Origin of the sequence: Bacteroides pyogenes, from assembly GCF_014196225.1 — a bacterium.
Lineage (GTDB): Bacteria > Bacteroidota > Bacteroidia > Bacteroidales > Bacteroidaceae > Bacteroides > Bacteroides pyogenes_A.
The window spans coordinates 77,512-192,854 of sequence record NZ_JACIDI010000006.1; the positions used below are offsets into that span (position 1 = coordinate 77,512).

92 protein-coding genes, 4 pseudogenes and 1 riboswitch (1 of these 97 running past the window's edge) are annotated in these 115,343 nt (G+C 48.4%); of the genes and pseudogenes, 24 read left to right on the forward strand and 72 right to left on the reverse strand.

The annotated features are described in order from the left end of the window. On the forward strand, positions 1–713 hold the 3' portion of the coding sequence (locus tag GGR07_RS05660; protein ID WP_034542905.1) for a pyridoxal phosphate-dependent aminotransferase. 481 nt of this gene lie to the left of the window's left edge; only the last 713 of its 1,194 coding nucleotides appear in the window; its start codon lies beyond the left edge, outside the window; the stop codon is at positions 711–713. Positions 714–1,155: 442 nt separating this feature from the next. On the opposite strand, the gene GGR07_RS05665 is transcribed toward GGR07_RS05660, so the two are convergent. Continuing rightward, the gene (locus tag GGR07_RS05665; protein ID WP_002559159.1) at positions 1,156–1,326 is read right to left on the reverse strand and encodes a DUF362 domain-containing protein; all 171 of its coding nucleotides are present in this window, start codon (positions 1,324–1,326) and stop codon (positions 1,156–1,158) included. Positions 1,327–1,507: 181 nt separating this feature from the next. On the opposite strand from GGR07_RS05665, the gene metA reads away from it, so the two are divergent. The 4 genes and pseudogenes from metA to GGR07_RS13880 form a co-directional block, all read left to right on the forward strand. Beyond that, a complete protein-coding gene (metA, locus tag GGR07_RS05670) occupies positions 1,508–2,425 on the forward strand; it encodes a homoserine O-acetyltransferase MetA (protein ID WP_021644146.1) in 918 nt (305 codons plus the stop codon). Beyond that, positions 2,412–4,250 carry a peptidase U32 family protein gene (locus tag GGR07_RS05675; RefSeq protein WP_021644147.1) on the forward strand — a complete coding sequence of 613 codons (1,839 nt, stop codon included), beginning with the start codon at positions 2,412–2,414 and terminating at the stop codon, positions 4,248–4,250. Before metA ends, GGR07_RS05675 begins: the two co-directional genes overlap by 14 nt. Positions 4,251–4,534: 284 nt before the next feature. Further along, positions 4,535–5,533 (forward strand): zinc ribbon domain-containing protein, encoded by a 999-nt coding sequence (locus tag GGR07_RS05680; protein ID WP_034542909.1) that lies wholly within the window; start codon positions 4,535–4,537, stop codon positions 5,531–5,533. A gap of 23 nt (positions 5,534–5,556) precedes the next feature. Then, positions 5,557–5,852, forward strand: a pseudogene (locus GGR07_RS13880) (GNAT family N-acetyltransferase); the annotation flags it as partial. Between the two features lie 35 nt (positions 5,853–5,887). Here GGR07_RS13880 and GGR07_RS14060 read toward each other — a convergent pair. Beyond that, positions 5,888–6,016 (reverse strand): annotated as a pseudogene (locus tag GGR07_RS14060) (IS256 family transposase); the annotation flags it as partial. 256 nt (positions 6,017–6,272) lie between these two features. Between GGR07_RS14060 and GGR07_RS05695 the strand changes: the two are divergent. After that, the gene (locus tag GGR07_RS05695; RefSeq protein ID WP_034542911.1) at positions 6,273–6,875 is read left to right on the forward strand and encodes an HU family DNA-binding protein; all 603 of its coding nucleotides are present in this window, start codon (positions 6,273–6,275) and stop codon (positions 6,873–6,875) included. Positions 6,876–7,190: 315 nt separating this feature from the next. After that, a complete protein-coding gene (locus GGR07_RS05700) occupies positions 7,191–8,477 on the forward strand; it encodes a Fic family protein (protein ID WP_034542914.1) in 1,287 nt (428 codons plus the stop codon). A 168-nt stretch (positions 8,478–8,645) separates the two neighbouring features. On the opposite strand, the pseudogene GGR07_RS05705 reads toward GGR07_RS05700, so the two are convergent. From GGR07_RS05705 to GGR07_RS05725, 5 genes and pseudogenes are all read right to left on the reverse strand, one after another. After that, positions 8,646–8,825, reverse strand: a pseudogene (locus GGR07_RS05705) (ATP-binding protein); the annotation flags it as partial. Positions 8,826–8,854: 29 nt separating this feature from the next. Next, positions 8,855–9,218: pseudogene (locus tag GGR07_RS13885) on the reverse strand (IS21 family transposase); the annotation flags it as partial. 459 nt (positions 9,219–9,677) lie between these two features. Next, on the reverse strand, positions 9,678–10,457 hold the full coding sequence (locus GGR07_RS05715) for a class I SAM-dependent methyltransferase (RefSeq protein WP_034542917.1): 780 nt from the start codon (positions 10,455–10,457) through the stop codon (positions 9,678–9,680). A 124-nt stretch (positions 10,458–10,581) separates the two neighbouring features. Continuing rightward, the gene (locus tag GGR07_RS05720) at positions 10,582–13,581 is read right to left on the reverse strand and encodes a TonB-dependent receptor (protein ID WP_122056498.1); all 3,000 of its coding nucleotides are present in this window, start codon (positions 13,579–13,581) and stop codon (positions 10,582–10,584) included. Next, the gene (locus tag GGR07_RS05725; RefSeq protein ID WP_034542922.1) at positions 13,581–14,546 is read right to left on the reverse strand and encodes a FecR family protein; all 966 of its coding nucleotides are present in this window, start codon (positions 14,544–14,546) and stop codon (positions 13,581–13,583) included. The genes GGR07_RS05720 and GGR07_RS05725 overlap by 1 nt, the downstream gene beginning before the upstream one ends. An 80-nt stretch (positions 14,547–14,626) precedes the next feature. On the opposite strand from GGR07_RS05725, the gene GGR07_RS05730 reads away from it, so the two are divergent. Continuing rightward, on the forward strand, positions 14,627–15,217 hold the full coding sequence (locus tag GGR07_RS05730; RefSeq protein WP_122056499.1) for an RNA polymerase sigma factor: 591 nt from the start codon (positions 14,627–14,629) through the stop codon (positions 15,215–15,217). Here the strand turns inward: GGR07_RS05730 and GGR07_RS05735 are convergent. The 13 genes from GGR07_RS05735 to GGR07_RS05800 all read right to left on the reverse strand — a co-directional run bounded on the left by GGR07_RS05735 (position 15,202) and on the right by GGR07_RS05800 (position 31,433). Continuing rightward, on the reverse strand, positions 15,202–15,720 hold the full coding sequence (locus GGR07_RS05735; protein WP_034542927.1) for a hypothetical protein: 519 nt from the start codon (positions 15,718–15,720) through the stop codon (positions 15,202–15,204). The two genes, GGR07_RS05730 and GGR07_RS05735, sit on opposite strands and share 16 nt — an antisense overlap. A 254-nt stretch (positions 15,721–15,974) precedes the next feature. Further along, complete coding sequence (locus GGR07_RS05740; RefSeq protein WP_034542928.1) at positions 15,975–16,844, reverse strand: IS982 family transposase; 870 nt, start codon at positions 16,842–16,844, stop codon at positions 15,975–15,977. A gap of 222 nt (positions 16,845–17,066) precedes the next feature. Further along, positions 17,067–18,191 (reverse strand): hypothetical protein, encoded by a 1,125-nt coding sequence (locus GGR07_RS05745; RefSeq protein ID WP_034542962.1) that lies wholly within the window; start codon positions 18,189–18,191, stop codon positions 17,067–17,069. 70 nt (positions 18,192–18,261) lie between these two features. After that, positions 18,262–19,674 (reverse strand): leucine-rich repeat domain-containing protein, encoded by a 1,413-nt coding sequence (locus GGR07_RS05750; protein ID WP_051990590.1) that lies wholly within the window; start codon positions 19,672–19,674, stop codon positions 18,262–18,264. Positions 19,675–19,751: 77 nt separating this feature from the next. Beyond that, positions 19,752–21,056, reverse strand: a complete 1,305-nt coding sequence (gene mobV, locus GGR07_RS05755; protein ID WP_034542930.1) for a MobV family relaxase — start codon at positions 21,054–21,056, stop codon at positions 19,752–19,754. 210 nt (positions 21,057–21,266) lie between these two features. Further along, positions 21,267–22,232, reverse strand: a complete 966-nt coding sequence (locus tag GGR07_RS05760; protein ID WP_034542932.1) for a toprim domain-containing protein — start codon at positions 22,230–22,232, stop codon at positions 21,267–21,269. A 269-nt stretch (positions 22,233–22,501) separates the two neighbouring features. After that, positions 22,502–23,743 carry a primase-helicase family protein gene (locus GGR07_RS05765; protein WP_034542935.1) on the reverse strand — a complete coding sequence of 414 codons (1,242 nt, stop codon included), beginning with the start codon at positions 23,741–23,743 and terminating at the stop codon, positions 22,502–22,504. Between the two features lie 274 nt (positions 23,744–24,017). Continuing rightward, the gene (locus GGR07_RS05770) at positions 24,018–24,401 is read right to left on the reverse strand and encodes a hypothetical protein (protein ID WP_034542937.1); all 384 of its coding nucleotides are present in this window, start codon (positions 24,399–24,401) and stop codon (positions 24,018–24,020) included. Between the two features lie 4 nt (positions 24,402–24,405). Beyond that, positions 24,406–25,629 (reverse strand): site-specific integrase, encoded by a 1,224-nt coding sequence (locus GGR07_RS05775; protein ID WP_034542939.1) that lies wholly within the window; start codon positions 25,627–25,629, stop codon positions 24,406–24,408. Between the two features lie 676 nt (positions 25,630–26,305). Next, positions 26,306–26,905: a response regulator transcription factor gene (locus tag GGR07_RS05785; protein WP_021646416.1), complete on the reverse strand. Its 600-nt coding sequence runs from the start codon at positions 26,903–26,905 to the stop codon at positions 26,306–26,308. Positions 26,906–27,007: 102 nt separating this feature from the next. Beyond that, a complete protein-coding gene (locus GGR07_RS05790; RefSeq protein WP_034542941.1) occupies positions 27,008–28,675 on the reverse strand; it encodes an NAD(P)/FAD-dependent oxidoreductase in 1,668 nt (555 codons plus the stop codon). A gap of 32 nt (positions 28,676–28,707) precedes the next feature. Beyond that, the gene (gene radA, locus GGR07_RS05795) at positions 28,708–30,075 is read right to left on the reverse strand and encodes a DNA repair protein RadA (protein ID WP_034542942.1); all 1,368 of its coding nucleotides are present in this window, start codon (positions 30,073–30,075) and stop codon (positions 28,708–28,710) included. Positions 30,076–30,383: 308 nt separating this feature from the next. Beyond that, positions 30,384–31,433: an asparaginase gene (locus GGR07_RS05800; protein ID WP_034542964.1), complete on the reverse strand. Its 1,050-nt coding sequence runs from the start codon at positions 31,431–31,433 to the stop codon at positions 30,384–30,386. Positions 31,434–31,861: 428 nt separating this feature from the next. On the opposite strand from GGR07_RS05800, the gene thrA reads away from it, so the two are divergent. The 3 genes from thrA (at position 31,862) to thrC (ending at position 37,056) form a co-directional block, all read left to right on the forward strand. Next, on the forward strand, positions 31,862–34,297 hold the full coding sequence (gene thrA / locus GGR07_RS05805; RefSeq protein WP_122056500.1) for a bifunctional aspartate kinase/homoserine dehydrogenase I: 2,436 nt from the start codon (positions 31,862–31,864) through the stop codon (positions 34,295–34,297). 2 nt (positions 34,298–34,299) lie between these two features. Beyond that, positions 34,300–35,535, forward strand: coding sequence for a cofactor-independent phosphoglycerate mutase (locus GGR07_RS05810; protein ID WP_034542943.1), 1,236 nt, complete (start codon positions 34,300–34,302; stop codon positions 35,533–35,535). 219 nt (positions 35,536–35,754) lie between these two features. Continuing rightward, on the forward strand, positions 35,755–37,056 hold the full coding sequence (gene thrC / locus GGR07_RS05815) for a threonine synthase (protein ID WP_021646408.1): 1,302 nt from the start codon (positions 35,755–35,757) through the stop codon (positions 37,054–37,056). Positions 37,057–37,658: 602 nt separating this feature from the next. On the opposite strand, the gene GGR07_RS05820 is transcribed toward thrC, so the two are convergent. From GGR07_RS05820 to GGR07_RS05835, 4 genes are read right to left on the reverse strand one after another with little or no spacing between them, the layout of a single operon-like run. Further along, a complete protein-coding gene (locus tag GGR07_RS05820; RefSeq protein ID WP_021646405.1) occupies positions 37,659–38,318 on the reverse strand; it encodes a flavodoxin in 660 nt (219 codons plus the stop codon). Next, complete coding sequence (locus GGR07_RS05825) at positions 38,315–39,010, reverse strand: thiamine diphosphokinase (protein ID WP_081724018.1); 696 nt, start codon at positions 39,008–39,010, stop codon at positions 38,315–38,317. The genes GGR07_RS05820 and GGR07_RS05825 overlap by 4 nt, the downstream gene beginning before the upstream one ends. Before the next feature lie 49 nt (positions 39,011–39,059). Further along, entirely contained in the window at positions 39,060–39,689 is a 630-nt protein-coding gene (gene pnuC / locus GGR07_RS05830) for a nicotinamide riboside transporter PnuC (protein ID WP_034542944.1), read from the reverse strand. A 13-nt stretch (positions 39,690–39,702) separates the two neighbouring features. After that, positions 39,703–41,991 carry a TonB-dependent receptor gene (locus tag GGR07_RS05835; RefSeq protein ID WP_172545200.1) on the reverse strand — a complete coding sequence of 763 codons (2,289 nt, stop codon included), beginning with the start codon at positions 41,989–41,991 and terminating at the stop codon, positions 39,703–39,705. A gap of 1 nt (position 41,992) precedes the next feature. After that, a riboswitch (TPP riboswitch) is annotated at positions 41,993–42,089 on the reverse strand. A 143-nt stretch (positions 42,090–42,232) separates the two neighbouring features. Here GGR07_RS05835 and GGR07_RS05840 point away from each other — a divergent pair. From GGR07_RS05840 to GGR07_RS05850, 3 genes are all read left to right on the forward strand, one after another. Then, entirely contained in the window at positions 42,233–43,144 is a 912-nt protein-coding gene (locus GGR07_RS05840; protein WP_021646401.1) for a mechanosensitive ion channel family protein, read from the forward strand. 196 nt (positions 43,145–43,340) lie between these two features. Next, positions 43,341–45,842 (forward strand): AsmA-like C-terminal region-containing protein, encoded by a 2,502-nt coding sequence (locus tag GGR07_RS05845; protein ID WP_034542967.1) that lies wholly within the window; start codon positions 43,341–43,343, stop codon positions 45,840–45,842. Between the two features lie 16 nt (positions 45,843–45,858). Continuing rightward, on the forward strand, positions 45,859–46,470 hold the full coding sequence (locus tag GGR07_RS05850) for an L-threonylcarbamoyladenylate synthase (RefSeq protein WP_034542945.1): 612 nt from the start codon (positions 45,859–45,861) through the stop codon (positions 46,468–46,470). A 207-nt stretch (positions 46,471–46,677) separates the two neighbouring features. Here the strand turns inward: GGR07_RS05850 and GGR07_RS05855 are convergent, their stop codons facing one another. The 15 genes from GGR07_RS05855 to GGR07_RS05925 form a co-directional block, all read right to left on the reverse strand. Beyond that, the gene (locus tag GGR07_RS05855) at positions 46,678–47,133 is read right to left on the reverse strand and encodes a hypothetical protein (RefSeq protein ID WP_034542946.1); all 456 of its coding nucleotides are present in this window, start codon (positions 47,131–47,133) and stop codon (positions 46,678–46,680) included. 94 nt (positions 47,134–47,227) lie between these two features. Continuing rightward, positions 47,228–48,040: a glucosamine-6-phosphate deaminase gene (gene nagB / locus GGR07_RS05860; protein ID WP_021646395.1), complete on the reverse strand. Its 813-nt coding sequence runs from the start codon at positions 48,038–48,040 to the stop codon at positions 47,228–47,230. Between the two features lie 44 nt (positions 48,041–48,084). Then, positions 48,085–49,281: an FprA family A-type flavoprotein gene (locus GGR07_RS05865; protein ID WP_021646394.1), complete on the reverse strand. Its 1,197-nt coding sequence runs from the start codon at positions 49,279–49,281 to the stop codon at positions 48,085–48,087. A 48-nt stretch (positions 49,282–49,329) separates the two neighbouring features. Beyond that, complete coding sequence (locus GGR07_RS05870; RefSeq protein WP_034542947.1) at positions 49,330–50,298, reverse strand: TIGR01212 family radical SAM protein; 969 nt, start codon at positions 50,296–50,298, stop codon at positions 49,330–49,332. A gap of 593 nt (positions 50,299–50,891) precedes the next feature. Continuing rightward, positions 50,892–52,331 carry an NADH-quinone oxidoreductase subunit N gene (locus GGR07_RS05875; protein WP_122056502.1) on the reverse strand — a complete coding sequence of 480 codons (1,440 nt, stop codon included), beginning with the start codon at positions 52,329–52,331 and terminating at the stop codon, positions 50,892–50,894. 239 nt (positions 52,332–52,570) lie between these two features. Then, positions 52,571–54,055, reverse strand: coding sequence for a complex I subunit 4 family protein (locus GGR07_RS05880; protein ID WP_122056503.1), 1,485 nt, complete (start codon positions 54,053–54,055; stop codon positions 52,571–52,573). Positions 54,056–54,087: 32 nt separating this feature from the next. Further along, positions 54,088–55,992 carry an NADH-quinone oxidoreductase subunit L gene (gene nuoL / locus GGR07_RS05885; RefSeq protein ID WP_122056504.1) on the reverse strand — a complete coding sequence of 635 codons (1,905 nt, stop codon included), beginning with the start codon at positions 55,990–55,992 and terminating at the stop codon, positions 54,088–54,090. Positions 55,993–56,015: 23 nt separating this feature from the next. Continuing rightward, positions 56,016–56,324 carry an NADH-quinone oxidoreductase subunit NuoK gene (gene nuoK, locus GGR07_RS05890; RefSeq protein WP_021645924.1) on the reverse strand — a complete coding sequence of 103 codons (309 nt, stop codon included), beginning with the start codon at positions 56,322–56,324 and terminating at the stop codon, positions 56,016–56,018. A 44-nt stretch (positions 56,325–56,368) separates the two neighbouring features. Next, on the reverse strand, positions 56,369–56,881 hold the full coding sequence (locus GGR07_RS05895) for an NADH-quinone oxidoreductase subunit J family protein (RefSeq protein WP_021645925.1): 513 nt from the start codon (positions 56,879–56,881) through the stop codon (positions 56,369–56,371). Between the two features lie 92 nt (positions 56,882–56,973). Further along, positions 56,974–57,450, reverse strand: coding sequence for a 4Fe-4S binding protein (locus GGR07_RS05900; protein ID WP_034542949.1), 477 nt, complete (start codon positions 57,448–57,450; stop codon positions 56,974–56,976). Positions 57,451–57,475: 25 nt separating this feature from the next. Next, positions 57,476–58,552 carry an NADH-quinone oxidoreductase subunit NuoH gene (gene nuoH, locus GGR07_RS05905; protein ID WP_122056505.1) on the reverse strand — a complete coding sequence of 359 codons (1,077 nt, stop codon included), beginning with the start codon at positions 58,550–58,552 and terminating at the stop codon, positions 57,476–57,478. Positions 58,553–58,588: 36 nt separating this feature from the next. Beyond that, positions 58,589–60,181: an NADH-quinone oxidoreductase subunit D gene (locus tag GGR07_RS05910; RefSeq protein ID WP_034542951.1), complete on the reverse strand. Its 1,593-nt coding sequence runs from the start codon at positions 60,179–60,181 to the stop codon at positions 58,589–58,591. Between the two features lie 17 nt (positions 60,182–60,198). Further along, complete coding sequence (locus tag GGR07_RS05915) at positions 60,199–60,786, reverse strand: NADH-quinone oxidoreductase subunit B (RefSeq protein WP_034542952.1); 588 nt, start codon at positions 60,784–60,786, stop codon at positions 60,199–60,201. After that, complete coding sequence (locus GGR07_RS05920; protein ID WP_034542953.1) at positions 60,777–61,127, reverse strand: NADH-quinone oxidoreductase subunit A; 351 nt, start codon at positions 61,125–61,127, stop codon at positions 60,777–60,779. The genes GGR07_RS05915 and GGR07_RS05920 overlap by 10 nt, the downstream gene beginning before the upstream one ends. A gap of 119 nt (positions 61,128–61,246) precedes the next feature. Further along, the gene (locus GGR07_RS05925; protein ID WP_034542954.1) at positions 61,247–61,624 is read right to left on the reverse strand and encodes a hypothetical protein; all 378 of its coding nucleotides are present in this window, start codon (positions 61,622–61,624) and stop codon (positions 61,247–61,249) included. A 617-nt stretch (positions 61,625–62,241) separates the two neighbouring features. Between GGR07_RS05925 and GGR07_RS13890 the strand changes: the two genes are divergently transcribed. Together GGR07_RS13890 and GGR07_RS05940 are read left to right on the forward strand one after the other, a co-directional pair. Further along, positions 62,242–64,593, forward strand: coding sequence for a hypothetical protein (locus GGR07_RS13890; RefSeq protein WP_256680568.1), 2,352 nt, complete (start codon positions 62,242–62,244; stop codon positions 64,591–64,593). A 351-nt stretch (positions 64,594–64,944) separates the two neighbouring features. Beyond that, entirely contained in the window at positions 64,945–65,772 is an 828-nt protein-coding gene (locus GGR07_RS05940) for a DNA-binding domain-containing protein (RefSeq protein WP_021647027.1), read from the forward strand. Between the two features lie 849 nt (positions 65,773–66,621). Here the strand turns inward: GGR07_RS05940 and GGR07_RS05945 are convergent. The 21 genes from GGR07_RS05945 to GGR07_RS06045 form a co-directional block, all read right to left on the reverse strand. After that, positions 66,622–68,073, reverse strand: coding sequence for a TrkH family potassium uptake protein (locus GGR07_RS05945; protein ID WP_122056507.1), 1,452 nt, complete (start codon positions 68,071–68,073; stop codon positions 66,622–66,624). 15 nt (positions 68,074–68,088) lie between these two features. Beyond that, on the reverse strand, positions 68,089–69,429 hold the full coding sequence (gene trkA / locus GGR07_RS05950; RefSeq protein WP_034543248.1) for a Trk system potassium transporter TrkA: 1,341 nt from the start codon (positions 69,427–69,429) through the stop codon (positions 68,089–68,091). A 123-nt stretch (positions 69,430–69,552) separates the two neighbouring features. Further along, positions 69,553–71,478 (reverse strand): 1-deoxy-D-xylulose-5-phosphate synthase, encoded by a 1,926-nt coding sequence (dxs, locus tag GGR07_RS05955; RefSeq protein WP_122056508.1) that lies wholly within the window; start codon positions 71,476–71,478, stop codon positions 69,553–69,555. Positions 71,479–71,813: 335 nt separating this feature from the next. Then, positions 71,814–72,527 carry a LytR/AlgR family response regulator transcription factor gene (locus GGR07_RS05960; protein WP_034543249.1) on the reverse strand — a complete coding sequence of 238 codons (714 nt, stop codon included), beginning with the start codon at positions 72,525–72,527 and terminating at the stop codon, positions 71,814–71,816. Next, positions 72,524–73,585 (reverse strand): sensor histidine kinase, encoded by a 1,062-nt coding sequence (locus GGR07_RS05965; protein ID WP_034543251.1) that lies wholly within the window; start codon positions 73,583–73,585, stop codon positions 72,524–72,526. The genes GGR07_RS05960 and GGR07_RS05965 overlap by 4 nt, the downstream gene beginning before the upstream one ends. Continuing rightward, positions 73,582–74,610, reverse strand: coding sequence for a histidine kinase (locus GGR07_RS05970; RefSeq protein ID WP_172545178.1), 1,029 nt, complete (start codon positions 74,608–74,610; stop codon positions 73,582–73,584). Before GGR07_RS05970 ends, GGR07_RS05965 begins: the two co-directional genes overlap by 4 nt. A gap of 35 nt (positions 74,611–74,645) precedes the next feature. Continuing rightward, complete coding sequence (locus GGR07_RS05975) at positions 74,646–76,946, reverse strand: TonB-dependent receptor (protein ID WP_256680611.1); 2,301 nt, start codon at positions 76,944–76,946, stop codon at positions 74,646–74,648. A gap of 81 nt (positions 76,947–77,027) precedes the next feature. Then, the gene (locus tag GGR07_RS05980) at positions 77,028–77,402 is read right to left on the reverse strand and encodes a hypothetical protein (RefSeq protein WP_147298134.1); all 375 of its coding nucleotides are present in this window, start codon (positions 77,400–77,402) and stop codon (positions 77,028–77,030) included. 271 nt (positions 77,403–77,673) lie between these two features. Beyond that, complete coding sequence (locus GGR07_RS05985; RefSeq protein WP_021647036.1) at positions 77,674–78,009, reverse strand: hypothetical protein; 336 nt, start codon at positions 78,007–78,009, stop codon at positions 77,674–77,676. A 352-nt stretch (positions 78,010–78,361) separates the two neighbouring features. After that, positions 78,362–78,559: a DUF2007-related protein gene (locus tag GGR07_RS05990; RefSeq protein WP_021647037.1), complete on the reverse strand. Its 198-nt coding sequence runs from the start codon at positions 78,557–78,559 to the stop codon at positions 78,362–78,364. Between the two features lie 601 nt (positions 78,560–79,160). Further along, a complete protein-coding gene (locus GGR07_RS05995; RefSeq protein ID WP_021647039.1) occupies positions 79,161–80,816 on the reverse strand; it encodes an AMP-binding protein in 1,656 nt (551 codons plus the stop codon). 7 nt (positions 80,817–80,823) lie between these two features. Further along, on the reverse strand, positions 80,824–81,378 hold the full coding sequence (locus tag GGR07_RS06000; RefSeq protein WP_021647040.1) for a helix-turn-helix domain-containing protein: 555 nt from the start codon (positions 81,376–81,378) through the stop codon (positions 80,824–80,826). Between the two features lie 155 nt (positions 81,379–81,533). After that, the gene (gene proC / locus GGR07_RS06005; protein WP_034543257.1) at positions 81,534–82,310 is read right to left on the reverse strand and encodes a pyrroline-5-carboxylate reductase; all 777 of its coding nucleotides are present in this window, start codon (positions 82,308–82,310) and stop codon (positions 81,534–81,536) included. Between the two features lie 487 nt (positions 82,311–82,797). Continuing rightward, positions 82,798–83,139 (reverse strand): DUF4377 domain-containing protein, encoded by a 342-nt coding sequence (locus GGR07_RS06010; RefSeq protein ID WP_021647043.1) that lies wholly within the window; start codon positions 83,137–83,139, stop codon positions 82,798–82,800. Between the two features lie 203 nt (positions 83,140–83,342). Then, on the reverse strand, positions 83,343–84,464 hold the full coding sequence (locus tag GGR07_RS06015) for an aspartate aminotransferase family protein (RefSeq protein WP_021647044.1): 1,122 nt from the start codon (positions 84,462–84,464) through the stop codon (positions 83,343–83,345). 259 nt (positions 84,465–84,723) lie between these two features. Continuing rightward, a complete protein-coding gene (argC, locus tag GGR07_RS06020; protein WP_021647046.1) occupies positions 84,724–85,692 on the reverse strand; it encodes an N-acetyl-gamma-glutamyl-phosphate reductase in 969 nt (322 codons plus the stop codon). A gap of 26 nt (positions 85,693–85,718) precedes the next feature. Continuing rightward, positions 85,719–86,930 (reverse strand): argininosuccinate synthase, encoded by a 1,212-nt coding sequence (locus tag GGR07_RS06025; RefSeq protein ID WP_021647047.1) that lies wholly within the window; start codon positions 86,928–86,930, stop codon positions 85,719–85,721. Between the two features lie 19 nt (positions 86,931–86,949). Next, a complete protein-coding gene (locus GGR07_RS06030) occupies positions 86,950–87,528 on the reverse strand; it encodes a GNAT family N-acetyltransferase (protein WP_021647048.1) in 579 nt (192 codons plus the stop codon). A 27-nt stretch (positions 87,529–87,555) separates the two neighbouring features. Then, positions 87,556–88,029, reverse strand: coding sequence for an arginine repressor (locus tag GGR07_RS06035; RefSeq protein WP_034543291.1), 474 nt, complete (start codon positions 88,027–88,029; stop codon positions 87,556–87,558). Positions 88,030–88,570: 541 nt separating this feature from the next. Beyond that, positions 88,571–89,281: a UMP kinase gene (gene pyrH, locus GGR07_RS06040; RefSeq protein WP_021647051.1), complete on the reverse strand. Its 711-nt coding sequence runs from the start codon at positions 89,279–89,281 to the stop codon at positions 88,571–88,573. Between the two features lie 111 nt (positions 89,282–89,392). Further along, positions 89,393–90,715 carry an MATE family efflux transporter gene (locus GGR07_RS06045; RefSeq protein WP_021647052.1) on the reverse strand — a complete coding sequence of 441 codons (1,323 nt, stop codon included), beginning with the start codon at positions 90,713–90,715 and terminating at the stop codon, positions 89,393–89,395. A gap of 119 nt (positions 90,716–90,834) precedes the next feature. On the opposite strand from GGR07_RS06045, the gene GGR07_RS06050 reads away from it, so the two are divergent. The 3 genes from GGR07_RS06050 (at position 90,835) to GGR07_RS06060 (ending at position 92,926) form a co-directional block, all read left to right on the forward strand. Beyond that, the gene (locus tag GGR07_RS06050) at positions 90,835–91,500 is read left to right on the forward strand and encodes a DUF6261 family protein (RefSeq protein ID WP_034543263.1); all 666 of its coding nucleotides are present in this window, start codon (positions 90,835–90,837) and stop codon (positions 91,498–91,500) included. A gap of 92 nt (positions 91,501–91,592) precedes the next feature. After that, a complete protein-coding gene (locus GGR07_RS06055; protein ID WP_021647054.1) occupies positions 91,593–92,045 on the forward strand; it encodes a hypothetical protein in 453 nt (150 codons plus the stop codon). Positions 92,046–92,242: 197 nt separating this feature from the next. After that, positions 92,243–92,926: a tetratricopeptide repeat protein gene (locus tag GGR07_RS06060; protein WP_021647055.1), complete on the forward strand. Its 684-nt coding sequence runs from the start codon at positions 92,243–92,245 to the stop codon at positions 92,924–92,926. Positions 92,927–92,955: 29 nt separating this feature from the next. Here GGR07_RS06060 and GGR07_RS06065 read toward each other — a convergent pair whose 3' ends face one another. The 4 genes from GGR07_RS06065 to GGR07_RS06080 form a co-directional block, all read right to left on the reverse strand. Continuing rightward, a complete protein-coding gene (locus GGR07_RS06065) occupies positions 92,956–94,689 on the reverse strand; it encodes a S41 family peptidase (RefSeq protein WP_034543265.1) in 1,734 nt (577 codons plus the stop codon). A 71-nt stretch (positions 94,690–94,760) separates the two neighbouring features. Then, entirely contained in the window at positions 94,761–95,519 is a 759-nt protein-coding gene (locus tag GGR07_RS06070) for a biotin--[acetyl-CoA-carboxylase] ligase (protein WP_034543267.1), read from the reverse strand. After that, positions 95,503–95,859 carry an MmcQ/YjbR family DNA-binding protein gene (locus tag GGR07_RS06075; protein WP_034543270.1) on the reverse strand — a complete coding sequence of 119 codons (357 nt, stop codon included), beginning with the start codon at positions 95,857–95,859 and terminating at the stop codon, positions 95,503–95,505. The genes GGR07_RS06070 and GGR07_RS06075 overlap by 17 nt, the downstream gene beginning before the upstream one ends. A gap of 17 nt (positions 95,860–95,876) precedes the next feature. Continuing rightward, on the reverse strand, positions 95,877–96,242 hold the full coding sequence (locus tag GGR07_RS06080) for a YraN family protein (protein WP_021647059.1): 366 nt from the start codon (positions 96,240–96,242) through the stop codon (positions 95,877–95,879). 122 nt (positions 96,243–96,364) lie between these two features. On the opposite strand from GGR07_RS06080, the gene GGR07_RS06085 reads away from it, so the two are divergent. Then, on the forward strand, positions 96,365–96,598 hold the full coding sequence (locus GGR07_RS06085) for a hypothetical protein (protein WP_034543272.1): 234 nt from the start codon (positions 96,365–96,367) through the stop codon (positions 96,596–96,598). A gap of 4 nt (positions 96,599–96,602) precedes the next feature. Beyond that, complete coding sequence (locus GGR07_RS06090; RefSeq protein ID WP_034543294.1) at positions 96,603–97,043, forward strand: nucleoside deaminase; 441 nt, start codon at positions 96,603–96,605, stop codon at positions 97,041–97,043. A gap of 9 nt (positions 97,044–97,052) precedes the next feature. Here GGR07_RS06090 and GGR07_RS06095 read toward each other — a convergent pair whose 3' ends face one another. The 3 genes from GGR07_RS06095 to GGR07_RS06105 all read right to left on the reverse strand — a co-directional run bounded on the left by GGR07_RS06095 (position 97,053) and on the right by GGR07_RS06105 (position 98,837). Further along, on the reverse strand, positions 97,053–97,364 hold the full coding sequence (locus GGR07_RS06095; protein WP_021647062.1) for a DUF4834 family protein: 312 nt from the start codon (positions 97,362–97,364) through the stop codon (positions 97,053–97,055). A 66-nt stretch (positions 97,365–97,430) separates the two neighbouring features. Then, positions 97,431–98,138 carry a CDP-diacylglycerol--serine O-phosphatidyltransferase gene (gene pssA, locus GGR07_RS06100; protein ID WP_034543274.1) on the reverse strand — a complete coding sequence of 236 codons (708 nt, stop codon included), beginning with the start codon at positions 98,136–98,138 and terminating at the stop codon, positions 97,431–97,433. Between the two features lie 12 nt (positions 98,139–98,150). After that, positions 98,151–98,837 (reverse strand): phosphatidylserine decarboxylase family protein, encoded by a 687-nt coding sequence (locus GGR07_RS06105; protein ID WP_021647064.1) that lies wholly within the window; start codon positions 98,835–98,837, stop codon positions 98,151–98,153. Between the two features lie 167 nt (positions 98,838–99,004). Here GGR07_RS06105 and dnaE point away from each other — a divergent pair, with 167 nt between their 5' ends. The 3 genes from dnaE (at position 99,005) to GGR07_RS06120 (ending at position 103,583) form a co-directional block, all read left to right on the forward strand. Next, positions 99,005–102,814 (forward strand): DNA polymerase III subunit alpha, encoded by a 3,810-nt coding sequence (dnaE, locus tag GGR07_RS06110; RefSeq protein ID WP_034543297.1) that lies wholly within the window; start codon positions 99,005–99,007, stop codon positions 102,812–102,814. 66 nt (positions 102,815–102,880) lie between these two features. Then, a complete protein-coding gene (gene trxA, locus GGR07_RS06115; protein WP_021647066.1) occupies positions 102,881–103,195 on the forward strand; it encodes a thioredoxin in 315 nt (104 codons plus the stop codon). Positions 103,196–103,244: 49 nt separating this feature from the next. Further along, complete coding sequence (locus GGR07_RS06120) at positions 103,245–103,583, forward strand: hypothetical protein (protein WP_034543299.1); 339 nt, start codon at positions 103,245–103,247, stop codon at positions 103,581–103,583. 161 nt (positions 103,584–103,744) lie between these two features. On the opposite strand, the gene GGR07_RS06125 is transcribed toward GGR07_RS06120, so the two are convergent. The 5 genes from GGR07_RS06125 to alaS form a co-directional block, all read right to left on the reverse strand. Beyond that, positions 103,745–106,042: a GH92 family glycosyl hydrolase gene (locus tag GGR07_RS06125; protein WP_256680612.1), complete on the reverse strand. Its 2,298-nt coding sequence runs from the start codon at positions 106,040–106,042 to the stop codon at positions 103,745–103,747. 275 nt (positions 106,043–106,317) lie between these two features. Next, entirely contained in the window at positions 106,318–108,594 is a 2,277-nt protein-coding gene (locus GGR07_RS06130) for a GH92 family glycosyl hydrolase (RefSeq protein ID WP_034543275.1), read from the reverse strand. A 431-nt stretch (positions 108,595–109,025) separates the two neighbouring features. After that, positions 109,026–111,236, reverse strand: coding sequence for a GH92 family glycosyl hydrolase (locus GGR07_RS06135; protein WP_034543276.1), 2,211 nt, complete (start codon positions 111,234–111,236; stop codon positions 109,026–109,028). A gap of 408 nt (positions 111,237–111,644) precedes the next feature. Then, positions 111,645–112,241 (reverse strand): type 1 glutamine amidotransferase family protein, encoded by a 597-nt coding sequence (locus tag GGR07_RS06140; protein ID WP_034543278.1) that lies wholly within the window; start codon positions 112,239–112,241, stop codon positions 111,645–111,647. A 409-nt stretch (positions 112,242–112,650) separates the two neighbouring features. Then, positions 112,651–115,269 carry an alanine--tRNA ligase gene (gene alaS, locus GGR07_RS06145; protein WP_122056511.1) on the reverse strand — a complete coding sequence of 873 codons (2,619 nt, stop codon included), beginning with the start codon at positions 115,267–115,269 and terminating at the stop codon, positions 112,651–112,653. Positions 115,270–115,343 lie beyond the last annotated feature (74 nt).

Genomic DNA, 115,343 nt, shown 5'->3' on the forward strand with positions numbered 1-115,343 from the left:
TCACTCCCAAGACCAAAGCCTTGATTCTTTGCTCTCCCTCGAACCCTACGGGGTCTGTGTACAGCAAAGAAGAGCTGGAGGGACTGGCTGCCGTGCTGGCGAAACATCCGCAGGTGATCGTGATTGCCGACGAGATATACGAGCATATCAACTATGTGGGCGCTCACCGGAGTATCGCCCAGCTTCCCGGAATGAAAGAGCGTACGGTTATCGTGAACGGCGTTTCGAAGGCGTACGCCATGACCGGATGGAGAATCGGATTCATTGCCGCTCCCGAATGGATCGTGAAGGCGTGCAACAAATTGCAGGGGCAGTACACCTCGGGGCCTTGTTCGGTTTCCCAGAAAGCAGCGGAGGCCGCTTACACCGGAACTCAGGAGCCGGTGAGAGAGATGCAGAAAGCTTTCGAACGCCGTCGCGACCTGATTGTCGGGCTGGCGAAAGAAGTTCCGGGTTTCGAAGTCAATGTGCCGCAGGGAGCGTTCTACCTCTTCCCGAAATGCGACAGTTTCTTTGGCAAAAGTGCGGGCGACCGTGTCATCAAGGATTCGGACGACTTGGCTCTGTATCTGCTCGAAACCGCTCACGTGGCTTGCGTAGGCGGTGCTTCTTTCGGCGCTCCCGACTGCATCCGCATGAGTTATGCCACGAGCGACGAGAATGTTGTCGAAGCCATCCGGCGTATCAAAGTAGCGTTGGCTAAACTGAAGTAAGATATTACAGAAAAAAAACGTGCGGCAGCGTCTTTCCTTTATCCGGAAAGCCCGTCTGCCGCTTTTTTTTATAACTGCCGGACTTGTTCTGCTGACTTAGAACGCATCCCTCTGAATGTGGAAATCTTTTCCGGTCGGACATGCGATTCATTCCGTTGGGTTGTGAGACTTGCTTCGGTTGTTTGTGAGAGTCTTTCCGGTCGGACATGCGATTCATTCCGTTGGGCTGTGAGACTTGCTTCGGTTGTTTGTGGGAATCTTTTCAGTCGAAAAGTTTTTTGCGTGCATGAGACTTGAGCTGCTTCTCTTCTTTATTCTGCGTTTATGCGTATGCCTTCCGGAATGCTCCTCGCATGGCGAGGACTTTACCGGACGTCCCCCCCCCAAAAAAAAAGCCGCTTTCCGTGGAAAGCAGCCTTTCATTTTTTCTTTTCAGATTGTATTATTCAGCCGGGTGAATAGCTTCAGACGGACAAACATCTGCACAAGTACCGCAGTCTGTGCATACATCAGGATTGATAGAGTAGATATCACCTTCAGAGATAGCTTCTACCGGACACTCGTCGATGCAAGTTCCGCAAGCAATACAATCGTCACTAATTACGTAAGCCATGTTGTCAAAAATTTAAATTATTAGTACTAATTTATGCGGCAAAATTAAGTGTTTTATTCGTTCGTTGTTTTTTTTCTTGCTTAAAATGATTTAATTTGTATAAATTCTAAATAATCTTCTTCTCTTTATTCTCTCTTATTTTTCGTATTTTTGCAGGCAGATAACCAAATGCAAAGCAACTATGCCCCTTAATTTGCCCGACAGGCTTCCTGCGATAGAGCTGCTGAAGGAAGAAAATATATTTGTCATCGATACTTCACGTGCCACGCAACAAGACATTCGTCCGCTGCGGATCGCGATTCTGAACCTGATGCCGTTGAAGATAACGACAGAAACCGATCTGATCCGTCTGCTTTCGAACACTCCGCTCCAAGTGGAAATTTCTTTTATGAAGATTAAGAGCCATACGCCTAAGAATACGCCGATAGAGCATATGAAGGCTTTTTATACCGATTTCGAGCAGATGCGCGCCCAGAAGTACGACGGGATGATTGTCACCGGCGCGCCTGTGGAGCATTTGCCCTTTGAAGAAGTGACTTATTGGAATGAAATTACGGAGATATTCGAATGGGCGCGCACGCATGTCACCTCCACTCTGTATATATGCTGGGCGGCTCAGGCGGGGCTTTACCATCATTACGGCATTCCTAAGTATCCGTTGGAGAAGAAAATGTTCGGCATTTTCGAACACCGGGTGCTCAATCCGCTCCATCCCATTTTCCGGGGGTTCGACAGTTGTTTTTTTGTTCCGCACAGCCGCCATACGGAAGTGCGCCGGGAGGATATCCTGAAGAATCCCGCACTGACATTGCTTTCCGACTCGCCGGAAGCAGGTGTATACATGGTGATGGCGCGCGGCGGGCGCGAGTTTTTCGTTACCGGGCATTCGGAATATTCACCGTCGACGCTCGACACGGAGTATCGCCGCGACTTGGACAAGCGGCTGCCGATAGAGAAGCCTCGCAATTATTATCTGAACGACGACCCCGCTCAGGGACCGCTGGTGCGGTGGAGGGCACATGCCAACCTGTTCTTCTCCAACTGGCTGAACTACTTTGTATATCAGGAAACACCGTACAATATCAATGAAATCGGGTAAGCGTAAAATAGAGCTTCTGGCTCCGGCGAAGAATCTGGAGTGCGGCATCGAGGCCATCAACCACGGGGCGGACGCGGTGTATATCGGTGCGCCCAAATTCGGCGCCCGTTCGGCGGCGGTGAATTCGCTGGAAGACATCGAGGCGCTGGTGAGGTACGCCCATCTGTACAACGTCCGCATCTATGTGACGCTGAACACCATTCTCAAGGAAGAGGAGATGCCGGAAACGGAAAAGATGATTCGCGCGCTGTACCGCATCGGGGTGGACGCGCTCATCATTCAGGACATGGGAATTACGAAGCTGAAACTTCCTCCTGTGCCGCTTCATGCCAGCACACAGATGGACAACCGCACGCCGGAGAAGGTAAAGTTCCTTTCCGATGCGGGGTTCCGGCAGGTGGTGCTGGCGCGCGAACTCTCGTTGAGGGAGATAAGGCGGATACATGAATATTGCCCGGAAACGGCGTTGGAAGTATTCGTGCACGGTGCGCTGTGCGTGAGCTACAGCGGACAATGCTATGTCAGCCAGGCTTGTTTCGGCCGGAGCGCCAACCGGGGCGAATGCGCCCAGTTCTGCCGCCTGCCTTTCACGCTGGTGGATGCCGACGGAAAAGTGATGGTGAAAGACAAGCACCTGCTTTCCCTGAAAGACCTCAATCGGATAGATCATCTGGAGGAGCTTCTCGATGCGGGAGTCTCATCGCTGAAGATAGAAGGACGGCTGAAGGACGTGTCGTACGTGAAGAATGTGACGGCTGCCTATCGCCGGAAGCTGGATGAGATTCTTGCCCGTCGTCCGGAATATGTGAGAGCCTCTTCGGGAAGCTGCCGGCCGGAGTTCCGCCCGCAACTCGAGAAGAGTTTCAGCCGCGGTTTCACCGATTATTTCCTGCACGGAAGGGAGGGCGATGTGTGTTCTTTCGATACTCCGAAGTCGCTCGGCGAAGAGATGGGCACGATGAAGGAGGTGCGCGGCAACTTTCTGGTTGTGGCGGGGGTGAAGCCCTTCAACAACGGAGACGGGGTTTGCTATATCGACGAGCAGGGGCGGATGCAGGGGTTCCGCGTGAACCGGGTGGACGGGAATAAGATTTATCCGCAGGAGATGCCGCGCATCAAACCCCGGACAAAGCTGTACAGGAACTGCGACCGGGAGTTCGAACGGATGCTGTCGCGCAAGACGGCGGAGCGTAAAATCGCCGTGAACATCTGGCTTGCCGATCACGGCACGGGCTTTTCGCTGACGTTGGCGGACGAAGACAACATCCGCGTCACTTTGTCGCTCACGCGTGAAAAAGAGCTTGCGCGCACTCCTCAACGCGATAACCTGAAAGCGCAACTTGCGAAGTTGGGAAACACGCCTTTCGAAGCGGCGGAAATAGAAGTCTCGTTCTCGGACAACTGGTTCTTGCCTGCTTCGGTGCTGGCGGAATTCCGGCGTCAGGCTGTCGAGAGACTGGTTGCAGCCCGCCGCATCAATTACCGCAGGGAAGTGGCTGTGTGGAAACAGACCGCCCACGCCTTTCCGCAGACAGCGCTCACGTATCTGGGAAATGTGATGAACCCGCTTGCCGCTTCGTTCTATAAAGAGCACGGAGTGCAGAGCGTAGGGGCGGCCTACGAGAAAGAAGCGGTGAAAGATGCCGTGCTTATGTTCTGCAAGCATTGCCTGCGTTACAGCATGGGCTGGTGTCCCGTTCATCAGCGGCAACGTTCGCCCTATAAGGAACCTTACTCGCTGGTGTCGAACGACGGACGGCGTTTCCGTCTGGAGTTCGATTGCAAGAACTGCCAGATGAAGGTGAAGGAGCAGAATGCGCACTAATGAATGAGTATGAGGCAAAAGAAAAAATCGCCCGATAAATCGTGCTTGGCGGGCAAGAGTAAAGAAAGAATAACCGGATATCCGAATGGAATCGACGAATGAAGATAAGAAAGTTTTTACATATCGGAACAGGGGCGGGAGCGTATCGGCATAGCCTCTTTGCATCGGGCGCCGCAGTCCGTCAAACTTCCCGAACTCGGTTTTTACGGTGTCGGGATAACCTTTTTGCATCGGAAACAGGGAGCTTTCGCCCTGCTTTTTCTTGCGCCGTGTCTCTGAGGCCTATGAAAGCAGATGCCATGGGTGGTCGCTTTCGCACTACCCTTTGTTGCGCTGTGGCGGGCCTGCTGTGCTGCCTGTTCTTTTTGTCGGGCTGCCGGTATCGGGTTCCCGATTTGGATTCGGGCGAACTTACGGAAAAAACGAGAGATTCGCTGCGGTATCTGTACGAACGGCATTACACCTGGAACACCAATCTGGAGGTGATCGGCGATTCCGTCGACTTGGAATGCCTACCCATCAAGAACACATTCGTCCGCCTGTACAAAGGAGACCGCGTGGTGGTGGCGGAGTTTGCCGTCCATCCCGCCGACAGCGTGGACAGTATATGGGTGAAGCTGGCGCATACGCAGGAGGCGCAAGGGTGGATACGCGAGAAAGAACTCATCGGCTCGTTCGTTCCTACCGACAGCATTTCGCAGGCCATCTACCTGTTCAGCGATACGCACGCCTCTTATTTCATCGTTATTTTCGCCTTGTTTGTCGGTGTCTACCTGCTTCGCGCCTTCCGCAAAAAGCAGTTGCGCATGGTCTATTTCAACGATATCGACAGCGTATATCCGCTCTTCCTCTGTCTGCTGCTGGCATTCAGCGCCACGGTGTACGAAACAATGCAGGTGTTTGTGCCCGACACTTGGGAACATTTTTATTTCAACCCCACCCTGTCGCCTTTCAAAGTGCCTTTCATCCTTTCGCTGTTCCTGCTCAGCATCTGGCTGTTCCTCATTGTCGCTCTGGCGGTACTCGAAGCCTTGTTCCGCCAGCTCACCCCTGCGGCTGCCATTTTCTACATGCTGGGACTGATGTCTTGCTGCATCTTCTGCTACTTTTTCTTTATCCTGACGACGCACATCTATATCGGCTACCTCTTCCTGCTGCTTTTCATCTGGATTTTTGCGAAGAAAGTGAAGCAGAACATCAGTTACCGTTACTGTTGCGGCCATTGCGGCGCAAAACTGAAAGAGAAAGGCGTATGCCCCCATTGCGGCGCCATGAACGAATGATGAGAGCTTTGGAGAAAACGGATATGATACGCGTACGACCGACGGAATGGAAAGATCTGCCCGCTGTGATGGAGGCTTACGAGGCCGCCTGTCACTTTATGTGCGCCAACGGGAATCATGCGCAATGGGTGAACGGATACCTTTCGGAGGAAAACTGATACGCCGGGAGATTGCCGACGGGCACAGCTTCGTGTGCATCGGCGAAGAGGGCGATGTCGTGGGCACTTTTTGTTTCATTCCGGACGAAGACCCTGCGTATCGCGTGATTTACGAAGGGGCGTGGCTGAACGATGAGCCTTACGCCCTTATTCATCGCATGGTTATTGGGTGCATTATAGATATTCTTCATATCCGCAGTAAACTCTCCAGTACTTGGGCATGCAATTGCTTCAAGAACTTGCTCACATCCGATTCTGTCTTGAACTGGCTAAGGAACTCCTTGCTTAATACCTCATCAGGCAATACTTGATTCTTTTCTTTCATAATCTTCTTCATTCTTTTATTTCCCTGCATCGCAACAACTTGCTCGTTTTGTAGTAAAAGTAATTCGTCTGCCGGCCGTGTCCCATTCGTCTTTCGCTTGAGACTCATTCGTCTGCCGTTCGGCAGACGAATAAAACGCGGATGGGTGATTAATAATTTGTTAAGACTAACGGCTTGATTTTCGCTATCGGGGAAAATAAACTTCTTATTTTTGCAGCAAACAAACTTTTTGATAACAATCTAAATCCATAAAAACATGAGTGCCATATACGATTTGTTCGCAACCCCGAAACGCAGTAAAAGAGAGTCCACGCGCCTGCATGCCCGCATCGTGTCGAAAGGCACGGTGAGGCGGGAGGAGTTTCTCGACCGTGTTCACCGGTTTACCGGAATCAGCCGCAGCCTGCTGGCAGGCGCACTGGAAGCCTTTTGCAGCGAAGCGCGCGATCTGCTCGCCGAAGGGTGGACGGTGGAGGTGGGTAGCTTGGGTTACTTCTCCGCTTCGCTGAGCTGTCCTGCCGTGAGCGATAAAAGCGAGATCCGTGCCGCCTCTGTCGAGCCGAAAGGTGTCAATTATCGGGCGAGCAGTCAGATTAAGCGGGAGATAAAGGAAAAGATGAGGCTGCAACGCAGAGAGGCTCCCCGTGCGCCGGAAGCTCCCCCTTTGCCCGAGAAAGAATGCAAAGCCCTTCTCGAAAACTATTTGCTGAAACACGCCTTCATCACCCGCCCGCAATATGCCGGACTGACAGGACGGAAGCGCCTCCTGGCATTGGAAGAACTGAACGCTTGGGTAGAGCGCGGAGTGTTGAAACGGGAGGGGGCCGGACGGCTTACGGTGTATGTGAGGGGAGGATAAAAAGTCGATATTATTTACTGAGTCGGAAAACTGTATTTGGTTATATATTTTATGTTTGTAAGGGCGTAAACGATTCTCTTTTGTTTTTTATTGTAAAATTATTTTCGCAAAAAAGACATTGCAGATGCGCAATCCCTAATTTGATTCGAAAATACAGATGCAAGTCAAGCTAATCAGACGTTTTGTACCATAAATCATCGCATTTTTTGCAACATTATAGGATTCTACTTGATAATACGACAATAATCGGTTATTTTTGTCGCAAACATTGCGACGTTATTCATTGTTTAATGACGCATCAAACATGTTCTAAGTATGTATATACACGAAAGAGACAATTGGACTGCATTCCGTTGGAATGCGACTGAACTGACAGCGCTTCTTGAAGAAGTGAACCGCAAACAGGGTTTGTTATATGGCAGGCTTGCCTCGCTTGGCTTTGATAGCAAATTAAAAGCGATGGCGGAGAATCTGACGTATGATATCGTTTATTCGTCAGAAATAGAAGGAATACGATTGAATGTAGATGAAGTACGTTCATCCATTGCTCGAAAATTGGGTATAGAAACTATCAGACAGACAGCGCCATCGCACTACATAGATTCTGTTGTGGCAGTCATGCTTGATGCAGTAAATCATTACGACCAGTTATTGACGAAAGAGAAAATTTGTGCATGGCAAGCAGCATTCTTCCCGACAGGTTTCAGCGAGGGTTCGCAGATTGAAGTTGGACAGTATCGTACAAGCGAGGAACATATTGTTTCCGGGATGTTCGGTCGCGAGAAAATCCATTATATTGCTCCCTCACCGGAACGCGTGGACGAAGAAATGGCACATTTTCTTGATTGGTTTAACAGTCAGGAAAATATAAATTCGGTCATACGGTCAGCCATTGCACATTTCTGGTTTGTCAGCATTCATCCATTTGAAGATGGCAACGGACGCTTGGCACGCATACTTTCTGATATGCTGTTGGCTCGTGCTGATAAGAGTGAGTTCAGATTTTATAATATTTCCTCTCAAATAAATAAGGATAAAAACCACTATTACGATATTTTGGAAAAGGCTCAACACGGCGATGGTGACATCACCGAATGGATATGCTGGTACGCCCATACGTTGTCTGTAGCACTTGACGAAGCGGAAAATATCGTCAGTACCGTCTTGAACAAGAATTTCTTTTGGCAAAAGGCTTCTTCTGTGCCACTTAGCCGAAGGCAGACCGATATGCTGAACCTGTTTCTTGATGGCTATGAAGCAAAGATAACTTCCAAAACTTGGGCATCATTGGCTAAATGTTCCAAAGACACAGCTATACGAGATATTCAAGACCTTGTAGAAAAAGACATCCTTCGAGAAGACATTCCCGGTGCCAAACGACCGAGCTATTCCATTATATACGACCCGGAAGACATCACAGCCTTTTTTTCTGAAATCAGCATCGAGCAGCAAAACGGGAATCAATACATCAAAGCTCTCTACAAGGGTAAGTTACAAGTGTGCGAAAGAATTTTGCCTCTTGATGCAGAGCGGTTTGAAAAAGGCGACCTTCCATTAGAAAACCTGCTTGCCAAGTATTGTTCCTATATAAGGATGAACTGAAAGGTTAGGCACATTCATAATCCTTAATTTAAGGGTTAAATGATACTCTTTTAGAGAATCCTCTGTGGCAAAAGACTTATCTGCGCTCATTTATGCAATTCTACTCGACTAATTCACTTGTCAGCCGTAGAATTTATTAGGACACACAAAGGAAGCGTAATATGTGGCTTACATACTATTTATGGAAGAGATATAAAGTGCAAAACCTATAATACGATCCATTATGGCATCTGCTACGGTAGAATCCCCGATTGCGTCATACCAATTATCCGTCGGCAGTTGCGAGGTAATGATGATAGACTTGTGTCCATGCCGGCCCTCTATTATATCAAGCAGGATGGGACGTTCCTAATTTTGCCACTTTAAGCGTACCCATAAGGTACTATCGCCATCGGAACCCCACCGTAAAAATGAAGAGCGTTCTCACACGCCCTGATCGGGTCCTGCCTTGACTGGGACCAGACCGCCTCGCAGTAGGTATAGTGGCTACATGGAAGTATGACCACGAACACTTCAACGCTGCGGCATTCGCCGTTTTCACTGTCAACTACCTCAAGTTTATCGCCGGCAAAGTCGATGTACATCCGGTCTTCGGCATAATGCTCGACATGGCCTACAACATGGGTTAGGATGTGTTTCGCGGTACTCTTCGTACAGGGTTTTCACTGTTACGCCCCGTCGGCTAAGTCGGGCGGCATACTCAGGAAGAAGTGCCTCAAGCTCAAGTTGGCGTTGTGACGGAACCACTGGAGAATGTTTGCTATCTTTGTTGTCATAGTAGAAATGATTTTATCCCACCGGTCAAGACGGGTATCAAATCTACGGAAAAATCCCCTGCCGGACATTGTCTGACAAGGGCATTTTATATTGGAATCAATGGGCAGGATTATTTGGGAACAAGGGGATAGAATCGATTGGTTTTAGGGGCATCTTACACTGGATTTTCCACTTCTACTGTTTGCGAATAAAACTCATAAGGCTGTGTATTTCCAATTGTCAATTTCCCATTAGAGTTATATCGTATCTGCGAATACGATTTTGAGAATAGAAAAGCAGAGAGAACCAGAAGCACAATGCTTAAGCCGATTTTATTGAATAGATTTGTTTTCGTAACGTAAAATTTTAATTTGTAAATAATTGGCTAACTTTTGTTTAAGAGTAAGGTAATTATCTAAAATCCATCTATGCTATTTAAAAAGTTTACTGTTTATTCCTCAAAACCGCAAAATATGATGTAGTACAAAAATTCCTTAAAATTGGAATGGCCGAAAAAAGCGGAATTGTTTTGCGGGGTTTCAATCCGAACTTGCTCTCATAGTGCGGATTAATGAAATAATACTCCTCGTCTATTTGTACCAAATCAGTTTCCTTTACCAATTTTTTGAATTGCTCAATGGTTGTTTTGCACTCTTTTATCTCTATCAGTTCGTTGATTGCCCGTTCTTTTACTCCCGTTTGTTTCAAAAAAACTCTATAAATTTTTTTTGGCAACAGATGAATAAATGGCAACAAGGACACAACTCGGTTGTTGCAAATTTGCTGATGCCCGCCAAACGGCATTTGCCACGGCGGAAAACCTACATAAATTAAACCGTTGTGATTCAGTAGTTTTTGGGCTATTGTTAGCAGTTTCCTTTTTTGCGTCACGTGCTCAATCACGTCGTGAATAATGATAATGTCAAATTTGCCGTCAATTTCTGCCGAAAAAATATCTTGGCACGAAAAACGACCTGCCAACCCTTCTTCCTGAAAAAACTGTTTTGCTTCGGCAATCCTCACGGCAGAAATATCAATGCCCGTTACCTCGCATCCACGCTTTGAAAATGGCGACAAATTGCCGCCTTCGCCGCATCCGATTTCTAAAATACGGTGCTCGGGCGTAATTTTCAGATGATTTTCGACGAATGGCAGGAAATATTTTTCGCACGTCTGTGCAAGTTCCCTAAAATATTGTTTTCTGTTCGTATGTCGTTGTTGCATATATCCGTTTTCAGTTGGGAGGATTTATGTAGAGAATACATAAATCCGTAAGTTATTTTTAGTATTACGTGAAAACGGCGGAAAACCTAACCGTGATTTTAGTTAAAAAAGGAAGAGAAAAGTGTTAAAACGTGCCGCTTGCTGAAAAAGTAATCGTGCGTTCACCGCGAGTTTTGTGAACAATAGGGTCGCGCCCTTTGTCGTAGTTCTCGGTTTTGCGGGGCAAAAGGTTGTCGGTGGGGAAATTATATTCATCGTGAACATAATCGACGGGCGTGTTGGTATAGAAAATTTCGTGGGCCTTGAGCAGATTTGAGCCGCTCAATTTCAACAAGATACCACTTTTGGGAAAACGATAACCGATGCTTGCTTCGAGCGAGTTAAACGACGCGCGGTACTCGTGAGCATGGGCGTTTTCGCCCAACAAAAAAAGTTGTCGCCCGCTTCGGTTAAACAGCACATTTACAAATAGTTTATTGTCGGCATAACGGATGCCCGCATTAAATTGATACGGCATTTGCCCCGAAAGCGGACGCGTTTGCGTGGTTGGAATTTCCTTAAATTTGGTGTCTCCGTTCTCGTGCGTTATCAACCGCATCCGTTTTCCGTGTACTGATGAACGCGTAAAAACATATCCTACCGTGAGTTGCGTTTTCCGCAGCCAATCGTTTCCATTAAAAAAATCGAGATGTTTTCGCACGTGTATCTCAAAACCGTAATGGCGTGCGCGGTCTGAATTTTGCAGAATATACATCCGTTCATCGTGCCGATATTCAAACGTGGTGCGCTCAATCGGGTTTCGTATATCTCTGTAAAACAAACCGAAAGAAAACAAATCGAGTGTACTTGCGTATTTCTCAACCCGAAAATCGAGCGATTGCACAAAAGACGGCTCAACGGGGCGATTGACCGATGTACCTAACAAATGCGTGTCGTAAACAGGAAAAGGCACGTAATCAACTAATTGCGGGCGGATAAAGGTGTATTGGTAACTCGCTCTCACGTTTACATTGGAAACAGGAGCAAAGGAAACGTTTGCCGATGGCGCATACCACTTTCGGGCGCTATTTTCGTAATTTCCCTGCACGCCCCACACAAGCCGCAATGCCTTGCCCCAACGGTGTTCCAGCATTACGAACGGCAAGTGGCGAATGGCTGTTTTTCGGTATTCGTCTTGAATAATCTCCTGATAAATACGCGCTTCGGGATTGTCTATATCCGATTTGTTGTTGTAGCGATGAAGTCTTTCGCGATATGCGTAGCGAATATTTCCGAAACTTCCGTTGTAACCAATTGTGACATTGCTTTTTATGCTTTTCCATTGAAACGGAAAAGTGGTCGAAACGCCCACCCAAAAATCACGCTCAGTATTGTGGTACCATCCGCTCGAAGCGGGATAAAGCGTTTTTAGCGCGGGATTGTGGTGCAAAAAATAAACCAGCGAATCATCGCGCATCGGTTTGTACACCTCCGAAAAAGCGGCATCCTTACGTTCACGCCGCACAAACGTGTGCGAAACATTCCACCGCAGTAACGTGTTTTTCGCACCGTGTTGTCCCTCCAATTTATTCTGTATCAGGCTCGAAAACGTGGGGTAATTGAAAAACTGATGACTGATATTCTGCTCGTTATAATCAATATCTTCCAAATGTTGCGCGATTTCGGTAAGATTGTTTTCAAAATTTCGCGAAAAAACATTCCGAAAACTCACGCGGTTTTTTCCCCGCTGCCAGCCCGCATTCAGCATTCCGCCCATGGTGGTTTGATAGCCGTAAATGTGCCCCGAATTTCGGGTTTGCCCGTAGCTTCCCGTGTACGTGTCCATATTTTTCCACCGTCCGCGCACGGTGTGGTGCACCGCCGTTTGTCGCTGTGTGTTGCCGTAGGATACCGAAAAAATCAGTCCGAAGCGGTTTTTCTGATTATCAGCGGTGTAGGCTCTTCCGATGGTGGCGACGTAGCATTGAGAGGGCGGCGTTTTTTGGTCGCGAATGCCGAAATGTTCTGGCGGAAACGCGGTTGCCGTTTCCCGACTGCCGTCGTCGAAACCGATAAAATCGAGCCGTCCGCGCCGTCGTGTACGTTGGTCGTGAAACGTGCTTTGCGCGTGAATGGAGGCTTCGGCCGTGAGTTGCACGAAATTTTGTTCGGGAATGTCTTTTGTGATGATTTCGGTTGCCGCGTTGCCGAACGTCGCGGGAATGTCGGGCGTTGCCGATTGCAGCAGCCGAATGTTGTCCACGGCGGCAAGCGGCAGCAAATCAAACGAAAAAAGTTTATACGAAGGGTCGTAATTGGGCAGTGGCGTTCCATCGAGCAAAACCGCGTTCCACCGTCCGCCCGCGCCGCGCACGATGAGGCCGTCGTTTTCCGTTACCTCCATTCCCGAAACGAGTTTCAGCGCGTCACGCACGCTGTTTGCCGCCGAGCGGTTTATTTCCTGATTGCTCAATACCGTGCTGATATACGGTGTGTTACGCTGCGCCCGCAACGCGCCTGCAATGACGTTTTCGGGCAGTTTTCGGCCGATTTCAATTTCGTGCAGGGCAATTTTTGTTTCTTGTAATGCTGCGTCCAAACGGGTGGTTTGTCCGTTTCCGATTTCAATTTGCTCCACGCGCATCGGCTCAAAACCCAAAAAACGGATTTCGGCGGCATATATTCCCGCCGCCAACTTCAGGGCATAATCGCCGTTCATTCCCGTTGCCGTGCCTTTTCCAATCGCTGATAACCATACGGTTGCGCCCGCGAGCGGCGTGCCGAACGCATCAGTAATTTTTCCCGCCAATGTTCCCGATGCCGCAAGCGTATCAATTGAGCGAAACACCACAAAGCGCGAACGGTTTATCTTCCTGTAAGCAAGGGGAGTATCCTCAACCGACATCCGCAGCCAATCTTCCACATCGACAGACGCGCTTGTGAACGCCCGCGCCGTTACACCTTCCAAAAAACGCGTTTCATACGTAATGGATTGTGCGTTTTTTTGCGCCCATTCGGCAATTTTTTGGATGCGCGAAAGCATCGGTTCTTGCGGAAACGAAACAAACTGCGCCGTTGTTTCTTGTGCGAAAAACAGCAGCAGAAAGGTGGTAATGAGAATTATTTTCGGGCAGTTTGGCGACATTATTTTTGAGGTTGGAAAACGATTTTGTCGGGCGTAATGCGATACGACAGACCGTAAAGGGCGGCGATTTCGTCGGCAATTTCGAGGGGTTGCGCAGTTCTGTGAAGCGTGATGTGGATGGAAATATTTTGGGAAACATCCTCAAAAACAATATTTTTGCCATACAGTTGGCGCATGCGCAACCGAAGTTCTGCAAACGATGCGTTTACCAAAACAACCGTTCCTGTACGCCACGCCGCTTTTTGCGCGGCGTTGGTTGTTTGTCGCGAAAGTTTGGTGGCGCGGTAGGTGGCTTTTTGGTCGGAAACCAATTCCACGGTTTCGTTATCGGGCGCGGAAACCGTTACTTTTCCGCTCAACACGTCAATTTGCTGAAATGGCAACTCAGCGTAGCTCTGCACCGTGAAACTCGTGCCGAGCACGCGTACCGACAATCCATTGCGAAGATGCACAGTGAATGGGTTTTCGATATCGGGCGTTACATCGAAAAACGCCTCGCCCTCGTCTAACCACACTTCGCGCGCGGCGTTGTAGCGTATGCTCGTGCCCACATTGAGCGTTATTTCCGACCCGTCGGGAAGCGCGATGCGCTCGATGGCGGTTTCGGTAACAACTTTTTCGATTTGATTATCTGCAGGTTTATTGAACAGCAGCATCCCGATAATCAGCAGCGCGACACTTGCCGCCGCACCGACCAAAACGGGCGAAAGTCGGCGTTTTTTCGTTTTTTCGATGCCTATCGTTTTGTAAACAAAATCGTTGGTTTCGGCGTTCAATTCGGCAATGAGTTCATCGGTAACGGCAAACTCTTTTTCGGGAATAAACGCCGTTTCGAGCGACTCTACCATTTCGTTTTCTTCGGGCGAGGTTTCGCCGCGGCGGTATCGCTCAAACAAATTGCGGGTAATCGCCGCCTTTTCCTGTGCCGACAACGTTTCGTGTGAAATGTTTCGTTTTTCTTTCATTTTGTTCCAAAGCTATTTGAGCGGATAAAAGTACTTTTTTTTTTGCAGATTTCGCAGATTTTGCGTACTTTTGTTTCACCTTGCACACAACGGACGAAATATTGTTGCGCGCCATCGCCCAAAAAGACAAGCGGGCGTTTTTGCGGTTTTATGAGCGGTACAGTCGTGTCGCTCTCTGTTTTGTGTTGTCGAAGGTGCACCATGCGGATGTGGCGAAAGAGATTGTGCAAAATTTTTGGCTGGCTCTTTGGGAAAATCCGCGTATGTTGCGCCCCGATAAAGACGGATGCGCAAAGGTTTTTCTGATGCAATACCTGCGTTTCCGCATCTACGACATCTATCGAATTGCCGTTCCCGAAACCGTTCCGATAGATGAAACCGATATTGTTTCGCCGCTTTTGGCAGGTGCGGACATGGAGAAAGAGGAATTGTTGCATATTGTGTGCGATGCACTGAAAAACAGTACGTTGCTCACAAAAAAAACTTTTTGGATGCGGGTGGATAACATTTCCGCCAAAGAGGTTGCCAACGAATTGAATACCACACCGCAAACGGTTCATAACACGTTTTCGAGGGCGTTGCACACCGTTCGCGAGTACATTCGGAAACGTTATCCCGAAATTGCCGATAGCGCAGTAAGGTTGTTTGTCGCGATTTATTTTTTCAGGTAAATAAGCCAATACCAATCTTTTGGGTCGCCCGCACCCACGCTCGGCGTGTAAAGAAACAATTTGGCTTTTTGAGTGGGATTGGCAGTGAGAAATTCGCGCGTTTTTGCCAAACCTTGAACGGAAATCCACGGTTTATCATAATCTAATTCCCTATTGTCGGGGTTAAATACATTTTCAAAACCGATGGGATAACGGAGGTCGTAGGTTGATATGTGTTTAAAAGCAGAAGCGGGTTGGAGTTTTTTGGGGAACGTCATTTTACCCCGCCCCATCCAATGAATGGTTCCCTCAAAAAGTGGTTGCCAGAGTTCCTTGTAAATCAACTTCACGCTGCCGAAATCGCTTGGCACAACGTACTCGTTTTCAATAGTAAAGTCTTCGGTTTTCTTGTCGAAACCCAATATCGTTCCACCTTCAAACGTGTTGGTAGTGTAGTCCACTCTCAGCAGCAGCACCTGATTGGGGGCGTTACTTTCTAAACCGGTTTCAAAATTTGAGTTCATATCCGCTGAATTACAGGCGAATAGTATGCTCAATAAGGAGACAAATAAAATTTTTGCTTTCATGTTTCGGGTGTTTTACTATTAAACGGTGGCGTATTTGTTTTTGTTTAAATGTTACCTTATTTATGGAAAATCCAGTGTAAGATGTCCGTTAAAACCAAAATGATTCTACCCCCTGAAAATATTCAATAATGCCCCCTCAAAACGTCTTGACCGATGGGGTTATTATTTATTTTAACGTGAGTTCGACGAATTTAGAATAGTGCAAGTTGTGTATCCAGTGTCCTCTGTACATTGATGCACGGCTTCTTTGGGAACAAGCAATATGCAGCAATAGCACCGAGCAGATTGACGATGAAATTATCAAAGCATCTGTGTCTGGAATGCTCTATCTGTGCAATATTCTTCAGCTCATCATTCACGGTTTCTATAATAGCCCTCTTTCTGAGCAAGAGCTTATCGGAGATGCTCATCAAAGCCCCTTTCATATTGCTCTTCAACTTAGTAATAAGCTGTATTCCATCAACGAATAATCTTTGAAACAGATTCTTGCTGATATACCCCTTATCTCCTACCAGCTTACCATATATAAACTCTATGAATTCCCTGTATTCCAAAGGCTTGCGGTCATCAATATCGCCAGGTGTTATCATAAAGTTGAGCAGTTCCCCTTTCTCGTTGCAGATTAGGTGCAGCTTAAACCCGAAGAACCATCCCATGGAGCATTTTCCTTTTTGCGCAATCCCCTTGAATACCTTGTGAATGTGTATCCTCTGGTTACGGCAGACACGAAGTGGCGTGCTGTCCACAAAACTGATTCCCGTACATTTTCCCAAAAGCACCTTCTTGATAAACAAAGCCAGGGGGATGGCAACCTCCCTTTGGAGTTCTACGAAGCGATTGTAAGAAACCACTTCCGGAAATAGATTGCGGAGATGGATACATACCTTCTCAAGATAAAAGTTTTTCAGGCAGCGATAACCGGAGTCGTGAAAGAGAATCATTATCAGCATAACTTCTGCTTTGGACATAGTGGAGGAACGATGATACTTTCTCTTGTGAACCAGCCTTATAGTATATTTTGCCATCATGGCATCAAAAAACTTGCAGAAATCGTCTGCCATACAAAATATTCCAGTAACTTTGGAATACCTTTGTTAGTTCCTTATACAAAGGACTTTGGGAGAATTACCCAATTTTAAGGTAATGACTTGGCAACCGTGCCATTTGCTGCGTTCTACCTCGTTTTGCGTTTCAAGTAACCCTTTCAGGCGCAAATGTAGCTAAATTTTTGAACAAGAAAATAGGTCTCGCTAATTTTAACCAATGCTTGTTCTCTGTATCAGCTAAAATCCAAACTTTGATAGCAATTTCCTATTCATCTTACTTGAGTCAAATTGCTTTGATATAACATCGTCAAAGTATAGAGCAGGTATTTTTTGTCCAGAAAATTGTGGTAAAAGCTGTTCTATAAAACTCAGACCAACACCTGTAAGTGTCTGCACTGCACCTGATGATATAAATAATGGCGAGCCACAAACAATAGCCCATCTTAGCCATTTTTCAACCATACTATTTTTGGAACGACCATTTAGCAGAGCCAATTCCAATTCACTGACACTATAATTGTGGCTTTTAAGCCAAGACGTAAATTTCCCAAAAGCAACCTTATCTCTGACTCTGATAATATCTTTCATTGAAATTACACCATTATAGTATAAAATTGACAAATTGGGTATGCCTTTTGCATATAGAATCTTTTTAAAGTATTGAATAATGCTGTCTGCTTGAATGTCACTTTTGTATAATAAGTATCTTTTGGCTTCATCTTCAAGCAAAATTTCATCTGTTTGAAGCTGTTTAGACCATTCTATACTTCGTTCAAACAAGCAAAGTCTTACAGCCGACCAAGTATCATCCTCATTTGAAATGGACATGATACTTTCAGATTTAATATTCAAAAGAGCTCGAATTCTATCATTGTAAGAAAAATCTTCATACATGTTTTCTTGTGAAGTGTTGTCCCAAAAGTCATATGTATCGGATTCAGATGTATTACACACCTTTTTTAAAATTGAATTCATGAAACGTGACGCTTCTAATCCTTTGCGTTCTAATAGGCGAGAGCATATTTTATCTTGATATTGCGTTTCATGCATATTCATATATAATACGGAATTTCCGTTACACATAAAAGCAGGAACCCACCAATTATCTAAAATTACTATTTCGCCTCCATTATAAAGCATTCTGAAAGCATCAAATCCAAGACACTCAATTATTTCTTCTATTGAGTCTGTTCTGATGAAAAGTTTATCGTGCGTCAAAAGTGCCGAAATAATTCGATTCAAAAAGTAAAGTTTTTCGGGCATTGATATTTCAGGGAACATATGCCCATGCCAGCGATCATAATAAATGCCCTCGGATGTTTTGTTCATCCTATAGCTAAATTGGTCAAACAATACTGCCATAACTTGCTTTTTAATGATCACATAATAGCGCGAGGACTTATCCCGAACTCGCGTAAACAGCTATTTCGCACTACTCGAAATTGTCATAGGTACATTTGTTATCGTATCTAAAAGCAACCTGAACTCCGTTGTAAAACATGGGTTCTTGGTTTCGTAGGTTTTCTTTTTCCTTAAAAATATGAAAATCGATAAATCGTGTTTTGTGCTCTTGTAAGTCTGATGATATAGCCATATCTTCTGTTACATCATATTCTAAAATTTTACCTTTTAAGTGTTCATTCAATTGTTCCAATTTTTCTTTTTTCCCTTTAGGAACTTCAATGCACAAATTTTCATAACTGTATTCATTACATTGATCAAAAGCGTCTGGCGCAATATAAGATACACTAGGTGGAATAATAATATGTAAGTGTCCGCATCCGTAGAATGCGTGTGACATTATACAAGTAATTGTATTGGGCAATTCCACTTTTTTTAAATCATATGCGTCATAAAACATATATTCAGAAATGCCAAAAAGAGTCTCTGGAATATTGATGCTTTTCAAGCCACATCCTCGAAATGCAGAAAAACCAATATTTGAAATGGATGGGGGAATACATAATTCTGTTAGCGATTGACAATTACAAAACGCATCATCACCAATATATTTGATATTAGGTGGTAATGTTACATTGTCAAGAGAAATACAACCATCGAATGCAGAATCGGGAATAGATAAAAGCGATTGAGGTAATAAAACTGATTTCAGTGACATGCAGTTCTGAAATATACCTATGCCAAGTTTGGTTATACCCTCTTCAATAATAACATCCGTTAAACTATCACATCCATCGAAAGCGAATTCACCGAAATCACTAATAGAATTGGGAATAACCAATTTTTCTACGCTGCAACCCGAAAAAGCTAAATCCTCTATTTTTTTTACAGACTTGGGAATGACAATGCTTTTTATTTTTCTCATCATAAAAGCTTCAAACTTGATAACTTCAACTCCATCTGGAATTATGATAGAATCTGTATCTTTCGCCTTTATAAAAGTCTTTCTATCAGCAGAAATGGTGTAAAATTCCGTTTCAATTGGTGTTGATTGAATGGTAGGTTCATCACTTACAGATTTTGTTGCTGATGGTTCTTTATTTGTTATACGAGCAGAAGGTATATCGGGGATAATGAGGTTGTCATCATCTTCGTAAAAGTCTATGTCATCGTCATGTTGCTCTCTATATTTTTGAAGTTGCTCTTCAAGTTGTTGTTCCTCTTCATATTTTTGCTCCTTGATGCGTCTTTCTTGTTCTTCATCATCTTTACGTTGTAAATGCTTATAGACAAAAAAGCCGATAATTAACAAAACGCCAACAAGCCATGTTGGAATACTTTCCGAAGAGTCATGTTCCTCTGCGATTTCATCCAATACCCATTGCTGAGCAGAAACGGGTATTGTGGTAATAAGAAAAAGAATGATAAGTGATAAAGGTCTCATGTAGTTACATTTATTTGAATACAAAAGTACAAAAAATCCGTGATACGTCATTCAACTATCACGGACTTTATGATGATTTACAAGTTAATACCACGATTTTGTATTCTCGCTTGTGGTCTCAGCTTCTCCATAAACTCTTCTTTCTTGCGTCTGAACCAATTGACATGGGAAACACCGTCTATCTTGAAGTCAAAGTTTCCATCCTTGTCCTCTCTTAGTGAACATACCGTTTTTTCAGCCCTGAAATGTTGGTTAAACTCACAAGAATATAGTTCGCCTGTGATGGAAACATCCTTGAACGTGCACAATTTTCGAATGAGGGCATCACCAAAATTCAGCGTATCACGTAGAAATTTGATAGTTGGCATCAGCTTCTCCAGATACGGGAAATAGTGCTTGACATAATCCACGAACTCGGACAGTTTGCGGTGTCGTTGTTCGTAAGCATCCGTTATCTCCTGTATGTGCTTCGCCTGTTGCTGTTCCCTTTGTCGAGCTTCTTCTTCAAGTTCAAGAATACGGTCTTGCAAGTCCTCGTTCCTGCGTTCCAATGTTCTGACCTTGTTACTTCCGAAAAGAGAACCGACACTCTCTGCTATGTTAGTGACTGCGGTGGTGGCTGCGCCTTTCAGTTTCTCGGTCTGCACCTCTTTCTTGGCTCGTCTGAGTTCCTGCTCCGCTTCGGTTTTCTGTTCCTGCAAATCCACCACTTCCGATTTCAAGCTGTCGGCAAGTTTCTGTATGTCCCGATAATACTGTTGCGTGGACTTGTGGCGAGTCTGTGAGCCGTCTATGCCACGTTGCAGACCGAATTTTGCCATCTCTACGGCATAACTGTTTTGGTAGGATTTCAACTTCGAGCGTGTCATGATGTCATCGGCACACAAACGGACGGCATGGGCTGGTTTCTTTCGATACCGCTTCTTTACCTGTTCCTCACGTTTCTTGCGCTTGCGCTCTCCCTTGACAATCGGAACAAGAGTAATGTGTATATGTGGAGTTTCCTCGTCCCTGTGCAGGTGTGCTGCCACGATATTCTCCCTGCCGAACAGGTCGGCAAAGTATTTCATATTGTCGGCACACCATTCGTCAAGTCTGCCCTCCTTTTCGATACGCTTCATATCCTCGTGCGTTCCTGACACGTTGATACGGATAGCCCGAACTTGGTTGTTCCCGATTTTACGTGTTAATCCTGCTTCTTCCAATCTTTTCTGAATGGCTGCCGTGCGGTCTTTTATCCCATCGGGGTATGTGATGAGTTTTCGGTTAAGGTGTGTGCGTGTGGGGTCTGCGTTCTTCGGTATGATGAAACGCTCGATGTGGGCAGTCGTTCCACTGTCGGAACCGTGCGCCTTTTCCATGTGTAATACTACGAATCCCATATATAAATCCTTTATTCTTTTACTTGTGAAACATCGTTTGATTATTGCTTATGTACGGCTGTTGCCGTTGGTCTTGGAGAGTCCAGAGAGGTGCAACCTCTTTGGCTTATTGGGGAATTTTCAGCTTTGCTTGCAATGCGGCTCGGAAAATTCCCTAATAAGCTACGGTATTTTCCATCGGTAAATAACCGTGCCGCTGCAAGCATCACTTTACATCTTCAGCCCTTTCTTTTTCGGTGGCTGTATCATCCGCCTTGCGGATTGGACTTGCTTCTTCTCTTTTATCGGCTCCGCCGATTTGGACATGGGCTTGCCACATAGGTAGTCGTTCAGGTCTTTGTGTCCGTTGTAGTTGTCGGAGAAGTCCCGGATACGTCCGCTGAACTCACTCGCCAAGTCCAGGTACGCATTTCTTCCTGCCTCGTCATTGTCAAGCAGGCAGTGGATACGCTCGTACCCGTGCAGTACGTCTATGGCTTTGGAAACATTGGCAACCGAATTGAGGATGATGTAATCCTGCCCGTCAAGGTTGGGCTGGGTCGGGCGGTTCTTCATGCGTAACGTGAGGAATGACAGGTAGTCCATCATGCCCTCGAATACAAGACATTTCTCTCTTGGTTCTCCCTGCTGACGGATATGGCTGATGTCCTTCGGTGCAATGCAGCCCTTGAAGAAACGGTTGCGCACTTCATACCCTCCTGCCACATTCGGGAAACCGATGGCAAAATAGGGTTTGCCGTTATAAATGAAGTGCAGCTCCTTACATTCCAATCTTGCCAAGTCGGTGTTTATGCCCCTTTCCTGCAAGTAACGAAACAATGCAGGATGGGTAAGTTCTCCCACCTCCAACCGTTGGAAACTCGGTTCGGATGCTTGCTGGCGAAAAGAGAAAGATACGGGACGGATGTGCGGTACTCGCTCCGCTATCTTGTTGAGCAAGTAAAGCACATAGTCGGTTGCGTATAGTTCCTCTGCCAAAGCGATGATGTTGCCGCCCTTGCCAAGTCCGAAATCGTACCACTTATTAAGCTCGGCGTTTACCTTGAAAGAAGCGTCCTTTTCTTCCCTCAGCGGTGATTTGTACCAAAGGCTGTTGCCTTGTTGTTTGACGGGCGTGTAGCCCAAGCTTTGCAGATAGTCTGCAATGCGTATGTTCTTTACTTCCTGTATGTTCATAAATTTCCTATGGTTTGATGGTGATTGTAAAACCGATGAATTGATGAATGTGTATGCCAAACTATTGGATAGCAGTATTATACACCCTCATCATAGTTTCATCAAAGCACTTACAAAAAGAGAAAATCATCAGTTGTCTTATTGGGCATGGTCTGTCTGATCTGTTTTCTCTTTTCATCAGTAAGTTGTTTTTGATGAGTGTTTGATGAAAGTGCAAACCTTTATCTGTCAGTGTAGTTATATACTTATTCATCATTTCATCAAAATAATCAGAGTGCTGTCAATTGTTCTCTTGTTACGATATAGAACCGTCCTATCCTCCGTATGGGAGAGTAGCGGCATTCTCGGGTATAGTCCATCTGATAGGTGGTATAAGTAAGCGTATTGGGTGCAGGAGTTAGTTTCCAGCACTCCTGCAATACCTTACGGACTTGATGCTTCTCAACCTTTACCTGCGAGTGTACCAACAAAAGAAGAAGGTCGTTGTAACAAAACGAGAATGTGTCCGTGCCGATACTGTCCATGATGTCAAAGATAAGTTCCTGCATTTCTATCTCCAATCGGTTGCGGTTGCTGCGGATTATCTTCTGCAAGGCTTCGGTATGTAGCAAAGACGGAGCAAACCACATACGGCTTTCCTTTTCGGTGGATAGCTGTCTGTGTTGCAGGAAGTGGAGAAAGGCAGGTATCTCCGCTTTCAGCTTTTGCAGGAAGTCGGTATCATCGGACTGCAAGCGATCTATCTTGCGCACCCAATAACGTGTTTCTCCTGCATCTATGATTACGGGCAGATACTCGTTGTTGGAGCATAGCACGAACTTGGCAAAGAACGCTATCTCGTCACGGTCTTTACCTTTGGCTTCCACCTTGTAGGATAGAGTTGTACTGAGGTTCTTCAACCTCTCGCTGTCCTCCCTGCGGTTGAGCAGCACCTCATCCACCACGATAAGGAGCTTTCCTGCCCAATCGGAATTGAACTGGCTGCGAAAATCCTCGTTGGTGTTGAACGTGACATTGTTCTGAAAGAGGGCTTTCAGAAAGTTCAAGAATGTGCTTTTGCCCGTGTTGCGTTCTTCCGATACCAATAGCAAGATGGGCAATTTCTGTACAGGTTGCAGGTAGAGCAGTTGCAGATAGTCCATGCCTAACTCGTATTGCTCTCCAAAGATGTGCCGTACTAATGATTGGATGTGAGAGAAATCACCCTCCTTTGGTTGGTGGTCTATCGGCTCATAGAGGTTAAGGAACTTGCCGACCACGGGGCGGTAGCCGATGTGTTCGGGTACGGTGCAGAAACCGTCATACTTGGGAACGCTGCCGATGTAGTCCTTGCCGTAGTCTTGGCGCAGGGTCTCGTTGTTCCACGCGATACGTTTCTTTACATACCCTCCGTTCAGTCTTGGCTGCTCTACAATCTTGTAAAGTGTTGTTCCCACTCGGATGAACTCTTCTTTTGCCACGCTGCCATCTGATGGCGGTTTGTGGCTGTCTTGTTGTTTGTTAGCTGACATAATCAAATGGTTTTAAGTTTGAAAAATACCAGTTACAAAAGTATAAGCATTTAATGGATAAGTTGTTACGCAAAATATAGCAGAATGTAGAAAAAAGCCCCTCGGAACAAAAACTTTCAATGGTTTGTCAATGGAGTCGGATTGAAAAGACGAAAAACTCCCGAAAAGCGAAATGCAATCATTCGCTTTTCGGGAGAAAAATCAGAGTATCTGTCGTGTTGTTGTACTGACTTGCAGATTTACCGACAGCATTACGTCAGTCCCTCATCCAAATCTACGAGAGGTATTTGGGATTGGCGATATCGGCATTGTTCAGCGAAAATAAGATGGCTTGTTTCTCTTTTCGCAAGTACAGCCTTTTCAGAATGGCGTTGCGCACCTGCTTCGCTCCGAATGTGCCGAAGTGGAAAGCGAGGGCGATTATCGTTTCAAGGTTGTAAAACTCCATACTGCACTTGTCGGATAGGCGTATGGTACGCTTTATCTCGTACTCCCTCAATGCGCCACTCTTGCAAAGAACCTTTATCCCAGCCCGAATGGTCGGGGCGGTTACACCGAACAAATCCAACAACTCGGCTTCGTTCATCCATACATCAGTGAGGCTGTTCGGTAAAGTCACATTGCCGAACTCGTCTATTCTAATGATGTTTCTTTCCATAGTCCTATGCCATTGTTGTGTTTCCAAAAGACTGGTTCAGCTTGTCACCGAACATCGTAAGGTCGTGGTCTATCTTCTGCGTTGTTATCTTCGCATAGAGTTGGGTCGTAACGATATTCGTATGTCCCAACACACGGCTGACGCTTTCAATCGGCATACCCTTACTCAGCGCAAGGGTGGCGAACCCATGCCTCGCACAATGGAATGAGATGTCCTTTGTGATTCCGCACTCTTTTATCATCTTTTTCAATGGCTTGCATATAGACCAATAGTTCAGATTCGGGAAAATGGACTTGTCCGTTTGGAACTCCTCGTAACGCTTGATAATCTGCAAGGGGATGTCAAGCAGTTTCACTTGGAACGGGACTTTGGTCTTGTGCCGTTTGGATAATATCCACTTCTCACCGTTCACTTCCACTATATCATCAGTGGTAAGTTCCTTGACATCCACGAATGACAGTGCGGTAAAGCTGGCGAAAACAAAGATGTCACGGATGTAGGAAAGTTTGGCATCCGCAAATTCGTGTGTCATCAATGTTTTCAGTTCTTCTTCCGTCAGATACTCACGTTCCTTTATGTTGGGGCTTATGTGGAATTGGGCAAACGGATTTCTCGGTATCAGTCCGTTGAAATGTGCACGCATGACCACACCTTTCAGCCACATACAGTTAGTCCAGATGCTGCCATTCTGCAATCCTCTGTCCGTGGAAAGGAATACGGCAAACTCCTTGATGAAGTCGGGAGTAAGTTCAAGCATTGACAGGTCGCTTCGCTTGTAGTTCGCCTTGATGAATGCTGCCACATGGTTTCTTGCACGAACCTTTGCCATGTAAGTGGCTTTTACACGGTCAGTCCCCACACGTTTTTGAAACGTGGCGTTGTCCTTGTCAAACGCTCCGAGCAGCGTTTCATACTCGCTGCCGATTCCTTGATAGGCATTGCGTACCATTTCTGCCGTTACGTATGCTTCACGGTCTGAAATGCGCTGGTAGTGCTTGATGATTTGCGCCTTGATGTTGTCTAAAGCGTGGTTGATGTCCCTCGCTTCAATACTCTTGCCTTTGGCTCGGTTGCCTTTCGCATCCCAAAGCGTTTTCGGGATGGTCTGTTTGCAACTGAACTGCGCCACAGAACCGTTGATTGTCACTCGTCCCATGATGGGGACAATACCGTTTTTCTCCTTGCTGCCGTTCACGTAGAACAGCACTTTGAATGTACTTCTTGCCATACTCGTTTTTTGTTTGCAAAGTTAAATATCAACGAGTTAAACCTTGATACGCAAAACGGTGACAAACGGTGCAATAGTGTCCTACATGTGTTAAATCTTACATCTTCTCAGGTAATGATTTGCAAACCGTTCTCCTGCTATATTCTGCTTTTCCTTGCATTTTCCGCTTTTTCGGTTTGTCTTCATCTGATACCGTAACGATATTGGTACAAAGTCATTTAGCGTCATTTCTCCCATTTCTCTCGGTTATTCCAGCATTTTTCAATAACTTTGTCTTCGGTGATCATAGCGATTTTTGTTTGTAATCCTTTGTTTTTTAGTACTATAAAGTTACAACAAATTTCGCTAATCACCAAATTTATAAGCACTTACAATTCGTCGAACTCACGTTATTTTAGTTTATTTGGCAGTTGCGAGATAATGATGATAGACTTGCGTCCATGCCGGTCCTCTATTATATCAAGCAGGATGGGACGTTCCTAATTTTCCCACTTTAAGCGTACCTATAAGGTACTATCGCCATCTTTCCAATCCAAATCGGTAAAACTCTACTCCTCAATAAGATAGCTTCAAACCGAAAAATCGGCGGGCATGAAGCGCAACTTCTGTTCCCCGCTATCTTTCTGACGCAACAAACTCTCTGTTTGCATGAAGCAATCCTATCGGGAAAATCCGCTCAAATGCGGTCGGCCTCCACATATCCGTTCATCACGGCATAGATGGTCAGTCCCGACACCGACTTGATACCCAGTTTTTCCGTGATGTTTTTTCTGTGCGTGATGACGGTAGTCTGGCTGATGTTCAGCTTGTCCGCAATCTCTTTGTTGATCAAGCCTTTGGTGATGAGCACCAACACTTCGATTTCCCGTGCAGACAGTATATCCTGCTGGGGAACCATTGCCGGAATGGGAGGCATTCCCTTTACGGGATAGCCGTGCTGATGGGCGTGCTGATGCAGCTTGAGCAGGTTTCTCACCAGCACCTCTTCCGTTTCGTATACATTGAGCACGACAATGCCGGAGAGCTGGAACTGCGGACTGTCGCTTGCCAGTACGATCGTTTTCCGTTTGCGGGGCAGGAAGAAGGCATTGTGCTCCATGTAAATCTGTGCGGAAACGAAGTAATGGGCATACATGTCCGGCGTGTCGTCCGCCAGTTCGCCGAAGCTCCGGAACGTGCGGATGACGGCTATCGGAATCATTCTTTCCAACAGGTTCTTCAATCCTAAGCAAGTCAGGGTATTGGGATCTATAATGGCTATTTCGGGTTTATTCATCTTCGTTTGTTTTTGTCGCTTGTTCCTTCTCTGTTTATTTCATATAATTTTTTCATTCCGGGCAGATGTTGCGGGTTTTTCCGGTCGATTCTCATGCTTCCGTTATCCTTGTCCGCCTCTTTGCACCATATAGCCGGCTACCGCTTCGGCGCAGCGTTCTCCGTCTATCCCGGCGGAGACGATGCCGCCTGCATACCCCGCCCCTTCGCCGCAAGGGAAGAGTCCGCGCACGGTGACGTGTTGCAGGCTCTCTTTGTCGCGCACGATGCGAACAGGCGACGAGGTGCGTGTTTCGACTCCTATCATCACCGCTTCGTTCGTCAGGAAACCGTGACTGCTGCGTCCGAACTGTCGGAAACCCATTGACAGGCGTTGGGTGATGAACTCCGGCATCCAGAAATGGAGAGGGGAGGAGACGATGCCCGGATTATACGATGTTTCCGGCAAGTCGTAACTGAGCTTCCTGAGGGTGAAGTCGAGCATGCGCTGTGCGGGAGCCGTCTGCCGTCTTCCTCCTTGTTGCCAGCACTGTCGTTCGAGTTCTTCTTGGAAATAAAGTAGCGGGAGAATCCGGGTATGAAGCGCCGAAAGTTCTCCGTTTGTCAGCAACGGGTTGATGGCGAGAAGCTGTTCGTCGCGTTGTTCGCTCCGTTCTTCGCTTCCGGTTTTCAGCTTGCCGCTTGCGAGATCTTCGGGCTGTATCTCCACCACCATGCCCGAGTTGCTCCAGCGCGAGCCGCGGTTGGAAGGAGACATGCCGTTCACCACCACCTGTTCCGCTCCGCTGGCTGCCGGAACGACGAATCCTCCGGGGCACATGCAGAAACTGTACACTCCCCGCCCTTCGGCTTGAGTGACAAAACTGTATTCGGCTGCGGGGAGGTATTTCCCCCTTCCGTTCCGGTTGTGATATTGTATTTGGTCGATCAACGCCGCCGGATGTTCCAGACGAACGCCTACGGCAATCCCTTTCGGCTCGATGGCGATGCGCTGCGCTGCCAGCCACCGGTAAACATCGCGCGCGGAGTGCCCCGTTGCCAGAATGACAGGACCCGAGAACGTCTGTCCCGCGTTCGTCTCGACGCCTTTCACCTCTCCGTCTTCAATAATCAAAGCATCCATCCGGGTTTGGAAATGCACTTCGCCCCCGCATGAGAGAATCGTTCGGCGCATATTCTCAATCACGCGAGGCAGCTTGTCCGTACCGATGTGCGGGTGAGCGTCCGCCAGTATCGCTGCGGATGCCCCATGCTGGCAGAACACGTTCAGGATTTTGTCCGTGTTTCCTCTTTTTTTGCTGCGGGTATAGAGCTTCCCGTCGGAGTAGGCACCCGCCCCTCCCTCTCCGAAACTGTAATTCGATTCGGGGTTTACGATATGTTCACGGTTGATTTGCGCAAGGTCTTTCTTCCGCTCGCGTACATCCTTCCCACGTTCTACGATAACGGGGCGCAAGCCGAGTTCGATAAGGCGCAGGGCTGCGAACAACCCGCCCGGGCCGGCACCCACTACGATAACCTGTGGCTTTCCTTCTACGTTGGGGTAGTGCGTATGCGCGTATTCATCGTCCTGAGGAACTTCGCGAATGTACGCCCGTACCTTCAGGTTGACGAACACGGTGCGCTGCCGCGCGTCGATGCTCCGCTTCAATATCCGGACGGCAGTCATCTCGTGCAGTCCGATTCCTTTCTCTTTCGACAAATATTCTTTCAATCGCTGCTCGTTGGCGGCCGTTTCGGGGAGAACGCGCAGTTGGTATTCTTGTATCATAAGATTCGTTTATCTGCCGGTTTCGTGCGGGTTTATCCGAATAGCGCCCTGAACGCCTCTTCCACCTTCCTCACCGGAACCAGTTCAATTTTCAGTTTTTGGGTATTTATCCCTTGCAGGTTGTATTTGGGCAGCAGAAACTGTTTGAAGCCCAGCTTTTCCGCTTCACCGATGCGTTGCTCGATGCGGTTCACCGGGCGTATCTCTCCCGAAAGTCCGATTTCTCCCGCCATGCAGATTTCCCGTTCGACGGGAGCGTCCATGTTCGACGACAAGATAGCGCTGATGACTGCCAAGTCGATGGCGGGGTCGTTCACTTTCAGTCCGCCGGCAATGTTGAGGAACACGTCTTTCTGCGCAAGTTTGAAGCCGACGCGCTTTTCGAGCACCGCCAGCAACATGTTCATCCTCCGTATGTCGAATCCCGTAGCCGAGCGTTGGGGCGTTCCATAAGCCGCCGTGCTTACCAGAGCCTGCGTCTCTATCAGAAACGGGCGCACGCCTTCGATGGCGGAGGCCACCGCCACTCCGCTCATCCCTTCATGGTCTTGGCTCAGCAACAGTTCCGACGGGTTGCTCACTTGCCGCAGTCCGTCCTGCCGCATCTCGTAAATGCCCAGCTCCGCCGTGCTGCCGAAACGGTTTTTGATGCTTCGCAGGATGCGGTACATATAGTGTTGGTCGCCTTCGAACTGAAGAACGGTGTCGACGATGTGCTCCAGCACTTTCGGCCCTGCGATGCTTCCTTCCTTATTGATATGCCCGATCAGCAACACCGGCGTATGGGTTTCTTTGGCAAACCGCAGGATGGAGGCCGAACATTCCCGTACCTGGGCGACGCTTCCGGGCGAAGATTCGATAGTCTCGGTGGAGATGGTCTGGATGGAGTCGATGATGACTAAATCGGGGTTGGTATTCTTGATGTGCACGTATATTTGCTCCAGCGAAGTCTCGCATACGATGAGGCAATCGCTCGACACACGGGAAAGGCGGTCGGCACGAAGTTTCAACTGCCGTGCGCTCTCTTCGCCGGAGACGTAGAGGATTTTCCGTTCCGGCATACGAAGCACGGTTTGCATCACCAGCGTCGACTTCCCGATGCCCGGCTCACCGCCTATCAGCACGAGCGAACCCGGTACGAGTCCGCCTCCCAACACCCGGTTCAGCTCTTCGTCGTGCATGTCGATGCGCGGTTCGTCGTCCGCTTCTATCTCGCTCAGCGCAAGCGGTTTCGCCTTCGGGGTCTCGATACCCGACACGGGACGCCGGCTTGCCGGTTCTTTCCGCACAATCTCTTCCACATACGTGTTCCATTCTCCGCACGACGGACATTTGCCGACCCATTTCGGCGAATCCTGTCCGCAGTTGCTGCATACATACACTGTTTTCTCTTTAGCCATCGGCGCTTCTCCTTCTTTTTACGGTTTGCAAAACAAGGGGCGGTTTGCTTTCAACTTTCTCTCTTCCTGTCCATACGGCAGCATTCGAGAGGTCCGTACCGCAAGTTCTATCCGGACGGTTTGTTCTGAACTCCCTCTGATCCTGTAGGTACGACCGATGTTGCATGTTCGCCAACGGAAATCGTTTGTTCGAAAAACCTTGAACGGCATAGCCTCACCCTCTTTTGCAGCCTACAAAAATAGCGATAATTTATCGGAAAGAGGCGAATATCGCCTCAGTATCTTTGTCGGAGCGGGCAAAAATACGTCTATTCTTCTGTTTGAATGGTAATCTCTCCCGCTATCGAGCGGTTCATCCGGAGGCGGACTTCTTCGGGGCTGTATCCGTGTCCCAACAGGAACATCAGTTTGGCGATGGCGGACTCCGTAGTGCTGTCGTACCCGCTTACCACGCCTGCTTGCAGAAGCTGGTAACCGGTTTCGTATCGTTCCATCTCTACGGTTCCGGCATTGCATTGAGTCACATTCACTATCACCACGCCTCGTTTGCTGGCTTCGCATAGCCGGCGGATAAACCAGTCCTTTCGCGGAGCGTTGCCCGACCCGTAGGTTTCGAGCACCAGCGCTTTAAGTCCTTTGATTTCCAGAATGGTGGCGACAACATCTTCCTGAATGCCGGGAAAAAGTTTCAGTACCGCCACGTTGGTGTCGAGCAGATAATGGGGAATCAGCTTGCGCCGTTCGCCGTTGACGTGAATCTGTACATTGTTGTATTTAATATGGATGCCTGCTTCCGCCAGTACCGGGTAGTTGAACGATCCGAATGCGTTGAAATTCTCCGCGCTCAGTTTGGTGGTGCGGTTTCCCCGCATCAAATGGTTCTCGAAGAAGATGCAGACTTCCGGCACGAGTGACTTCCCCTCTCCGTTGCAAGCGGCGGCTATTTCGATACTGGTCATCAGGTTTTCTTTCCCATCCGTGCGAAGCACTCCGATAGGCAATTGCGAACCTGTCAGAATCACCGGCTTATCCAGATTCTCGAGCATGAAGCTCAGTGCCGAAGCGGTATAAGCCATCGTGTCCGTTCCGTGTAGGATGACAAATCCCCGGTATCGGTCGTAATTCTCGTAAATGATGCGCACCAGTTTCCGCCACATGTCCGGTTCCATATCTGAAGAGTCCATCGGAGGATCGAACTGGTAGGTATCGATAGGGAATTTGAATTTCAGCAATTCGGGGACATGCTTTTGCAGATGTTCGAAATCAAAATTCTCGAATGCGCCTGTCTCCGGATTCTCGATCATTCCAATCGTTCCTCCGGTGTATATTAGCAATACGGAAGTGTTTGGTGCCGTCATAAGCGGATATGATGCTTTTATTTTTTGCAAATGTAGCAAAATTATGGATATAAAATAGCAAAATGACATAAAAGTGCATTTGTTGTTTCGGATGCTCCGGAAAGGGGAAATGCTTTTTATTAGAAAAATATCGAAAAATGTGATAGATTGAATATTATTATTCTTATTTTTGCGACACTTATCAATGATAAAGGTAGAAACAGAGACTATGATGAATTACTATCCACATACAGTCATGTTCATGTGCACCATGACCCTTAGGGGTTAAGGGATAGTATTTGTGTATCTACGCGATTCACGCCTATGTAAGTAGGCAAAATTCAAAATTTTAGTTTTAGTTGGCAAGGAGATTAAATGAGCCGGTTATATTCTGCCGCTCCATGTCTCGCTTCTGTAGATTGCCGGCTTGTATCTGTAAAACAACAATCATGAAAGTAATGAAATTCGGCGGAACGTCTGTGGGTTCCGCAAAAAGCATATTAAACGTAAAGAGAATCGTTGAGGCTGCCGGCGATCCGGTAATCGTAGTCGTTTCCGCATTGGGAGGAATTACCGACAAACTGATACATACGTCGAAGATGGCGGCGGCCGGGGATTCGGGGTATGAGGAAGCCTTCGGCGAGATTGTCCGCCGCCATGAAGAGATGGTGGAGGATATTATTCCGGCGGGTGAAAGGAAACATGCGTTGAAACAGCGGATCGGGGAATTGCTGAATGAGTTGAGAGACATCTTTCAGGGAATTTTCCTCATCAAAGATCTCTCGCCGAAAACATCCGATACGATAGTAAGCTACGGCGAGCGGCTTTCTTCCATCATTGTCGCCGAACTGATTGAAGGAGCCGAACGGTTCGATTCCCGCGCATTCGTCAAGACGGAGAAGAAGCACAGTAAGCACACATTGGACAAAGATCTGACGAACCGGCTGGTGAGGGAAACGTTTCGTTCCATTCCCAAGGTGGCGGTAGTGCCCGGCTTTATCTCTTCGGACAAAACAACGGGAGAGGTGACAAATCTCGGACGCGGCGGTTCGGACTATACGGCAGCGGTGATTGCCGCCGCGCTCGATGCCGACAGTCTGGAAATATGGACGGATGTAGATGGCTTCATGACTGCCGATCCGCGTGTAATCCCGAATGCTTACACCATCACCGAGCTGAGTTATGTGGAGGCCACCGAGCTTTGTAACTTCGGAGCTAAAGTCGTTTATCCGCCCACCATCTATCCGGTGTGCCATAAAAACATACCTATTCTGATAAAGAACACGTTCAATCCCGATGGAGCGGGTACGGTTATCAAGCAAGAGGTATCCAGCTCGCAAAGCAAGGCCATCAAAGGAATCTCCTCGATCAACGATACCAGCCTCATTACGGTGCAGGGCTTGGGAATGGTCGGCGTCATCGGTGTGAACTACCGCATTTTCAAGGTGTTGGCCAAGAACGGTATCAGTGTGTTTCTCGTTTCGCAGGCTTCTTCGGAGAACAGCACGTCCATCGGAGTGCGCACTGCCGATGCCGATCTGGCTTGCGAAGTGTTGAACGAAGAGTTTGCCAAAGAGATAGAAATGGGAGAAATCTCGCCGATGCAGGCCGAGAAAGATTTGGCAACGGTGGCCATTGTGGGCGAGAATATGAAACATACGCCGGGTATTGCCGGCAAGCTTTTCGGTACGTTGGGGCGAAACGGCATCAATGTAATCGCTTGTGCGCAGGGAGCTTCGGAGACCAACATCTCCTTTGTCATCGATTCCCGCTCGCTTCGCAAAGCGTTGAATGTGATTCACGACTCGTTTTTCCTTTCCGAGTATCAGGTACTCAACCTCTTTATATGCGGCATCGGTACGGTAGGCGGCAGTCTGATAGAACAAATCCGCAGCCAGCGGGAAAGGCTGATGGCGAAAAACGGATTGAAGTTGCACGTGGTAGGCATCATCGACGGAAGTAGAGCAATGTTCGGGCGCAATGGTTTCGACCTTGCCAATTTCCGTGAAGAACTTAAAGCCCACGGGATGCCCAGCAGCCGCGAGACCATCCGCGACGAGGTGATAGGGATGAATATATTCAACTCCGTATTTGTGGATTGTACGGCGAGTCCCGATATAGCGTCGCTCTACAAAGACTTCCTGCAGCACAATATCTCTGTGGTGGCAGCCAATAAGATTGCCGCTTCTTCGGAGTATGAGAACTACCGCGAGCTGAAGACCATCGCGCGCCGGCGTGGCGTTAAGTTTCTTTTCGAGACCAACGTGGGTGCGGGACTGCCCATCATCAATACGATCAATGATTTGATTCACAGCGGCGACAAGATATTGAAGATCGAGGCGGTGCTTTCGGGCACGCTGAACTACATTTTCAATAAGATCAGTGCCGACCTTCCTTTCAGCCGTACCATCAGGATGGCGCAGGAGGAGCGATACTCCGAACCCGATCCGCGCATCGACCTGAGCGGAAAGGACGTGATTCGCAAGCTGGTGATTCTGGCGCGCGAGGCGGGTTACCGCATCGATCAGGAGGATGTGGAGAAGAATCTTTTTGTGCCGAACGACTTTTTCGAAGGTTCTCTGGACGACTTCTGGAAGAAAGTGCCGAGCCTCGATGCCGCTTTCGAAGAGCGTCGCCGGATTCTGGAGAAAGAACACAAGCATTGGCGCTTTGTGGCCAAGCTGGAAGAGGGGAAAGCTTCCGTCGGCCTGCAGGAGGTTGCCGCAAACCATCCGTTTTACGGACTGGAAGGCAGCAACAACATCATTCTGCTCACGACGGAACGTTATAAAGAGTATCCGATGATGATTCAGGGATACGGTGCCGGCGCCGGAGTGACCGCAGCCGGAGTATTTGCCGATATCATGAGTATAGCAAACGTATAAAGATGAAGCATATTATCATACTGGGAGACGGCATGGCCGATTGGCCGGTGCAGTCGTTAGGCGGCAAGACTTTGTTGCAATATGCCGATACGCCGTATATGGACAAGCTCGCCCGCATGGGACGAAACGGACGTTTGGTTACCGTGCCCGAAGGTTTTCATCCCGGCAGCGAAGTCGCCAACATGTCTGTGTTGGGGTATGACCTGCCGAAAGTGTACGAAGGGCGCGGCGTGCTCGAAGCCGCCAGCATCGGTGTCGACCTGCAACCGCGCGAGATGGCGATGCGCTGTAATCTGGTGTGCGTGGAAGGGGAAATACTGAAGAATCATTCTTCGGGACACATCTCCACCGAAGAGGCCGATGTGTTGATTCGTTTCCTGCAAGAGGAACTGGGGAACGAACGCGTACGCTTCCATACAGGCGTACAGTATCGTCATTTATTAGTCGTCGAAGGAGGAAACAAACAATTGGACTGTACCCCTCCGCACGATGTGCCTTTGCAGCCGTTCCGCCCGTTGCTGGTGAAACCCTTGGCTCCCGAAGCGGAAGAGACGGCGGCTCTGATCAACAATCTTATACTGAAATCGCAGGAACTGCTGATGAATCATCCGTTGAACCTGCGGCGAATGGCCGAGGGAAAAGATCCTGCCAACAGCATCTGGCCATGGAGTCCGGGCTATCGTCCGCAGATGCCTGCGCTTTCCGCCATCTTTCCGCAGATAAGAAAAGGCTCTGTGATTTCGGCGGTAGACCTCATCAACGGCATCGGGGCGTATGCCGGACTGCGTCGTATTGCGGTGGATGGAGCGACGGGGCTGTACGATACGAACTACGAGAACAAGGTTGCCGCAGCTCTCGAGGCTTTGCGGACGGATGATTTTGTCTATTTGCACATCGAAGCCAGCGATGAGGCGGGGCATGAAGGGGATGTCCCCTTGAAACTCCGGACGATTGAGAACCTCGACCGGCGCGTTGTCGGCCCGATTTATGAGGCTGTGAAAGATTGGAGCGAGCCGGTTGCGATGGCCGTGCTGCCCGATCATCCCACACCCTGCGAACTTCGTACGCATACCGCAGAGCCGGTTCCTTTTCTTATTTGGCACCCGGACATCGAGCCCGACGGGGTGCAGACGTATGACGAGGCGGCCGCTTGCGAGGGCGTTTACGGATTGCTGAAAGAAGATGAATTTATGAAGAAGTTCATGGGAGAAGGTTCTCCGGAGAGTGCACGGGGATAACTTTTGCTTTGCAACGTACCGTCGTCATTGGCACAAGACGTGGGCAGACTGAAAAAAGGAATAACCTTTTCTTTGCGCTGTACCGTCGGTGGATTCTGATGCACTGCTGTTGGGATAATAAGGAAGACGAATGGTTGTGAAAGTGTTGCGTTTTCTTTCCGGCGCATTGTCTGGGCAAGCTTTTGCAGAACTTTTTTTGTCATAAAATAAAAAAGAACTATGAACTATTACAGTACCAATAAAAAAACGTCGGCGGTTTCGCTGCAAGAAGCTGTGGTGAAAGGGCTTGCCGCAGACAAAGGGTTGTTTATGCCCGCAACCGTCGAAACTCTTCCGCAAGAGTTTTACGATTCGATCGATACGCTTTCTTTTCAGGAAACAGCGTTTCGTGTGGCGGAAGCCTTCTTCGGTGAAGATGTTCCTGCGGATGTTTTGCGCCAAATCGTATGCGATACACTGAATTTCGACGTCCCGTTGGTAAGGGTGACGGAGGATGTTTATTCGCTGGAACTCTTTCACGGACCGACGCTCGCCTTCAAAGATGTAGGCGCAAGGTTCATGGCGCGCTTGCTGGGTTATTTCATCCGGAAGGAGAGGCATGGGCAGGTCGATGTGCTGGTGGCTACCTCCGGCGATACGGGAAGTGCCGTAGCCAACGGCTTCCTCGGCGTGGAAGGGATTCGCGTGCACGTGCTTTATCCTCAAGGGAAAGTAAGTGAAATACAGGAAAAACAGTTTACCACGTTGGGACGGAACATCACGGCGATTGAAGTGGACGGGACATTCGACGACTGTCAGGCATTGGTGAAAGCCGCTTTCATGGATGAAGAGCTTAACCGACACCTTTCCCTCACCTCCGCCAACTCCATCAATGTGGCCCGCTTTCTTCCCCAAGCCTTCTATTACTTCTATGCGTACGCGCAGTTGAAACGTATCGGAAAAGCGCAGAATGTGGTTGTTTGCGTGCCGAGCGGCAATTTCGGCAATATTACCGCCGGACTGTTTGCCAAGAAGATGGGGCTTCCCGTGAAGCGTTTCATCGCCGCCAACAACCGCAACGATATTTTTTACCGGTATCTGCAAACCGGCACATACACTCCCCGTCCTTCCATCGCCACCATCGCCAATGCCATGGACGTGGGCGATCCGAGCAATTTCGCCCGTATCATCGACCTCTACGGAAATTCCCATGCCGCCATTACCGCCGATATTTCCGGCGCTACCTATACGGACGAACAGATTCGCGAGACGGTTGCGCAGACGTGGAGAACGTCCGGTTATCTTCTCGACCCGCATGGGGCGTGCGGCTACCGTGCTCTTTCGGAAAGCTTGCAACCCGGTGAAACGGGCATATTCCTCGAGACGGCGCACCCCGCCAAATTCTTGGAGACGGTGGAAGGCATTGTAGGAGAAAGGGTGGAAGTTCCTGCCAAGTTACAGGCGTTTATGAAAGGAGAGAAGCGGAGCCTGCCGATGCACAAAGATTTCGCCTCCTTCAAGCGGTACTTGCTCTCGCTGTGACCCTGCCTCTGAAGGGCGGCTCGCTTCTGCTCGAGGCCTTCAAGCGGTACTTGCTCTCGCTGTGACGAGGAAGCGAGCTTTTCCCTCCTTGTGCGTGACAGCCGTTTCCGCTACCGACATTCCTTATCAAAGGCGTATGCCTCATTCAAGAGTATGCCGTTCTTCCGTTTAAAACTCTTGGAAGTCTTTCGGGAAACGGGATACCCGTACATTTAAGGGCGACCGTTTCCGGTTTTCGTTTGAAGTGAGGGCGGGGCGGTCGCGGGAAAGAATCGGTTGTCCCTTTATTGAGTTTTCGCTTCGGCGTAAAGCGGGGTTTGCTTTTTCGGTATGTTGAAGGCCTTTTCCCGGAACACGGAGAAAATTCTTTCAGAATGTCGTAAAGCTTTTTCGATGGATTGGGAATTTGCTTTCAGTGTCGAAACGGAAGCTTTGCTGGTGTGAAACGAATTTCAATAATTGCTTTGTAGGACTTCGCCCGGAATTGAAACGGAAGCTTTGTTTGTATGAAACAGAGCTTCTGTTTCACACCAACAAAGCTTCTGCTGATGTAAAATAGAAGCTCCGTTTGAATGAATTGCAATCGCAAGGCGAATGATTGTTTAGTGCCCAACCTTCAGGCAGGAGTCTTGCCGGATATCCGCCGGAGCGGTACTTCTCTCCCATGCAATGCCCGCTTTGTGCCGGCATAAATCCTTCACCCATCCCGCTACAACCTCTTCCACCTTCTCCATCTCTTCTCGCTTGATGGAGAACAGCCCCGATACAATGCAGGAAGGGCAAAGGCGTTTCAGGTCGGGCAGTGTCTTGCTTGCCGGACTCTTTCCGCTGCTGCATACCGGTATCACAGTCTTTCCTTTCAGCATTTCCCGGTGATTGTGCAGGAAAGTCTGCATCGGCATGGCGACTTTTCCCAGCCACAGGGGATAACAGATGAAAACCGTATCGTACGCTTCCATATCGTCCAACCGGGTGCGGATGGCGGGATACTCGTTTCTCTCGTAGATGGCGTTCTTTTCTGCGCGTGCCCGCAGCACCGTTTCCATATAGTTTTCAGGATAGGGCGTTTGCGGCTCTATCCTCACCGGCTTTCCGCCTACGGCTTTCTGTAGTGCAGCGGCAACCTTTTCTGTGTTTCCGCTCCAAGAGAAGTAAACAATAAGTTGCTTTGTCGGTTTCTCCTGCGTTTGTGCCGGGAGAGGTTGCAAGCGCAGAACGCAAAGAAGCGTGGCGATGATGAGGGGGAAAACAGGCATCTTCATTGCGGATGCGAATCTTTTTCCCGGCAGAAAGCAAGAAATACGAGGTAATCTCCTTGGCAACGGATAGTGAATTCGGCAGATTTCGCTTGATTCAGCGTACCTTGCCACCAATTGTTGAAGTCGCTCAACGGATAGGCCAAACCCTCCGCCTGCAACTCCGAAGCGCCGAAAGAGAAGATGGAGATTTGCTGACCGGGTTGTGCGGCAAAGCGGCGGGTGCCTCTTGCCGGAACGAAGATACCGTAATCGGTTACCATACGTACGTCCATTCCGCTTCTCATGTATTCGATGAGCAGGCTGATATTGCCCAGCGTATGATCTTCACGTTTTCCCGTGGCGCCGACAATTGTGATTCGCCGGAACCCCCGTTGCCGAAGATAGCGGACGGCTTTCGTCTGGTCGTTCGTCTCCTGATCGGAAACATAATGAATGATGGAAGCGAACCGCTCTCTGTTTTCGGCTGAAAGAGAGTCTCCGTCTCCGATGATGATGTCGGGAGTTTTGCCTTGTGCAATGTATTCATCGGCTGCCCCGTCGCAGCAGACCGTGAATTTGGCTTCCGCCAATATGCGCAAAGGCAGCGGGTGTACAGGATATTCGCCGTTGGCGAGTATCACGGCTTCGGGTTTAAGGCCGACGGACTCGCTGCCGGTAACGCTGCAAGAGGCGGGATGTTCGGTTGTTTCTTCCATTTTCTGTATCGTTTATTCTTAGTCTGCGGATGTTCGGGCGACGGCTTTGCTACGCTTTGTTTAAAGAACACTGTCCGTTTGCCATCAACTCTTTCCATTTCATGTAGCCAAAGATAGCTACAATGGCATAAATTCCGTATAAAGCGGAGGTGAAATATATCTCTTTGTAGATATAAAGTCCGCAACTCACGATGTCGACCAATATCCATGCCAGCCATTGCTCGATGTGTTTACGGGCGAGCATCCACATGCCGACGATGCTGAGTGCGGTGGTGAAGCTGTCCCACCAGGGCACGTCGCTGTCGGTATATTCGATCAGGATTTTGCCGATTCCCACGAAGGCGAGCAGGAAGACCGCCAATAAAGGCAGGTAATACTTTCGGGGAGTATGTATGATGGGAAGGGAGTTTGTGGCATCGGAGGTTTCGGCTGTTTCCATCGGCTCTCCTTTTCTTTTCCGTTGTCCCCACATCCAGAAGCACCATCCGTACACGGCAGCTGCCAGATAGTAGATGTTGATGCCGAAATCCGCGTAAAGCCCGGCGTTATAATACACGAAGATGTAGATAGCCGGCATGATGATGCCCGCTATCCACAGATAGATGCTTGCCCGGTACTCCAGCCAAAGGTATAGGATGCCGACTGCCGTACCTGTGATTTCAAGAATGCTTGTTTCCAAAGTCGTAAACGGTTTAGAAGCGTATGGTGACATGTCCCAGCACATTGGTGCCCGCCATCGGGTAGAAACGCGGGTCTTTGCTCCATGTGTAAGGCTTTTGCTTGTCTTTGTCGGGATACAAGGCCGCATTCTGCGCATATCCGTTCGTTTCGTATTGGGTATCGAACAGGTTATACACGGTCAGCCCTACCGTGACGCCTTTCGTATATCGCGCCTTAAAGCGGTAGGCAATGCTGAGGTGGTGAACGAAATACGGGTCGAGCGAGTTCTCCTTTACTCCGAAGTTGTCCAGATATTGGCGGCTCACATATTGCGACTGCAAAGAAGCCTCCATTCCTTTGTAGCTGAATGACAGCAGACTGTTGGCCATGAACGAAGGAGAGAAAGCGATCGGTGTGGTTCCTGCTTCGAAAGCAGTCACTGTCCACATATCGTCCCGGATCTCTCCGCCTGTAATGCTCATGTCGTACAAATAGCCTACATAGTTCTTGATGCGGTTTTTGCTCCATGTGCCGTTGATGTCCCAACGAAGCCGGTCAGTCAATTGCGCGCCTGCCGTAATCTCCATACCCATGCGGTAACTGTCTTTCACATTTTCCGCCAGCGGTTCGCCAATTTCGTTTACGTTGCCGTTCAGTATCAACTGATCGGTGTAGTCCATATAATAAAGGTTGACTCCCGCCGTAAACCAACGGTTGCGGTATGTATAACCCAATTCGTAGTCGAACAGTTTTTCCGCTTTCGGATGTTCGTTGAACCTGCCGTCGGTATAGTTGTTGCGCGTCGGCTCTTTCTGCGCCACGGAGAATGAAGCGTACGCACTGTGGTTCGGATCGATTTGCCAGAATACTCCAGTCTTCGGATTGAAGAAGTCGAAGTTCTCTTTGATATTCAGCAATTGCAGGCGTTCGGGCTTGGCATTGAAATCCCATTTATCGTGATCGCCTTCGATGGTGTAGTGAATGTGGCGGTATTGCAGGTCGGCGTATGCGCTCAATGCTTTGGTGAGCTGATAATTGGCGCGCAGGTATACGTTTCCGTCCGTCTTCGCGCCGTTGTTGCGGTAGTATTCATGCTCCGGGTCGAGCTGCCCGATGTAATTCTTCACCCATATCACTTTGCCGTAGTGGTCGTTGCTGTAACGGTTGAGCCCTCCGCCGAGCGAAGCGTCCAGCCTTTCGTTGCGGTAATTGAGCGAGAACACTCCGCCGCCGAAATCATTGTCCAATAGCTTTTGGCGGACAAGGTTCGCCTTTTTCGCCTTACTTCCGTCGGGCAGCTCGAAAGGCGTCAAGCCATATTCTTTCAGCTTGCGACCGTTCTTATACTCCTGATAATACCCGAATCCGCGCGTGTAATGGAAAGCCACGTTCAGGTTCCACTCCGGCGAGAAGATGTGATTGCCTATCAGCTGGTAGTGCGTTTGGCGGTAATGGTCGATCTGGTCGTTGTAGAAACCGATGGTTTTGGCTTCCGGGGCGTTATCGTTCCCCTCCTTGATCGCTCCGTTCGGGTTGTATCTCCGGTTGGTTTTCAGCTTCTCGCGGCTGATTCCGTCCCACGCATGATACGTTTCTTCCCTTCCTCCGAAGGTAATGAACTTGACGGTTGTATGTTCTCCGAAGTAGCCTCCCTGCAAGAAATACGACTTCAAGTCGGAAGAAGCGCGGTCGCGGTAGCCGTCGCTCTTGATGTTCGATACCCTCGCATCGAATGCCCATACCTTATTAATAAGGCCCGATCCCACCTTCACCGTTTCCTTGTGCGTGTTGAACGAGCCGTAAGAGCCCGAAAGTTCGGCATACGGAGTAGAAGAGATGCTTTGCGTGCGCATGTTGATGCTGGCTCCGAACGCTCCGGAGCCGTTGGTCGATGTTCCTGCTCCCCGCTGTATCTGCATGTCTTCCAGCGAAGACGCGAAGTCGGGCGTATTTACCCAGAAGATAGCGTGGCTTTCGGCATCGTTCATCGGAATGCCGTTGGAGGTTATATTAATCCGCGTGGCGTCCGTACCGCGTACACGAATGGCCGTATAGCCGATTCCCGCCCCCGCGTCGGAGGTCGTCAGTACGGAAGGCGTGGTGGACAGCAGAAAAGGAATATCCTGTCCGATATTCTGTTTCGCGATTTGCTCTTTCTTCACATTGGTGAATGCCACGGGAGTTTTGGCTGTGGCACGTGTGGATACTACTTGCACCTCTTGCAGATGCACGACTTTCAGGCTGTCGGCCGCGCTCTTTTGTGCGCTGACAGCGATGCCTGCCCCTAACATAGCGGCGGCCATCCAAATTCTTTTTTTCATCATTGGTAATTTATTGGTTCTCTACGCCGGCATTATCCGGTTCAGATTCTATGGGTATGTTCTCAGCCCGTCCTGTTAAGGCACCCCTATCGAATGAATCGGCACAAAATTACTGCTTTCCTCTGAAGAAAACAAAAAAAGTTTTTCTAATTGCTTGAAAGGTTGTATTTTTGTTCGTTCGCTCCCGCACGGATGGGGCGCTTTGTATGTATCATTCTTTATAAATACTGCTATTTTGTATATGTTATTTCTATTGCAACTTACACAAGTCGCCGATTCCATTGCGCGGCATACCAAACAAGAGGCCGGTGAGCTGTTGAAGCAGGCAGCAAGCGGCGAGGGCATCGATAAAGTATCTCAGTTGACGCAACAATTCATAGAGTGGGGGATTTCTGCCGGAGGGCGTATTCTCGCCGCTTTGATTGTTTTCATTGTCGGACGGTTCATCGTTTCGGTGCTGAATAAACTGGTTGCCAGATTGCTCGACAGAAGAAAGGTGGATGTCAGCATCAAGACGTTTATCCGCAGTCTGGTGAATATTTTGCTGATGATTCTGCTTGTGGTGGCTGTTGTCAGCAAGCTGGGTGTCGAAACAACCTCATTTGCCGCTTTGCTGGCTTCCGCCGGTGTGGCTATCGGTATGGCGCTCTCGGGCAATCTGCAGAACTTTGCGGGCGGACTGATTATTCTGCTGTTCAAACCTTATAAAGTGGGCGATTGGATTGAAGCGCAGAATGTATCCGGAACAGTCAGGGAGATCCAGATATTTCATACCATTCTTACTACTGCCGATAATAAGGTAATCTTTATCCCGAACGGAGCGTTGAGCAGCGGTGTGGTTATTAATTACAGTAATCAGGTGACGCGCAGAGTGGAATGGGTTGTCGGTATAGAGTATGGTGAAGACTTCGGAAAGGTGGAAGCCATTGTACGTGAAATACTTGCGGCGGATAAACGCATACTTAATGAACCGGAGCAGTTTGTTGCCTTACATGCGCTGGCCGCAAGCAGCGTGAATGTGATAGCCCGTGTTTGGGTGAAAACGGAAGACTATTGGGATGTGTATTTCACAATCAATAAAAAGATATACCAGACCTTTAATGAAAGAGGAATCGATTTCCCGTTCCCCCAGCTTACAGTACATCAGGGCTGATTTTCATGTTCTTTTCTTTCGCTTTTCTGCGCAAGAGAGAGTTATCCGCGAGAGATTTCCTTATATTTCTTGCGCATTGAAAAGGAAAAACGGATATTGCAGATATTTTCCGGATATTGGTATGGAGGCGGTGAAGAAAAGGACTATTATCGGCTTAGCCACATTATTATATTAAAACGTTTAAAAATAAATGCAAATGAAAAAAGGATTAAAAATCGGAGGCGTCATTGTCGGTGTGATTATCATTCTGATGCTCCTCCTTCCTTTCGCCTTTCAGGGAAAGATAGCAGGAATCGTGAAGACCGAAGGAAATAAGATGCTGAATGCTCAGTTCGATTTCAGGAAGTTGAGCATCAGCCTGTTTCGTAACTTCCCGCAGGCATCTCTCACGCTCGAGGATTTCTGGCTGAAAGGCACGGGAGATTTCGAGGGCGATACGCTGGTGCAGGCGGGAGAGGTGACTGCCTCAGTCAACTTGTTCTCGCTTTTCGGCGACAAAGGATACGATGTTTCCAAAGTTTCATTGAAAGACACCCGTCTGCATGTCATTGTGCTGCCCGACGGACGCGTGAACTGGGATATCGTGAAGCCCGATACTGTGCAGAAGGAGGAAGAGATTGCCGAAGAGGCTTCCGCTTTCAAGATAAAACTGAAACAGTTCGTTGCCGACAATGTGGATTTGGTTTACGACGACCGGCAGGGAAACAGGTATGTCGAGGTTCTTGCTCTGGACGCGCTTTGTTCCGGCGACTTGAGCAGCGACCGGACTACTCTGAAGCTGAAGGCGGAAACCGGATCGCTCACTTATAAAATGAACGGCATCCCGTTCTTGTCGAAAGTGAACCTTGTAGCGAAGATGGACATCGATGCCGATCTGGCCAACCATAAGTACACGCTGAAAGACAACTCTTTCCGTCTGAATGCCATCGAGGCGGATCTCGACGGATGGATGGCTTTGAAAGACCCCGCCATCGATATGGATTTGAAGATGAACACCAACGATGTGGGCTTCAAAGAGATTCTTTCTTTGATTCCTGCCATTTACGCCACCGAGTTTTCGAGCCTGAAGACAGACGGAACCGCTACGCTCACGGCTTCGGTGAAGGGAATATGGCAAGGGGATACGGTGCCGGCCTTCGATGTCGACATGCAGGTGAAAGATGCCATGTTCCGCTATCCGTCGTTGCCTGCGGGAGTGGACCGGATCAATGTGAACGCGCGTATACAGAATCCGGGAGGAAGCGCCGACCTGACAACGATTCGCCTCAATCCTTTCAGTTTCCGAATGGCGGGAAATCCGTTCACTGTGATAGCGGACATCAAAACACCCGTGAGCGACCCCGACTTCAGAGCCGAAGCTAAGGGAATCCTTAATCTGGGAATGGTGAAACAGGTGTATCCGTTGCAGGATATGGAACTGAACGGAACGGTCAACGCCGATATGCAAATGGCGGGACGGATGTCGTATATCGAGAAGGAACAGTACGACTGGGTGCAGGCTTCCGGAACGGTAGGCCTCTCCGGCATGAAGCTGAAGATGAAAGACATGCCCGATGTGGATATCCGTAAGTCTTTGCTGACGTTTACTCCGAAATATCTTCAGTTGAGCGAGACCACTGTCAATATAGGCAAGAATGATTTGACAGCGGACAGCCGTCTGGAGAACTACATGGGCTATGCGTTGAAGGGTACTACGCTGAAAGGTTATCTGAATGTCCGTTCCAATCATTTGAGCCTGAATGACTTCATGAAGGCGGACAGCGTTGCGGCGGCTTCGGCCGACTCGACAGCGGCTACCGGCATTGTGGAAATTCCGCGCAATGTCGATCTTCAGATAGACGCCAACCTGAAACAGGTGCTGTTCAATAAAATGTCGTTCAACGATATGAGCGGAAAGATGGTGGTGAAAGACGGGAAAGTGGATATGAAGAGTCTCTCCATGAACACCATGGGCGGAAATGTGGTGATGAACGGATACTACTCTACCTCCGACGTGAAGAGGCCGCAACTGAATGCCGCATTTAAAATGAATAATATCGTGTTTGCGCAAGCCTACAAAGATCTGGACATGGTGCGGCAACTGGCTCCGGTTTTTGAACATTTGAAAGGGCATTTTAACGGCAACCTGAATGTGGCGACCGACTTAGATGAGACAATGGGCCCGGTGATGAACACGATGCAGGGCAACGGTCATCTGTCTACCCGCGACATCAACCTGAGCGGAATCAAAGCCATCGACCTGATAGCCGAAGCCATCAAGCAGCCGAACCTGAAGGATATGAAGGCGAAGGACATGGATATAGACTTTACCATCAAAGACGGGCGGGTATCGACGAAGCCTTTCGATATCAAGCTGGGCGAGTATGTGCTGAACCTTTCGGGCAGTACGGGTATCGACCAAACGATCGACTATACCGGTAAGGTGAAACTTCCGGCATCGCTGGCAGGCGATTATGCCAAGCTGACGACGCTCGATCTGAAGATAGGCGGTTCGTTCGATTCGCCGAAGGTGAGCGTAGACACCAAGAGCATGGCCAATCAGGCGGTTCAAACGGTTGCCGATGAAGCCATCGGGCGGATAGGGAAGAAGCTGGGACTGGACTCTGCCGCTACCGCCAACAAAGATTCGCTGAAGCAGAAGGTGACCGAAAAAGCAACGGAGAAGGTATTCGACTTCTTGAAGAAGAAGCTGAAATAAACAAAGCTCTTTTACGATGATTCTGAAACTGTACGACAAAAACAACAACCCGCAGGATTTGCAGCGAGTGATCGACATCCTGAACGACGGCGGAATAATCATTTATCCCACCGACACCATGTATGCTATGGGCTGTCATGTGCTAAAGGAGCGCGCCATCGAGCGTATCTGCCGGATGAAAGGCATCGATCCGCGAAAGAATAACCTCTCTATCATCGGCTACGATTTGAGCAGTATCAGCGAATACGCCAAAATATCGAACGATGTGTTTAAACTGATGAGGCGCAATCTGCCCGGTCCGTTTACCTTTATCCTGAACGGTACGAACCGGTTGCCGAAGATTTTCCGCAACCGCAGGGAAGTCGGTATCCGCATGCCCGATAATCCCGTGATTCGTGAGATTGCCCGCTTGCTCGAAGCCCCCATCATGACCGCCACGTTGCCGCACGATGAGAACGAAGAGCAGGAATACGTGACCGATCCCGAACTGATCGACGAGAAATTCGGTGAGACGGTCGATCTGGTAATCGACGGCGGCATCGGAGGAGTAGAACCTTCCACCGTTGTGCTGTGCACCGGCGATGAGCCGGAAATTCTCCGGCAGGGGAAAGGTGATTTGATAGGCTGACTTCGCTCGCGGCAATCTTTCTCATCCGGCAGGTATATGGATAGTTCGTTTTGTTTCCCGCTTGGGGAACAAAAGTTTCCATACGGGGAAAATAAAGTTTCCCACTGGGGAAACTTTTGTTTCAATAGTGGGAAACTTTTTGAAACTACTATTTTAAAACAAGACACTACCTTTGCCTGTGATATTCCGGTGCATTTGCTTCTCGATTCATGATAGGGGAGCTGAGGATAGGCAGCCGTTCTCCGTCTCGACGGTGCTCCCGTGCCGTTGCGACAAACCACCGTCGGTTTTCTCGTTCGCTTTATGGCTTAAAAAGAAGGTCTCAATGCCCGGAAACAGACATTGAGACCTTCTTTGGATTTTACCGCCAGTTCCTGTCGAGACTCCTGTGGGAGTACGGGTTATCGTATGCTGCAACGTTTGAAGTTTGCCGGCAATTCCTGTCGAAACTCCTGTGGCAGTATAGGCCATCGTATGCTGCAACGTTTGAAGTTTGCCGGCAGTTCCTGTCGAAACTCCTGTGGCAGTATGGGCCATCGTATGCTGCGGCGTTTGGATTTTACCGCCAGTTCCTGTCGAAACTCCTGTGGCAGTATGGGCCATCGTATGCTGCGGCGTTTGAGTTTGCCAGAGCTTCGGTTGAAGCCCGTGCGGGCTGCTCAAACAATGCCTCGTCGATTTACGGAATGCTTCCGAATCCGCTATCCCGGACATATCGCACCGATGCCGGGACTTTTAAGGGAATCTTTCCGTCGCCTTATTTAAGCAACGATTCCGGGTCGAGATGGGCGGCTTCGATGTCCTTGAAGTAGCGGTAAGTGCCTACCTTCAACTCGTCGGTAGCGGCGTCGTCGCATACGATGATGCCTTTCTCGTGCATTTGCAGGGCGCTGATGGTCCACATCTGCGTGATGGAACCTTCCACGGCGTGGTACAATGCACGCGCCTTGTTGTGTCCGTTGACAATAATCATCACTTCTTTGGCCGAGAGCACAGTGCCTACGCCTACTGTCAGCGCAGTCTTCGGAACCTTGTTGATGTCGTTCTCGAAGAAGCGTGAATTGGCTATGATGGTGTCTGTGGTCAATGTTTTGCGGCGGGTGCGCGATGAGAGCGAAGAGCCCGGCTCGTTGAAAGCAATGTGCCCGTCGGGTCCGATTCCTCCCATGAAAAGGTCGATACCGCCGTATGATTTGATTTTTTCTTCGTATCGGGCGCATTCGGCATCCGGATCGGCAGCGTTTCCGTCCAGCAGATTGGTGTTTTCCGGCCGGATGTCGATATGGCTGAAGAAGTTGTTCCACATGAATGAATAGTAGCTTTCGGGATGTTCTTTCGGCAGGCCGACATACTCGTCCATGTTGAAAGTCACTACATTGCGGAAAGAAACGATGCCTTTCTTATTCAGGTCGATCAGCGCTTTGTACATGCCCAACGGAGAAGAGCCGGTGGGGCAGCCCAATACGAACGGTTTCTCGGGCGTCGGGTTGGCAGCTTTGATTTTTGCGGCCACATAGTGCGCAGCCCACAGAGATACGGACTGATAGTCCGGCTGAATAATAAGTCTCATAAATAGCTTGTTTTATAGATTAGTCAATAAGTCGTCGTATGTGTTCAGCGGTCTTTCTTCAGGCGGTCGGCCATTGCTTTCGCCAGATTTTCACACTGCGTATAGGTGATGTCTTTCATCGCTTGTTTCATTTCTACGGGGTCGCCTACCAGTTCGTATTTGCTTTTTTCCGCAAAGTCCGCCATGCGTCTCACCGCAGCTCCCGCCCATGTAAACGAGCCGAAGTATGCGAGGTAGCGGCCTTTGAGTTCGCGTACCAGAAGTTTGGATAGAAGCGATTCTATTTCCGGATAGATCTGGTTGCTGTAAGTGGGCGAACCGATGATCAGCCCTTTGTAGCGGAACACATCGGCGATGATGTACGAAGGGTCGCTCTTGCTCACGTTGTGCATCACGATGTTCCTGATTCCCTGCGCCGATAGTTCTGAGGCAATGGCTTCCGCCATCTGCTCGGTGTTGCCGTACATGCTTCCGTAAGCAATGACTACTCCCTCTTCGGCTTCGTAACGGCTTAGGCGGTCGTACACGCCGACTACTTTGGCGATGTTCTCCGTCCAGACGGGACCGTGTGTGGAACAGATGGTGCTGATGGGCAGGTCTTTCAGTTTAGCCAGCGCTTTCTGCACGGGGCAGCCGTATTTGCCCACGATGTTGGAGTAGTAGCGTTCCATCTCGCGCCAGTATTTGTCTATGTTCATCCGCGTGTCCAGAAAGCCTCCGTCTATTGTGCCGAAGCAGCCGAACGCGTCGCCCGAGAAGAGGATGTGCTCCGTCTCGTCGAATGTCATCATGGTTTCGGGCCAGTGAACCATCGGCGTCATGTAGAAACGGAGTTTGTGCTTTCCTAAGTCGAGGGAATCTCCGTCTCCCACCAGATGTTGTTCGCCGGTCACTCCGTAGAAGCCTTCGACCATGCCGAACGTCTGTTTGTTGCCTACGATAACGATATCCGGATAGTGTTGCTTGATCAGGCGGATAGATCCCGAATGATCCGGCTCCATGTGGTTTATAATTAAATAATCGATGGGACGTTCTCCGATGACTTGCTTGATCTTGCGCAGGTAGACTTCGAAGTAGCAGATGTCTACCGTATCTATCAGTGCGATCTTTTCATCGTCAATCAGATAAGAATTATACGAAACGCCATAAGGCAATGGCCACATCCCCTCAAACAGGTGTTTGGTCCGGTCATTTACTCCCACGTAATGTACGTTTCCTTTAATTGTTGATTTTTGTACCATTATTTAGTTTATTAATAATTATAATCACGGAGTTATAAATTACTTTCTTCATTTATTTTCTGCAAAAATAACTCTTTTTTCCGAATCCCTATACTTCTTTCCCTGATATGCGCCTCTTTCTTTCATTCTTTTTTGCAAACGCGCTGTGAATTCATAATTTTTCAGCCCCCAGTCCGGAGCGATGAGTAGTTCTTGGGGCGATTGCGATACAAATCTTTCGAGTACCAGATCGGGGCGGAGGTGTTCCACGTAGTCGATGACGAGGTCGATATACTCGTCTGCGTCTGTAAACAAATGGAAACGTTGGGGCGAGGTCTCGTATTCGTGCGCCATGCGCGTGCCGCGTATCAGTTGGAGCTGGTGTATCTTGAGCGTGGCGAGCGGCAGTTGCGAGAGTGTCGTCGCCTGAGCGAGGAGGTCGTCGCGGCTTTCTCCGGGCAGTCCGAGAATGACGTGCCCGCCCGTGAGAATGCCGCAGGCGGCGGTTCGCCGTACGGCATCGACGGTATCGGCATAGGTATGTCCGCGATTGATCCGTTTCAGCGTTTCGTCGCAGGCGCTCTCTATGCCGTACTCCACCATCAGGAAGGTGTGGCGGTTGAGCTCTTCCAGATACCGGAGCAAATCTTGCGGCATGCAGTCGGGACGCGTGCCGATGACGAGCCCGACCACGCCGTCTACCGCCAAGGCTTCTTCGTATTTGCGTTTCAGCCCTTCCAGTTCGTCGTACGTGTTGGTGTATGCCTGAAAGTAAGCAAGGTACTTCATCTCGGGATACTTGTGGGCGAAGAAAAGTTTCCCCTCTTCCAGCTGTGTGGCGATGCTCTTCTCCGTCCGGCAATAGGCGGGGTTGAACGTCTGGTTGTTGCAGTACGTGCATCCTCCTTTCCCTTTCGTTCCGTCGCGGTTGGGGCAGGTGAACCCTGCGTTGAGGGAGATCTTCTGTACCTTATGCGTAAAGAATCTTCGGAGGAACGTAGGGAAATCGTTGTATAATAAAGGGGTTTTGTCTGCCATGCCTGTTTCATCTGATTGGAGGGGCAAACTTAAGAAAAAAAGATTGAAGTAAGGGGATTTCCCCAACCGTTTTTTGCTTTTGCGTGAACAAAGGCTCTGTTTTTCGTTCGCCTCTTCGTTCGGTTTTCTGTGCTTTGCCTTGCTTTTTCAGGGGCGAAGGCTTTGTTTCTCGTTCGCCTCTTCGTTCCGGTTTCTGTGCTTTGCCTTGCTTTTTCAGGGGCGAAGGCTCTGTTTCTCGTTCGCGTCTTCTTCTGCATTCAGTGTTTTGCCCTGCCTCTTCTGTGGCGAAGGCTCTGTTTCATACCCACAGAGGTTCTGTTTGGTCGAATCGTAGGCTTCGTTTGCAACAGGCGGAGCCTCTGTCCGGATTCGGTGGCGCCGCTTTCCGAAACCGGCTTACGCCCGGCACATTCGGAGCGGAGACGCAAACATCCGTGCCCTGCATGGAGAAAAGAAGTGTTCCCTTTGTCAAGTTTGCCTGAAAAGGATTTCGCATTGGCCTGAAAAGGAATTGCCGTTTGCCTGAAAAGGAATTGGCATTCAAGCGAACGCAAATTCCTTTTCAGGCAGGGCGTTTTGCCGGCACGGGGCTTTTATATGCCGAAAGCAAACTTGTCGATGGTCTGATAGACAATGCTTGCAATGCCCAGCCCTACGATGCCGATGACGCAAAGCGCCAATGCCCACCGGGTGAAAGCGTCGCTGCGGAACGTCGGGACGGGATTGTCCGATGGAGTGATATACATTGCCTTCACGATGAGCAGATAATAATAAAGCGAAACCACCGTGTTGACGAGTGCAATGAACACCGGCAGATGGAATCTGGCATTGAATGCGGACATGAAGATAAAGAACTTCGAGAAGAAACCTGCAAAAGGTGGGATGCCTGCCAGCGAGAAGAGACACAGCGTCATCAGCAGGGCGATTTTCGGATTGGTGCGATAGAGCCCCGCATATTCCTCTAACGTGAACTTATGGCTGCGTAGGGCAATGATGGTGATTACCGCAAATACACCGAGATTGGCTGAGGCATATACCAACACGTAGTACACCAATGCCGTCATTCCCTGAGCGGTTCCGCCGATAACTCCCAGCATGATATAACCCGCTTGCGAGATGCTGGAGAATGCCATCAGGCGTTTCAGGTTCTGCTGGCGGATGGCAAAGAGGTTGGCAATGGTGATGGTGACAATCGTTACCCAGTAAAGCACCGTTTGCCAGTCGTCTGTCATCGGAGCGAAGACTTTGATGAGCATCGTCATCAGCACGAAGGCGGCAGACCCTTTCGAGACGACGCTCAGATAGGCGGTCACCGCACTCGGAGCGCCTTCGTACACGTCCGCCGTCCACAAATGGAACGGAACAAGCGAGAGTTTGAACGCCATGCCTGTGAAGAAGAACACGAATGCCATAATCTGCAAAGGGTTTCCGTCGATACGTCCGGGAAGGTCGTCGAAGTAAAGCGTTCCCGCCGAACCGTATATCATCGACAGACCGAAAAGCAGCAGCGCGCTGGAGAACAGGGCGGTCAGGATGTACTTTGCACCGGCTTCGGCCGAGTGGTGGCGGTATTTGTCGAAAGCGATCAGCGCCGCCATCGGGATGGAAGCTGTCTCCAGACCGATGAAGAACATCAGGAAGTGCCCGGCGGAAATCATCAGATACATCCCGAACAGGGTGGAAACTGTGAGTACGTAGAACTCTCCCTGCTTAAACGCCGTGTCTTCGCGCTTCATCCATTCGTGCGCCATCAGAAAAACGATGAGTGTGCCTATGTTCAGAACCGACTTTACGATGGTGTGCATGGGCACGTAGTGATACATCCCGCCGAAAGCGTCGGCCGTCTGTCCCGGTATCAGATTGATAAGGGTGTGGAGGGTCATCAGTGTTACAGGGAGTACCGTATTGAGAACCGGAGCTCCGGTTTGCTTGTGAGCGTCCGGGCTCATGAACAAGTCGGCGAGGAGAAGAACGAGCAGGACAACGATGAGCGAAAGCTCTTCCCGCATGTATAGAAATTGTGAATAATCCATCTTTTTGTTTACTGTTTATAGAATAACGATTGATTGCTTGGTTGTTTTCCGATGTTTCCCGGTTGTTTCCGCCGTTGCCTCACAGCAATCTGCTGTTGCCATGATATTCATTTGATGGTGTTTCCCGGTTGTTTCCGTCGTTGCGTCACAGCCGTTCGGGCGGATGCGCGGAGTTGGTTGCAAGCTCCGCCTATGGCTTTCATCCGCAAATCACGAACAACGGTTTCCGACCGCACGGTTCACGGCATCAGTTGCGAAACGACGGGAATCACGCTTTCGCCGATCATCCGGCTCACCCAGAAAGGCGCGAGTCCCAATCCGGCTACGCAGACAATGAGGCAGATCACCGCTACACGTTCGTCCCATGTGGCGTCGGTCAGCTCAAGATGATGCTTGTCGGTGCAGGTTCCGTATAGTATCTTTCCGACCAGTCGCAGGATGTAGACGGCGGTGATGACGATCGATGAGCAGGCGAGAACCGTCAGTGTGCGGTGGAATACATCGGCATTCTGGAACGAACCTACGAAAATGGTCATTTCGGCAACGAAGCCGCTCAGTCCGGGAAGCCCCAGATTGGCAAGCCCGGCAATGACGTAGCAGACGCTGAGAAAAGGCATCACCTTCATCAAACCCGAAAGTTGGCGAACATCGCGCGTATGTGTGCGCCCGTAAATCATGCCGATCAAGGCAAAAAACAAAGCGGTCATCAGTCCGTGGCTCAACATCTGAAGGATAGCGCCCGTCGCCGCCGTCCGGTTCAACATCAGGATGGCAAACAGCACCAGTCCGCAATGTGAAACCGAAGAGTAGGCATTGATGTATTTCAGGTCTGTCTGCACGCATGCGGAAAATGCTCCGTAAACCACGGAGATGCCTGTGAGTATCAGGAATATCCACGCAAGTTCTTGGGCGGCTTCGGGCAGAAGGAACATGGCTATGCGGAAACATCCGTAGCCTCCCAGCTTCATCAGTACGCCGGCGTGGAGCATGGAGACTGCCGTCGGGGCTGAAGCGTGGCCGTCGGGACTCCATGTATGGAACGGGAAAAGAGCCCCCAATACTCCGAAGCCGAGGAACGTGAGCGGAAACCAGATACATTGCTGCTCGAAGGGGATGTTGTGCAAGTGCGCAATCTCGAGTATATTCATCGTTGTTGCCCCCGAACCGGAAAAGATGCCGAGAATACCGATCAGCAGAAAAGCGGAACCGCCCATCAGCATGAGCGTCAGCTTCATGGCGGCATATTCCTTCCGCCCCGACCCCCACACACCGATGAGCAGATACATGGGGATCAACGCTATTTCGTAGAACATGAACATGGTGAACAGATCGACGGAAATAAAGAACCCGAATACGCCCAGCGACAATAACGTAAACCAGAGGAAATACTCTTTGGTGAGCGGTTGCAGGCGCCATGAAGCGAAAGTTCCGGTGAATACGATGATGGAAGAAAGCAGCAGCATGGCTACCGAAATGCCGTCGACTCCTACCGAATAGGCGATGTGAAGCGGTGCGTACCAAAGCGTGTCGGCACGGAAAAGCATCTCCGCCGTATTCCCGGCATGGCGTTCTTCCAGATAAAGGAATGTCAGTATGATGGAAGCGGCAAGCAGTGCCGATGCGCCGGCGACCATCACTCCCCGAATCGCTTTAATCCCCCGTGCAGCCCATAGTGCGGCAAGCATCAATAAGGGGATGAGTACAAAGATAGATAAGAAATTCATCTTGTTTTATTTACTGTTTAGCTATTTACAAATTAAAGAATTAACAGCAGGATCAGTGCCAGCGCCCCGCAGAAGAATACATAAGCGTATTGTTGCACTTGCCCGCTCTGGAATCCGCGTATCTCGTCGCTCACAGCTTCGGTAGCCCATGCGAGGAAGTCGAAGAAGTCGTCTATCACATGACGGTCCCACCATGCGATGGGAGCAGAGATGCAGCGGAAAATGATACGGTGAGTGATAAACCGGTAAACCTCGTCGATGTAGAAACGGTGATAGGCAGCCCGGTGCAACCTGCCGAAGCGTCCGGCAAGGGCATTCGCTAAGGATTGCTTTTCTCCTTTATACATATAGGTTGCCAGAGCTATCGATAGCAGGGCAACGAGGATGCTTGTTACGGCTACCGTGCGGTCGAGGTGGATGTCATAAACCGATCCGTCGGCGCTGATAAAGTGTCCGAAAGGGATGAAGCCGGCCACACAAGTCACGCCTGCAAGGAACAGAAGGGGGAAAGTCATCGTCAGCGGACTTTCATGCGGAGCGTGCCGTTGTTCGCATGGCGAGTCGGTGGCGGGCTGTTGCGTCTTGCCCCAGAAGATACCGTAGTAGAGACGGAACATATAGAAGGCCGTCATGGCGGCGATAACCGTCATTACCCAACCCATTGCCGGACTGTATCCAAAGCATGCCGCAAGAATTTCGTCTTTCGAGAAGAATCCCGAGAACGGTGGGATGCCTGCGATGGCAAGACAGGCAATCAGGAATGTCCAATGGGTGACGGGCATGTATTTGCGCAACCCGCCCATTGCCGACATCTCGTTGGAGTGTACGGCATGGATGATGCTTCCCGCACCGAGAAAGAGCAATGCCTTGAACATGGCATGGGTGAAGAGGTGAAACATGGAGGCCATGTATCCCAACCCTCCGTGATGTGGGTCGACAGAGGTGCAAACGCCCAAGGCCACCATCATAAATCCGATTTGGGAAATGGTGGAAAAGGCCAGTACGCGTTTGATGTCCGACTGGACACAGGCTACGCTCGCCGCATAGAAAGCGGTGAACGCTCCTACCCAGGCTACGATGTGCAGCGTGTCGGGCGCATAGGCGATGAAGAGCGGAAACATGCGGGCTACCAGATATACTCCCGCCACCACCATTGTGGCGGCATGTATCAGGGCACTGACGGGCGTGGGGCCTTCCATTGCATCGGGCAACCAGATGTGCAATGGAAACATGGCGCTCTTGCCCGCACCGCCGATGAACATTAGTCCCAATGCCAGAGGAAGCATTGCCGCTCCTCCGCCGATTAGTGAAACTGTATCGGGTGTGAAACCGAAGGTACCGCCGTAGTATCCGTAAATCAGGATACCGATAAGGAATCCCAGATCGGCGAAGCGTGTAACGATGAACGCTTTTTTGGAGGCGGAAATCGCAGCGGCCTTTGTGTAGTAGAAGCCGATCAGCAGGTAGGAGCTGACTCCTACCAGTTCCCAGAAGAGATACATCTGGAAGATGTTTGTGGCAACAACCAGTCCGAGCATCGACATGGTGAACAGCGAAAGGAAAGCGTAATAACGCTGAAATCCCTTTTCGCCTTTCATATAGCCGAATGAGTAGATGTGTACCATGAGCGATACGGTGGAGATGACGATGAGCATCATCACGGAAATCGGATCAAGCAGAATGCCCAAATCGAAATGCAGCGTCTCGGTGAAAGGAAGCCATGTGAAATTATAAGGTATCAGGGTGGCCAATGTGCCGTCGTCGAGACGCGGAGCGGTGAAGTATTGGAAAGCGGTGAGGTACGAAAGAAGCGTTACCGCGCCCAACACCAGTGTGCCGATTGTGCCCGCCGTCCGGTGTGACATCCGCTTTCCCCCGATGCCTGTGGTGAGGAAAGAGAGAAAGGGAAGGAGAAGTATGAGAATCGTTAATTCCATATCTGTTGTTTGTTTTTAGTTAGTTACCATTTCATTTCATCCAGACTGCGAACCTGAATGCTCCGTATATTGCGGTAAATGTTAATCATGATAGCGATGGCTATCGCCGTTTCCGCCGCCGAAATGGCAATCGAGAACAGAGCGAAGAAGTATCCTTCGGTGTCTTCGGGAAAGAGGAAACGGTTGAACACGGCGAAGTTGATGTCGGTGGCATTCAGCATGAGCTCTATCGAGATGAGGATGGCCAACGTGTTCCGGCGGGTGAGGAATCCGTAAATTCCTGCGAACATCATGACGGTGGAAACCACCAGATAATATTCCATGTGTATCATAAATCAATGTTTTTTGCGTTTTGAAGATTCATATCGGGTCTCTCTTATCGTTTGCGGGCAATCATGATGCCGCCGATGATGCAGGCCAGCAGCAAGATGCTGACTGCCTCGAAAGGCAATACATAGCCGTATTTGTCGCTGCTGAGCAAAGCGTGCCCGATATCGTGGATATCTATTTCCAGCGGTGCAAGGTCTTTGGTCTGTAAGAATTTATGCTTCAGTGTGATGAACAGGACGATAGCCGCCCCGGCAATCATAGAGAAGAATCCTGCAAGAAAACGGCTTCGTTTCAGACGTTCGGCACGGTCGCCTTCTCCGCTGGTGAGCAGGATGGAGAATACATAGAGTACGACGATACCTCCGGCATAGACCATAATCTGTACAGATCCCAGAAAAGTATAGCCCAGCAGGAAGTAAATGCCTGCCGTTCCGAAAAGTACGAAAAGCAGATAGGTGGCCGAACGTACGATGCGCCGGGTGGTGACCGTCATCACGGACATGACGATGATGAATGCGGCTAAAAAGTAAAATATTACAGTTTCGAGTGTTGCTCCCATTTCTTTCTTATGTTTTAATGTTTACTGATTCGTGTTGCCGGATTGTTTTCGGATCCGGCATTTTATAGTGGCAACCGGTGCTTGGTGCCGCATCACTTTTGTACGACTTTGCTGCCTTCGCGGTTGAGTCGCAGTATGAGTTTCGAGCGGTCGAAAACAGCATGTTCGAAGTTCTGGTCGAATGTGATGGCATCGTGCGGGCAGGCATTGACGCACAACTGGCAGAAAATGCACGAGCCTAAGTCGTACTTGTATGCGGCCAGAATCTTTTTCTTCTTGCCTTCTTCGGTTTCAACCATTTCACCGGTTACGCTGATGGTGCCGTTGGGGCAAGCCATCTGGCATAGCCCGCAGGCTACACAGCGGTGCTCGTTGTTCTCATTGTGTGGCATGGTCAGTGTTCCGCGAAAGCGATCGAACATCCGCAGCTCTTTCCGGTTTTCCGGATATTGCTCGGTTATTTTTTTGCGGAAGAACACCCTGATGCTTGTCTTCATCCCGGCAGTCAGGCTGCCGAGGGCCCGTGTCAGGTTGCCGAAATAGGAGTCTTTCTCTTCTTTATATTTCATAATCAATTGCTGTTATATTCGTTTGTTAAAAGTGAAAGCCGAAGGCCACGCAACATGCCATTAATAATAAATTGACCATCGAGATGGGAACCAGATATTTCCATTCCAGACTCAGAATCTGGTCGATTCGCAAACGGGGGAATGTCCATTTGATCCACATCAGCAGAAATACCACGAAGAAAGCCTTGGCGAAGAACCAGATGAAACCGGGAATGCAGTCCATCACACTGTTGAATCCATTGAGTCCGGATACGTGCAGCGGCATCCATCCGCCCAGAAAAACGGTGGTGGCAGCGGCGGCTACGATAAAAAGGTTCAGATATTCCGCCAGATAGAAGAACCCGAAATGCATGCCCGAGTATTCGGTGTGATATCCCGCCGTCAGCTCACTCTCCGCTTCGGGGAGGTCGAACGGTCCGCGATTGCATTCCGCGTTTCCGGCAATGAGGTATGTGATAAAAGCAATCACGGCAGGAATATGCCCTTTGAAGATAAACCATCCGTCGGCCTGATTCTCTACGATTTGAGAAAACTGCATCGTTCCCATCAATACCACCATGGTCATGATGCTCATTCCGGCGGAAAGCTCGTAGCTGATGATTTGCGCGCCGCTTCGCATGGCGCCGATCAACGAGAATTTGTTGTTGCTTCCCCATCCGGCAAGCAGAATACCCACAACGCCTATGCCGGAGGCTGCCAGCAGAAAGAATACCCCTACGTTGAAGTCGAGCACCTCGGCGCCTTTATTGAAAGGAATGCACGAGAAGGTAAGGAAAGAGGCGGCAATCACCATGAATGGAGCGAGGTTATAAAGAAAACGGTCGGCTTCTTTCGGTGTGAATATTTCTTTGGTCAGCATCTTCAACACGTCGCAAAGCACTTGGATGGAGCCCCACTTCCCGACCCGGTTGGGCCCGATGCGGCATTGGAAGAACGCGCACACCTTTCGTTCCATATAAATCAATACGATGGCCAGTATGGCATACAAGGCGATGATGCATAAGCCGATGAGCACGCATTCTATAAAAACAGCCGCTCCCTCAGGCATCAAAGAGAGCAATAAGCCATGTATCCGGCTTGTTATTATACTAAAATCGAACATCTTTTTGGTTGAATGATTAGAATTTGTTTTGTTGCATTACCTGTCTATATCGGGAACTACATAATCCAGCGTTCCGCCAATGGCTATCAGGTCGGCGATTTTGGCTTCCCTGCAAATGGTATCGATGGCTGCCACCAGCGGCAATCCCGTAGAACGGTAATGAAGCCGGTAAGGCATTTTATCCCCTTGGCTTTCGAGGAATACGCCGAACTCTCCGCGACTGCCTTCTACCGCAGCATAATAACTTCCTTCGGGAACGCGGATGACAGGTTTCGTCTTTTCCTGATAAGCGCCTTCCGGGATATTGTCTATCAACTGCTCGATGATGCGCATGCTTTCTTCTATTTCGTCCATGCGTACCATGTAGCGTGCCCACGAGTCGCCTTCGGAATAGACGATTTCTTTGAAGTCTACCTTGTCGTATACGCCGTAAGGCATCCGTTTGCGCACATCGCAGGCCCAGCCCGAAGCGCGTCCCGTGCCTCCGGTGCATCCGAAAGAGATGGCGTCTTCACGGCTTAATACGCCTACCCCTTTGAGGCGGGAACGGGCGATGATGTTTCCGGTGAATATTTCGTGATATTCGTGAATGATACTGCGCAAGTAAGGAATAAACTCCTTCACCCGTTTCACAAAGTTGGGATGGATGTCGGCCTGCACACCACCGATGGTGTTGTAGTTCATTATCAACCGTCCGCCGCATGTCTCTTCGAAAATGTCGAGAATCTTCTCGCGGTCGCGGAAACCATAGAAGAAGGCGGTCAGCGCACCCAAGTCCATTGCCAGACAGGAGTAGAAAAGCAGGTGCGAGTCGATGCGTTGCAGCTCGTCCATGATGGTGCGGATGTACTGTACACGGTCGCTTACCTCGATGCCCATCGCTTTCTCGATACACATGCACAGTGCATGACGATTCTGGTGAGCGCCCAGATAGTCGAGGCGGTCGGTCAGAGCCAGCGTTTGCGGGTAAGTAAGACTTTCGTTCATCTTCTCTATACCCCGATGGATGTAGCCGCAGTTGGCATCGATCTTGCGGATGGTTTCTCCTTCCAGCGATACGCGAAAGCGCATCACTCCATGCGTGGCAGGGTGCTGGGGACCGATGTTGACCACGTATTCCTGCTCGCCGAAGAGTTTCGTCTCTATGTCTTTGATCGTTCCGTCGGGATTCAGTTCGATTTCCTGAGTCGTGTCGAACGTCTCTTCGTTGTCCATACGAAGCGGATTTTCTTTTTCCGGGTCGTTGTCCTTACGCAGGGGATACCCCACCCAGTCGTTGCGCAGGTAGAGGCGACGCATGTCGGGATGGCCGATGAAAAGAATGCCGTAGAAGTCGAACACTTCCCGTTCGTAGAAATCGGCGATTTTCCAAATGTCGCTCACGGAAGGAAGCTCCGGCAGTTCGCGGTTGTCCGTTGCCGTTTTCAAAGCCATCCGCTCGCCGGTGGCTGTCGATTCCAGATGGTAAACCACGCCCAACCCACGGAGCTTCTCCGGATTGTCTTTCTCGTCCGCTACTCCCCAATCCATGCCGGTGAGACTTTCGAGGAAGTCCATCTGCCTCTCGTTTCGCAAGCGCAGCATCTCATCGTGCAGCGCCGCAGGGGATATATATGTAATTTCTTGCATGATTGTGACTGTTGTTTTTATTCTTCCGGTTTCTTTTCTTTTCTGTTCGTTCCGCCGAAGAACTTCTCTATCTTCACCTTGCGCTGCAACTGCATCATTCCGTAGTAAAACGCTTCGGGGCGCGGCGGACAGCCGGGAATGTAGACGTCTACGGGCAGAATCTTGTCTACTCCGTTCACTACGTGGTACGATTTCTTGAAGGGTCCTCCGCTGACGGCACATCCGCCTACGGCTATCACGTATTTCGGGTCGGGCATCTGATCGTACAGGCGTTTCAATACCGGAGCCATTTTGTTGGTGATTGTTCCGCAAACCATAATCATATCCGCCTGCCGCGGACTGGCACGGGCTACTTCGAACCCGAAGCGTGCCATGTCGTAACGGGCAGCTCCCAATGCCATGAATTCGATGCCGCAACAGCTTGTTGCGAACGTAAGCGGCCACAGCGAGTTGCTGCGTCCCCAGTTGACAAAGTCGTCGAGTACGCCGAGAGCGACATTGGCCCCTCCGGCGTTGAGTTCCTCGACGAGCTTCTCCAACGATTCGTTGTCGGTAAACTCTTCATACGGAATCGATTTGATTTTCGGTTTTTTGCTTACTTCCATTCCAGCGCTCCTTTCCTCCAGGCATAAGCGAGGCCCAGAACCAGAATAACGAAAAAGAAAAGAATGCCCGCCAAGCCCTGAGGCCCTAAATCGCGCATCACTACCGCCCAAGGGAAGAGGAAGGCGGTTTCTACGTCGAACATCAGAAACAGGATAGCAAACAGGTAGTATCCTACGCGGAATTGCATCCACGATTTGCCCCGCGTCGGTATGCCGCATTCGTAAGCCTCAAACTTCTGGGCATTGTACGAGCGTGGAGAGATGGCGCGTGAAAGCGCTATGACAATCCCCACGAAAGCGATCGCTGTCAGTAAAACAACAACTAATAATGTAAAATTCATAATCTCAACAGTTGTTTGGATGGTATATGATAGGAAATAGCCAATTCATTCTTCGCCTACCGGAGAAGAGACTGATTGACGGATAAAGTCGGGTGTAAAATACAGACGATAAGTGTCGGCTAAACGACGATTTTCCTTAAACCATATATATAATGGTTGTTCGGATGGCGGAAATAAGGATGCGCATGCGGTATGTGCGAAGCTGCCGGAACGGTGAACGTGTCGTATCCCCGAAAACCGGATAGCAACAGCTCCGGGTTTTTGTCTGTAGAGTCATGCGCCATATCCGCATGGCTTATATCGCAAGCCTGAGTGGAGTAGAAATGATAAAGGTGTTGGAAAAGGTTATGAACGGCGTGCTCCTCAGATACGAAGCATTGCTCCTGACGGTAAACCGACGGCACACCTTTGTCGCTTTTTCCCGTTGTTCTGTTGCCAACGGAATGAGTCAGCAAAGCGAGCGCCAGCAATAGCCCATATGTAAAACATTGTTTCATCTTACCTCTATCCCTTTAACGGACGCAAAGATAGAATTAATATCCATACCTTCTGCAATACGCAGGTTGCAAAAAAGGTTTTTTAGCACTCAAATTGATTTAAGTCAATTCCCGGAGGCGAGCATCGGGCGTTGTCCGGTTGCAGGTGCTTTCGGAAAGACTCTTTGTGAGGCATGTGGGCATCGCTGCGCCAAAGTATTTTACCTGTTTTTGTGCCCGAATGTTTGCATATCATATAAAATATCCATACATTTGCCGAAAACCTTGAGCCTTTGAGCATTGTGCGGCTCATGCGGCATTTGCCGCAAAACGCCCGCTCGTAACGCATAACTTAGAGATACCTATGACGACATATCCGATACATTTGGCTTTCACTTCTTTTAACCGTCAACCTTTGGCGGTTCCGGATATTTGTATAACACACACACACACACACACACACACACACACACACACACAGTAGACTTTCCTGACGTACGCGCGCGCGAAGCTGTCGCGGGTACGTCGCCTCATATTACCGTCCTCGGCGGGGATCCCTGCATCCCTGCCGGGGACATTTTCGTTTGTGCGCCCTGCTCGCGTAACTTATTTTTTAACCCCCTAAATACACAAGACTCATGAAACAGTATTTCATTGCAATCTGTATCGTGCTGCTGGCCATGTCTTGCAGCGACGACTCGGGCAAGGGTTCTCTCCCTACGCCACTTGATCCGCCCGCTGAGGCGACTCTCACGCTGATGATTCCCGGCTTCCGCTCCGCCTCCGAAACGCGGGCGGGCGTGCATGAGGAGCAGATAAGCGAAATCGACGTGCTGCTGTTCCGCAACGTATCCGGCACGGAGCGTGTTGCCGCCATGCTCACGGTTCCGGCTACTTCGCTTCACGGCACGGGTACTCCGGGCGAGGCGAGGCTCACGACGAGCATCCCTGCGGGAGAATACTCTCGCCTGGCACTGGTGGTGAATGCCCATACGGAACTGACTGCCGCGGGCATCACCGCCGGTACTTCCGGCTCTTCCTACACCGACCTGCGGAATGTGCAGACCTCCGGGCGTTACGGCAACCTCGGGTTCGGACCTGACAAGACCATCGCCATGTACGGCGAGTACGCTCCCATGGGCGGCATCCAGATCGAGGCGGGCGTACCGAAAGTCTTCCCCGGCACGGTCGGGCTTATCCGCTCGATGGCGCGGGTGGACTTCGTGAATCAGGAGACCTCGCCGGACTTTGTGATTAATGCGGTATTCTTCAACAACGTGGCTGAGAACGGTGCGGTGTATGTATCCCCGACGGCTTACGGTGTCGATTTGGATGCAGGTAGCGGCGGCAGCGGCTACCTTTCACCCACATTGCCTACTTCGGGGCTGACTCCGGCTTCCGGCAGCGATGGCTCTAACGGCTTATTTATCGAATGGGGTCATCAGGCGCACACTTACTACCTGTACGAACAGCCCGCCTCAGGCCCTTCCGCCCTCAGCTATCTGGGCATCACCCGCCCGCGCATCGTGCTCAGGGGTAATTACAAAGGGCAGAACACGTGGTATCCCATCGACTTCACTTGGGACGGGGTGAAGGGTGGCGGTACGGTTCCCTACTTTACCAAGGGCACGCCCATGCCCATCCTGCGCAACCATCGCTACGTATTCACCATCAAGGAGGTGAAGGGGCCGGGCTACTCAACGTGGGAGGAAGCTTTCACGGCTCCCGAGATACTGACCAACCAGAGTTCGCCCCTCACCATCGAGACGCACGTGATAGACGAGGCGTACACCGACGTAACGTTCAACGAACAAGGCTTCCTTGCCGTGTCGCGCACGGCGATGACGCTCAAAGGAGCTCACACCACTGCGAGCACGGACAACAAGGTGGAGGTGCTGACCAACGTCGCGGGTGGATTCCGTGTGTGGTCGTTCGACAACAATGGCACGGAAGTGCCTGCGGGAGGCTGGCTACGCTCGAGCACGGCCGGTGGCGCAGCGAATGCGAATACCACCGTGCAGGCGATTACCAACGGTAAGGGCTTCAAGAACGGGTATCTCGAAGTGCGTGCCGGGCGGCTGTACACGAAAGTGAATGTGGAGCAGCTCGTCACTCCTTTGGAACTCGTGGCGGAGTATAATCTTGCGGGCGGTTTCCTGTACGGTTCTTCTTTCACTTCTTCCAATCCTGCGGGTGCTTCTCCCACCTCTGCCCAGACCGACCTGCAGCTCCGTTGGGCGACGAATCATAACAATGACCAGAGCGGTTATTACAATTGGTACGTGCTCAAGGGGATAACCGAAAGCACATACAACCCGGCAGGCAAGAACCTCTTTAGCGACAGTTTCTTCAGTGCGGGTAATCCCGGACATGGTTATCATTTGCCTTCCCTCCACGAACTGACGGGTGTTTTCTCTTACCAATCTAATGCTGCCTACGCTACTTCTACCGGTGGCATACAATCCGCCAACGAGGCTTGCGAGTTCGGTGGTATCAAGAAGACTTTCACCAATGATTATTATTCTACCGGTAACGGCGTTTGTTATGCTCTCCGCTTCAAAAAGGCTACCGGTAATCCTAATGACGGTTCTCCCTTGTCGGAATTCTCCAAAGCTATCGATGACCATATGTGTTGTGCTTACCGTTACACCCGAATCGCTCCATTAGCACTGAAAGTCGACTGCATTTACTTGGGCGAGGCCGGGGCTTCTTTGAGGCCTCAGGATATCGGCAATGATGCTTGGTGGAATGCTCGTGTTTCCGAGATTGTCACCCGTATCTTCCCTGCCGCCGGGCATATTGAAAGAGCGATACCGTGCAGTCGGGATAGAAGACTCCACGGCAAAAATATCTTCGGTCAATTCTGGTCGGGCACGGAGTTCAACAGTTCTCATGCTCGGGCCGCGTACTTCTACTCGGGGTGGGCTAACACATACGTCCAAGTCTCCAAGCACGCCGGGTTTTCGGTGCGCCTGTTCGCTAATGAATAATCAAAGACGGCGCTTTACTTGTGCGGATGATTTGCTTGAGAATGCAGAGATAATGGAAAGCTCGTCTACGCGGAGCAGGAGCTTGGAGTGAAGGAGAAGAGGCACATGAAACACCCGCAAGGGTACGAAAGGAACATCGTTGCCCAGTGCCGAAGGGGGTTGGCACGGGAGCGACGGATGGGGAGGGAAGGCTGCCGTAAGGGAATCCGGCAGTAGTGGGAGGGACTGAGGGAGAAGGCACACGCCGCACGACACATCCGGCAACATGCCACAAACGATACAAGTATTTTCTCCGGCGGGCGGCGCAGGCTGCCGCCGCCGGTTTTTGTTTAACCTTTAATTTTTACAAGAATGGCAAAAGAAACAATCAAGTATGTACTCAACGGTCAGCTAACGGACAACATGGTGACGCGGGACGTGAAAGACGATAAGATTCTCACGCTCGTGGCCGCCGGCACGGCGGACAAGCAACGGGTAATATCGGAAATCATGGAGATGAACCCGGGACTGGAACGCGAGGTGGTAGAGGCGGTGGTGAATCTGGAGCAACGGGTGGTGACGAAGCTGGTGCTGAACGGGTTTAGCGTGAACATGGGGCTTTACCGGGCGGTGGCTCAATTCAAGGGCGTGGTGGAAAACCGCGCGTGGAACCCGCAGAAGAACGAGGTGTACGTTCTCTTCACGCAAGGGGCTGCGCTGCGCGAGGCGATGCGCCGCACGTCGGTGAACATCATCGGCGAGAAGGGTTCGGCCATGTTCATCGCCGGCGGAATGGGTGCTGCCACGCGCGCAGGAGCCGAAGCGCACGAGTTCCGGGCGAAGGCGGGACGAAACTTCACGCTCACGGGTTCGAAGCTCAAGGTGGCGGGCGACCATCCTGAGGTAGGCATCACACTCACCTCGTCGAAGGGGAAGGTGACGAAGATTACGCCCGACATGTGGGCGGTGAACGACCCTTCGAAGCTTATATTCCTCATTCCTTCCGGACTGTCCGACGGAGAATATACGCTGACGGTGACCACGCAATATGTTAATTCAGGTCGAGTGGGACGGTTGTTGAAGACGCCCCGCAGCGTGAAGCAGACGATTTACTTAGGCGAGGCGCCGGAGCATTCTCCGGGTGGAAGTCCGGGCGGCGGTTCGGGGGAACACGGCGAGGCGCCCGACCCGGCAGGTTGAACTCCCGGCGGCGGGGGAAGAATCCGGCGACGGGTTTTCGGAATCCGGCAGCAGGCTTTTGGAAGTTGGCAGGGCGGACGGAAAGCGGAGCAGCAGGTTGAACGCCTGGCGGCAGAGGAAGAATCCGGCGACGGGTTTTCGGAATCCGGCAGCAGGCTTTTGGAAGTTGGCAGGGCGGACGGAAAGCGGAGCAGCAGGTTGAACGCCTGGCGGCAGAGGAAGAATCCGGCGACGGGTTTTCGGAATCCGGCAGCAGGCTTTTGGAAGTTGGCAGGGCGGACGGAAAGCGGAGCAGCAGGTTGAACGCCCGGCGGCAGAGGAAGAATCCGGTGACGGGTTTTCGGAATCCGGCAGCAGGCTTTTGGAAGTTGGCAGGTCGGACGGAAAGCGGAGCAGCAGGGAAGAGGTGGGTGACGGAAGTCTTCCCCCAGCCCGTTCCGCAGACAGGGCACGCAAAAGTGCGTGCCCTGTCTGCGTTTTTCTTGTCGGACGGCGAAGCAACAAGATTGCCGGGGAGGGGAGAACAGTTGGGCTGCTTCGCACTGCCTAATTAAGGTTACCGATGCATCAACACTGCACGCCCGTCCGCAGCAACGTTGCACGCCCATCCAAAGCAGTGCTGTACGCCCGTCCGCATCAACACTGCACGCCCGTCCGCAGCAACACTGTACGCCCGTCCGCAGCAACACTGCACGCCCATCCGCAGCAACGTTGCACGCTCATCCGCATCAACGTTGCACGCTCATCCACATCAACGCTGTACGCCCATCCGCATCAACGTTGCACGCTCATCCGCATCAACACTGCACGCCCATCCACAGCAAAGCTGCACGTATCGGCAAAGAAGTTTTAGTTTTTCTTCCAGAAATCGGCGTCGAACAGCAGCAGTACGGTGAACAACTCCAGACGCCCGAGGAGCATGAGGAACGAGTGCAGCCATTTTGCCGCGTCGGGCAAGGCGCTCCATGTATAAGCCGGTCCGCATTGACCGAGGCCGGGCCCCATGTTTCCGATGCTCGAAACCACCGTTCCCACAGACTCCATGAATCCTACCCCCAGCCCCATCATGACAAGAATGCTGATGATGGCAATGACCGCATAAAGAAAGGTGAACGCCAAAACGGTGGACTGAACGCCGGATGCGATGACGTGTTTGTTGATGCGCACGGGCAACACGGCGTTGGGATGCAGAATATGCTTGAACTCGTTCTTAGCTATTTTAAAGAGAATCACCATCCGGATACATTTTATCCCTCCCGTAGTGCTTCCCGCACAAGCGCCCATAATCATCACGATGACAAGGCATCCCCAGAGGACGGAGGGCCACAACATATAGTCGGCCGTAGCAAATCCGGTGGACGTGTGCAGGGAGATGACTTGAAACAAGGACTTGCGAAAGGCCTCTTCACCCTCCATCGGAGTGGTGCGGTAGAGCCAGAAAGCGATGAAGAGCGTGAAGAAAGCGACGGATAGGAAATAGAACTTCAGCTCTGCGTCGTGCATGAACTTCTTTATTTTTCCGTTGAAAAGCATGAGCAACAGGGTGAAATTCACCCCCGAGAAGAACATGAAAACCGATATCACGTAGTCGATGTAGGGCGACCGGTAGTACTCGATGCTGGCCTGTTTGGTGGAGAATCCGCCCGTGCTGGTGGTGGTAAAGGCATGGCAGATGCTGTCGAACGTGCCCATTCCGCCCATCATGAGCAGTATGATGAGCGTGCCCGTCATTCCGGCGTAAATGCTCCATATCCACTTGGCGGTGACGCCGATGCGGGGATGAACCTTATCGTGCGTGGGCCCGCTCGCTTCTGCGGCGAACACCTGTATGCTTCCGGCGCCGAAGATAGGCAGTACGGCGATGGTGAAGAAGACGATTCCCAATCCTCCTATCCACTGTGTGGTGGCGCGCCAGAAGAGTATCCCGTGGGGCATCGACTCGATGTTGTCCATGATGGTGGCGCCTGTGCTGCTGAAGCCCGACATCGTTTCGAAGAACGCGTCGGTAATGTCGGGGATGTATCCTCCTATGCAGTAAGGCAGCATTCCGAACAGGGAGAAGGCAATCCACGAGAAGCTGACGATGACGTAGCCGTCGCGGCGGTTGAGCGACTTCTCCGCCCCCCGCCCGAGAAGAAGCATTGCGATGCCCACGCAGAAGGTTATGGCAGATGAAAGCAGAAAGCTCTGCAAGTCGTTTTCTGCGTAGAAAAGCGATACCCCGCCGCAGCAGATAAGCATGCCTGTTTCTATCAGAAGCAGGCAGCCGAGTATCCTGAATATCATTTTCGAGTTGATCATCGGTGTATGGAGCGGTTAATGGAAGAACTTCTCAATCTTTTTAATCATCATGTTGAGGCAGAACACCACCACGTGGTCGCCCGCCTGTATCTGCGTGTCGCCGGTCACCAGAATGCCCTCTCCGTTGCGTATCATTCCGCCGATGGTGACACCTTTGGGCAATCCGAGATCCCTGACGGTATGTTTGGTGATTCTGGCGCCCGCCGGCACGGTGAACTCCGCAACGTCGGCATTGGCGAACGTGAGGCATTTCACGTTGCTCACATCGGCGTCGAGCATCATCTGGTAGATGTGGCTGGCGGCAATCATCTTCTTGTTGATGACCGTACCGATGTCGAGGCTTTCGGCCATGCCGATGTAGTCGATGTTCTCCACTTCGGCAACGGTTTTCCTTACGCCCATGCGTTTGGCCGCCAGACAGGCGAGGATGTTGGTCTCCGAATTGCCCGTAAGGGCTACGAAGGCTTCGGTGGTTTTCAGTCCTTCGTCGGTCAGCAGGTCCATGTCTCGCCCGTCGCCGTTGATAATCATGGTCTTGTCGTCGAGCAATTCGGTCAGACGCCCGCAGCGGGCGAGGTCGCTCTCTATGATTTTCACCTGCATGTAGTCGGGTACGTTTTGCGCCGTACGCACGGCTATGCGGCTGCCGCCCATGATCATGACGTTGCGCACGTCTACATAATCTTCTTTACCGGCAATCTTACGGATATAGGGGATGTACTTGCGGGTGGTGGTGAAGTAGACGATGTCGTGAAGTTTAATCACATCATGTCCGCGTGGGATGATTGTTTCCGTTCCGCGCTTGATGGCTACGATGTGGTAGGGGATGTTGGGTTCTCCGAGTTTGTGCAGGGGAATGTCCAGAATCTCGGCTTTCTCGCGCATTTTGGTGCCGATCAGGATGAGCGCGCCTCCGCAGAACTCCCACCATTGGCGCACCCAACTCATGCGCATCGACGAAACGATTTCTTTGGCGGCAAGCATCTCTGGATAGATAAGGGAGTCTACTCCGAGATGCTCGAAAAACTCTTTGTTGCCGGGTTCGAGGTATTCGTAGTTGTCGATGCGGGCTACCGTCTTTTTGGCTCCAAGGTTGGTGGCTATCATGCAGGCGGTCATGTTCCGGCTTTCGTCGGGGGTGACTGCGATGAAAAGGTCTGCTTCTTTCACTCTCACCTCTTTCAGTCCGGAGATGGAAGAGGGGGAGGCGGCTACCGTCAGGAGGTCGAAGTTGGAGCTGAGCGCGCTCAGTTTCTCCTCGTCGTCGTCTATCAATGTGATGTCTTGGCGTTCGCGGGATAACAATTTGGCCAAATGAGTGCCTACGTTTCCGGCACCTGCAATGATTATCTTCATTTTACTCTTTTTGTGTTTCTGAGTCTGTATACAAATTTATGAACCTTCGGCGAAGCGGTCTTGCTCGTTGTCGCCGGTAACCCGACCGGGCGCAAACAGTTATATACAGGTTTCTTTCTCTGCCTATTTTCCCGTTTCCTGCCGGCAGGATTCTTCTTCGAGCAATGCGTTTGCAAGGCTTTCTTCGTCCAACCCGCACAGCCGGTGCAACTCGGCAACGGAGCCGTGCTCGATGAAGCGGTCGGGGATTCCCATGCGTTTAACCGACGGAGTATAGCCGTTCTCTGCCATAAACTCGAGGATGGCGCTTCCCATTCCGCCTTTCACAGTGCCGTCTTCGACGGTTATGATCTGCCTGAACCGCTTGCCGATTTCGTGCAGCAGATTCTCGTCCAGCGGCTTGAGGAACCTCAGGTCGTAGTGGGCTATCGACTTTCCCGACGCTTCTTCGGCACGGGCAATGGCACGTCCGGCAGCGTTTCCTATCGGTCCTATCGTGATAACGGCGAGGTCTTTGCCATCCTTCAGCCGTCTGCCCGTGCCTACGGGAATCTCCTCCAGCGGACATTTCCAGTCGACCAACACCCCTCGTCCGCGCGGGTAGCGGATTGCGAAAGGCCCCTTGCCGGGAAGTTGGGCGGTGTACATCAGTCTTCGCAACTCGTGCTCGTCCATAGGCGAAGCGATGGTCAGGTTCGGTATCGGGCGCAGATAGGCCATGTCGAACACTCCGTGGTGGGTGGGTCCGTCTTCGCCTACCAGTCCGGCTCTGTCGAGACAGAACACCACCGGCAGCTTCTGAATGGCTACATCGTGTATGATATTATCGTATGCCCGCTGCATGAACGAGGAATAGATGTTGCAAAACGGCAGTAGCCCTTCTTTCGCCATGCCGCCCGAAAACGTGACGGCATGACCTTCGGCTATGCCTACGTCGAAAGCTCTTTGCGGCATTTTCTCCATGAGCATGTTCATCGAGCAGCCGGTAGGCATGGCGGGTGTGACGCCCACAATGTCCGGGTTGAGCTCCGCCAGCTCTGTCAGCGTATCTCCGAACACATCCTGAAACAGCGGAGGCATGCCGTCGGTATTGCTGATCAGGCGTTCTCCGGTTGCCGGATTGAATTTGCCGGGCGCGTGCCATTCGGTGGCAAACTTCTCGGCCGGGGCGAACCCTTTTCCTTTAACGGTATGCAGATGCAGTATCTTCGGGCCGCGCATGTCTTTGATGTCGTGCAGCACCCGCGCCAGATTCTTTACGTCATGCCCGTCTATGGGGCCGAAGTAGCGGATGTTCATTCCTTCGAAGATGTTCTGTTGGCGGGCGGCTATCGACTTGAGGCTGTTGCCGAAGCGTATCAGTGCTTTGCGTCTCTCTTCGTTCAGTATGCCGATTTTCGACAAGGCTTGTGAAGCCTTGAAGCGCAACCGGTTGTAAGGGCTGGAAGTGGTGAGGTTGAACAGATACTGTTTCATCCCGCCAACGCTGCGGTCGATAGACATATCGTTGTCGTTCAGTATGATAAGCAGATTGTTGGGTGTGCTCGAGGCGTTGTTCAACCCCTCGAAAGCCAGCCCTCCGCTCATCGACCCGTCACCGAGTACGGCCACCACATGGCGGTTGTCTTCTCCTTTCTTGGCTGCCGCCACAGCCATGCCGAGAGCCGCCGAAATGGAGTTCGAGGCATGTCCGCAGGTGAAAGTATCGTATTCGCTCTCCTCCGGTGAGGGGAAGGGTCGAATCCCGCCCAGCTTCCTGTTGGTGGAAAAAGCCTCGCGACGCCCCGTCAGTATCTTGTGTCCGTATGCCTGATGGCCTACGTCCCACACGATACGGTCGTAGGGAGTATTGAACACATAGTGCAGCGCGACGGTCAGCTCTACGGTTCCCAGACTGGCGGCAAAATGTCCGGGATTGCATGATACTTCTGCGATGATGTCTTTTCTGAGTTCATCGCATACTTCCGGCAACTGTTCTGCGTCGAGACGCCGCAGGTCATCCGGAGTATCAATAAGATTCAGCAGTTTATATATCGATTCATTCTTCATGATATGAGGATATTTACTGCAAAAGTACGAAAAGTAAAGTAAATCCCGTATTCTTTTGATGATAAACTTTAGAAGGTGCGGGGGAGTGTTCTTTATGACATCCTTTGCGGGAGTATTTTTCTTTCATGTTTGGGCAGCCTTCACCTGCTTGTCCTTTTATGTATCATCGCCTTGCTGTCATGAAAGTGCTGTTGGGCTATCCGCTTTGAAATGATTGGAGGCCGGTTCTATCCCACCGCTCGGCAGCGGAAGAAGTGCATCCTCGCCACATGTGTAAGAATGGGGGCAACGGATATTGGGTCAAGCGAACTAACTGTAAAACAAGCCCGGATGTTTTACAACGTCCTGTTTCTCATCAGTTCCTCAAAGAAAGCATCCCGGTACGAATTACCGATTGCTATTTCGTATTTCTTGATAAAGACATCGTTGTTGTCGAAAGAATCGATATGATTCCTGTTCACGATATATGATCGGTTGATTCTCAGGAAGACGTCTTTAGGTAACAAATCGTGTATCGTCTTTACATTCATGCGAGTAATGATGCGTTGCCCCTCCATTTGGATGATCACATAATCTTTTAGCCCTTCTATAAAAAGAATCTCTTTGAGGTTGACTTTGAAATACCGCCTGTCGGATTTGACGAAGATACATTCGTCTTCGACGTTCTCCATACTCTTTCTCTCTTCGTTCAGGAGCAAGGAGTGGTATGCAATCGCCTTATCTACTGCTTTTCTGAACTTGGAGGCATCAATTGGTTTCACGAGATATCCGACAGCATCCACTTCATAGCTGTCGAGCGCATACTCCAAATAGGCCGTTGTGAAGATAATAAGCGTATGTCTGGGTATACTCCGCGCAAATTCTATTCCGTTGATACCCGGCATCTGAATATCCAGAAAAATCAGATCTACACTCGTTGTTTGCAGATACTCCGATGCTGTTCCGGCACAGTTGAAACACTCCAACAGCTCCAGTTGGGGAATCTGATCGATTAGTTTTTTAATTCCTTTGCGAGCGATCGGCTCGTCATCTACGATAATACATCTCATTGGTTTAATTGTAATTTTACGGTATATGTTGTCTCTGTTTCTATGATATCCAGTACATGGCTGCTTTCAAACAACAAATCGAGGCGACGCCGGATATTCGCCAAGCCTAATCCGCCCACCTCCCGTTCCGTTGGTTTAGAAGATTTGGAGTTCTCGCATTCAAAAAGCAAGCGGTCGCCTTCCTTCCGGAATTTCAGGTGTACGTACGACCGGTTCACATCCGGATTATGCTTGACGGCATTCTCTACAAAGGGGATAAAGAGCAAAGGAGGCACTTCCGTCTTTTCCATATTGCCTTCTATGGTAACGGTATAGTCGAAATTGTCACGACGTATTTTCTCCAAGGCGAGAAAGTCCGTCAGAAAAACGATATCCGCGGACAGAAGCACTTTATCTTGTGTGCTGTCGTAGAATTGATACTGCAACATTCTGTCGAGCTTGTCTAAAATATGGGAAGTGATTTCCGGGTCTTCGTCTACCATAATATTCGCATTATTGATCATATTGAAGAGGAAATGCGGATTGATCTGGTTTTTAAGAAAGCTCAGTTCCGATCGGAATGTCGCCACTTGCAAACTGTTGACTTTCCGATTGCTGATGGCCCATTGCCGAAACAGCATAAACATCGATATCCCTCCCAGAAAAAGGAAAATCGTACACATGGAAGACGCTATACTCAGAAGAATAGCAATGACGGAAGATGCTTGATTCATGACCGTTATGTCGTAAAATAAATCCTGCAAGATAACCATGATAACGATGGAAAAAACTGTAAATAAGAAGACCGATACCGCATAACCGAGCACTTTGTTTTTTGCCAGATACCGGGGAAACAGAACATACACATTGACGTAGACCAGCATATTGAGAAACAGGTAATAGCTGATCCAACCGTAGAAGCGGTTCAGGGTAAGGCTCAGCTTGTCCGGGGCATCGAAAAAGATGCTGACGGATATGGCCAGAATGACACCTTGCAAAATAAGATGCCGATGGATTCCATATTGATCATCCATCACGAACGAAGACATCCGGTTGTCGTTTTCTCTACGTGGTTTCATTGCGATAAATTTATGGTAAGCGCTATCGTTCCCCCGCTTAATTGCAGGGTATGTCTGTCAGGATATTGCAATTCCAGCCTTTGTTTGATCGGCCAAAGGATATCGCAGCCGGGTAGCTCGTTATGATCAGACCGGCACGTAAAGAACAGCGTTTCATCTTGCAGCCTGAAAAACAATTCCACCCAGCGGCTATCGGCAATGACACATTGGACGAGCGACAAAAACAGCATCGGGGAAACAAACGTATTATTCGCCTCTCCGTCCGTCCGAATCCGATATGCAAATGCCGGATGGTTCGACTTCTCCAGTTCAAACAAAACGGCCAGTGCCTGAATTTCCGATTTGAGCAATATCCTCTCCCGATAGCAATCGTATAGCTGGTATCTTAATAATTGTCCCAGTTGCATCAACATCTTCGATGTTTTTTCGGGTTGAGATGCGGCCAATGAGGAAGCATTCTTAAGCGTCTGCGATAAAAACGCGGGAGCGATTTGACCTTTCAGCTTATTCAGCTCCGATTTCACATGTTCACGTTCCATCCGGCCGACTTCTTCATTGCCTTTGATCCATTTCCCGAAAAACAGCACCACGGAGATTCCACAAAAACAAATGGCTGTAACCACTGACGTCGATAGGTTGTCGACCACAATCAGCGGATGGGTGTATGACGTAATCCGATGGGGCAGATTCAATACATTGCGCACCCAGTATTCGCTCCAGACAGACAGAGTGGGCAATACAAGCACGATGACGCACAGGGCGACGGCATAAGCCGTATGTTTTCCCTTCAACAGGAATTTCGGCGCCAGATAGAAGTAATTGAAATACATCGCTATCAGGTAGGTCATACATGAGATCAGACAAACCAGATAGATGCGATTGCCTAAAACGGATTGGCTGTCCCGATAAGCGATAAACACCTGATTAAACGTAATAACAGCCCAAACCATGATAAAAATCACATGCCTGCCGATCCGGTAATTCGGAGCAAACAGAAACCGGAGCATGAAATGATGTTCTTTCATCCGTATCATTCGTTGCAAATATAGACAAATATACGTTAAAATTCTATCCTGTACGTTATGTTGAAGATTGAATTTTTCAATCGTCTGGGCTCTATCGCTCCCGTTTTCAGGTTGTATTCATGTCCGGAATATTCCTTGTATCCGGTAGCATTCATTCCCTTTACGGCAAACTCATGAGACACCTTCCTGCGGTTCATCCGGTAGCTGACCGTATAGTTGGCGAGGAACATGGGAGATAGCTGCTGCGAATAGGCTTTCGTTTCATCATATTGTGTTACTTTATCGGGATGACGTAAGGTCGCCTGCTCGTTTACGGGCGAATGTCGTTCTCCTCCCTGTAATGTCAACCGCAGGTTCACGCTTAGCACGTCCTGCTTATTGCGTCCTGTCATCCATTCCTTACCGATCAACCCATTGACAATATAGTTACGGTTGAACTTCGTGTTATGCCATATCCCGTCGCCACCGGCATATTCCGAATGGAATACGGAGGCCGTTACCATGTAATACAATCCCCGGGTCATATACTTTTCGAGCGTCAGATCTATCCCGTAGTTGCGTCCTTTCCCGGTATTCACTAATGCGTCTTCCACGTAGAAAGTACTGCGGTTGAGCACCGAATACGAGCTGTCTGCAATGACAGGCACATCGTACAGGTATTGGAAGTAGGGCTCAATTTTCAGATTCATATCGTCCGATAGCTTGTGGCTGTACGATAAAGCCAGATGATGCGTTTTCGTAAAATCCAATGCTTTATTTACTAATTTATTCCCCGCTTCCTTTTTCTTCACAAAATACACGTCCAACTTCTCCATCCGGCTATGCAACCCGTAAGCCAGTCCGAACGAGCTTTGAGGCGAAGCCTGCCATTTGATGGCGGCACGCGGTTCAATGGTCCATGTGTGATTCAGCGTAAAGAGTTGCCCGTTCACTCCCAAAGTGGCGGATAACCGATCGTTGATGTGGAACAAAGAACTGGTATAAGCCGCTATCAAGTTCGTATTTCCTTTGCCCTCCGATATGCTGTGCATGGGGTGGGTATAAAAAGGCGACAAGTCGAAATGCATATCATACATCATGTGCGTTACCGTAAAACCCGTTTTATTCGTGTGCTTGGAACTGTACTTCTTATTGAACGAAGAAGAGAGGACAAGATGCGTATATTGACTACTGAAATCAAGGCGCGGCGAAGACTTCATCTCCGAATCGTATATGCTTTCCCATGCGTTTGTTTTGGTATAAGTAGCGGCCAACGTCGTTTTCAATACGCCCCCGTTTTTGAAAGCATAGCGATGGGTAAGCCCGGTAGCCGCAGACGTTTGTTTCATTCTCGAATCTTTCGCATCGTCCGCGTAATCCCATTTGTCGGGGGTGTTGATCTTGGGTTTGACTTTATCGACCAATGCTGTTCCCCAGAGCGAGAACGTGCCGACTTTTTCGGTAGGAAGATGGAACTTGAAATTCAAATCCTGATAATCCAAGGCCTGTTCCTGCTCGCCGGCAGGATTTACCTTGTTCATTAATCCGGTCGTTGAGTAGCGGTAGTTAAACAGGTACGAGGCCTCCCGTTTTTTACTCAACGGTCCTTCGGAAGCCATATCGAGGCCCAATATGCCCGCTTGCAAGGTATGTTGGAACTTTTGACTGTTTCCGTTTCTCAGTTTCATATCGAAAATACCTGAAACCGCATTGTTGTATTCCGCAGGAAAAGCACCCGTATAAAAGTCGGAATTCCCTAATACATTTTTGCTTAACGAGGATAAGATACCACCGCCCAACGAAGCGACATCGGCAAAGTGGTTGGGGTTCGGGATCTCTACCTCTTCCAACCGCCATTGAAGCAGGCTCGGCGCATTGCCGTGTACGGATATGCCGTTACTGCTTACTGCGGGCGATATCCCGGCATAAGAGCTGACCAAACGCGCAGGGTCATCCATGCCGCCCGCAAAACGACCGGCTTCCTCCACGCTCAGCATACGCGCTCCCGACAAGGCCATCTTATTCAATGGCACTTCTTTATTGATGCGGGGCCGAACGACCACTTCGTCCAATTGCAAGACACTTTCCCGCAGTTGAATTTCCAAATATCCTTCTTTGGCCGATGTCAACAGGATTTCTCGAAAAACGGCCGGCTCGTATCCTAAAAAAGTTGCCTGTAAATCATGGCGACCCACAGGGATATGCTTTATTTCGAATCGGCCTTCGTTATCGGTTGTTGCTCCCACTTGCGGCATATTTAACAAACTCACGGTAGCGCAGGCGATGGGTGCTCCCGAAGCGTAATCGATGACAAGGCCACGGATGGTTTGTACGGGTTTATCGTCCTGTGCATACATCTTTGCGCAGCATACGCCACAGAAACTTGCGAATAGGAATAAAATTAGATGTTTCATCATTTTAGGTTTTATATGTTACGGTTATGTATGTCTGAAAAAATCAATCAGCAGAAAGAAAATGCGGTATTGGAACCTCGCGCTTTTCGAGGTTTGCAACTGATGATTCAGCAGATCGGCCAGTGCCTTCAATACGCGTTGCGTCTCCTCTATACGTGTTCCGGACGAACGGGCAATCTTACGGGCCAGAACGCACATATCTTCTTCGGCCTGTTTCTCCCGCATCCTTTCCAGCCGATTCTTCAATCGATAGATATGGTTGAAAAACAGGCTTATCCCGCCGATATTTTCCATTTCATGCATCGACACCTCTTCCAAAGAATCCAGAATACGGATACATGTTCCGGTTGATATCCCGGTGCTGTCCGAAATGGTTTGTACGGTTTCTCTTTTATTCATTTCTTCATGCTTTAGATTCATTCTTTCCTATTTACAGTCACAAAGATAGTCTGTCCATTAAGGTTGTTTGGTTTTAAGAGACAAATACACTTCCTGCTGCGACGGACAAGGTTCTTTCGTATACTAAATTAATCTCTAACTGATGAAAGAACTCCTTCCGGTCAGGAGCAGAAACCCGAGCTGGTCGCAACATCTTCATGCTACAAACAAAAAGCCCCGATTCTTTCGAACCGGGGTACAGCAAGTAAACAAACAACTTTGCTCTTTAAGTTCAAGCGTCTTGCTCTTCGATGAACTCTCCTTTCTCATTTATGAAAACCGTTTCTTCTATGGTGTTTCTGTCTTCTTTCGTTACAATGAGAACAATCTTATATACCTTTCCTGTTTCTTTGTCTGCAACAAAAACTTCTTTGATACCTGCACCGGCACGCTTTTTCGCCAATGCCTCAATGACGGCTTGCGGAAGGTCTTTGACATCCATTTTAACAAACTCGTCTTGCGGTACTTGCGATGTTTGTTCTGTAGAAGGCGTTTCAAATGTTTGTGCAAACATTGCCGTAGTTCCCAATCCCATAATCATTGCTAATGCTACTAATACCTTTTTCATAATCGTAATTTTTTAAAGTGAATAAAAATAGGTTTTGTTCTTATGCCATTTTAAAAGGCAAGAGGCATGCCAATTTATTCTTTTGTGGATAATGCAAAGATAATCAATGGATTATTTCTTTTCAGGGAAAAGTAGGTGTACGAAGAAAGTGTGGAGCTATTACACAAATTGAGGAATTTCTACCCAGAAATTCCTCAACTGTGATGTATCCGGTTCGCATTGTTTATGCGATCCTTCTCGAAAGAGCAGTTTTTCTCGCCTTTCAGTGGTATATGTAGATTGCATTCTTATGCAATCCTTCCAGCACATTCATCTTATAAATCCAAACTGCATGGTGTATGCGGGTTGTATCTTATACGGTCTTTTTGCTAATAATACGTATGGCCGCACTGTAGTTTTCGTATGGAACTGTGATTTGAATACCGTTTAAGCCATCTTCCTTTGTGTCGGTTTGAATATAGGCTTGGTTCAAAAGGGTTTTCACATAGGCAACTTCCCATGGAGTCCCGGAAAATACTCGTACTTGAGAGGTTTGTCTTTTCTTTATCATAATGCTTATTGCTTGTTGAGTTTCAAAAACAGGGCGCAAAAATAAGAGGAAATAATAAGAAAAAATATATCTATTTATTAAAAAAAGTTTTTTATTTACTGCGAAATAGCTCTATGTAAGAAAAAATATTTAGCAGATACTGTATGAATGTGTGAAGATACATACGCTGTGTTGCAATAGCCTGATGGGGTAATCAGAGAGTGTGTGTAAAGAAAAACAGATAAAGATTTTATTGTATCAAGGCAGATGGTATGGGGAGATATATAGCTTGAGCGCAAAATTGCATCATTCGAATTTGTTCTTCTGTGCAATTCTGCGCTCAGGTTTGTTTTAGGCGCATGTGCCGCTAAGGGTTTGTTTGTCTTAGCCACAGCCTTTCTTCTGAGAGGAAGAGCTCCTTTCGTTATTTCTTTATGATTCCCCCGAATCAAGAAACTACGGGGCAGATTCTGAACAACAGCCCGCTTTCGTTACTTCTCTTCGTTCTGTCGAATCTTTGCGGTAACCGAACGACTACCTGCTTTCCACCTGCTCTTTGCCTTTTATCGTTCCGGCGAATCTCTATCCTGTTGCAGCTTAAGAACTATTCCGCCGGAATCGTTTACTTTTTATCGTTCTGTCGAATCTCCACCCGGCGGATTTTGCCGCTTATCGTTTTGGGCAGTTCTTCTACAAACTCGATGACGCGCGGATATTTATAAGGAGCTGTTACTTTTTTGACGTGATTCTGGAGCTCTTTAATCAAAGCTTCTCCCGCCTGCCCTTTATAACTCTTCGCAAGTACGACGGTTGCTTTCACCACTTGTCCGCGAACTTCATCCGGTACTCCGGTGATGGCGCATTCAACTACTGCCGGATGAGTCATCAATGCGCTTTCTACTTCGAAAGGTCCGATGCGGTAGCCCGAACTTTTAATCACATCGTCTGCACGGCCTACAAACCAAAGATATCCATCTTCGTCTTTCCATGCCACATCTCCTGTATAGTAGATGCCGTCGTGCCAGGCCTCGTGCGTACGTACCGCATCCCGGTAATACTCTTTGAAAAGGCCCAGCGGTTTGCCCTTGTCGGTGCGGATAACGATTTGTCCTTGCTCTCCGGCTTCTACAGAACGACCGTCACTGTCTATCAGATCGACATCGTATTGCGGATTGGGCAGTCCCATGCTGCCGGGTTTGGGTTTCATCCATGGCATGGTTCCCACGGTCAGTGTGGTTTCCGTCTGCCCGAACCCTTCCATCAGCCTGATTCCCGTCAGTTTCTTGAAAGTATCGAATACGGCGGGGTTCAGAGCTTCGCCGGCAATGGTGCAATATTTAAGCGGGGAGAGGTCGTATTTGCTGAGGTCCTCGTGGATGAGAAAGCGGAAGATGGTGGGAGGGGCGCAGAGTGAGGTGACCCGGAAGTCCTGTATTTTCTGTAAAATGTCTCCGGGGGTGAATTTTTCATGGTCGTAAACGAAGACGTTGGCTCCCGCTATCCATTGTCCGTACAGCTTGCCCCATACCGCTTTTCCCCAACCGGTGTCGGCAATGGTGAGGTGAAGGCTGTCTTCGTTCAGGTTGTGCCAGAAACTCCCGGTGACGATGTGCCCCAACGGATAAGTGAAATCGTGGGCCACCATCTTCGGTTCGCCCGTTGTTCCCGAAGTGAAATACATAAGCGATATATCATCGTTCGTATTCACGTGTGCGGGGCGTACGAAAGGAGCGGCGTTGCTCACTCCTTGATGGAAGTCTTTGAATCCCTCTGCCCCATCGGGACCTACGCTGAGCAGATGCTTTACGCTCGGACACTCGGGCATGGCATCCTGAATGTGCTGTAAGATGACTTCTTCGCCGGCAGCCACGATCATTTTGATATCGGCGGCGTTGCATCGGTATACAATGTCTTTTTTAGTCAGCAGATGAGTGGCGGGAATCACCGTCGCTCCCAGTTTATGAAGGGCGATGATGCTGAACCAGAATTCGTAACGGCGTTTTAAAATAAGCATCACCATATCGCCCCGCCCGATACCGAGGCTTTGGAAGTACGAAGCCGTCCGGTCTGTATAGTGCTTCATGTCGCCAAACGAATACTGAAGAAAATCCCCTTTATCGTTTGTCCAGAGCAAAGCTTTCTTGTCGGGCTGTTCGGCTGCCCACGCATCTACTACATCGTAACCGAAGTTGAAGTTCTCCGGAACGTTTATCTTTAAGTTTTTGATGAAATCCTCTTGTGAAGTAAAAGTGGTTTGCGCTAAAAATCTTTCTACCATAATTGTATTACATGATTACTGCAAGAAAACGAACGGTTTTACCGTCGAGCGCTTTCATGCCGTGTGGGAGTTTGGAGTTGAAATATATGCTGTCTCCTTGGTTCAATATTAAGTCTCTGCCTTCAATGCTGATAAGCATGCGCCCTTCGAGCACGAGGTTGAACTCCTGCCCGTTGTGGCTGTTGTAAAAGATGGGTTCGTTTTCCGGTTTCGGCTCAACGGTGACGATGAACGGATCGGCAATGCGGTTCATAAACCCTGCTGCCAGCGATTGGTATTTATAAGCCTTGCTGCGTTCGATACTGGTTCCTTTGCCTGCACGGGTGATAAAGTAAGAGCTCATTTTCGGCTCTTCACCGAACATAAGCGCGTCGAGGGCGATATTGTACGTGCGTGCTATTTTTTGCAGCATACTCACTGAGATATCGTAGTCGCCTGCTTCTGCCCGCTTATATTCTTCGACAGAAATATCGCTGTCACGAGCGATGTCTTCCGGAGTCAGCTCCAGCACATCCCGCAATCCGCGGAGGCGTTCTGCTATTTGTCTGATTTGATCGTCCATAATACAGTAAAATAGAGGCAGTGCAACCGATCTGTCCGGAGAATGTTTCCAATCATTCGCCAGATCCGCTCCACTACCTTTGTGTTTTGATATTAAGTTATGAATTTGTTTTTATCTCTTTTCGCGGCTCTTTCTTGCCAGGCAGCTCTTTCAGGCTACGAGAGAGTTGCTTTCATAGCCTTGATTACAGCCGATGAAAATCCGTTGTGCTCCAGTTCGTTAATCCCCTTGATGGTCATACCGCCCGGAGTGGTGACTTTGTCTATCTCCTTACCGGGGTGTGTGTCGTTATTCAGGATCAGGGCAGCTGCTCCTTTAGCCGACTGAGCGATCATTGTCATCGCGTTTTCAGCAGAAAGCCCCATCTCGATACCGGCTTGCATCGAAGCCTGTATATATTTCAGCACATAAGCTATGCCGCATGAGGCCAAGGCGGTGGCAGCACCCATTTTTTCTTCGGGGATTATCATGGGCATTCCCATTTCGTTGAACAGACGGAGGATAAACTCGTCTTGTTCGCTGCTTGTGTTGCGTGCGGAAATAAGCGTCATGCTTTCCCGTTCGCAGATAGCTGTATTCGGAATCACACGGTACATCGGTATTTCCGGCAGCATGACAAAATGCGCCAATTCTTCGAAGCTGATACCGGCTGCCACAGAGATAAGTATCTGCTTGCTTTTCAACTTCAATTCGCGTACAACACTTTTCATCAACGGGGGCTTTACGGCTACGATAACCATATCCGCTCCGGACGCTGCCTCTACATTGTTGTGGGTGGTCGTGATTGCGGGGAATGACTTTTTCAACCGTTCCAGTTTGGCTGCGTCGGGGTCGGATACTATGATGTCCGATTCGGCAATCAAACTTCCATTTGCCAGGCCGCGGGCGATAGAGCCGCCCATGTTTCCTGCACCGATAATGGCTGTTTTCATATGTGCTTGTTTTTTGGTGAATTGATAAAGGCAAAGGTAACGGTAAATTGCGAAAAAACAAACAATCGCCCCGATAAGAAGTCATTGTTTCTATATGCTAAAATAAATTTTCAATGCCGGGTATGGAATCAATGGCTGTTTGTCGTATGAAATCTGCTAAACCGGGAGCATGTTTTTTTGTCTTTTCGGGGTAAAATGATATTCGTCATGCCCGCCATACATACTTGCCGCGTTGTTCATATATACTCAGCGTGGTGGCTATATATAGCTACCGTGGTAGGCATATATACTCACCGTGGTAGCCATATATGTACACCACGGTGGCCATATATGTATACCGCAGCAATCAATCTATATTCGATAAGGTATAGTTTTCAGGTACTTACCATATTCACACATATCGAAGGCGGCTTTTGTCAAAGTGACGCTTCAGGACAAAGTGTCCATTCCTTTTCAATGTTGCCAAAGGTGATGTCTGTTGTTGGGTTTAGGGCTCAGGTACATCGCTTGTCTTTACTTTGCACGATATCACTCTGCGCAATGTATACTTTTCGTCGGACAGATCGGCAACGTAGATATCCCTGTCGGTGATTCCCACTTCAATGACGTATTCTTTTCCCTGTTGGTAGATCTCCGAGAAGCCCTCAATCGGATCTGTGAACCGTTCCCATTCTTTTGCGCCGAACCTGCGAACCCAATATCCTGATGTCTGTACTCCCCCGGGCTTATACCATTCTTCGGAAGCGATGGTCCAAATTTCTGTCCGGTAGTCGTCCTGACATCCGAACATCAACCCTAATAAAAGGGTAATGACTGCTTTCTTCATCATAGTGCTTTCATGTTTTTAAGGTTAGTAAGTTAGAAAGAACTTTTGGTCACAATGCTGATTTTGAGGCGAAACAGCACTTGTTTCAGCATACGGAACAAAGGTATGAAAAAACGGTTTGTCGGAGCGAATTCTATGATTTTTTATACTCTTCCCGATGTTTGAAGCATTTACGAAAGTAGGAAAGCTCTTTGCCGGACATGCCCTTAAAGCAATCCGGCAAAGCAGGTGAGAAAGTCGTCGGCTTCTTCCATGCTGAGGCAGAGCGGGGGCAAGAGCCTGAGCACATTAGCGCCGCTTGCTCCGGTGAATACGTGCTTCTCGTAGATAAGCCTGCTGCGCAGTTGTTTTACGGGTTCTTCAAATTCGACTCCGATCATTAATCCTCGTCCGCGCACTTCTTTGATTTTCGGGAGCTTGCGAAGTTCCTGCAACAGATATTCGCCTGTTTGCGCAGCGTTTCTCATCAGGTTTTCCTGTTCCATCACATCTATCACGGCAAGGCCGGCGGCACATGCCAGATGATTGCCTCCGAAAGTTGTCCCCAACTGTCCGTATACGGGAGTGAACATCGGGTTTATCAGGACACCTGCCATCGGGAATCCGTTTCCGATGCCCTTGGCTACTGTGATGATGTCGGGCTTGATGCCGCAAAACTGATGGGCAAAGAATCTTCCGGTGCGTCCGTATCCGCTTTGAATTTCGTCCAGAATCAGAATTGTTCCGGTCGAAATACAGCGTTCGCGAAGTGCCTGTATGAATTCTGCGGAGGGAATCTGTACGCCGCCCACACCTTGTATGCCTTCGATAATCACCGCACAAACATCGCCTTTGTCCAGTTCGCGCTCCATACACTCGATGTCGTTCAGCGGGAGATAAGTGACATGTCCGTTACGGTTGACCGGAGCGATGATGGCGGGATTGTTTGTAGCCTCTACCGCCAGTGAAGTGCGCCCGTGGAAAGCCTTTTCGAATGAAACGATCCGCGTGCGTTTGTTGTGAAACGAGGCCAGTTTGAATGCGTTCTCGTTGGCTTCGGCTCCGCTGTTGACAAGAAACAACGAATACTCTTCGTAGCCCGACAGCTTGCCCAACCGTTCGGCGAGCTGTTGTTGCAGCGGATTGATCACCGAGTTGGAATAAAAACCGAGCTGCGATACCTGTTTGCTGATCATTTCCACATAGTGAGGGTGGCAGTGGCCGATGGAGATTACGGCATGCCCTCCGTAAAGGTCGAGATACTCCGTGCCTTTGTCGTCCCAGACTTTGCTTCCTTTTCCTTTTACTATGTTGACGTCATACAAAGGATATACGTCGAATAAATTCATTTTTTACTGATTAACGTTTATACTTCAATGTTGTGTGCCGTACTGCCACAGCTGCATCGCGTGCGAAGGTCTCTCGTCTCTGACACATTGTCCGCATTGCTTTTGTACGTATCTCCGCAACTCGTTACGTGCAGAGCCGGTTGCTTCCGCCCAAAGATGTTCGTGCTTCTGGAAAGAAAGCCGAAAAGAGACAGTCGATTGGCGCACGCCCATGGCGTGCATACCGGCCTCCTTCCCGAGGGTCTTTCTTTTGATGGTGTCAGAAAGCGCTCGGCTTCAGCCGCAGCCCGACGGTTTCTTCGAGATTGAACATCAGGTTCATGTTGTGAACAGCCTGACCGCTGGCTCCTTTCAGCAGATTGTCGATGCAAGAGATAACGAGCAGTTTGTCGCCATGCTTTTCCAAGTGAATCAGGCATTTGTTCGTATTCACCACCTGCTTCAGGTCGATATTTTCTTTCACGATGTGTACAAAAGAGTCTTTTTCGTAATATTCTTCGTACATGCGCTCGATTTCTTCGATGCCGACTCTCGTTTTCACTACGATTGTGGCGAAGATCCCACGCGGGAAGTCTCCCCGATAAGGGATGAAGTCGATTTCTGCGTTGAAACTGTTTTGCAGTTGTCTTAGCGATTGCTTGATTTCGGGAATATGTTGATGATCGAAAGCTTTGTATACGCTGATATTATTGTTCCTCCAGCTGAAATGTGTGGTGGATCCGGGTTTCACGCCTGCTCCCGTGCTTCCGGTAATTGCGTTGACCGCCACGTCGTCTTTCAGCATCAGGTTCTTCGCCAGCGGGAGAAGCCCCAACGAAATGCAGGTGGCGAAGCATCCGGGATTTGCCACGTGCTTTGCCGTGCAGGTAGCGCGCCGGTTCAGCTCCGGCAATCCATAGATGAAATCGTGATCGTCGCTTTGTATGCGGTAATCCATCGAGAGGTCGATAATTTTCAGGTTCTCCGGCAGGTTGTGGCTTTCCAGAAATTTTCTTGTGTCGCCATGAGCCGTACAGAAGAAAAGCACATCAATCATGTTCAGGGGCAGTTCGTCTGTAAATACGAGGCTGGTTTCCCCGTACAGTCCTTCGTGTACATCCGTTATTCTTTTGCCCGCATGGCTGTTGCTGTGTATAAATACGATTTTGGTTTCCGGGTGGTTGAGCAACAGACGGACCAGTTCGCCCGCAGTGTAGCCTGCTCCACCAATAATTCCTGCTTTTATCATGTTATTAGTTTTTAAGTTTACTCCATTTATAATTCCACGTCCTTGTGGTTGTTGTAATAGACGCGAAGCGGGGTGGAAGTCACTTTGATAAAGCCTTTGGCATCTTCCGCCGTCCATCCCTTCTGCATCTCTCCGTATTCTCCGAACTTGGTTTTTACCAAATCGTCTTCCGACTCCACACCTACGGTGGAGAAGGAGAGAGGACGCAGCTCGAGAATCGCCGTGCCGTTCACATTACGCTGGCTCTCTTGCAACATCGCTTCAATGTCGCGCATCACCGGTTCGAGATACTGGCTTTCGTGCAAGAACATGCCATACCAATTGGCTACCTGATCTTTCCAATATTGCTGCCACTTGCTTAATGTATACTTTTCGAGGAAACGGTGAGCGCCGATGATAAGCATCGGAGCGGCGGCTTCGAATCCTACGCGCCCTTTAATGCCGATGATTGTATCGCCCACGTGCATGTCTCGCCCGATGCCGTAAGCCGAGCCTATCTCTTCCACTTTCAGAATCGCTTGAATGGGATCATCGAATCTTTCGTCGTTCACGGCTTTCAGTTCACCTTTCTCGAAGGTGAGGCGCAGCTGTTCGCTACCCTCTTTCTTCACGTGCTTCAGATAGGCGCTTTCCGGCAGTCCCTGCGCCGAGTCGAGAATTTCTCCTCCGCAGATGGATGTTCCCCATAAGCCAACGTTGTAGGAGTATTTCAGTTTGGTAAAGTCGGCATGGAAGCCATGTTTGTTCAGATAGTCTATTTCTTCCTGACGGCTCAAGGCCATGTCGCGCGTCAATGTGATGATTTCTACGTTCGGAGCCAGTACGAGAAAGGTCATATCGAAACGAATCTGGTCGTTTCCCGCTCCCGTAGATCCGTGGGCAATGGCATCCGCCCCGATCTCGTTGGCATATCGTGCGATGGCCAGTGCCTGAAAAATACGTTCCGAACTTACGGAGACCGGATAAGTGCCGTTGCGCAACACATTTCCGTAGACCATGTATTTCAAACTCTTTTCGTAATACTCCTGCGTTACGTCCAGAGTGACGTATTTCACCGCGCCCAACTTGTAGGCATTCTCTTCGTTGGTCTTCAGCTGTTCTTCACTGAATCCTCCGGTGTTCGCACAGGCGGCGTACACTTCGCAGTCCTTTTCCCGGGTGAGGTACATGACGGTGAACGATGTGTCTAACCCGCCGCTGTATGCAACCACTACTTTTTTCTTCTTTTTTTCCTCCATAGTGCCGTATTTCTTTTCCTTAAAAAAATTGTCTCTCTTGTTCTCTTTTAATGTTTTTCGGATCCATCGGATCGTACAACATAGCCGTGCATATGCAGAATTTTCGCTCCTTGGCCATCAATATGGAATGATTGACGCATCCTTCGCATCCTTTCCAGAAAGCGTCGTCGTCGGTCAGCTCGTTGAAAGTGACAGGCACATAGCCCAACTCCGTATTCATCTTCATCACCGCCCCGCCCGAAGTCAGACTGAATAGCTTCGCTTTCGGCCACCGCAACCGTGCCAGCTGGAACGAAGCCTGCTTGATACGTTTGGCGAGTCCCAGTCCGCGGAAGTCCGGATGAACGATCAGCCCCGAAGTGGCTACATACTGCTTGTTCCCCCACGATTCGATGTAGGTGAACCCTGCAAACGTTTCTTCGTAGAGCGCAATGATGGCTTTTCCTTCTTTGATTTTGGTTGTCAGGTATTCGTGTGTGCGTTCGGCAATACCGGTGCCACGTACAGCGGCAGCCTGCCGGATGGTTTCTAAAATAGTGTCAACATAAACCTCATGTGAGGCGTCGGCTACCATAACATCTATTTGTTGAGTATCCATTTCTCGAGATATAAAACGAAGTATGGTTTATTTAATGTCCGGAATAATTAAAGACAGGCTGCGAAGCAATGCGGCATGTGTAATTCCTTCTTTTAGAACAAGCATGATGGTGTCGTCTCCGGCCACGGTGCCCAGAATCTCATCGAAAATCTGCGAATCGATATCGTAAGCCATGCTGCTGGCATAGCCGGGGCGGGTGCGTATTACCGCAATGTTGCCGGAAAACTGAAGTGAGATGAATCCACTGCTGCGCAGCATTTCGCCGGGAGTTTGTTCAGTAGCCCGCTTGTACATGATGTCGTTGGGCAGCACATATACGTATTTACCGCTCATGCTTGCCGCTTTGGCTACTTTCAGTTGCTTCAGGTCGCGAGAGAGAGTAGCTTGTGTCAGCTCAAAGCCTTCTTGCTCTAACTCTTGCAGCAGCTCTTCTTGAGAGCCAATCTCCTGGCTGGAGATAATCATCTTGATGGCATCTAATCGGTCTGCTTTCTTCTTCATTGTATAATTATTCTGATTGTTGGCGCAAAAATATGCAATATCTTCGAATAAAATACATAAAATCATTCCTTTTTTGAATAAATCAATTAAAATGAATGATTTTTCCGATAAATATTCAAAAGTATTTGAACACTATGCTATAATATATACAAAAAAGTCACACAAAGGGTTTTCTCTGCCTGGTTAAAACTTTTGCGGACTTCATTCTCAAAGCTATTTTCCTAAAATTAAATCTCTATTTTTCTAAACGAGATATTGCCGGATAAGTGTGAATGAAAGATACGGAGGAACATTGATTCCGAACTTCTTCTTGACAATTTGAAATGTGCTTTACAAGTATCTCAGGTTTTCTGTTTATACAAGAAAGCCCGCCGATTGGTGTAGATTGCGTTTGATGCCATTTATACCTGTCGGTCGGGTTTCAATGATGCCGCCTGTGGGCGGGACTGAATGGGGGTGTCGCCAAATATCTGCATACGGATGCATCACCCGGATTTTCTTTTGTTGTTTTCGGATAAGGGTGCTGCGTGTCGGATAACGATCAGTTGTGTACCAATGTGCCTATTCCTTCGCCGGTGATTACTTTTTTCAGGTTTCCCGGCGTATCCATATCGAACACAATGATAGGCAGGTTGTTTTCTTTACACATACAAGTGGCTGTCAGATCCATCGCTTTCAGTCCACGGCTTAATACTTCATCGTAAGTGATGTCGGCAAATTTAGTGGCAGTAGGATCTTTCTCCGGATCGGCAGTATAAATTCCGTCTACCCGGGTGCCTTTCAGCATTACATCGGCTTCGATCTCAATGCCTCTGAGTGAGGATCCGGTGTCTGTGGTGAAGAAGGGATTACCCGTTCCGGCGGACATGATGACTACTTCGCCGCTTTCCATATATTCGATGGCTTTCCATTTACTGTAAAACTCACCGATAGGCTCCATGCGTATGGCGGTCAGCACGCGTGTTTTTACTCCGACGGCCACCAATGCGGAACTCAGAGCCAGACTGTTGATAACGGTTGCCAGCATGCCCATCTGGTCGCCTTTTACACGGTCGAATCCTCGTCCTGCTCCGCTCAGTCCGCGAAAAATATTTCCTCCGCCGATTACGATGCCTATTTGTATGCCTTGTTCGTGAATCTCTTTAATCTGGGTGGCATATTCAGCCAGTCTCTTTTCGTCAATGCCGTATTGCTTTTCTCCCATCAGGCTTTCTCCGCTGAGTTTCAGCAGAACTCTTCTATACTTTGCCATATTTTCTGATTTTTTGTTTAAGACAAAGATACAACAGAAAAATGAAAATGGAGGCAAACTGTTTGAAGAATGTTGTGGAGTGTCGGTTCGGAGATTGCTTGCCACGGATAGTTATACGTCGGTTGTGCTTAAGATTCGCTTTCCGAGTACGGTTTGTGCAATGCCCCGTGCCGAGAGGTAGATAATAAAGGCAAGCCAGAGGGCATGGTTTCCCAGAAAGGAGTTGAAAGTGTAATATACGGCGAAGAAACCGCCGGTGGCAATGAACATCGAATAAAGCATGCCGCGCGTAGCGGTAGCACCGATGAAGATTCCGTCCCATAAGAAAGCAGCGAATCCCGCTATGGGAATGATTATGGCCCAATAGGAATACTCTTCGGCCGCATCGATCACCGACCGTTCGTTGGTGAGTAATTCTAAAAGGAGGTTTCCGCCGATGGCATACAGCAGAGTGAAGCTCGAAGAAAGTCCAATGCCCCAGCGGAAGAGTTGCCTGACAGTATTCCGAAGTGCAGTCCGGTTACGCGCACCGATATGTCGCCCCGCTAACGCTTCGCCCGCATAGGCAAATCCGTCCATGACGTAAGAGAAGAGAGTGAATAGCTGCATAAGCAATGTGTTGACTGCCAATATGATTTCTCCTTGTGCTGCTCCCACCGATGTGAAAAACAGGGTGACGATAACCAGGCAGAGCGTTCGGAGAAAAATATCCCGGTTTACCTGAAAGAAACGGTACATGGCTTGCTTACGTATCACTTCCTTCCAATATGTTTGTTTGCGGTGGATGCGGTAGTAACGCAGACAGAGCCAGATAGCCATAAGGAATCCCGCATATTGGGCAATAAGCGTTCCGGCAGCTACCCCTTCTACTTTCATGTGCAGCAGATAAACGAAACAAAGACTGGCGAAGATGTTGATGATGTTTTGAATGATGGCGATGTACATGGGAAACCTCGAATTCTGCATGCCGATAAACCAACCCGCAAAGCCGTAAAGCCCCAGTGTGGCAGGAGCTCCCCAAATACAGATACGGAAATAGACTGTAGCCAGATTTCTTACTTCTTCAGTAGTTTGTATCAGTATGAACGCTATTTTCAATATCGGATATTGAAAGACAATCAGGAGGAAAGAAATAAACATTCCCACACCGACAGCACGTAGCAGCAGACGGATAGTCTCGTTCAAATCGTGCTGTCCGTATGCCTGTGAAGTCATTCCGCTTGTACCCATACGCAGAAATCCGAAAATCCAGTAAATGATATTGAACAGCATACCTCCTACCGCAATAGCTCCGATATAAGCCGGAGCGCCCAGATGTCCTACGATAGCGACATCGATAAGTCCTAAAAGAGGTACGGTAATATTGGAAACGATTGAGGGGAGTGCAATCTGTAAAATTTGCCTGTTTATGGTAGTTTGTCTTTTTTCTGTCATCTTATTGCAACGCTTTTCGGGTGGAGATTGTTCTTTTCGCAGGCAAAGGTACATTTTTTGTGTTTTTATTGTATCTTTGTAGCAATCAAAGAATTAATAAAATAAGATAGAATAAAAGTATGGGAAACGAAGATTTTAACCTTGCGAAACTCTCGATGAATGAGTTGGCAGAACTTGTAGAGCAACACCTTCAGGCAATAGATACATGTGAGCCTCCTCTTGATTTAAGCGCATTCCCCATTATTGAGAAATATCTCAAGACATTGCGTACTCGGGCGGGTGAACTGAAAGAAGCTCTTGCCGCAATTCCCAAAGACAGTGTGTCGGAAAGTATCTTGCTCGCCGATCGTGCACGCGATAAGGCCCTCTCGGTCTTTCGCAGGAAGATGCAAATGTTTGAACTCACTACAGACCCCAATGAAGAAGCGGCCTACAAACAGTTGAACGAGATGTGGAGCAAGTATGAAACGCTGGCTTATATGAACTTTCAGGTGGAAACGGAGGGAATAAATGAATTGGTCTTCAATCTCACTACTTCCCGCTTTTCTTCGCAAGTAGCAACATTGAATTTGGAACCGGAAGTGGAGCAGATGCGCACGGACAATGAAAATTTCAAGCGGGTATTTGGGCAAGACCCGGAGCGGAGTGAAGCAAAGATCTCTTATGATGCACGGGAACTCTACCATACTTTGATTGAAAATTACAAACGCTACCGTGAATATCTGCATACATCGCTCGAGGCGCATAACGAGCTTGTGGTGAAAAGAATCGTAGGATTGTTGTAATTTTCGGATACTTATAACATCTTTTTATTATTCAAACAGTTGTTTATTCATAAGAAAACAGTATATTTGCTTGTACACTAAACTATTAACTTATGGAAACATCTATGCGAAAAAAAAGAGTTGGCTTAAGGACGCGGATTAAATCTCTGTTCCCTGCCATTATTTTGTTGTGTGGACTTACGATTCTTTCGATTTCCTGCAACGATGACGATGATTCTCCTCTTCCTCCCGCAGTAGAGAAAGTTGTGTTGGTATTCGGAGTGGATCAGGGTGAAGGTGGGCTTTCGGCTATACCGGTTCCGGAAGATAAGGTCTCAGGGACGGTTAAACAATTGGAATCTCCGGCGGAAATTGTGAAAGGCACAAAAGTGCATTTTATTGCCAGTCATTCCAAGTCGTGGACAATCAAGTATTGGAAGATTAATGGAGTCCTCATTCGTTCGGTAGAACCGGAGCAGATTTTTCTTATCAACGAGCATAAGGATGTTCGGGTTGCTTTCAAACCATGGAATGAAATTCAGCCATTAGAGTCTGCTGCCGAATAAATGGAATAAGTTTAAATAGACTGAAATCTAAATATCCGTTTCAGTCTTTTCTGAAAAAATGCAGATTTGCACTAAAAGGGCGGGTTATCTCTGTCGTGAGAAGTGCATATCTGCGTTTTTTGCATTCTTTGTTTTCAGTTTTATATTTTGTTTTTTATCTTTGCATATTTCAAAATCAAGTAGCTATATATCGGATTATGAAGACCTTAACTTTCATTCTTTTTTCTCTGTTTTCGGTGCCTGTAATGGTAGGGGCACAGTCTGTCGATGAGATGCTGTCTAAAGTATCTGCTGCTATTGAAGCAGAACAACAGAGACAGGCAATCAGTTATTTTCGTCAGGCTGTCAAACTTAAGATAGAACGGTCGGAGATGTTCTATTGGACAAATGTGGATAAGAACAATGCTATGGCTTCGAAGTTGGCTCATGAGTTGGCTGAAGGATATAAAAAGAATCGAAATTACGATAAGGCCTATTTATTCTATAGAGAATTATTGCAGAAACAGCCTGATAATGTAAACTACTTGGAGAGTTGTGCTGAAATGCAAGTAGGGCGTGGGCATGAGAAAGAAGCAGTCAGAATATACGAACAAATATTGCAGTTGGATGCCGATAATCTGGCTGCGAATATATTTTTAGGTAATTATTATTACTTGATGGCAGAAAAAGAAAAAGAGCAATTGGAAAATGAGTATAAAAAACTTTCTGCTCCTACAAGAATGCAGTATGCCAGTTACCGTAACAAGATGTCACAGCTTTTTTTAAATGGCTATCAGCGCGCCCGCGTTTCTTTGCAAAAAGTAGTATCAAAGTTTTCGTCTACGGAGGCGCGGAGAACATTAGATAAAATCTCTGTTATAGAAAAAGAGGTGAACCGATGATATTTGTGGTTCACCTCTTTTTTAAAAATTTATTTTATCATTCCGATCTGTCGGGTTTCAGGAACCGGCAGTGTTGTCAGTCTTGGTTGCTCTATTGCCGACCGTGTGCTGCCCCCCATCCTAAAGGGTTTCCCTGTGATAAGACTGATAGCTTTTCCGTATAATGGTTCGTCTTCAGCACCGAATTCTTTGTATCCTTCAAACTCTCTGCCTCGAGGATTATTCTCATTTATAATATGGTCGGGGTCGAATCCGTTCTCATAGGCTCCAAAGTCTTTGGCATTATAGGATTGAAAAGTGATAGGAAAGAATTCGTAGGTTCCCGCTTTAGTTGTGAACTCGGTTCCTTCCATTCCTACGTTTTTGCCGTTTGTCCGCTCACCGATGAGGATGACTTCTATGTCTATACCTCTTAATGAATTAATCACAAGCTCACTGGCTGAGGCTGTCTGCCCGCTCACAAGGCAATAGACCTTGGATAAGTTCACCGCCCCTTCAGCAAGCGAAGTGTTCAGATTTTTGTATGTGGAGTATAAAAATGGGTCTGTTTTCTTTTTGTTGCCGATTGCTTTCATTCGCTCCTCATTGTATCGGTATGAAGAAAACACCTCTCCCTCGTATGCGCTCCCGGCAATGCAACTGGAGATTAATTGAGCGGATATTACATGCCCTCCTCCATTGTAGCGAAGGTCAAGAATGAGGTCCGTAATGTTTTCTTTTTTGAATTTCTTGAATACATCGAACAATTCCTGATCGAATCCGGCATCGAATTTGCTATATACCAAATACCCGATTCTATGCGAATGGTTATTCTTTACATGACTGTAAATAACAGGATTCACTTCTATCGGGCCGGAGTTGATGTTATAAACTCTTCCGTCTTTATCGGTCACTTGTTGTGTAGACCGGGAATCACCGGCTATCAAACTGATATATATATCCTTCCATTCTTTTGTAGAAATCGACTCTCCACCGACTTTATGTATTTCCATTCCTCGTTTCAAGCCGGCTTGATCTGCCGATGAACCGGGATGTACTCCTTGTATCACAAAGAACCATTTTGATGAAGAGAGCTCTTGCACAGGTTGCAATCCGACAAAACCATAGCTGTATTCTTTCTCTTTTTCTATCTTATCTTTTCCTGCTCGGGTATTCGAGCGTAAATCCGGATCAAGCTTACGTATATAGGAGTATAATGAATAATAAATCTTTCCGTCAATTCCTTGATAAACTTTCTTATCTAAATTGTTTGTTCGCATGCTTCCGAGTGTTTCTTTCACAAAATCATCGTAGGCTAAGGTAAAATCAGGAGTAAGAGTTTTATACTCTTCATTCCATAAATACTTTTCTTTTAGATAGTTATTCACAAGATCATTTATTTCCCTGTCTTTATCCTCTTCATTAATCTTTATTTTGACTTTAAAACTGCTTTTGGTGCTATAACCGCTTACGCGAATGGTAATGATTGCTTCTTTATCCGATGAGTTGTGCGTTCTTATGATTAGCGTGTTTTTTCCTGCTCCTCCGGAGTTTTTATTGAGTGACACTAATGCAGTGGAGCTGCTTTGAGCAATCCAACTGGCCTTTGCCGTAAAGGCAACAGTTTTCTCTTTTCCCGCGGGGATTGTATATGTTTGGCCTTCGACCCATTCCTGCTCTGTAATTCCGTTGCCTTGCAGTGTTTCATCATCTTTACAGGAGATTAGAATAACTGTCAGCAAGGTAAGCAAAATGCCGGATAATTTATAAGATATTGTTGTCATTGGGTTAAAACAATTTTTAGATAACAAAAATAATTGCCAAAGATAATGCTTAATTTGATAGTTGTATGATGTTATATTGATAAATATTCTACTTCCTTAAACATATATCCTCTCTTTGTTAAGTTTTTATCTTCCAGAATCAGCTTTCCTTGAGGTTCTACGTTTATTATTCGTGCACAAAACTCTCCGGTAGCATCTTTGTACGGATAGAAACCTTCTTTTCTGAAAAGTGCTTCTTTATAACGTTTCTCGATTGAGTCGACATTATTCATGCATAGCTTCCGATAGTAAGACTGAATCCGGAGCATGATGTTTCTCAATATGTCAATGGTCTCGTATTGTTTTTTTGTAATTTGGAATAATGAAACAGGATTTGGGGCAGAACTGTGGAAAGCCTCTTGGTTCACGTTGAGCCCAACACCTACAATGCTTCGGCAGAGGTTTTGTCCCATCAGATCATGTTCGATAAGAATGCCTGCTATTTTTTTGTTTTCCCAATAGATGTCGTTCGGCCATTTGATGGAAAAACCCTCCGTATAAGTATCCAATTCTTCTTTTATGGCTAAAGATACAATCTGGGAGATAAGGAATTGTCGGTTCGCTTCGAGGAAATCAGGGAAGATGACAAAACTGAATAATAAGTTTTTTGAATCATCCGATTCCCATGAATTACCCCGCTGTCCTCTTCCTGAGGTTTGGAAATCGGACAGAACGGTAGTCCATGCCTCTACGCTTTGCCGATCACATAATTGTTGAATCCATGTATTCGTAGATATAGTTTTACTGAGATGTATTAACGGCATAGGGAGCGATTCATGCAATGGCATCATATTCAGTACGCAATTTTTTGGTGAATTTCTTTATTACTTCTTCGTATGAGTGGTCTATCAGTTCTTTCAGCAGTACGTCGTTTACATCTTTATCTAATCGGACGTTGTTCCAATGTCTCTTATTGAAATGATAGGCACCCTCAATCCCTTCATAATGCTCGCGTAAATCAATGGCACGTTCCGGATCGCATTTGAGAGCTACGGAGTTGGCTTTTTCGAGATCGATAAGAGCAAACATTTTGCTCATTACTTTCATAACCAAAGAGGTTTCATTAAATGGAAAAGATTCGGTGACGCCTTTTTTTCTCAGGCAATATTCTCTGACAGATTCTATGTTCATAAGTGTTTCTTAACGTTTTAGAATAAAGGTGGATAAAAAGCTTCTTCTATGTGTTCTATTTTAAAGTTTGCTTTATCACCTATTAGAGTTATTATATCGAATTGTACCGGAACATCGATTTGAAACAATTTCATATATGTGTCAGTGGCGCGTACAGTCCGCCTTATTTTCAATGCACCCACTGCATCTTGAGGAAGAGCGAACTGTGTGTCTTTGCGGGTTTTCACTTCCACAACGATCAGTTTGTTATTCTTTTCTGCTACAATGTCTAACTCCAAATGCCCTCTTCTCCAGTTGCGGTGAAGAATAACATAGCCTTTCTTTCTCAGGTAAAGGGTTGCAGCGTCCTCTCCTGCTTTCCCCAAATCATTATGCGCTGCCATGATTGAATATTTATTCTGTATCTTTTATATATATATAAATGGCTATAATTTAGACTCATCATTGCAAATTTACTGTTTTTATTCTTTGTTTTTTAAGAAGTAAAAGTAATTTTGCAGAAGATATGAAAAAAAAGAGTCGAAGAAGCCCCAATTTATATCCGGAGTGTGTCAAACGCGAACGCCGTATGAGTATTTTGCTGAGTGAAGATGAACAATTAATCGTTGATCGCTATTTGGCAAAATATAAGATAACAAATAAATCGCGTTGGCTGCGCGAAACGATTTTGATGTTCATCCACAGAAATATGGAAGAAGATTATCCGACTCTTTTTGGTGAACATGATATGAGACGTTAATATGATATTGGATGACGCATATTTTATGAAACAAGCCTTAATAGAGGCCTCGAAAGCTGCCGAAAGAGGGGAGGTTCCTGTGGGGGCTGTGATTGTTTGCAAGGAGCGGATCATTGCCCGGGCACATAATTTGACTGAAACGTTGAATGATGTGACGGCCCATGCTGAGATGCAAGCTATTACTGCTGCCGCCAACGTACTTGGTGGAAAATACTTAAATGAATGTACTCTTTACGTAACCATAGAGCCGTGTGTAATGTGTGCGGGAGCTATTGCCTGGGCACAAATGGGGAAACTTGTATTTGGCGCAGAGGATAAGAAACGCGGATATCAAAAATATGCAGCTCAATCTTTACATCCTAAAACGGAAGTTGTTAAAGGAGTATTGGCAGAGCATTGTACTGCATTGATGAAAGACTTTTTTGTCGATAAAAGAAAAAGATAATTTCTTTTATTATGAAGAAGAGTCGTCCTTTATTTCTTCAAAATCCACATACTCACCTTCGTCTTTGCTGAATATTTTTTTCTGGTTTTGTTTTTCCTCACCATCAGAAAAATCATTCACCTCATAATCGTAATATCCAGAATAAGATTTTGCTTTTTTATTTGCATCTTGATGGGTATTTCTCTGTTCAAAGTTTGTATGCTTATGTCGGGATGAATTGCGGCCGAATCCCAAAATAGCTCTTAGAATGGTTATTATGATAGATAGTCCGAATAAGAGAACTATAAATAAAAAGAAGAGTAGAAATAAAAGTATACTCATGAGACTTTAGCTTTGATATAATACACGATATAGTTTATATCTACAACATTCGTGCCGGAATTTTGTTTATTTCTCTTTTCTTGTCAGAAGAGAAAGTAGAACATACCATACGATAATTGATGCAAAACCGCTTATCCCTAATAATGCAAGGAGAGGTATGCACCCTATCAGAAAAATGAAGCTGATTTTATTGTCCTGCCAAGAGAAGTTTTTGAACTTCAGAGAGAACATAGGAATCTCCGATACTAACAGCCAAGAAGAGAGACATACCAAAAATAATAAATAAAAAGGATGGCAAAAATCGGAAATAAGAAAGGAGTGTGTTCCTACTGCCAAAGCTCCCCAAAACAATGCATTGGCAGGGACTGGAAGCCCGATGAAGGATGTGGTTTGCCGTGTGTCGTTATTGAATTTGGCTAAGCGTAGAGCCGAAAACACAGATATAAGAAAAGCTGCATATGGCAGGTGAGAAGCCAAAAAGGTAATGCTTGGTGGATAGTACATTTCTTTGAAAATGGAAAAAGCAATCAATGAAGGGGCAACTCCAAAACTCACATTATCAGCCAATGAGTCTAAATCTTTTCCAATGGAAGAGTGTGCGTGAAGCAGGCGAGCCAGCATTCCGTCAAAGAAATCGAAAACGGCACTTAAAATAATAAAAAGTAAAGCCAAATCATATTGGGATTGGAATCCCATAACACAAGCGATACAGCCCGAAAAAAGATTCAAGCAAGTAACAGTGTTTGGAAGATTTCTTTTTATAACATGTGTCATTCTCGAAATTAATTATTTGAGTTTGGCAATAACCGTTTGGTTACCGGTTGTCAGTTGTCCCATAGAAACGCAAACTTCTGTACCAAGAGGCAGATATACGTCTACACGAGAACCGAATTTGATGAATCCCATGTGTTCGTCGATATAACACTCTTCGCCTGCTTCGGCGTAAGTTACGATTCGGCGTGCTATAGCACCAGCGATTTGGCGGGTCAGTATCTCCGTTCCCTCCGGTGTTTCGATAACAATAGTGGAACGCTCGTTCTCGGTGCTGGCCTTTGGCAACCAAGCCTTCATGAAATTACCGTTATGATGGCATACCTTCTTGATTGTTCCGTCTACGGGATACCAGTTGGCATGAACGTTTACAATGCTCATAAAGATTGAAATCATTAATCGGCGATCATGGAAGTATTCATTTTCTTCCACCTCTTCTATCACTACAATTTTCCCATCTGCAGGAGCCACGACGATTTTTTCGGTTTCTTCACCGAAGAAACGGATGGGGCAACGGAAAAAGTTAACCATCAACAAATAAAACGAAATGCTGATAACTAACACTGTGTAGAAAGGTATTTTGCAGTCCATCCCCCAGTAGAAGGCGGCATTGATCAATAACAATAACAGTAGGCTACCCGCTAATATATGTGTTCCTTCGCGATGAATGCGTATCTTTTTTAATTTTTTCAGTCGGCTCATGTATGCTCTTTAATGATATTTGGTGCAAAAATAGAGTTATTTTAAAGAATCAGCAAGTAAATGGGGATAGAAATAAGAGTGTTGATAACTTTTTGGAGATTATTTTGGTTTATAATGGGGGAGGCAGTAATTTTATGGCATTAATTTATCTACTTATCAGTATTATTATGCAGGATTTTGTCCATTTACATGTTCATACACAATATTCTCTTTTGGATGGGCAGGCTAGTGTCAGCCGCTTGGTTGACAAAGCCATGCAAAACGGCATGAAAGGAATTGCTGTGACCGATCATGGAAGTATGTTTGGTATTAAGGAGTTTACTAACTATGTTAATAAGAAAAATAGCGGGCTTCAAGGAGAAATAAAGGCACTGAAAAAGAGGCTTTCAGCATTGGAAACCGATACACTGGAATGCGACGACGAGAAGAAGACGGAGATAGATATTTGTAAAACAAAAATAAAAGAAGCAGAAAACAAACTTTTTAAGCCCATAATAGGGTGTGAGATGTATGTGGCTCGCCGTAGGATGGACTTAAAAGAGGGAAAACCTGATCAAAGTGGCTATCATTTAGTGGTACTTGCCAAGAATAAGCAGGGATACCATAATTTGATCAAATTGGTATCGCATGCGTGGACGCGCGGTTATTATATGCGTCCGCGTACCGATCGTAGTGAATTAGAGAAATATCATGAAGGCTTGATTGTCAGCACTGCTTGCTTGGGTGGTGAAATTCCACGTCGGATTACAGCCGGTCAGTTTGCAGAAGCTGAGGAAGCGATTCAATGGTATAAAAAAGTATTCGGTGATGATTTCTACCTTGAGATGCAACGCCATAAAGCTACTGTTCCTCATGCCAACCATGAATGTTATCCGATGCAGGTGAAGGTAAATGAACATCTGATTGAATATTCTCGGAAATTTGGCGTCAAGCTAATTTGTACGAATGATGTCCATTTTGTTGATGAGGAAAATGCAGAAGCTCATGACCGTTTGATTTGTCTTAGTACGGGTAAAGATTTGGATGACCCTACACGTATGCTCTATACTAAGCAGGAATGGATGAAAACGCGTGAGGAAATGAATGAGATATTTGCCGATGTGCCTGAAGCTCTGAGCAATACATTGGAGATTCTGGATAAGGTGGAATATTATTCCATTGATCATGCGCCTATCATGCCGACTTTTGCCATTCCTGAAGAATTTGGAACGGAAGAAGGATACCGTCAGAAATATACGGAAAAAGATTTGTTCGATGAATTCACACAAGATGAGAACGGACATGTGGTATTGAGTGAAGAGGAAGGACAGAATAAGATTAAAGGATTAGGTGGGTATGATAAATTATATCGTATCAAGCTAGAGGGCGATTACTTAGCCAAGCTGGCATTCGATGGAGCCAGAAAAAAATATGGAGAACAATTGACTGATGAAGTGAAAGAACGTCTTAACTTCGAATTGTATATAATGAAAACAATGGGATTTCCGGGCTATTTCTTGATTGTGCAGGATTTTATCAATGCGGCGCGTGAAGAATTGGGAGTCTCTGTTGGTCCTGGACGTGGTTCTGCTGCAGGATCTGCTGTCGCCTATTGCTTAGGAATAACTCAGATAGATCCTATTCAGTATGATTTGCTTTTTGAGCGCTTCCTTAACCCCGACCGAATTTCGTTGCCCGATATTGATGTTGACTTTGATGATGATGGGCGTGGAGAAGTGCTTCGTTGGGTTACGAATAAATACGGTCAGGAGAAGGTGGCGCACATTATTACTTATGGGACTATGGCTACGAAGCTTGCCATTAAAGACGTTGCGCGTGTACAAAAGCTTCCGTTGGCAGAATCAGACCGCTTGACTAAGCTTATTCCGGATAAGATACCGGATAAGAAAATGAATCTGAAGAATGCGATTGAATATGTACCAGAGTTACAAGCGGCTGAAGCTTCATCCGATCCTTTGGTCCGGGACACGATTAAGTATGCTAAAATGCTTGAGGGAAATGTGCGGGGGACAGGAGTACATGCTTGTGGAACCATTATTTGCCGGGATGATATTACGGATTGGGTACCAGTAAGCACTGCAGATGATAAGGAAACGGGTGAAAAAATGCTTGTCACTCAATATGAGGGATCGGTGATTGAAGATACGGGGCTTATTAAAATGGACTTTCTTGGGTTGAAAACCCTTTCTATTATTAAGGAGGCTGTTGAGAATATTCGTTTGCGGTATGGGAAGACGGTTGATGTCGACACAATTGATATGAATGATGAGGCTACCTATAAACTATATAGTGAAGGACGTACTATCGGTACATTCCAGTTTGAGTCGGCAGGAATGCAGAAGTATTTACGTGAATTGAAACCTTCTACATTCGAGGATTTGATTGCTATGAATGCTCTGTACCGTCCGGGTCCGATGGATTATATTCCCGACTTTATTGATCGTAAACATGGACGTAAGCCCATTGAATATGATATCCCCATTATGGAGAAATATCTGAAAGATACATATGGCATTACCGTCTATCAGGAGCAGGTGATGCTTCTTTCACGCTTGCTTGCCGACTTCACTCGTGGGGAGTCTGATACTCTTCGTAAGGCGATGGGTAAGAAGCTACGTGATAAACTGGATCACATGAAGCCTAAGTTTATCGAAGGGGGAAAGAAGAACGGGTACGATCCGAAAATGCTGGAGAAGATTTGGGCAGACTGGGAAAAATTTGCTTCTTATGCTTTCAATAAATCGCACGCAACTTGCTACTCTTGGGTCGCTTATCAGACAGCCTATCTGAAAGCCAACTATCCGCCTGAGTATATGGCTGCAGTGATGAGCCGGAGTTTGTCAAACATTACGGATATCACTAAGTTGATGGACGAATGTAAAGCGATGGGTATTCAAACTCTTGGGCCAGACGTGAATGAAAGTAACCTGAAGTTTACGGTAAACCACGAAGGCAATATCCGTTTTGGATTAGGTGCAGTGAAAGGTGTAGGAGAGGCTGCTGTGCAAAGTATTGTGGACGAGCGTCAGAAGAATGGACCATTCAAGGGGATTTTTGATTTTGTGCAGCGTGTAAATCTGAATGCCTGTAATAAAAAAAATATGGAGTGTCTAGCTTTGGCTGGTGGTTTTGACAGTTTCCCGGAATTGAAACGGGAACAATACTTTGCTGTCAACTCCAGAGGTGAGGTTTTTCTGGAAACGCTGATGCGGTATGGGAATCGCTATCAGGCAGATAAAGCCTCTGCAGTCAACTCTCTATTTGGTGGTGAAAATCTGATTGATATTGCAACTCCTGAAATTCCTCAAGATGTGGAAAGGTGGAACGACCTTGAACGCTTGAACCGGGAACGGGAGTTAGTAGGAATCTACATTTCCGCCCATCCGTTGGATGAGTTTTCTATTGTGTTGGAGCATGTATGCAATACACGTATGGCAGAACTTGATGATAAAGCGGCGTTATCAGGACGGGAAATTACTATGGGAGGCATCGTGACCAGCGTTCGTAAGGGTGTTAGCAAAAATGGAAATCCGTATGGGATAGCTAAAATAGAAGATTATTCCGGTTCGGCTGAGATTCCTTTCTGGGGAAACGACTGGGTTGCTTATCAAGGCTATCTCCATGAAGGTACCTTCTTATATATCAAGGCGCGCTGCCAGCCGAAACAATGGAGGAAAGATGAATTGGAAATTAAGATTACCTCTATCGAACTTTTGCCGGATGTGAAAGAAGAGTTGGTACAAAAGATGACTATTCTTATTCCTTTGTCCGTGTTGAATTCAGCTTTGATTACCGAGCTTTCTACTTTGATTAAAGACAGTCCCGGCACGACCGAGCTTTATTTCAAAGTAACCGATGACACGGATATGAATCGTATGCATATTGACCTGTTTTCGCGTCCGGTGAAGCTGTCGGTAGGCAAAGAGTTGATATCTTATTTAAATGAACGTCCTGAACTGGGATTCCACATTAATTAATTATATTTGCAGTGTGAACATTATTATAATAATGGCGTTATATTCATATATTAAAATTATAAAAGAATGGCTTTAGAAATTACAAACAGCAATTACAAAGAAGTGTTGGCCGAAGGTAAGCCCGTGGTTATAGATTTTTGGGCTCCTTGGTGCGGTCCTTGCAAAATGGTAGGTCCTATCATTGAAGAATTGGCAGAGGAATATAAAGGACAGATAGTTGTCGGAAAATGTGATGTTGATGAAAACGATGAAGTCTCTGCTGAGTACGGAATCAGAAATATTCCTACGGTACTATTCTTCAAAAACGGTGAGATTGTAGACAAGCAGGTAGGTGCTGTGAGCAAATCCGTTTTTGTGGAAAAAATAGAGAAACTGCTTTAAGAAACCGGATGCTTTTTCTGTATTTACGTATCACTTAATGCTTAAAGACATGGGATTGGAAGATGATTTTTTGTTGGCGGATGCCGATGATGAAAAAACAATTGAGTTTATAAGAAACTATTTGCCCCAAGAACTGAAAGAGAGATTCTCGGATGACGAATTGCATTATTTTATCGATTTGATTGATGAGTATTATTCGGAAAGCGGAATTCTTGATGTACAACCAGATAAAGATGGCTATGTGGAAGTGGATTTGGAAGCAATCGTGGCATACGTCATGGAAGAGTCCCGAAAAGATGGAATGGGGCAATACGATCCCGAAGATATTCTCTTTGTAGTTCAAGGAGAAATGGAATATGCAGAGTCTTTAGACGAAGAGGGAGACTGATTTGTCTTTAGCTTCATATCCATTGTAAGAACACATAATCTGATTCAGCAAGGCTACTTCAAAAAGATAAATGAGGTAGCCTTGTTAATTGCTGAAAATAGATGCCTTTGTAACCTTGATATGTTTTCCCTCTCTAGCCATTTGTGAGTTTTGCCGAGATGTCATTCTGCTAATTCTCTGGAGAATGAATAAGGTGCTTCTTTCTCTTTTGTCCCTCTGTCGTGGCTCGGGTGGTCGCTCATGCTAACGAAGATCGTTCCTCCGTTCAAGAGATCTTCGTGGCGGAAGAAGTTCTTGGTATAATTGTTTCCGTTCCACTCCATCGAGTCGATGTAGACATTCTCTTTGCTGTTTTCCGGCGCTTCGATGGTGAGCTTCTTTCCGTTCTCGAAGTGCAGTGTGGCTTTTCTGAACAAAGGAGCGCCTGCCACATACTCGTCCGTTCCCGGGCAGACGGGGTAGAACCCTAAAGCGGAGAACACGTACCAGGCCGAGGTTTGTCCGTTGTCTTCGTCGCCACAATAACCGTCGGCTTGCGGAGTGTACATGCGGTTCATCACTTCACGCAGCCAATATTGAGCTTTCCACGGCTGGCCGGCATAATTGTACAGATAGATCATGTGCTGTATGGGCTGGTTGCCGTGAGCGTAATTGCCCATATTCATCACGGTCATTTCGCGTATTTCGTGAATCACTTGTCCGTAATAACTTTCATCGAAGAGAGGCGGTACGGAGAATACGGAGTCGAGCATGGCGACGAACATCTTCCTGCCGCCCATCAGGTCGATGAGCCCCTGCGGATCGTGGAATACCGACCATGAATAGTGCCAACTGTTTCCTTCGGTGAAAGCATCGCCCCATTTCAACGGCGAGAAGGGAGCCATAAACGTGCCGTCGGCATTGCGCCCGCGCATCAGCCGGCTCTCTTTGTCGAATACGTTTTTGTAGTTCATCGCGCGTTTGGCAAAAAGAGCGATTTCCTTTTTCGGGCGTTTCAGCTCCTTTGCCATGCGGTAGATGCACCAGTCGTTGTAAGCATACTCCAGTGTGCGGGCGGTGTTCTCATTGATTTCCACATCGTAGGGCACATAGCCGAGCTTATTGTAATACTCATGTCCCAGCCTTCCGGTAGAAGATACTTCGGGATGTACATTCTCCGTTCCGTGCAGCAGTCCTTCGTACAGTGTCTTCACATCGTCCACTTTCACGCCTTTCAGATAAGCGTCGGCCAATACGGAAGCCGAGTTGTTCCCAATCATGCATCCTCTGTGTCCCGGACTTGCCCATTCGGGAAAGAAGCCGCTCTCCTTATAAGTGTTGACGAGTCCTTCCTGCATCTCTTTGTTGACGGAAGGATACATGAGGTTGAGCAAGGGGAACAGGCAGCGGAACGTATCCCAGAATCCCGTATCGGTGTACATGTATCCGGGCAACACCTGCCCGTTGTAAGGGCTGTAATGAACAGGTTCTCCGTCGGCATTGAGTTCGTAAAACTTACGCGGAAAGAGTAACGACCGATACAGGCAAGAATAGAAAGTGCGGTATTGGTCGGTCTCCCCGCCTTCCACCTCAATCTTTCCGAGCACATCGTTCCAAGCCTTTCTCCCTTTTTCGCAAATCTGCTCGAGGTTGTCCGTACCCAGTTCCCGCATATTGCGCTCCGCTTGCTCCAAACTGATAAAAGATGACGCTACCCGGGCATGCACCTGCTCGCCCCGGCGAGTGTGGAAGCCGATAATGGCTCCGGCATGGTCGGTAGTCTGCTCCGTTTGCTTCTCTTCGATGGTTCCGTTATTCACGGTAGCACGGTAAGCAAAAGGCTTATCGAATTCGATGATGAAGTAGTTTTTGAAGTTTGCGGGTACGCCTCCGCTGTTGCGGGTGGTATATCCGATGATTCTTCGCTCTTCCGGCATCACTTTGACGTACGAGCCTTTATCGAACGCGTCGACTACGATGTACGAATGCTCGCTTTCGGGGAAAGTGAAGCGGAAGATAGCTGCACGTTCCGTAGGGGAGAACTCCGTCACTACATCGTGTTCTGCCAGATATACCTTATAATAATAAGGAGTCGCTTCTTCTGCCTTGTGCGAGAACCAGCTCGCGCGCTTCTCCTCGTCGAACACCGGTTTGCCTACCACAGGCATGAGGGAGAATTGTCCGTAGTCATTGATCCAAGGGCTGGGTTGATGCGTCTGTTTGAATCCCCTGATCTTGTTGGCGGTGTACACATACTGCCAACCGTCTCCCATCTTTCCTGTCTGGGGCGTCCAGAAATTCATCCCCCAAGGGCGTGCGATGGCGGGATATGTGTTTCCTGTGGACAACTCGAATGTCGATTGTGTTCCCATCAACGGGTTGACATATTGCGTCAGGTCTTTGGCTTGGGTGATAACCGTCAGACCGAGGAGATACATACTAAGTAAGATTCTTTTCATGCTGTATGATTTATGATAAATACTTCTCTGTTTTTTTGTTTTAAGTTGGCAGAGCAATCCGTTTTCTCAAAATTCTGATGTGCAGATTGGCTCTTTTGCTTTTTCTTTTGAGGGCTGACTGTATGAGCGGTTACTGTAAAATCGTTTTTTTGGCTTCATGATTTTGCTTCCCACTTGTTTCTTTTTTTCCCCGCTTTCGAGCTTTACTGTGTAGCCGGTTGCAGCAGATCCGGGCTTGTGAATGGATATAAGCCTGCTTATGCTTACCGATAATTGCATCGGAGCTGATTTCCGAGTTAATGCTTCTTGCCCCATTGCGTCGGCCGACTGCTCATTCTGATTTCCATCGTTCCTCCGCCGGCAATGTCCGCGTGGCTGAAGAACGGAGTCGTCAACGGTTTCCCGTTGAGTACAACACTTTCGATGTATTTGTTGGTTTTCGTATTGTTCTCTACAAAGATATGGAATGTTTTCTTTTCAGGCAGGCGAATCGTCACTTTGTCGAAAGCGGGACGCCCGATGGAGTAGACCGGTTTGCCGGGACACACTTGATAGAAGCCCATAGCATTGAGCACATACCATGCTGACATCTGTCCGCAGTCCTCGTTGCCCGAAAGTCCGTCCACACTGTTTGCATACTGGCTGCGGAACACACTGTCCACCAACTCCTGTGTCCGCCACGGACGGTCGACATAGTTATAAAGATGGATGATGTGATGGCTCGGTTCGTTTCCGTGCGCATATTGTCCGATAAGCCCCGTTATGTCCGAAGAAGTGGTTTCCCCTTCCAATGCAGAGTCGGCGGTAAACAAAGAATCCAGTTTTTCGACGAATGCTTCTTCTCCTCCCATTAAAGAGACAAGCCCTTCTACATCGTGCGGAACGAACCATGTCCACTGCCAGGCTGTTCCCTCGCAATAATCATCGTTACGGTGGGTCGAAGCGCGCGGGTTGAACGGAGTACGCCAGTTGCCTTTCGAGTCGATACCGCGCATGAAGCGGGTAGACGGGTCGAAGTAGCGTTCATATCCTTTCGCAAAGCGGCTGTACTTCTTTTGATTGGCGGTGTCGCCCATGGCTTCGGCAAAGACGGAGATGCACCAGTCGTTGTAGGCATACTCCAACGCTTTGGCCACAGCCTCGTTGTCCCGGTCGCAGGGCACGTATCCGATGGCATTCTTCCAATACTTGGCTTCAGGCATCAGATGCGGAAGCACCAAAGCGGGGCATTTGATGCCTGCGGTGTCGTATTCCGCCACACGAAGGCAGGCTTTGTAAGCTTCTTCCACATCGAAGTCGCGGTAGCCTTTCATGTAAGCGTCTACAATCACGGGGACGGCATGATAGCCTATCATCGTGCCTGTATAGTTGCCCGCCAGTTCCCACATCGGAAAGACGCCCCCTTCGCGATGCTTGCTGATGAGCGAACGGACGAATTGATTGTTCAATTCGGGCTCGATGATGGTCATCAGCGGATGCAGTGCGCGGAACGTATCCCATAAGGAAAATACGGTGTAGATCGGACGGTCTGCTTTCGTCTGTCTCACTTGCAAATCCATTCCGAGGTAGCGTCCGTCCGCATCGGTAAACAGGTTGGGGCTGATGCCCGTGTGATAAAGGGCGGTGTAAAACACTGTTCTTTCGTCCTTGTCCGCTGTGCTGATGTCTATTTTCGAAAGATAAGCGTTCCATGCCGCGCGTGCGTCCTTTCGTACCCGGTCGAAGTCCCACTCCGGAATCTCGTTTTCCACGTTCTTGCGCGCGCCTTCCATGTCTACTGCGGAAACGCCGACCTTGACCAAAACCTGTTCATCCTTTTTCGTGTTGAATTGTAGCAGCGCTTTGCATTGCGGCAGACGCTTGCCGTTGTCCATCGTTACGGAATCGGTGATAAGCGTACAGGTGAACGGTCTGGAAAACTTCGCATAGAAGTTGATGTATTGGTCGAACGCCCAATAAGTCGTCTTTTTGCGTCCGCGTATCTCGGTATCGCTGACGATTTCGATACTCATTTCCGAGTTGGTCTGTCGTTGCAGGCTGTAATCGAGGTCGAGAATAAATCCCGCTTCCTTGCTCTCGGGGAATGTGTAGCGATGGATGGCGCCCCGCTTCGTGGCGGTAAGTTCCGCCTTCACTCCGTAAGTGTCGAGGAATACGGAATAATATCCCGGCTCTGCCGCCTCATTCCGGTGTGAAAAGGTGGAAGCGTATGCCAAACGTTGGCTGCTCGGGTCGGTTGTCAGATAATGTTGCTTGCCTGTGGTAGGCATCAGCAGCACATCGCCGTAGTCGCAGCAACCCGTCCCGCTGAGGTGGGTATGCGAGAACCCGTTGATGGAGGAGTCGGAATAATGATAGCCTGAACAAGCGTCCCATCCGTCGATACGAGTGTCGGGACTCGGCTGAATCATGCCGTGCGGAACCACTGCTCCGGGAAACGTATGTCCGTGTCCGCCGGTTCCGATAAAAGGGTTTACATACGCGCAGTAATCCGGCTCGCCGACCGGAGCGTTGCAGGAGCTGAAGAACAAGAGTCCGCCCAGACATCCCATAAAGAGTTTTTTTATTTTCATGGTATATGATATTATCCGTTTGCAGGTTTTGAAGTTGCTACATTTATATAGAACAAGGTTTTAGGGTGCCGAAATCGGGAAGCCTTGTTTCTTATTCCGTATAAACTCTATTATAAAAGACAATCCGAAAGGCTGAAACGCTAAAACAGCTCTTTCTGTTTTTTATATGTATATTGGAAAACGGGAGTAACCGGAATTTTTCTTTCGGTAAACTTACATCCTACATTGTAGAAGTATGGTTTCTACTTGCCGTCGGGTCTCCTTTCTGCCCAAGAATTTACAGACGAACCGCAGCATGGCTTTCACGGATGTAAAGTTCTTTTGGTTGATTGCCTCTCAAGCCCGGTGTAGCGAGAACCTTTTCTGTCTTGAATGTAAAGTTCTTGTAGTTGATTGCCTCTTTCTTTCCATTGAAGCCGAAGGAACGGCTTTTATTTTCCGGCGGGGCTGCTTCCCATTTCAAACTCTACGGTCGCCCCGTTCATGATTTGCTCATGAGTAAGGAACGTCTCTCCGTAGGGGTTCCCATTCACTTTCACAGACTGTACGTATATGTTTTCTTTGCTGACATTGGGGGCAAGCACGGTAAAGGTTTTTCCGTTGCTCAGGCGCAACCGCAGTTCAGGAAACAGGGGAGTGCCTATTTCGTATTTCCCGCTCACCGGATTCACCGGATAGAAACCCATCGCGCTGAACACATACCATGCCGACATCTGCCCGCAGTCTTCGTTGCCGCAAAGTCCGGCGGGAGTATTGCGGTAAAGCTCGTTCATCACCTTTGCCACGTACTCTTGTGTGCGGTGAGGCTGCCCCACCGCATTGAAAAGGTAAATCACGTGGTGTCCCGGTTCGTTGCCGTGGGCATACTGCCCGATCATCCCCGTACTGAAAATGGGCAGTTCGTCATCTGCCGACGGATGATAAGTGAACATGCTGTCGAGCTTTTGCGCGAACCGCTGCCTGCCTCCCGTAAGTTCTATCAGCCCGTTGATGTCGTGCTGCACCGACCAGAAATATTGCCAGGCATTGCTCTCGCAGATATGCGGAGTGTATTCGTCCGCTTTGAAAGGAGTGATGAAAGCTCCCTTGTCGTCGCGCGGCTGCATGAACGAAGTGGCGGGATTGTACACGTTGCGATAGTTTTGCGAACGCCGGTAGAACTCTTCCGCTACCTCTTTCTTGCCCATTTTACGCGCCATTTCGGCAATGCAGTAATCGTCGAAGGCGTATTCCAGTGTCCGGGAGAGCGACCAGTTCTCGGTATTGTACTCATCTTTTATGTTGTAAGGAACATAACCCAGCTTCTTGTACAGACCGATACCCCGGTATTCGTCGATGTTGGCGGTCGCCACGCAAGCCGCCAGCGCTTTCTCCGCATCGAAGTCGCCGATTCCTTTCAGATATGCGTCCGCAATCACGGGTACGGCATGATAGCCTATCATCATATCCGTTTCGCTGGCGTAGAAATTCCATACCGGCAGGCGGCCGTTTTGTTCGTAGAATGCGATGAACGATTTCACCATGTCGTTCACCCGCTCCGGCTGGGTGTAGGTGAACAACGGATGCGAAGCCCGGAATGTGTCCCACAGAGAGAAAGTGCTGTAGTTTACCCATCCGTCTGTCCGGTGCAACTTCTTGTCCGGACCGTAATAACTGCCGTCTACATCGCTATAGATGGTCGGTGCGAGCATGGAATGGTATAAAGCCGTATAGAAATTCACCTTATCATCCTCGTTGTTACCTTTTACGTCGATCTTTCCGAGTTGGCGGTTCCAAGCCTTTTGGGTTGCGGCAAGATATTTGTCGAAGTCGTTCTCCGGCACTTCGGCTTGCAGGTTTCGGGCAGCTCCTTCCATGCTTACTCCCGACACGGCAGTGCTTACGAGTATCTGTTCTCCCTCTTCGGTGCTGAAGTCGAAGCGGGCGATGAAGGCTGTGCCGGTCTGTTTCCCTTCTTTCACGACGGCAGTCGTGTCCATCGTCACCTTATCGAAAGGGCGTGAGAAGCGGGTGCGGAAGTAGATACGCTGGTCGCGCGCCCATCCGTCGGAATAGCGGTAACCCTGAATGGTGACGGAGTCTACCACCTCGATGTGCGAGTCGTTTGTAAAATCCCAGTTCATGGCTTTCTTCAGGTTGAGGAACACGGCGGCTTGGGCTTTCGGGAAAGTATACCGCTGGATGCCGCAACGTTCGGTGGCAGTCAGTTCCACGTCGATGCCGTAATCCTGCAAGCGCACCCGATAGTATCCGGCATACGCCTTTTCGTCGGCGTGCGAAAACTTGGAGTGAATGCCCAGCGGCGCTTCGGCCTCCTTGTAGGGAAGGGTGACGGGCATGAACGAAATGTCGTACAAATCGCCTGCTCCCGTGCCCGAAAGGTGCGTATGGCTGAATCCGGCGATTGTGCTGTCGGGATAGAAATAGCCGGAAATACGGTCCCATCCGGGCAGACCGTTGTCCGGACTGAGTTGCACCATGCCGAACGGAGCTTGTGCGCCCGGATAAGTATTTCCTGTAAAATCGGTCCCGATAAACGGATTGACGTATTGCGTGTAATCTGTTTCCGCAGATTTTTGAGAGGTAGTGCACGCCGCGAGCAGGCAGGCATACAGAGCGAACAGGTGGAAAGGTGTTTTCATGGGTTACTTTTATAGTTGTATCTTTCGATTGTTTGTCGGATAATGATTGAAAAAACGGATCTACGGACAAAGGTAGGAAAAATAAGTGAAAAGCGAAAAAGGGCTCCAAGCTTTCGGAAAATTAAAAACGGTTTGCCTGAAAAAATACGTTTATGTGGGAGGAGTCGCAGAGACACCTCCCGTTTTGTGATAGCCGTTGTAACTTGGGGTTTGGAGCAAAGGACGAGTTTTGACGTTGCAACAGAATCGTTTTGTGATAGCCATTGTAATTTGGCCGATAGGATTCAGGTAAAAGAGGTCTCTTTGCGCCTTTGTGGCTGTAATATGCACCTTTCAATCTATAAATACTAAGTATTAAATACCTTATTAAGTGCTTTCTTTGGACAAATGGCGACCGGGTAATGACGGCTATCCTCGGACGAAACCGTTTTTGTGGAAATCGTACCAGGCAGCTATGTTTTCAGGGCTATCTGCTTTCAGCAGCAATAACAGTTCGCGCGTAAACTCGAGATATCCCACACCGTTTGCGGTTACGATATTTTTATCGCCCACCGCTTGCGCCTCGATATATCCGGCTTCGTTGGTATAATGCTTGTCTGCCCATTGTCTCAATTGGTCTATCCCGTTGCCTGTGTGTTTTACATTGTTCAGGAAGCCGTGAGCGCACATGAATGAAGCCGCACCGCATATAGCCCCTACGATTTTTCCTTTTTGCAGGGTTGTTTCGACCAAAGGAACGACTTTTTCGGCTTCGGGCGATTGCCACCGGTTTCCTCCTACGAGTATCAGCGCCGCGTAATCTTCGGGAATGGTTGTAAAGTCGTAATCGGGGAGGGTGCGGAAGCCGCCGATGGAGCAGACTTGATTTGATGTGGGAGCTACAGTTTTTACTTCGTATTTCGTTTCACTTCCGGGAAGCACGCCCGCTTGCAGAGATGCGGCAAGAAACACTCCCTCCCAATCTGCATATTCGTTTAGCAGGAGTAGTAAGACTTTCTGTTTCATTGGATCAATTTGTTTTTAATCGTTTTCCCGCAAAGGTATATGATCGGTTTGAGGATCGCAAAAGATATGGAGAATTTTCAGGTTACTATGTTTGGTTTGTAAAATAATTTTGTCTACCGGGAGTGATGACGAATCTTCCTATTCGCTATATATACACTCGCTTTGGTGAGCATATATATCTACCTTGGTGAGTATATATGGCTACCAAGGCAACTTAATATAGCTGTTCGGGTGGATATGTAAATGATTGAACTACAGTGTGTTGAAAAAGGTGAGAGACTAACGTGTCTCAAACATAAGAATCGCCCCTGCCACAATTTCTTGCAGCAGGGGCGATTTTGCGGAAGAAGCTTTTGTCGGGCTTTTTCCTTTTTCATCTTGAATGTGTCGTATCTGCAAACCTCTCCGGTTAGATTTCCGCCAGCTCCAATACTTTCTCAACGGCAGCGTTCAATCCGTCTGGGTTCTTTCCTCCGGCTGTGGCGAAGTGAGGCTGTCCGCCTCCACCTCCCTGAATCAGTTTGGCTGCCTCTTTCACCAGATTGCCCGCCTTCAGGCCCTCTGCCACCAGATTGTCGCTGATCATGACCGTCAGCATGGGTTTGCCGTTCTCTTTGCTTCCGGCTACGAAGAACAGATTTTCGGTAATCTCCCCGCGAAGTTGGAAGGCGATGTTTTTCACCATCTCGGCAGGTATCGGGGCGCAGAACTTAATCACTTTCACACCGTTCTTCTCCTGTACGTTTTGCAGAAGTCTCTCTTTCAGAGCCGCCTCTTTTTCTTTCATGAAGTCTTCTACCTGTTTCTTCAGTCCGGCGTTCTCGTCGAGATATTTGCGGATAGCTCCTTTCAGGTCGGGGGCGTTGTTGAACAACGCTTTCAGTTCGCCGAAGGTATCTTGAATATTGTTCAGCATCTCTTCCACACGAGCTCCGGTATAAGCTTCGATACGACGTACTCCTGCCGCAATCGAACTTTCGGAAACGATTTTCAGCATTCCGATGCTTCCGGTGGCGGCAACGTGCGTACCTCCGCAGAATTCGATGGAAGAGCCGAAACGGATGACGCGCACCTTATCGCCGTACTTCTCTCCGAAGAGCGCGATAGCTCCCATCTCCTTGGCTTCTTCGATAGGTAAGTCACGATACTCCTGCAAAGGTATGTTGGCACGGATGCGGGCGTTGACCAATTGCTCCACTTTGCGGATTTCTTCGTCCGTCACTTTCTGGAAGTGAGAGAAGTCGAAACGCAGAGAGTCCGGCGTAACCAACGAGCCTTTTTGCTCGATGTGTTCGCCCAGCACTTCACGCAGAGCCGCGTCGATTAAGTGGGTAGCCGAGTGATTGGCGGCACAGGCCGCGCGCTTGTCGGTATCTACGCATGCCATCATCGGAGCTTCGGGGTGTTCGGGCATTTTCTTCACGATATGTATCGGCAAGTTGTTCTCTTTCTTCGTGTCGATGACTTCAATGGTTTCGAATTCGTTCACCAATACTCCGGTATCGCCTACCTGTCCTCCGCTTTCGGCATAGAACGGGGTATAATCGAGCACGATCTGGTACAACGTCTGATTCTTTTGTTTCACCTGACGGTAGCGCAGGATAGACGCTTCGTATTCGGTATAGTCGTAACCTACAAATTCGCTCGTTCCTTCTTTCAGTGTAATCCAGTCTCCGGTTTCCACAGCGGCTGCATTCCGGGCACGCGCTTTCTGTTGCTCCATCTCCGCATTGAATTCTTCGATATTGATAGTCATTCCTTTTTCGCGGAGAATCAATTCGGTGAGGTCGAGCGGAAAGCCGAAAGTGTCATACAACGTAAAGGCGTCTTTGCCGCTGATTTCTTTCTTGCCGGCAGCTTGAGCCTCTTCCGCCGTTTTGTCGAGCAGGCGGATTCCCGTCTCCAACGTGTGGAGGAATGATTCTTCTTCTTCCTTGATCACTTTTTCGATCAGCGTTTTCTGTGCAATCAGTTCCGGATAAGCATCTCCCATGTTGTCGATCAGCACCGGCAGCAAGCGGTACATGAAAGCCTGCTTCTGGTCGAGGAACGTGTATCCGTAGCGCACAGCCCGGCGAAGAATGCGGCGAATCACATAACCGGCTTTGGCATTCGACGGCAATTGTCCGTCGGTGATAGAGAAAGCAATGGTGCGGATATGGTCGGCAATGACGCGCATAGCCACGTCCTTTTGCTTGTCTTTTCCGTATTCGGTTCCGGCGATAGAGGCAATGGCCTTGATCATAGGCTGGAATACGTCGGTATCATAGTTGGAAGTCTTGCCCTGCAGAGCCATGCAAAGACGCTCGAAGCCCATCCCTGTGTCGATTACTTTGGCCGGAAGCGGTTCGAGGCTTCCGTCGGCCTTGCGGTTGTATTGCATGAATACGAGATTCCATATCTCGATCACTTGCGGGTGATCTTTATTCACTAAGTCGCGTCCCGAAACTTGGGCTCGTTCTTCGGCGGGGCGCAGGTCGATATGGATTTCCGAACAAGGTCCGCAAGGCCCCGTGTCTCCCATTTCCCAAAAGTTATCGTGCTTGTTGCCGTTGATGATATGATCTTTCGGCAGAAATTGTTCCCAATACGAAGAAGCCTCGTTGTCGCGGCTCAGTCCCTCTTCCGGGCTTCCTTCGAAGACCGTGGCATACAGGTTTGCCGGGTCGAGTTTCAGCACGTCTACCAGATACTCCCATGCCCATTCGATGGCTTCTTTCTTGAAGTAGTCGCCGAACGACCAGTTGCCCAGCATTTCGAACATGGTGTGATGGTAAGTGTCATGACCTACTTCTTCCAAGTCGTTGTGCTTTCCGCTTACGCGCAGGCATTTCTGAGAGTCGGCCACTCTGTGGTATTTGGCGGGCTGATTGCCCAGAATGATATCTTTAAATTGATTCATCCCTGCGTTGGTAAACATCAGGGTGGGGTCATCTTTTATTACCATTGGAGCCGAGGGGACAATGTGGTGTCCTTTCGACTCGAAGAAACTCTTAAATGAATCTCTGATTTCTTTTGCAGTCAACATACTTTCTTTATATATCCATTGTTGAGGTTAATATTCTCAAAAAAACGATGCAAAGATAGCTTGTTTTTATTACT

Bases quoted from the DNA above. Each gene is read 5' to 3' on its own strand.
- GGR07_RS05665 (WP_002559159.1), bottom strand. From the start codon at position 1,326: ATGGCTTACGTAATTAGTGACGATTGTATTGCTTGCGGAACTTGCATC.
- metA (WP_021644146.1), top strand. From the start codon at position 1,508: ATGCCCCTTAATTTGCCCGACAGGCTTCCTGCGATAGAGCTGCTGAAG.
- GGR07_RS05675 (WP_021644147.1), top strand. From the start codon at position 2,412: ATGAAATCGGGTAAGCGTAAAATAGAGCTTCTGGCTCCGGCGAAGAAT.
- GGR07_RS05680 (WP_034542909.1), top strand. From the start codon at position 4,535: ATGAAAGCAGATGCCATGGGTGGTCGCTTTCGCACTACCCTTTGTTGC.
- GGR07_RS05695 (WP_034542911.1), top strand. From the start codon at position 6,273: ATGAGTGCCATATACGATTTGTTCGCAACCCCGAAACGCAGTAAAAGA.
- GGR07_RS05700 (WP_034542914.1), top strand. From the start codon at position 7,191: ATGTATATACACGAAAGAGACAATTGGACTGCATTCCGTTGGAATGCG.
- GGR07_RS05715 (WP_034542917.1), bottom strand. From the start codon at position 10,457: ATGCAACAACGACATACGAACAGAAAACAATATTTTAGGGAACTTGCA.
- GGR07_RS05720 (WP_122056498.1), bottom strand. From the start codon at position 13,581: ATGTCGCCAAACTGCCCGAAAATAATTCTCATTACCACCTTTCTGCTG.
- GGR07_RS05725 (WP_034542922.1), bottom strand. From the start codon at position 14,546: ATGAAAGAAAAACGAAACATTTCACACGAAACGTTGTCGGCACAGGAA.
- GGR07_RS05735 (WP_034542927.1), bottom strand. From the start codon at position 15,720: ATGAACTCAAATTTTGAAACCGGTTTAGAAAGTAACGCCCCCAATCAG.
- GGR07_RS05740 (WP_034542928.1), bottom strand. From the start codon at position 16,844: ATGGCAGACGATTTCTGCAAGTTTTTTGATGCCATGATGGCAAAATAT.
- GGR07_RS05745 (WP_034542962.1), bottom strand. From the start codon at position 18,191: ATGGCAGTATTGTTTGACCAATTTAGCTATAGGATGAACAAAACATCC.
- GGR07_RS05750 (WP_051990590.1), bottom strand. From the start codon at position 19,674: ATGAGACCTTTATCACTTATCATTCTTTTTCTTATTACCACAATACCC.
- mobV (WP_034542930.1), bottom strand. From the start codon at position 21,056: ATGGGATTCGTAGTATTACACATGGAAAAGGCGCACGGTTCCGACAGT.
- GGR07_RS05760 (WP_034542932.1), bottom strand. From the start codon at position 22,232: ATGAACATACAGGAAGTAAAGAACATACGCATTGCAGACTATCTGCAA.
- GGR07_RS05765 (WP_034542935.1), bottom strand. From the start codon at position 23,743: ATGTCAGCTAACAAACAACAAGACAGCCACAAACCGCCATCAGATGGC.
- GGR07_RS05770 (WP_034542937.1), bottom strand. From the start codon at position 24,401: ATGGAAAGAAACATCATTAGAATAGACGAGTTCGGCAATGTGACTTTA.
- GGR07_RS05775 (WP_034542939.1), bottom strand. From the start codon at position 25,629: ATGGCAAGAAGTACATTCAAAGTGCTGTTCTACGTGAACGGCAGCAAG.
- GGR07_RS05785 (WP_021646416.1), bottom strand. From the start codon at position 26,905: ATGAATAAACCCGAAATAGCCATTATAGATCCCAATACCCTGACTTGC.
- GGR07_RS05790 (WP_034542941.1), bottom strand. From the start codon at position 28,675: ATGATACAAGAATACCAACTGCGCGTTCTCCCCGAAACGGCCGCCAAC.
- radA (WP_034542942.1), bottom strand. From the start codon at position 30,075: ATGGCTAAAGAGAAAACAGTGTATGTATGCAGCAACTGCGGACAGGAT.
- GGR07_RS05800 (WP_034542964.1), bottom strand. From the start codon at position 31,433: ATGACGGCACCAAACACTTCCGTATTGCTAATATACACCGGAGGAACG.
- thrA (WP_122056500.1), top strand. From the start codon at position 31,862: ATGAAAGTAATGAAATTCGGCGGAACGTCTGTGGGTTCCGCAAAAAGC.
- GGR07_RS05810 (WP_034542943.1), top strand. From the start codon at position 34,300: ATGAAGCATATTATCATACTGGGAGACGGCATGGCCGATTGGCCGGTG.
- thrC (WP_021646408.1), top strand. From the start codon at position 35,755: ATGAACTATTACAGTACCAATAAAAAAACGTCGGCGGTTTCGCTGCAA.
- GGR07_RS05820 (WP_021646405.1), bottom strand. From the start codon at position 38,318: ATGAAGATGCCTGTTTTCCCCCTCATCATCGCCACGCTTCTTTGCGTT.
- GGR07_RS05825 (WP_081724018.1), bottom strand. From the start codon at position 39,010: ATGGAAGAAACAACCGAACATCCCGCCTCTTGCAGCGTTACCGGCAGC.
- GGR07_RS05835 (WP_172545200.1), bottom strand. From the start codon at position 41,991: ATGAAAAAAAGAATTTGGATGGCCGCCGCTATGTTAGGGGCAGGCATC.
- GGR07_RS05840 (WP_021646401.1), top strand. From the start codon at position 42,233: ATGTTATTTCTATTGCAACTTACACAAGTCGCCGATTCCATTGCGCGG.
- GGR07_RS05845 (WP_034542967.1), top strand. From the start codon at position 43,341: ATGAAAAAAGGATTAAAAATCGGAGGCGTCATTGTCGGTGTGATTATC.
- GGR07_RS05850 (WP_034542945.1), top strand. From the start codon at position 45,859: ATGATTCTGAAACTGTACGACAAAAACAACAACCCGCAGGATTTGCAG.
- nagB (WP_021646395.1), bottom strand. From the start codon at position 48,040: ATGAGACTTATTATTCAGCCGGACTATCAGTCCGTATCTCTGTGGGCT.
- GGR07_RS05865 (WP_021646394.1), bottom strand. From the start codon at position 49,281: ATGGTACAAAAATCAACAATTAAAGGAAACGTACATTACGTGGGAGTA.
- GGR07_RS05870 (WP_034542947.1), bottom strand. From the start codon at position 50,298: ATGGCAGACAAAACCCCTTTATTATACAACGATTTCCCTACGTTCCTC.
- GGR07_RS05875 (WP_122056502.1), bottom strand. From the start codon at position 52,331: ATGGATTATTCACAATTTCTATACATGCGGGAAGAGCTTTCGCTCATC.
- GGR07_RS05880 (WP_122056503.1), bottom strand. From the start codon at position 54,055: ATGAATTTCTTATCTATCTTTGTACTCATCCCCTTATTGATGCTTGCC.
- nuoL (WP_122056504.1), bottom strand. From the start codon at position 55,992: ATGGAATTAACGATTCTCATACTTCTCCTTCCCTTTCTCTCTTTCCTC.
- nuoK (WP_021645924.1), bottom strand. From the start codon at position 56,324: ATGATACACATGGAATATTATCTGGTGGTTTCCACCGTCATGATGTTC.
- GGR07_RS05895 (WP_021645925.1), bottom strand. From the start codon at position 56,881: ATGGGAGCAACACTCGAAACTGTAATATTTTACTTTTTAGCCGCATTC.
- GGR07_RS05900 (WP_034542949.1), bottom strand. From the start codon at position 57,450: ATGAAATATAAAGAAGAGAAAGACTCCTATTTCGGCAACCTGACACGG.
- nuoH (WP_122056505.1), bottom strand. From the start codon at position 58,552: ATGTTCGATTTTAGTATAATAACAAGCCGGATACATGGCTTATTGCTC.
- GGR07_RS05910 (WP_034542951.1), bottom strand. From the start codon at position 60,181: ATGCAAGAAATTACATATATATCCCCTGCGGCGCTGCACGATGAGATG.
- GGR07_RS05915 (WP_034542952.1), bottom strand. From the start codon at position 60,786: ATGGAAGTAAGCAAAAAACCGAAAATCAAATCGATTCCGTATGAAGAG.
- GGR07_RS05920 (WP_034542953.1), bottom strand. From the start codon at position 61,127: ATGAATTTTACATTATTAGTTGTTGTTTTACTGACAGCGATCGCTTTC.
- GGR07_RS05925 (WP_034542954.1), bottom strand. From the start codon at position 61,624: ATGAAACAATGTTTTACATATGGGCTATTGCTGGCGCTCGCTTTGCTG.
- GGR07_RS13890 (WP_256680568.1), top strand. From the start codon at position 62,242: ATGAAACAGTATTTCATTGCAATCTGTATCGTGCTGCTGGCCATGTCT.
- GGR07_RS05940 (WP_021647027.1), top strand. From the start codon at position 64,945: ATGGCAAAAGAAACAATCAAGTATGTACTCAACGGTCAGCTAACGGAC.
- GGR07_RS05945 (WP_122056507.1), bottom strand. From the start codon at position 68,073: ATGATCAACTCGAAAATGATATTCAGGATACTCGGCTGCCTGCTTCTG.
- trkA (WP_034543248.1), bottom strand. From the start codon at position 69,429: ATGAAGATAATCATTGCAGGTGCCGGAAACGTAGGCACTCATTTGGCC.
- dxs (WP_122056508.1), bottom strand. From the start codon at position 71,478: ATGAAGAATGAATCGATATATAAACTGCTGAATCTTATTGATACTCCG.
- GGR07_RS05960 (WP_034543249.1), bottom strand. From the start codon at position 72,527: ATGAGATGTATTATCGTAGATGACGAGCCGATCGCTCGCAAAGGAATT.
- GGR07_RS05965 (WP_034543251.1), bottom strand. From the start codon at position 73,585: ATGAAACCACGTAGAGAAAACGACAACCGGATGTCTTCGTTCGTGATG.
- GGR07_RS05970 (WP_172545178.1), bottom strand. From the start codon at position 74,610: ATGAAAGAACATCATTTCATGCTCCGGTTTCTGTTTGCTCCGAATTAC.
- GGR07_RS05975 (WP_256680611.1), bottom strand. From the start codon at position 76,946: ATGTATGCACAGGACGATAAACCCGTACAAACCATCCGTGGCCTTGTC.
- GGR07_RS05980 (WP_147298134.1), bottom strand. From the start codon at position 77,402: ATGAATAAAAGAGAAACCGTACAAACCATTTCGGACAGCACCGGGATA.
- GGR07_RS05985 (WP_021647036.1), bottom strand. From the start codon at position 78,009: ATGAAAAAGGTATTAGTAGCATTAGCAATGATTATGGGATTGGGAACT.
- GGR07_RS05990 (WP_021647037.1), bottom strand. From the start codon at position 78,559: ATGATAAAGAAAAGACAAACCTCTCAAGTACGAGTATTTTCCGGGACT.
- GGR07_RS05995 (WP_021647039.1), bottom strand. From the start codon at position 80,816: ATGGTAGAAAGATTTTTAGCGCAAACCACTTTTACTTCACAAGAGGAT.
- GGR07_RS06000 (WP_021647040.1), bottom strand. From the start codon at position 81,378: ATGGACGATCAAATCAGACAAATAGCAGAACGCCTCCGCGGATTGCGG.
- proC (WP_034543257.1), bottom strand. From the start codon at position 82,310: ATGAAAACAGCCATTATCGGTGCAGGAAACATGGGCGGCTCTATCGCC.
- GGR07_RS06010 (WP_021647043.1), bottom strand. From the start codon at position 83,139: ATGATGAAGAAAGCAGTCATTACCCTTTTATTAGGGTTGATGTTCGGA.
- GGR07_RS06015 (WP_021647044.1), bottom strand. From the start codon at position 84,464: ATGAATTTATTCGACGTATATCCTTTGTATGACGTCAACATAGTAAAA.
- argC (WP_021647046.1), bottom strand. From the start codon at position 85,692: ATGATAAAAGCAGGAATTATTGGTGGAGCAGGCTACACTGCGGGCGAA.
- GGR07_RS06025 (WP_021647047.1), bottom strand. From the start codon at position 86,930: ATGGAGGAAAAAAAGAAGAAAAAAGTAGTGGTTGCATACAGCGGCGGG.
- GGR07_RS06030 (WP_021647048.1), bottom strand. From the start codon at position 87,528: ATGGATACTCAACAAATAGATGTTATGGTAGCCGACGCCTCACATGAG.
- GGR07_RS06035 (WP_034543291.1), bottom strand. From the start codon at position 88,029: ATGAAGAAGAAAGCAGACCGATTAGATGCCATCAAGATGATTATCTCC.
- pyrH (WP_021647051.1), bottom strand. From the start codon at position 89,281: ATGGCAAAGTATAGAAGAGTTCTGCTGAAACTCAGCGGAGAAAGCCTG.
- GGR07_RS06045 (WP_021647052.1), bottom strand. From the start codon at position 90,715: ATGACAGAAAAAAGACAAACTACCATAAACAGGCAAATTTTACAGATT.
- GGR07_RS06050 (WP_034543263.1), top strand. From the start codon at position 90,835: ATGGGAAACGAAGATTTTAACCTTGCGAAACTCTCGATGAATGAGTTG.
- GGR07_RS06055 (WP_021647054.1), top strand. From the start codon at position 91,593: ATGGAAACATCTATGCGAAAAAAAAGAGTTGGCTTAAGGACGCGGATT.
- GGR07_RS06060 (WP_021647055.1), top strand. From the start codon at position 92,243: ATGAAGACCTTAACTTTCATTCTTTTTTCTCTGTTTTCGGTGCCTGTA.
- GGR07_RS06065 (WP_034543265.1), bottom strand. From the start codon at position 94,689: ATGACAACAATATCTTATAAATTATCCGGCATTTTGCTTACCTTGCTG.
- GGR07_RS06070 (WP_034543267.1), bottom strand. From the start codon at position 95,519: ATGATGCCATTGCATGAATCGCTCCCTATGCCGTTAATACATCTCAGT.
- GGR07_RS06075 (WP_034543270.1), bottom strand. From the start codon at position 95,859: ATGAACATAGAATCTGTCAGAGAATATTGCCTGAGAAAAAAAGGCGTC.
- GGR07_RS06080 (WP_021647059.1), bottom strand. From the start codon at position 96,242: ATGGCAGCGCATAATGATTTGGGGAAAGCAGGAGAGGACGCTGCAACC.
- GGR07_RS06085 (WP_034543272.1), top strand. From the start codon at position 96,365: ATGAAAAAAAAGAGTCGAAGAAGCCCCAATTTATATCCGGAGTGTGTC.
- GGR07_RS06095 (WP_021647062.1), bottom strand. From the start codon at position 97,364: ATGAGTATACTTTTATTTCTACTCTTCTTTTTATTTATAGTTCTCTTA.
- pssA (WP_034543274.1), bottom strand. From the start codon at position 98,138: ATGACACATGTTATAAAAAGAAATCTTCCAAACACTGTTACTTGCTTG.
- GGR07_RS06105 (WP_021647064.1), bottom strand. From the start codon at position 98,837: ATGAGCCGACTGAAAAAATTAAAAAAGATACGCATTCATCGCGAAGGA.
- dnaE (WP_034543297.1), top strand. From the start codon at position 99,005: ATGCAGGATTTTGTCCATTTACATGTTCATACACAATATTCTCTTTTG.
- trxA (WP_021647066.1), top strand. From the start codon at position 102,881: ATGGCTTTAGAAATTACAAACAGCAATTACAAAGAAGTGTTGGCCGAA.
- GGR07_RS06120 (WP_034543299.1), top strand. From the start codon at position 103,245: ATGGGATTGGAAGATGATTTTTTGTTGGCGGATGCCGATGATGAAAAA.
- GGR07_RS06130 (WP_034543275.1), bottom strand. From the start codon at position 108,594: ATGAAAATAAAAAAACTCTTTATGGGATGTCTGGGCGGACTCTTGTTC.
- GGR07_RS06135 (WP_034543276.1), bottom strand. From the start codon at position 111,236: ATGAAAACACCTTTCCACCTGTTCGCTCTGTATGCCTGCCTGCTCGCG.
- GGR07_RS06140 (WP_034543278.1), bottom strand. From the start codon at position 112,241: ATGAAACAGAAAGTCTTACTACTCCTGCTAAACGAATATGCAGATTGG.
- alaS (WP_122056511.1), bottom strand. From the start codon at position 115,269: ATGTTGACTGCAAAAGAAATCAGAGATTCATTTAAGAGTTTCTTCGAG.